This is a genomic window from Anoxybacillus sp. B2M1 (genome assembly GCF_001634265.1).
GTDB lineage: Bacteria > Bacillota > Bacilli > Bacillales > Anoxybacillaceae > Anoxybacteroides > Anoxybacteroides rupiense.
Genome location: NZ_CP015435.1, coordinates 2,770,344 through 2,885,686 on the forward strand (window position 1 = coordinate 2,770,344; position 115,343 = coordinate 2,885,686).

Annotated in this window: 114 protein-coding genes and 1 pseudogene (2 of these 115 cut by a window edge); 96 read left to right on the forward strand and 19 right to left on the reverse strand. The window is 44.9% G+C overall.

Features of this window, described 5'->3' with window-relative positions; genetic code table 11:
- The 3 genes from icmF to GFC28_RS13510 all read left to right on the forward strand — a co-directional run.
- Positions 1-2,055, forward strand: the 3' portion of a protein-coding gene (gene icmF, locus GFC28_RS13500; protein WP_044741520.1) for a fused isobutyryl-CoA mutase/GTPase IcmF. 1,203 nt of this gene lie to the left of the window's left edge; only the last 2,055 of its 3,258 coding nucleotides appear in the window; the start codon falls outside the window, past its left edge; its stop codon occupies positions 2,053-2,055.
- Between the two features lie 188 nt (positions 2,056-2,243).
- Positions 2,244-2,801 (forward strand): DNA-directed RNA polymerase subunit delta, encoded by a 558-nt coding sequence (gene rpoE, locus GFC28_RS13505; protein ID WP_044741521.1) that lies wholly within the window; start codon positions 2,244-2,246, stop codon positions 2,799-2,801.
- A 170-nt stretch (positions 2,802-2,971) separates the two neighbouring features.
- Positions 2,972-4,567, forward strand: coding sequence for a CTP synthase (locus GFC28_RS13510; RefSeq protein ID WP_044741522.1), 1,596 nt, complete (start codon positions 2,972-2,974; stop codon positions 4,565-4,567).
- Between the two features lie 43 nt (positions 4,568-4,610).
- Here GFC28_RS13510 and GFC28_RS13515 read toward each other — a convergent pair whose 3' ends face one another.
- The gene (locus GFC28_RS13515; RefSeq protein WP_044741592.1) at positions 4,611-5,144 is read right to left on the reverse strand and encodes a DUF2529 domain-containing protein; all 534 of its coding nucleotides are present in this window, start codon (positions 5,142-5,144) and stop codon (positions 4,611-4,613) included.
- Between the two features lie 188 nt (positions 5,145-5,332).
- On the opposite strand from GFC28_RS13515, the gene GFC28_RS13520 reads away from it, so the two are divergent.
- The 12 genes from GFC28_RS13520 to GFC28_RS13575 all read left to right on the forward strand — a co-directional run bounded on the left by GFC28_RS13520 (position 5,333) and on the right by GFC28_RS13575 (position 18,262).
- Positions 5,333-5,692 carry a response regulator gene (locus tag GFC28_RS13520; protein ID WP_044741523.1) on the forward strand — a complete coding sequence of 120 codons (360 nt, stop codon included), beginning with the start codon at positions 5,333-5,335 and terminating at the stop codon, positions 5,690-5,692.
- Positions 5,693-5,883: 191 nt separating this feature from the next.
- A complete protein-coding gene (locus GFC28_RS13525) occupies positions 5,884-6,744 on the forward strand; it encodes a class II fructose-bisphosphate aldolase (protein WP_044741524.1) in 861 nt (286 codons plus the stop codon).
- A gap of 86 nt (positions 6,745-6,830) precedes the next feature.
- Positions 6,831-7,478: a fructose-6-phosphate aldolase gene (fsa, locus tag GFC28_RS13530; protein ID WP_044741525.1), complete on the forward strand. Its 648-nt coding sequence runs from the start codon at positions 6,831-6,833 to the stop codon at positions 7,476-7,478.
- A gap of 89 nt (positions 7,479-7,567) precedes the next feature.
- Complete coding sequence (locus GFC28_RS13535) at positions 7,568-8,854, forward strand: UDP-N-acetylglucosamine 1-carboxyvinyltransferase (RefSeq protein WP_044741526.1); 1,287 nt, start codon at positions 7,568-7,570, stop codon at positions 8,852-8,854.
- A gap of 28 nt (positions 8,855-8,882) precedes the next feature.
- On the forward strand, positions 8,883-9,848 hold the full coding sequence (gene glpX, locus GFC28_RS13540; protein WP_044741527.1) for a class II fructose-bisphosphatase: 966 nt from the start codon (positions 8,883-8,885) through the stop codon (positions 9,846-9,848).
- Between the two features lie 643 nt (positions 9,849-10,491).
- The gene (gene rho, locus GFC28_RS13545; RefSeq protein ID WP_044741528.1) at positions 10,492-11,763 is read left to right on the forward strand and encodes a transcription termination factor Rho; all 1,272 of its coding nucleotides are present in this window, start codon (positions 10,492-10,494) and stop codon (positions 11,761-11,763) included.
- A 130-nt stretch (positions 11,764-11,893) separates the two neighbouring features.
- A complete protein-coding gene (gene rpmE, locus GFC28_RS13550) occupies positions 11,894-12,094 on the forward strand; it encodes a 50S ribosomal protein L31 (protein WP_044741529.1) in 201 nt (66 codons plus the stop codon).
- Positions 12,095-12,227: 133 nt separating this feature from the next.
- Complete coding sequence (locus tag GFC28_RS13555) at positions 12,228-12,854, forward strand: thymidine kinase (protein ID WP_044741530.1); 627 nt, start codon at positions 12,228-12,230, stop codon at positions 12,852-12,854.
- A gap of 67 nt (positions 12,855-12,921) precedes the next feature.
- Complete coding sequence (locus tag GFC28_RS13560) at positions 12,922-13,365, forward strand: hypothetical protein (RefSeq protein ID WP_231734678.1); 444 nt, start codon at positions 12,922-12,924, stop codon at positions 13,363-13,365.
- Between the two features lie 629 nt (positions 13,366-13,994).
- Entirely contained in the window at positions 13,995-15,143 is a 1,149-nt protein-coding gene (locus GFC28_RS13565; protein WP_044741531.1) for an iron-containing alcohol dehydrogenase, read from the forward strand.
- Between the two features lie 2 nt (positions 15,144-15,145).
- Positions 15,146-16,792: a sensor histidine kinase gene (locus tag GFC28_RS13570; RefSeq protein WP_044741532.1), complete on the forward strand. Its 1,647-nt coding sequence runs from the start codon at positions 15,146-15,148 to the stop codon at positions 16,790-16,792.
- Between the two features lie 18 nt (positions 16,793-16,810).
- Complete coding sequence (locus tag GFC28_RS13575; protein WP_044741533.1) at positions 16,811-18,262, forward strand: sigma-54-dependent transcriptional regulator; 1,452 nt, start codon at positions 16,811-16,813, stop codon at positions 18,260-18,262.
- A 132-nt stretch (positions 18,263-18,394) separates the two neighbouring features.
- Here GFC28_RS13575 and adh (GFC28_RS13580) read toward each other — a convergent pair.
- Positions 18,395-19,075 (reverse strand): annotated as a pseudogene (gene adh, locus GFC28_RS13580) (aldehyde dehydrogenase); the annotation flags it as partial.
- A gap of 79 nt (positions 19,076-19,154) precedes the next feature.
- The gene (adhP, locus tag GFC28_RS13585) at positions 19,155-20,168 is read right to left on the reverse strand and encodes an alcohol dehydrogenase AdhP (RefSeq protein ID WP_044741534.1); all 1,014 of its coding nucleotides are present in this window, start codon (positions 20,166-20,168) and stop codon (positions 19,155-19,157) included.
- A gap of 635 nt (positions 20,169-20,803) precedes the next feature.
- On the opposite strand from adhP, the gene prfA reads away from it, so the two are divergent.
- The 37 genes from prfA to GFC28_RS13770 all read left to right on the forward strand — a co-directional run bounded on the left by prfA (position 20,804) and on the right by GFC28_RS13770 (position 54,992).
- Positions 20,804-21,880, forward strand: a complete 1,077-nt coding sequence (prfA, locus tag GFC28_RS13590; RefSeq protein ID WP_044741535.1) for a peptide chain release factor 1 — start codon at positions 20,804-20,806, stop codon at positions 21,878-21,880.
- The gene (gene prmC, locus GFC28_RS13595) at positions 21,870-22,742 is read left to right on the forward strand and encodes a peptide chain release factor N(5)-glutamine methyltransferase (RefSeq protein ID WP_044741536.1); all 873 of its coding nucleotides are present in this window, start codon (positions 21,870-21,872) and stop codon (positions 22,740-22,742) included. The genes prfA and prmC overlap by 11 nt, the downstream gene beginning before the upstream one ends.
- A 312-nt stretch (positions 22,743-23,054) precedes the next feature.
- Positions 23,055-23,864 (forward strand): stage II sporulation protein R, encoded by an 810-nt coding sequence (gene spoIIR / locus GFC28_RS13600; RefSeq protein WP_044741537.1) that lies wholly within the window; start codon positions 23,055-23,057, stop codon positions 23,862-23,864.
- Positions 23,865-24,054: 190 nt separating this feature from the next.
- On the forward strand, positions 24,055-25,101 hold the full coding sequence (locus GFC28_RS13605) for an L-threonylcarbamoyladenylate synthase (RefSeq protein ID WP_044741538.1): 1,047 nt from the start codon (positions 24,055-24,057) through the stop codon (positions 25,099-25,101).
- 62 nt (positions 25,102-25,163) lie between these two features.
- Positions 25,164-25,721, forward strand: coding sequence for a manganese efflux pump MntP (locus tag GFC28_RS13610; RefSeq protein ID WP_044741539.1), 558 nt, complete (start codon positions 25,164-25,166; stop codon positions 25,719-25,721).
- Positions 25,722-26,037: 316 nt separating this feature from the next.
- Positions 26,038-26,472: a low molecular weight protein arginine phosphatase gene (locus tag GFC28_RS13615; RefSeq protein WP_044741540.1), complete on the forward strand. Its 435-nt coding sequence runs from the start codon at positions 26,038-26,040 to the stop codon at positions 26,470-26,472.
- Positions 26,473-26,498: 26 nt separating this feature from the next.
- Positions 26,499-27,791, forward strand: a complete 1,293-nt coding sequence (locus tag GFC28_RS13620; protein ID WP_044741541.1) for a methyl-accepting chemotaxis protein — start codon at positions 26,499-26,501, stop codon at positions 27,789-27,791.
- 448 nt (positions 27,792-28,239) lie between these two features.
- Positions 28,240-28,686, forward strand: coding sequence for a ribose 5-phosphate isomerase B (gene rpiB / locus GFC28_RS13625; RefSeq protein ID WP_044741542.1), 447 nt, complete (start codon positions 28,240-28,242; stop codon positions 28,684-28,686).
- 18 nt (positions 28,687-28,704) lie between these two features.
- Positions 28,705-29,277 (forward strand): TIGR01440 family protein, encoded by a 573-nt coding sequence (locus tag GFC28_RS13630; protein ID WP_044741543.1) that lies wholly within the window; start codon positions 28,705-28,707, stop codon positions 29,275-29,277.
- A 90-nt stretch (positions 29,278-29,367) separates the two neighbouring features.
- On the forward strand, positions 29,368-30,603 hold the full coding sequence (glyA, locus tag GFC28_RS13635) for a serine hydroxymethyltransferase (RefSeq protein WP_044741544.1): 1,236 nt from the start codon (positions 29,368-29,370) through the stop codon (positions 30,601-30,603).
- 133 nt (positions 30,604-30,736) lie between these two features.
- Positions 30,737-31,366, forward strand: coding sequence for a uracil phosphoribosyltransferase (gene upp / locus GFC28_RS13640; protein WP_044741545.1), 630 nt, complete (start codon positions 30,737-30,739; stop codon positions 31,364-31,366).
- A gap of 602 nt (positions 31,367-31,968) precedes the next feature.
- Positions 31,969-32,190: an AtpZ/AtpI family protein gene (locus tag GFC28_RS13645; protein ID WP_044741546.1), complete on the forward strand. Its 222-nt coding sequence runs from the start codon at positions 31,969-31,971 to the stop codon at positions 32,188-32,190.
- Between the two features lie 4 nt (positions 32,191-32,194).
- Positions 32,195-32,572 (forward strand): ATP synthase subunit I, encoded by a 378-nt coding sequence (locus GFC28_RS13650; RefSeq protein WP_044741547.1) that lies wholly within the window; start codon positions 32,195-32,197, stop codon positions 32,570-32,572.
- A gap of 5 nt (positions 32,573-32,577) precedes the next feature.
- Positions 32,578-33,288, forward strand: coding sequence for a F0F1 ATP synthase subunit A (gene atpB / locus GFC28_RS13655; RefSeq protein ID WP_044741548.1), 711 nt, complete (start codon positions 32,578-32,580; stop codon positions 33,286-33,288).
- Positions 33,289-33,353: 65 nt separating this feature from the next.
- Positions 33,354-33,566: a F0F1 ATP synthase subunit C gene (atpE, locus tag GFC28_RS13660; protein ID WP_044741549.1), complete on the forward strand. Its 213-nt coding sequence runs from the start codon at positions 33,354-33,356 to the stop codon at positions 33,564-33,566.
- 230 nt (positions 33,567-33,796) lie between these two features.
- Positions 33,797-34,327: a F0F1 ATP synthase subunit B gene (locus GFC28_RS13665; protein ID WP_044741550.1), complete on the forward strand. Its 531-nt coding sequence runs from the start codon at positions 33,797-33,799 to the stop codon at positions 34,325-34,327.
- Positions 34,324-34,860, forward strand: a complete 537-nt coding sequence (locus GFC28_RS13670) for a F0F1 ATP synthase subunit delta (RefSeq protein ID WP_044741551.1) — start codon at positions 34,324-34,326, stop codon at positions 34,858-34,860. Before GFC28_RS13665 ends, GFC28_RS13670 begins: the two co-directional genes overlap by 4 nt.
- A gap of 25 nt (positions 34,861-34,885) precedes the next feature.
- Positions 34,886-36,394: a F0F1 ATP synthase subunit alpha gene (atpA, locus tag GFC28_RS13675; protein WP_044741552.1), complete on the forward strand. Its 1,509-nt coding sequence runs from the start codon at positions 34,886-34,888 to the stop codon at positions 36,392-36,394.
- 85 nt (positions 36,395-36,479) lie between these two features.
- Entirely contained in the window at positions 36,480-37,334 is an 855-nt protein-coding gene (locus tag GFC28_RS13680; protein ID WP_044741553.1) for a F0F1 ATP synthase subunit gamma, read from the forward strand.
- A 61-nt stretch (positions 37,335-37,395) separates the two neighbouring features.
- On the forward strand, positions 37,396-38,817 hold the full coding sequence (gene atpD, locus GFC28_RS13685; RefSeq protein WP_044741554.1) for a F0F1 ATP synthase subunit beta: 1,422 nt from the start codon (positions 37,396-37,398) through the stop codon (positions 38,815-38,817).
- 25 nt (positions 38,818-38,842) lie between these two features.
- Positions 38,843-39,244: a F0F1 ATP synthase subunit epsilon gene (locus GFC28_RS13690; protein WP_044741555.1), complete on the forward strand. Its 402-nt coding sequence runs from the start codon at positions 38,843-38,845 to the stop codon at positions 39,242-39,244.
- A gap of 386 nt (positions 39,245-39,630) precedes the next feature.
- Complete coding sequence (locus GFC28_RS13695) at positions 39,631-39,999, forward strand: NADH-quinone oxidoreductase subunit A (protein WP_044741595.1); 369 nt, start codon at positions 39,631-39,633, stop codon at positions 39,997-39,999.
- Positions 39,990-40,502, forward strand: coding sequence for a NuoB/complex I 20 kDa subunit family protein (locus GFC28_RS13700; RefSeq protein ID WP_044741556.1), 513 nt, complete (start codon positions 39,990-39,992; stop codon positions 40,500-40,502). The genes GFC28_RS13695 and GFC28_RS13700 overlap by 10 nt, the downstream gene beginning before the upstream one ends.
- A gap of 3 nt (positions 40,503-40,505) precedes the next feature.
- On the forward strand, positions 40,506-41,495 hold the full coding sequence (locus GFC28_RS13705) for an NADH-quinone oxidoreductase subunit C (protein WP_044741557.1): 990 nt from the start codon (positions 40,506-40,508) through the stop codon (positions 41,493-41,495).
- Positions 41,496-41,498: 3 nt separating this feature from the next.
- Positions 41,499-42,599, forward strand: a complete 1,101-nt coding sequence (locus GFC28_RS13710; RefSeq protein WP_044741558.1) for an NADH-quinone oxidoreductase subunit D — start codon at positions 41,499-41,501, stop codon at positions 42,597-42,599.
- Positions 42,596-43,600 carry an NADH-quinone oxidoreductase subunit NuoH gene (gene nuoH / locus GFC28_RS13715; protein WP_044741559.1) on the forward strand — a complete coding sequence of 335 codons (1,005 nt, stop codon included), beginning with the start codon at positions 42,596-42,598 and terminating at the stop codon, positions 43,598-43,600. Before GFC28_RS13710 ends, nuoH begins: the two co-directional genes overlap by 4 nt.
- Positions 43,601-43,630: 30 nt before the next feature.
- Positions 43,631-44,050 (forward strand): NADH-quinone oxidoreductase subunit NuoI, encoded by a 420-nt coding sequence (nuoI, locus tag GFC28_RS13720; protein WP_044741560.1) that lies wholly within the window; start codon positions 43,631-43,633, stop codon positions 44,048-44,050.
- On the forward strand, positions 44,047-44,559 hold the full coding sequence (locus GFC28_RS13725; protein WP_044741561.1) for an NADH-quinone oxidoreductase subunit J: 513 nt from the start codon (positions 44,047-44,049) through the stop codon (positions 44,557-44,559). The genes nuoI and GFC28_RS13725 overlap by 4 nt, the downstream gene beginning before the upstream one ends.
- On the forward strand, positions 44,556-44,870 hold the full coding sequence (nuoK, locus tag GFC28_RS13730) for an NADH-quinone oxidoreductase subunit NuoK (protein WP_044741562.1): 315 nt from the start codon (positions 44,556-44,558) through the stop codon (positions 44,868-44,870). Before GFC28_RS13725 ends, nuoK begins: the two co-directional genes overlap by 4 nt.
- 95 nt (positions 44,871-44,965) lie before the next feature.
- On the forward strand, positions 44,966-46,822 hold the full coding sequence (gene nuoL, locus GFC28_RS13735; RefSeq protein ID WP_044741563.1) for an NADH-quinone oxidoreductase subunit L: 1,857 nt from the start codon (positions 44,966-44,968) through the stop codon (positions 46,820-46,822).
- The gene (locus GFC28_RS13740) at positions 46,822-48,354 is read left to right on the forward strand and encodes an NADH-quinone oxidoreductase subunit M (protein ID WP_044741564.1); all 1,533 of its coding nucleotides are present in this window, start codon (positions 46,822-46,824) and stop codon (positions 48,352-48,354) included. Before nuoL ends, GFC28_RS13740 begins: the two co-directional genes overlap by 1 nt.
- A 5-nt stretch (positions 48,355-48,359) precedes the next feature.
- The gene (gene nuoN, locus GFC28_RS13745) at positions 48,360-49,868 is read left to right on the forward strand and encodes an NADH-quinone oxidoreductase subunit NuoN (protein ID WP_044741565.1); all 1,509 of its coding nucleotides are present in this window, start codon (positions 48,360-48,362) and stop codon (positions 49,866-49,868) included.
- Positions 49,869-50,147: 279 nt separating this feature from the next.
- A complete protein-coding gene (locus GFC28_RS13750) occupies positions 50,148-50,384 on the forward strand; it encodes a DUF1146 family protein (RefSeq protein WP_044741566.1) in 237 nt (78 codons plus the stop codon).
- Between the two features lie 123 nt (positions 50,385-50,507).
- Entirely contained in the window at positions 50,508-51,260 is a 753-nt protein-coding gene (locus GFC28_RS13755) for a YwmB family TATA-box binding protein (RefSeq protein ID WP_044741567.1), read from the forward strand.
- A gap of 31 nt (positions 51,261-51,291) precedes the next feature.
- A complete protein-coding gene (gene murA / locus GFC28_RS13760) occupies positions 51,292-52,596 on the forward strand; it encodes a UDP-N-acetylglucosamine 1-carboxyvinyltransferase (protein WP_044741568.1) in 1,305 nt (434 codons plus the stop codon).
- Between the two features lie 196 nt (positions 52,597-52,792).
- Positions 52,793-53,827, forward strand: coding sequence for a stage II sporulation protein D (gene spoIID, locus GFC28_RS13765; RefSeq protein WP_044741569.1), 1,035 nt, complete (start codon positions 52,793-52,795; stop codon positions 53,825-53,827).
- 238 nt (positions 53,828-54,065) lie between these two features.
- The gene (locus GFC28_RS13770; RefSeq protein ID WP_044741570.1) at positions 54,066-54,992 is read left to right on the forward strand and encodes a stage II sporulation protein SpoIIQ; all 927 of its coding nucleotides are present in this window, start codon (positions 54,066-54,068) and stop codon (positions 54,990-54,992) included.
- 136 nt (positions 54,993-55,128) lie between these two features.
- Here the strand turns inward: GFC28_RS13770 and GFC28_RS13775 are convergent, their stop codons facing one another.
- Positions 55,129-55,602, reverse strand: coding sequence for a BsuPI-related putative proteinase inhibitor (locus GFC28_RS13775; RefSeq protein WP_044741571.1), 474 nt, complete (start codon positions 55,600-55,602; stop codon positions 55,129-55,131).
- Between the two features lie 257 nt (positions 55,603-55,859).
- On the opposite strand from GFC28_RS13775, the gene spoIIID reads away from it, so the two are divergent.
- The 7 genes from spoIIID (at position 55,860) to GFC28_RS13810 (ending at position 60,311) form a co-directional block, all read left to right on the forward strand.
- On the forward strand, positions 55,860-56,117 hold the full coding sequence (gene spoIIID / locus GFC28_RS13780) for a sporulation transcriptional regulator SpoIIID (protein WP_027407999.1): 258 nt from the start codon (positions 55,860-55,862) through the stop codon (positions 56,115-56,117).
- A 116-nt stretch (positions 56,118-56,233) separates the two neighbouring features.
- Positions 56,234-57,235: a rod shape-determining protein gene (locus GFC28_RS13785; protein ID WP_044741596.1), complete on the forward strand. Its 1,002-nt coding sequence runs from the start codon at positions 56,234-56,236 to the stop codon at positions 57,233-57,235.
- A gap of 116 nt (positions 57,236-57,351) precedes the next feature.
- The gene (locus GFC28_RS13790) at positions 57,352-58,188 is read left to right on the forward strand and encodes a flagellar hook-basal body protein (RefSeq protein WP_044741572.1); all 837 of its coding nucleotides are present in this window, start codon (positions 57,352-57,354) and stop codon (positions 58,186-58,188) included.
- Between the two features lie 24 nt (positions 58,189-58,212).
- Entirely contained in the window at positions 58,213-59,061 is an 849-nt protein-coding gene (locus GFC28_RS13795) for a flagellar hook-basal body protein (RefSeq protein WP_044741573.1), read from the forward strand.
- Positions 59,062-59,077: 16 nt separating this feature from the next.
- Entirely contained in the window at positions 59,078-59,320 is a 243-nt protein-coding gene (locus GFC28_RS13800; protein ID WP_044741574.1) for a DNA-directed RNA polymerase subunit beta, read from the forward strand.
- Between the two features lie 106 nt (positions 59,321-59,426).
- Positions 59,427-59,864 (forward strand): 3-hydroxyacyl-ACP dehydratase FabZ, encoded by a 438-nt coding sequence (fabZ, locus tag GFC28_RS13805; protein WP_044741575.1) that lies wholly within the window; start codon positions 59,427-59,429, stop codon positions 59,862-59,864.
- Positions 59,865-59,963: 99 nt separating this feature from the next.
- The gene (locus GFC28_RS13810; protein ID WP_044741576.1) at positions 59,964-60,311 is read left to right on the forward strand and encodes a hypothetical protein; all 348 of its coding nucleotides are present in this window, start codon (positions 59,964-59,966) and stop codon (positions 60,309-60,311) included.
- 241 nt (positions 60,312-60,552) lie between these two features.
- On the opposite strand, the gene GFC28_RS13815 is transcribed toward GFC28_RS13810, so the two are convergent.
- Positions 60,553-61,617, reverse strand: coding sequence for an LLM class flavin-dependent oxidoreductase (locus tag GFC28_RS13815; protein ID WP_044741577.1), 1,065 nt, complete (start codon positions 61,615-61,617; stop codon positions 60,553-60,555).
- Positions 61,618-62,127: 510 nt separating this feature from the next.
- Between GFC28_RS13815 and GFC28_RS13820 the strand changes: the two genes are divergently transcribed.
- Positions 62,128-62,985, forward strand: a complete 858-nt coding sequence (locus tag GFC28_RS13820) for a Cof-type HAD-IIB family hydrolase (protein WP_044741578.1) — start codon at positions 62,128-62,130, stop codon at positions 62,983-62,985.
- 187 nt (positions 62,986-63,172) lie between these two features.
- On the opposite strand, the gene GFC28_RS13825 is transcribed toward GFC28_RS13820, so the two are convergent.
- On the reverse strand, positions 63,173-64,207 hold the full coding sequence (locus tag GFC28_RS13825) for a substrate-binding domain-containing protein (RefSeq protein ID WP_044741579.1): 1,035 nt from the start codon (positions 64,205-64,207) through the stop codon (positions 63,173-63,175).
- A 775-nt stretch (positions 64,208-64,982) separates the two neighbouring features.
- Between GFC28_RS13825 and GFC28_RS13830 the strand changes: the two genes are divergently transcribed.
- The 15 genes from GFC28_RS13830 to GFC28_RS13900 all read left to right on the forward strand — a co-directional run bounded on the left by GFC28_RS13830 (position 64,983) and on the right by GFC28_RS13900 (position 80,661).
- On the forward strand, positions 64,983-66,050 hold the full coding sequence (locus GFC28_RS13830; protein WP_044741580.1) for a BtaManbiosPhlase: 1,068 nt from the start codon (positions 64,983-64,985) through the stop codon (positions 66,048-66,050).
- Positions 66,051-66,149: 99 nt separating this feature from the next.
- Entirely contained in the window at positions 66,150-67,478 is a 1,329-nt protein-coding gene (locus GFC28_RS13835; RefSeq protein WP_044741581.1) for an ABC transporter substrate-binding protein, read from the forward strand.
- Positions 67,479-68,357, forward strand: coding sequence for a carbohydrate ABC transporter permease (locus GFC28_RS13840; protein WP_044741582.1), 879 nt, complete (start codon positions 67,479-67,481; stop codon positions 68,355-68,357).
- On the forward strand, positions 68,344-69,174 hold the full coding sequence (locus tag GFC28_RS13845; RefSeq protein ID WP_044741583.1) for a carbohydrate ABC transporter permease: 831 nt from the start codon (positions 68,344-68,346) through the stop codon (positions 69,172-69,174). The genes GFC28_RS13840 and GFC28_RS13845 overlap by 14 nt, the downstream gene beginning before the upstream one ends.
- A 255-nt stretch (positions 69,175-69,429) precedes the next feature.
- Positions 69,430-70,377: an MTP-1 family protein gene (locus GFC28_RS13850; RefSeq protein ID WP_044741584.1), complete on the forward strand. Its 948-nt coding sequence runs from the start codon at positions 69,430-69,432 to the stop codon at positions 70,375-70,377.
- A gap of 73 nt (positions 70,378-70,450) precedes the next feature.
- Complete coding sequence (locus tag GFC28_RS13855) at positions 70,451-71,677, forward strand: MFS transporter (protein WP_044741585.1); 1,227 nt, start codon at positions 70,451-70,453, stop codon at positions 71,675-71,677.
- Between the two features lie 20 nt (positions 71,678-71,697).
- On the forward strand, positions 71,698-72,645 hold the full coding sequence (manA, locus tag GFC28_RS13860) for a mannose-6-phosphate isomerase, class I (protein ID WP_044741586.1): 948 nt from the start codon (positions 71,698-71,700) through the stop codon (positions 72,643-72,645).
- A gap of 256 nt (positions 72,646-72,901) precedes the next feature.
- On the forward strand, positions 72,902-73,891 hold the full coding sequence (locus GFC28_RS13865) for a LacI family DNA-binding transcriptional regulator (RefSeq protein WP_044741587.1): 990 nt from the start codon (positions 72,902-72,904) through the stop codon (positions 73,889-73,891).
- Complete coding sequence (gene rbsK, locus GFC28_RS13870; protein WP_044741588.1) at positions 73,888-74,784, forward strand: ribokinase; 897 nt, start codon at positions 73,888-73,890, stop codon at positions 74,782-74,784. The genes GFC28_RS13865 and rbsK overlap by 4 nt, the downstream gene beginning before the upstream one ends.
- Positions 74,781-75,176, forward strand: a complete 396-nt coding sequence (gene rbsD, locus GFC28_RS13875) for a D-ribose pyranase (RefSeq protein WP_044741589.1) — start codon at positions 74,781-74,783, stop codon at positions 75,174-75,176. Before rbsK ends, rbsD begins: the two co-directional genes overlap by 4 nt.
- A 51-nt stretch (positions 75,177-75,227) precedes the next feature.
- A complete protein-coding gene (locus GFC28_RS13880) occupies positions 75,228-76,703 on the forward strand; it encodes a sugar ABC transporter ATP-binding protein (RefSeq protein ID WP_044741597.1) in 1,476 nt (491 codons plus the stop codon).
- Positions 76,703-77,668, forward strand: a complete 966-nt coding sequence (gene rbsC / locus GFC28_RS13885; RefSeq protein ID WP_044741590.1) for a ribose ABC transporter permease — start codon at positions 76,703-76,705, stop codon at positions 77,666-77,668. Before GFC28_RS13880 ends, rbsC begins: the two co-directional genes overlap by 1 nt.
- A 41-nt stretch (positions 77,669-77,709) precedes the next feature.
- On the forward strand, positions 77,710-78,642 hold the full coding sequence (rbsB, locus tag GFC28_RS13890; protein WP_044741598.1) for a ribose ABC transporter substrate-binding protein RbsB: 933 nt from the start codon (positions 77,710-77,712) through the stop codon (positions 78,640-78,642).
- A 353-nt stretch (positions 78,643-78,995) separates the two neighbouring features.
- Positions 78,996-79,919, forward strand: coding sequence for an EAL domain-containing protein (locus GFC28_RS13895; RefSeq protein WP_052660894.1), 924 nt, complete (start codon positions 78,996-78,998; stop codon positions 79,917-79,919).
- 328 nt (positions 79,920-80,247) lie between these two features.
- Complete coding sequence (locus GFC28_RS13900) at positions 80,248-80,661, forward strand: EAL domain-containing protein (protein WP_082063570.1); 414 nt, start codon at positions 80,248-80,250, stop codon at positions 80,659-80,661.
- Positions 80,662-80,711: 50 nt separating this feature from the next.
- Here the strand turns inward: GFC28_RS13900 and GFC28_RS13905 are convergent, their stop codons facing one another.
- Positions 80,712-81,392, reverse strand: a complete 681-nt coding sequence (locus GFC28_RS13905; protein WP_044742405.1) for a DNA alkylation repair protein — start codon at positions 81,390-81,392, stop codon at positions 80,712-80,714.
- Between the two features lie 126 nt (positions 81,393-81,518).
- On the reverse strand, positions 81,519-81,746 hold the full coding sequence (locus tag GFC28_RS19360; RefSeq protein WP_156487538.1) for a hypothetical protein: 228 nt from the start codon (positions 81,744-81,746) through the stop codon (positions 81,519-81,521).
- A gap of 180 nt (positions 81,747-81,926) precedes the next feature.
- Here GFC28_RS19360 and manA (GFC28_RS13910) point away from each other — a divergent pair, with 180 nt between their 5' ends.
- The 7 genes from manA (GFC28_RS13910) to GFC28_RS13940 all read left to right on the forward strand — a co-directional run bounded on the left by manA (GFC28_RS13910) (position 81,927) and on the right by GFC28_RS13940 (position 88,360).
- Positions 81,927-82,895 (forward strand): mannose-6-phosphate isomerase, class I, encoded by a 969-nt coding sequence (gene manA, locus GFC28_RS13910; protein WP_044742406.1) that lies wholly within the window; start codon positions 81,927-81,929, stop codon positions 82,893-82,895.
- 167 nt (positions 82,896-83,062) lie between these two features.
- Positions 83,063-83,377, forward strand: a complete 315-nt coding sequence (locus tag GFC28_RS13915; RefSeq protein WP_044742407.1) for a PTS sugar transporter subunit IIB — start codon at positions 83,063-83,065, stop codon at positions 83,375-83,377.
- A complete protein-coding gene (locus tag GFC28_RS13920) occupies positions 83,377-83,709 on the forward strand; it encodes a PTS sugar transporter subunit IIA (protein ID WP_044742408.1) in 333 nt (110 codons plus the stop codon). The genes GFC28_RS13915 and GFC28_RS13920 overlap by 1 nt, the downstream gene beginning before the upstream one ends.
- A 20-nt stretch (positions 83,710-83,729) precedes the next feature.
- Positions 83,730-85,052, forward strand: coding sequence for a PTS cellobiose transporter subunit IIC (celB, locus tag GFC28_RS13925; protein ID WP_044742409.1), 1,323 nt, complete (start codon positions 83,730-83,732; stop codon positions 85,050-85,052).
- A 22-nt stretch (positions 85,053-85,074) separates the two neighbouring features.
- Complete coding sequence (locus tag GFC28_RS13930) at positions 85,075-86,493, forward strand: glycoside hydrolase family 1 protein (protein ID WP_044742443.1); 1,419 nt, start codon at positions 85,075-85,077, stop codon at positions 86,491-86,493.
- Positions 86,494-86,983: 490 nt separating this feature from the next.
- Complete coding sequence (locus GFC28_RS13935) at positions 86,984-87,703, forward strand: GntR family transcriptional regulator (RefSeq protein WP_044742410.1); 720 nt, start codon at positions 86,984-86,986, stop codon at positions 87,701-87,703.
- A gap of 210 nt (positions 87,704-87,913) precedes the next feature.
- Positions 87,914-88,360: a VanZ family protein gene (locus tag GFC28_RS13940; protein WP_044742411.1), complete on the forward strand. Its 447-nt coding sequence runs from the start codon at positions 87,914-87,916 to the stop codon at positions 88,358-88,360.
- Between the two features lie 16 nt (positions 88,361-88,376).
- Here the strand turns inward: GFC28_RS13940 and GFC28_RS13945 are convergent, their stop codons facing one another.
- A complete protein-coding gene (locus GFC28_RS13945) occupies positions 88,377-89,375 on the reverse strand; it encodes a Gfo/Idh/MocA family protein (RefSeq protein ID WP_044742412.1) in 999 nt (332 codons plus the stop codon).
- 395 nt (positions 89,376-89,770) lie between these two features.
- Between GFC28_RS13945 and GFC28_RS13950 the strand changes: the two genes are divergently transcribed.
- The 5 genes from GFC28_RS13950 to GFC28_RS13965 all read left to right on the forward strand — a co-directional run bounded on the left by GFC28_RS13950 (position 89,771) and on the right by GFC28_RS13965 (position 94,369).
- Entirely contained in the window at positions 89,771-90,646 is an 876-nt protein-coding gene (locus GFC28_RS13950; protein ID WP_044742413.1) for an ROK family protein, read from the forward strand.
- A gap of 219 nt (positions 90,647-90,865) precedes the next feature.
- Positions 90,866-91,027 (forward strand): hypothetical protein, encoded by a 162-nt coding sequence (locus tag GFC28_RS19365; protein WP_156450556.1) that lies wholly within the window; start codon positions 90,866-90,868, stop codon positions 91,025-91,027.
- A 15-nt stretch (positions 91,028-91,042) separates the two neighbouring features.
- Complete coding sequence (locus tag GFC28_RS13955) at positions 91,043-91,957, forward strand: TetR/AcrR family transcriptional regulator (RefSeq protein ID WP_044742414.1); 915 nt, start codon at positions 91,043-91,045, stop codon at positions 91,955-91,957.
- Positions 91,958-92,043: 86 nt separating this feature from the next.
- A complete protein-coding gene (locus tag GFC28_RS13960; protein WP_044742415.1) occupies positions 92,044-93,645 on the forward strand; it encodes an MDR family MFS transporter in 1,602 nt (533 codons plus the stop codon).
- 127 nt (positions 93,646-93,772) lie between these two features.
- Complete coding sequence (locus GFC28_RS13965) at positions 93,773-94,369, forward strand: TetR/AcrR family transcriptional regulator (RefSeq protein WP_044742416.1); 597 nt, start codon at positions 93,773-93,775, stop codon at positions 94,367-94,369.
- Between the two features lie 316 nt (positions 94,370-94,685).
- On the opposite strand, the gene GFC28_RS13970 is transcribed toward GFC28_RS13965, so the two are convergent.
- The 5 genes from GFC28_RS13970 to GFC28_RS13990 form a co-directional block, all read right to left on the reverse strand.
- Entirely contained in the window at positions 94,686-96,341 is a 1,656-nt protein-coding gene (locus GFC28_RS13970) for a hypothetical protein (RefSeq protein ID WP_044742417.1), read from the reverse strand.
- A 447-nt stretch (positions 96,342-96,788) separates the two neighbouring features.
- A complete protein-coding gene (locus GFC28_RS13975) occupies positions 96,789-97,124 on the reverse strand; it encodes a DUF779 domain-containing protein (RefSeq protein WP_044742418.1) in 336 nt (111 codons plus the stop codon).
- 93 nt (positions 97,125-97,217) lie between these two features.
- The gene (gene adh, locus GFC28_RS13980; RefSeq protein WP_044742419.1) at positions 97,218-98,738 is read right to left on the reverse strand and encodes an aldehyde dehydrogenase; all 1,521 of its coding nucleotides are present in this window, start codon (positions 98,736-98,738) and stop codon (positions 97,218-97,220) included.
- A 298-nt stretch (positions 98,739-99,036) separates the two neighbouring features.
- Entirely contained in the window at positions 99,037-99,534 is a 498-nt protein-coding gene (locus GFC28_RS13985) for a VanZ family protein (protein WP_231883395.1), read from the reverse strand.
- A gap of 134 nt (positions 99,535-99,668) precedes the next feature.
- Positions 99,669-100,235 carry a hypothetical protein gene (locus GFC28_RS13990; protein WP_044742420.1) on the reverse strand — a complete coding sequence of 189 codons (567 nt, stop codon included), beginning with the start codon at positions 100,233-100,235 and terminating at the stop codon, positions 99,669-99,671.
- A 245-nt stretch (positions 100,236-100,480) separates the two neighbouring features.
- On the opposite strand from GFC28_RS13990, the gene GFC28_RS13995 reads away from it, so the two are divergent.
- The 5 genes from GFC28_RS13995 to GFC28_RS14015 all read left to right on the forward strand — a co-directional run bounded on the left by GFC28_RS13995 (position 100,481) and on the right by GFC28_RS14015 (position 104,985).
- Positions 100,481-100,987 (forward strand): competence protein ComK, encoded by a 507-nt coding sequence (locus tag GFC28_RS13995; protein WP_044742421.1) that lies wholly within the window; start codon positions 100,481-100,483, stop codon positions 100,985-100,987.
- 133 nt (positions 100,988-101,120) lie between these two features.
- Positions 101,121-101,555 carry a DUF1284 domain-containing protein gene (locus GFC28_RS14000; protein ID WP_044742422.1) on the forward strand — a complete coding sequence of 145 codons (435 nt, stop codon included), beginning with the start codon at positions 101,121-101,123 and terminating at the stop codon, positions 101,553-101,555.
- 92 nt (positions 101,556-101,647) lie between these two features.
- The gene (locus GFC28_RS14005) at positions 101,648-103,021 is read left to right on the forward strand and encodes an aspartate kinase (protein WP_044742423.1); all 1,374 of its coding nucleotides are present in this window, start codon (positions 101,648-101,650) and stop codon (positions 103,019-103,021) included.
- Positions 103,022-103,400: 379 nt separating this feature from the next.
- Positions 103,401-104,363 (forward strand): processed acidic surface protein, encoded by a 963-nt coding sequence (locus GFC28_RS14010; protein WP_052660930.1) that lies wholly within the window; start codon positions 103,401-103,403, stop codon positions 104,361-104,363.
- Position 104,364: 1 nt separating this feature from the next.
- A complete protein-coding gene (locus GFC28_RS14015; protein ID WP_156487539.1) occupies positions 104,365-104,985 on the forward strand; it encodes a class D sortase in 621 nt (206 codons plus the stop codon).
- Positions 104,986-104,991: 6 nt separating this feature from the next.
- On the opposite strand, the gene GFC28_RS14020 is transcribed toward GFC28_RS14015, so the two are convergent.
- Positions 104,992-105,453 carry a YwpF-like family protein gene (locus GFC28_RS14020; RefSeq protein ID WP_044742424.1) on the reverse strand — a complete coding sequence of 154 codons (462 nt, stop codon included), beginning with the start codon at positions 105,451-105,453 and terminating at the stop codon, positions 104,992-104,994.
- Between the two features lie 283 nt (positions 105,454-105,736).
- Between GFC28_RS14020 and ssb the strand changes: the two genes are divergently transcribed.
- Both ssb and GFC28_RS14030 read left to right on the forward strand, forming a co-directional pair.
- Positions 105,737-106,081 carry a single-stranded DNA-binding protein gene (gene ssb, locus GFC28_RS14025; protein WP_044742425.1) on the forward strand — a complete coding sequence of 115 codons (345 nt, stop codon included), beginning with the start codon at positions 105,737-105,739 and terminating at the stop codon, positions 106,079-106,081.
- Between the two features lie 371 nt (positions 106,082-106,452).
- Positions 106,453-106,947 (forward strand): hypothetical protein, encoded by a 495-nt coding sequence (locus tag GFC28_RS14030; RefSeq protein ID WP_066150468.1) that lies wholly within the window; start codon positions 106,453-106,455, stop codon positions 106,945-106,947.
- Between the two features lie 159 nt (positions 106,948-107,106).
- On the opposite strand, the gene GFC28_RS20000 is transcribed toward GFC28_RS14030, so the two are convergent.
- The 3 genes from GFC28_RS20000 to GFC28_RS14040 are packed head-to-tail and all read right to left on the reverse strand — an operon-like array spanning position 107,107 to position 111,567.
- Entirely contained in the window at positions 107,107-107,229 is a 123-nt protein-coding gene (locus GFC28_RS20000; RefSeq protein WP_255363044.1) for a hypothetical protein, read from the reverse strand.
- Positions 107,226-109,994 (reverse strand): DEAD/DEAH box helicase, encoded by a 2,769-nt coding sequence (locus tag GFC28_RS14035; RefSeq protein WP_044742427.1) that lies wholly within the window; start codon positions 109,992-109,994, stop codon positions 107,226-107,228. Before GFC28_RS14035 ends, GFC28_RS20000 begins: the two co-directional genes overlap by 4 nt.
- A complete protein-coding gene (locus GFC28_RS14040; RefSeq protein WP_044742428.1) occupies positions 109,987-111,567 on the reverse strand; it encodes a hypothetical protein in 1,581 nt (526 codons plus the stop codon). The genes GFC28_RS14035 and GFC28_RS14040 overlap by 8 nt, the downstream gene beginning before the upstream one ends.
- Before the next feature lie 202 nt (positions 111,568-111,769).
- Here GFC28_RS14040 and GFC28_RS14045 point away from each other — a divergent pair, with 202 nt between their 5' ends.
- Positions 111,770-113,398 carry a C40 family peptidase gene (locus GFC28_RS14045; protein WP_052660931.1) on the forward strand — a complete coding sequence of 543 codons (1,629 nt, stop codon included), beginning with the start codon at positions 111,770-111,772 and terminating at the stop codon, positions 113,396-113,398.
- A gap of 111 nt (positions 113,399-113,509) precedes the next feature.
- On the opposite strand, the gene tagU is transcribed toward GFC28_RS14045, so the two are convergent.
- On the reverse strand, positions 113,510-114,442 hold the full coding sequence (gene tagU / locus GFC28_RS14050; RefSeq protein WP_044742429.1) for a polyisoprenyl-teichoic acid--peptidoglycan teichoic acid transferase TagU: 933 nt from the start codon (positions 114,440-114,442) through the stop codon (positions 113,510-113,512).
- A gap of 165 nt (positions 114,443-114,607) precedes the next feature.
- Here tagU and wecB point away from each other — a divergent pair, with 165 nt between their 5' ends.
- Positions 114,608-115,343, forward strand: the 5' portion of a protein-coding gene (gene wecB / locus GFC28_RS14055; RefSeq protein WP_044742430.1) for a non-hydrolyzing UDP-N-acetylglucosamine 2-epimerase. It continues 410 nt past the right edge of the window; the window shows 736 of its 1,146 coding nt (coding positions 1-736); its start codon is at positions 114,608-114,610; its stop codon lies off the right edge, out of view.

A 115,343-nucleotide genomic window follows, 5' to 3' on the forward strand; every position in this document is an offset into this window, starting at 1 on the left:
GATCTGATCAACAAAAAAGCGGGAACGAACTGGACAACAACGCTTGAATCGGTGGCAGATGTTCAAAAACAAAATGTGATTATTCCGAATGATCGCCGCTATTATTTGCGTGAAATCGCTGATACCGTTCGCTCTTATCATAAAAAATCTGAGCAGCAAGCGGATGTGGCTCGGCGGTTGTTCCAATTAGAAGGGGCCATTGAAGCCGTCAAAGAGCGTGAACGAAACGAGAAAGTGCTCGCCTCGCTCGAAGCGTTAAAGCAACATTATGAAAATCAATTAACAGCGGAATCTAAGCAAATTCTTGCTTCATGGGAAGAGCTTAAAGCGAAATATGCTGCCAAGCAATTTGTGACAAAAATCCGCGATAAGGAAATTGTGACAGATTTAACGACGAAAAGCTTGGCCGGCTTAGATATTCCAAAAGTAGCGCTGCCGAAATTTAAAGATTATGGGGAAATTTTACGCTGGGTATATAAGGAGAATGTACCGGGTTTCTTTCCATATACAGCTGGCGTATTCCCGTTCAAGCGCCAAGGGGAAGATCCGAAGCGGCAATTTGCTGGCGAAGGCACGCCAGAACGGACGAACCGCCGTTTTCACTATCTCTGTAAAGATGATCCGGCGAAGCGCTTAAGTACGGCTTTTGATTCGGTCACCTTGTATGGAGAAGATCCGCAATATCGTCCTGATATTTTTGGGAAAGTAGGCGAAAGTGGTGTAAGTGTTTGTACGCTTGATGATATGAAGAAGTTGTATAAAGGCTTTGATTTATGCCATCCATCGACCTCTGTTTCCATGACCATCAATGGTCCAGCGCCCATTATTTTGGCGATGTTTATGAATACGGCGATTGAACAGCAAGTGGAAAAACGAGAAGAAGAATTAGGCCGTCCATTAACAGAGGCAGAATATGAAGAAGTGAAGGCTTGGACGCTGCAAACCGTGCGCGGCACGGTGCAAGCGGATATTTTAAAAGAGGATCAAGGACAAAACACATGCATCTTCTCGACAGAATTTGCGTTAAAAATGATGGGAGATATTCAAGAATACTTTATTAAAAACAAAGTGCGCAACTACTATTCCGTTTCGATCTCCGGCTATCATATCGCCGAAGCAGGAGCGAATCCGATTACACAGCTCGCGTTTACGTTGGCGAACGGCTTCACGTATGTTGAATATTATTTAAGCCGGGGCATGCATATTGACGATTTTGCACCAAACCTTTCCTTCTTCTTTAGCAACGGATTAGATCCTGAATATACGGTAATCGGGCGTGTGGCTCGCCGTATTTGGTCCGTTGTGATGCGTGAAAAATACGGCGCAAATGAGCGCAGCCAGAAGTTAAAATATCACGTGCAAACATCCGGGCGCTCTCTGCATGCACAGGAAATTGATTTTAATGACATTCGAACAACGCTTCAAGCGCTAATGGCGCTTCATGATAACTGTAACTCGCTTCATACAAACGCGTATGATGAAGCGATCACAACACCAACCGAAGAGTCGGTCCGTCGTGCGATGGCGATTCAGCTCATTATTACAAAAGAGCACGGTTTAACGAAAAACGAAAATCCGTTACAAGGATCATTTATTATTGAAGAATTAACCGATTTGGTTGAAGAAGCGGTATTAAAAGAATTTGAGCGCCTCAATGACCGCGGCGGTGTATTAGGCGCGATGGAAATGCAATACCAACGTGGCAAAATTCAAGATGAATCCATGTACTATGAAATGAAAAAGCATAGCGGCGAACTTCCGATTATTGGCGTGAACACCTATTTAAATCCGAATCCGCCATCAGAAGAAGAGCTCAACAGCATCGAATTAGCTCGAGCATCATACGAAGAAAAAGAATTGCAAATTAAGAACTTGCAAGCATTCCAAGAACGCAATCGAGATAAGGCCGAAGAAGCGTTAAATCGCTTGAAGCACGCAGCAGTAAGCGGAGGCAATATTTTTGAAGAGTTGATGGAGACGGTTAAAGTCGCCAGTCTTGGTCAAATTACAAAAGCATTATATGAAGTGGGCGGACAATACCGCCGCAATATGTAATCAAACCATCGCAGGCTGATCCATTGTATTGGATCAGCCCATTTTTCGCTGAAAAAATTTTAGAAACTATTGATTCAGAGCTAGCATAAACAAAGAGAATTTGTTTATAATGAATGGTATGTATTCCAAGTGCATTCATTCATTTTTATCGGTAGGGAAGTTTATTACATAGAAAGGGAGTGCCGGATTTGAGTTTGCAGCAATACTCTCCAGAGGAATTACAAGAAATGTCACTCGTTGAACTCGCTTATCTTGTGATGGCAGAGAGAAAAGAAGCGCTATTATTTCAAGAGCTTGTTCGTGAAATTGCTGCTTTAGCAAATTTGCAAGAAGAAGATGTGAAGGGGCGCCTTGCGCAATTTTATACAGATTTGAATATCGACGGCCGTTTTATTTGCATTGGAGAAAATCGCTGGGGATTGCGCTCTTGGTATCCATACGATCAAACAGAAGACGAAAATGTTACAACGATCAAGCCGAAGAAGAAGAAAAAAGTATTGGATGAATATGATGATTATGATGAAGTTCTTGACGATGAAGAACTAGATTATGATGATCTCGATGATTATGAAGACGAAGAAGATGTCGATTTAGACGACGACCTCCTCGATGAGGACGAATTCGATCTCGACGAAGCGGATGAGTTCGATGAAGAACTGCTTGATGAAGATGAGTTTGAACTCGAAGATGAAGAAATGGACGATGAACTGCTAGAGATGGAGGAAGCAGAAGAGGAGGAAGAATGACCTTCCTCTTGACTTTACATGGCGGACTATGTAGAATTTTATTTGGGCTCTTTAAAAATTATTAAATATGATAACGCTCCCTTACAAAGGTAAGAGGGGCGTTTTTTATTTTGGCGCTTTGAGCACACTTTAAAGTGTTACATATATTTTTGGCAAGGGGGAAAAACAAGATGACAAAGTATATTTTTGTAACGGGTGGCGTTGTCTCGTCATTAGGAAAAGGAATCACGGCTGCCTCGCTAGGCCGTTTATTGAAAAATCGCGGATTGAATGTAACGATTCAAAAGTTTGATCCATACATTAATGTCGATCCAGGGACGATGAGTCCGTATCAGCATGGAGAGGTATTTGTAACGGATGACGGTGCAGAAACGGATTTAGATTTAGGACATTATGAGCGCTTCATTGACATTAATTTAAATAAATACAGCAACGTCACAACTGGGAAAATTTATTCTGCGGTATTGAAAAAGGAACGCCGTGGTGATTATTTAGGGGGAACTGTACAAGTCATCCCTCATATTACGAATGAGATTAAAGAGCGAGTGTTTCGTGCTGGCCGTGAAACAAATGCCGATGTAGTGATTACGGAAATTGGCGGAACGGTTGGAGACATTGAATCGCTGCCGTTTTTAGAAGCCATTCGTCAAATCAAAAGCGATGTTGGCCGCGACCATGTCATGTATATTCATTGTACGCTTGTTCCGTATATTAAAGCAGCTGGAGAAATGAAAACAAAGCCAACTCAGCATAGTGTAAAAGAATTACGCAGCTTAGGGATTCAGCCAAATGTCATTGTGGTTCGTACCGAAATGCCGATGTCGCAAGAAATGAAAGATAAAATTGCGCTATTTTGCGATATCGACCCGAAAGCTGTAATTGAAGCGCGCGATGCCGATACATTATATGCTGTGCCGTTAATGCTGCAGGAGCAAAAATTAGATCAAATTGTTTGCGAACATCTCAAGCTGAACTGCCAAGAAGCAGATATGACCGAATGGAGGGCGCTTGTCGAAAAAGTGCGCCATCTTTCTGATAAAACGAAAATAGCGCTTGTCGGGAAATATGTAGAATTGCAGGATGCTTACATTTCAGTTGTTGAAGCACTTCGCCACGCGGGTTATGCTTTCGATGCAGAAGTAGAAATCCAATGGATCAATTCAGAACATGTAGATCGCGATAATGTTCATGAACTGTTAAAAGATGCTAGCGGGATCCTCGTTCCGGGTGGATTTGGTGATCGCGGCATTGAAGGAAAAATCGAAGCGATTCGCTACGCCCGGGAGCAGCAGATTCCGTTTCTCGGAATTTGTCTCGGCATGCAGTTGGCGTCAGTTGAATTTGCCCGCCACGTAGTTGGATTAGAAAATGCGCACTCATCAGAGATTGATCCAAATACTCCTCATCCTGTCATTGATTTGCTTCCAGAGCAAAAAGATATTGAGGATTTAGGGGGAACGCTGCGCTTGGGATTATATCCATGCAAGCTTGTTGAAGGAACTCTTGCCTATGAAGCTTATCAGGATGAGGTCATTTATGAGCGTCATCGCCATCGTTACGAATTTAATAACCAATATAGACAAATCATGGAACAAAAAGGATTTGTTTTTTCCGGCACAAGCCCAGATGGACGTTTAGTGGAGATTATTGAATTAAAGGATCATCCATGGTTTGTGGCGGCTCAATTCCATCCGGAATTTACTTCTCGTCCAACAAGACCGCAGCCGCTGTTCCGTGAATTTGTAAAAGCATCATTGCAGAAATAAAAACAGTAGAATAAGACGATCTCGCATCAATGGCGAGATCGTCTTATTCGTTGTATTCCTCAAAAATTTCATGAATCGTAAAGAACAAGCAATAGTAGGCAAATAGCGCCATCATGACAACTGGAAATCCAAAGCGCGTACCGTCATCCTTTGGAATAAGAGGCTTTACCAGCTTGCTGTCAATATGCACATCGGCTACATCGGCAAGCGAAGGCTCTTGAGGGACGGCAGCTGAAATGGCGACGACTGGAATGTTTTGCTGAATCAACTGCTCAGTTAATGCAATGGCACGCTCATCGTTGGAGAAGCGCGTAATGAGTAAAACACGATCGGTTTCATTCCTATCTGCACGAATCGTTCCGTGCTTCATGAGCGGCGCGGCTTTGGGCAACATCTCTGCTCCCTTTATGGCCGTAAGAGCAACGGATTCCATCTCATCAAAGCCATGAATCAAAATGCGCCCGTCCCCGATCAATGCTTGAGCAAGCAGGCGCGCACCATCTTCGATCGCCATTTCTTCTTGCTCTGCGAGTTTTTTGAAGTAACCCGTTAATTGGGTGGAAAAAACTTTCATCATGCTTTTTTTCACCGTCCTTTACATCATTACAGTATACTGAATTGGGGAAAGAACACAACCGTTTCATTTGGCTGCTGATGATCGCTACTGTATTCGTTTGCGGACAATGATGGAAAAGAGGCAGGAAATCAACAAAGAAATGCGGAATTATACAAATTAGCAAAACAAAGAATAGAGGTGCATAACAGATGGGAAACAAACTTTTAATCGTTGACGATCAATATGGCATTCGTATTTTACTAAATGAAGTTTTTCAAAGAGAAGGATATACAACCTTTCAAGCAGCTAACGGTATACAAGCATTAGAGATCGTCCAAAAGCACCAACCTGACTTAGTATTATTAGATATGAAAATTCCAGGAATGGATGGAATTGAAATATTAAAACGGATTAAGGCAATGAATGAGAACATTAAAGTCATTATTATGACAGCATATGGCGAGCTTGATATGATTCAGGAAACAAAAGATTTAGGCGCCATCATGCATTTTGCTAAACCATTCGATATTGATGAATTGCGGGAAGCGGTGAAAAAATATATTTCGTAATGCGCTTTCAATAAATTTTTGTGGAATTCCTAGGTGCGCATAATGTTGCTGTTTCGTCTCGAAGTTGGTATGCTTATAAAGTAAGGCCGAAGCGCGCCTTTCATACATAATGCAAGTTGTTGCGGCGATGCTGCGGCATAGCCTCCCTTTTGACGAAAGGCGGAGTTTAATGACAAGGAGGGTTTTTTATCATGCCTTTAGTATCGATGAAGGAAATGCTAAACAAAGCGTTAGCAGAAAAATATGCGGTAGGGCAATTTAATATTAACAACTTAGAATGGACCCAAGCCATTTTAGCCGCTGCCGAAGAAGAAAAATCTCCAGTAATCCTCGGTGTATCAGAAGGAGCAGCTCGATATATGGGCGGCTTTAAAACGGTTGTCAACATGGTGAAAGGATTAATGGAGGATATGAATATTACCGTTCCTGTGGCCATTCATCTTGACCATGGTTCCAGCTTCGAAAAATGTAAAGCAGCGATTGATGCTGGTTTTACATCCGTAATGATCGATGCTTCTCATCATCCGTTTGAAGAAAATGTCCAAATCACTTCACAAGTGGTCGAGTATGCCCATACGCGCGGCGTGTCTGTCGAAGCGGAGCTCGGCACAGTCGGCGGACAAGAGGACGATGTGGTGGCAGACGGCATTATTTATGCAGATCCAAAGGAATGCGAGGAGCTTGTTAAGCGTACAAATATCGATTGCTTGGCTCCAGCGCTTGGTTCTGTGCATGGTCCTTACAAAGGAGAGCCAAAATTAGGATTCAAAGAAATGGAAATTATCCGTGATTTAACGCGCGTTCCGCTTGTATTGCACGGCGGTACAGGCATTCCGACGGAACAAATCCAACGCGCGATTTCACTTGGAACCTCAAAAATCAATGTAAATACTGAAAACCAAATGGCCTTTACAAAAGTTGTGCGTGAAATCTTGGCGCAAGATACAAAAGTATACGATCCACGCAAAATTATCGGTCCTGGCCGTGACGCTATTAAAGAAACCGTCATTGGGAAAATGCGCGAGTTTGGTTCCTCTGGCAAAGCTTTGTAATCAGATAGCCGCATCGTTTCGGTTTGAACCCGAAACGAGCGGTTTTGTTTCATTTCATTAAGGAATATGTTTAGGAGGAGAGAGCGATGAAATTCTTTATTGATACGGCAAATTTGGAAGAAATTAAACAGGCTAATGAGCTGGGGGTTTTAGCGGGAGTGACGACCAACCCGAGCCTTGTAGCCAAAGAAAACGTGTCCTTCCACGATCGCCTTCGCGAGATTACATCAATTGTATCAGGTTCTGTAAGCGCCGAAGTTATTTCAATGGATGCAGAAGGAATGATTCGCGAAGGAGAAGAGCTAGCGAAAATCGCTCCAAATATTACGATTAAAGTACCGATGACGCCAGAAGGTCTTAAAGCCGTTAAGGCATTTAGTGAAAAAGGAATTCAAACCAACGTTACCCTCATCTTTACTGCCAATCAGGCTCTGTTAGCTGCACGTGCTGGTGCAACCTATGTTTCACCATTCCTTGGGCGTTTAGACGATATCGGTCATAACGGATTAGAGCTTATTTCAACGATTGCCAACATTTTTGATATTCACGGCATTGAGACAGAAATCATCGCAGCATCCATTCGTCACCCACTTCATGTAACGGAGGCAGCATTAAGAGGAGCTCATATTGCGACGATTCCTTATAAGGTATTAATGCAGCTATTCCAGCATCCACTTACTGATCAAGGAATTGAAAAATTTTTAGCGGATTGGAATCAGCAAAAACAGCGATAAAAATCATGAGTTTTGGTCTAAACTGTAAATAAGCGTTTCCGTTGCAATTCGCGCAAAAGCAAGGCATCTTCGCTGGAAGGGAGACTACAATGGAAAAATTAAAGATCATAGGCGGCGACCCTTTGCGCGGAACGGTGCGAGTCAGCGGGGCGAAAAACAGTGCTGTGGCGTTGATTCCAGCAACGATTCTCGCTGAATCGCCGGTAACAATCGAAGGGCTGCCTGATATTTCGGATGTTCGCGTATTAGGAGAGTTAATCGAGGAAATTGGCGGCACGTTCCATTTTGATGGCAAAGAAGCGACAATTGATCCGACGAACATCGTGTCAATGCCTCTTCCAAACGGAAAAGTGAAAATGCTGCGCGCTTCTTACTATTTAATGGGAGCGATGATCGGCCGCTTTAAAAAAGCTGTCATCGGTCTACCGGGCGGTTGTCATTTAGGACCGCGCCCGATCGACCAGCACATTAAAGGGTTTGAAGCGTTAGGAGTTAAAGTCACAAACGAGCAAGGAGCCATTTACTTGCGTGCGGATGAATTGCGCGGTGCCCGTATCTATTTAGATGTAGTAAGTGTTGGGGCAACCATTAACATTATGCTGGCTGCTGTACGCGCGAAAGGACGCACCATCATTGAAAATGCTGCAAAAGAGCCAGAAATCATTGACGTAGCCACACTACTGTCCAACATGGGGGCTAAAATTAAAGGAGCGGGAACGGATATTATCCGCATTGATGGGGTGGAGCGATTGACAGGGTGCCGTCATTCCATTATTCCTGATCGAATTGAGGCAGGAACCTTTATGATTGCCGCAGCTGCCATGGGACAAGAAGTGATGATCGACAATGTGATTCCGCAGCATTTGGAGTCATTAACAGCAAAACTGCGTGAAATGGGTGTGCGTGTCGAAGCAAGCGATGATCAAATGGTGGTTGTTGGATCTCCGCAAATGAAAGCGGTCGATGTGAAAACGCTCGTATATCCAGGCTTTCCAACAGATTTGCAGCAGCCATTCACAGCTTTATTAACCAAGGCACATGGGACAAGCGTTGTTACCGATACCATTTACAGTGCGCGTTTTAAACATATTGATGAGTTGCGGAGAATGAACGCCAACATTAAGGTAGAAGGACGCTCGGCCATCGTAACCGGTCCAACGCTGCTGCAGGGAGCGAAAGTGAAAGCGAGCGATTTACGGGCGGGTGCAGCTCTTGTAATCGCTGGTTTAATGGCGGATGGAATGACGGAAATTACTGGGGTCGATCATATCGACCGTGGGTATAGCCATCTTGTCGAAAAATTGACAGGATTAGGCGCAACCATTTGGCGGGAGAAAATGACCGATCAGGAAATTGAGCAAATTCAAAATCTATAGGCAACGAAGGGGAGAGGGAGAAGTCACAATGGAAAGAAGTTTATCAATGGAGCTTGTTCGTGTAACGGAAGCAGCGGCATTAGCCGCAGCGCGCTGGATGGGCCGCGGAAAAAAGGATGAAGCGGACGGTGCGGCGACATCGGCGATGCGTGACGTCTTTGACACGATTCCAATGAAAGGAACAGTCGTTATCGGTGAAGGAGAAATGGATGAGGCGCCGATGCTATATATTGGTGAAAAGCTAGGAAACGGTTATGGGCCGCGTGTTGATGTGGCAGTTGACCCTCTAGAAGGAACCAATATCTTGGCATCTGGGGGCTGGAATGCATTGGCGGTAGTAGCAGTAGCCGACCATGGAAATTTACTTCATGCTCCTGATATGTATATGGATAAGATTGCCGTTGGCCCAGAAGCAGTAGGGATGATTGATATCAATGCGCCAATTATAGACAATTTGAAAGCGGTTGCGAAAGCGAAAAATAAAGATATTGAAGACGTGGTGGCCATCGTGTTAAATCGCCCGCGGCATGAGCATATTATAGCGGAACTGCGAGAGGCCGGCGCCCGCATTAAACTCATTAATGATGGCGATGTGGCCGCAGCGATTAATACGGCGTTCGATCATACCGGCGTTGATATTTTGTTTGGATCAGGAGGAGCGCCAGAAGGTGTATTAGCCGCTGTGGCATTAAAATGCTTAGGCGGTGAAATTCAAGGGAAGCTTCTGCCGCAAAATGACGCAGAATTGGAACGATGCAAAAAAATGGGATTAAATGTCGACAAAGTGCTGCGCATGGAAGATTTAGTAAAAGGGGATGACGCTATTTTTGCTGCAACGGGTGTCACTGACGGTGAGCTTTTGCGAGGAGTTCAATTTAAAGGCTCTTATGGAGAAACGCATTCCCTTGTCATGAGGGCGAAATCAGGCACGGTTCGTTTCATTGACGGGCGGCACAGCTTAAAGAAAAAACCTAATTTAGTCATTAAACCATAAGCCATGTGAGCGAGGGGCAGATGCAGCTTCCCTCGCTCCTTTCTATCACGCTGTCACTAGTCAAATGGCTGGAAAGATGAAAAACCAAGGAATTCATCCCATTTTTGTAGAATGGGAACGTTTCATTGACAGCCTATGGTGTTTTAATTTATCTAGAAACTGGAGTGCATCAGATGAGAAAAGGACAATAACAAGCTTCATATCGCCGCAAATGTTCAGTTACATCTACTCATATAGCACCTCAACCCGCTCATTTTTGTTGTAAGGTCCAAATGGATGATCTATCATCATCATTTTATGGGCGCTTGCCTATGTAGTGTTCCAATCAATCGGCGAATGGATGATATGTAATCGATCTCATCCGCAAATGATCAACATCCGGCTCCGCACGTCGCTTAGCTTTACTTCGGAGGAAACACTCTAACCTGTATTGATCATGATAAAAATAAAAAATGGTTGATTAAAAAACTGTAAAAAGGGTAAAATAGTCATGCCGTGTGTGCATAAAAATAAGCTCTGCGATTTTTTGCTTCTTTAACATATAAACCTTCGTAATCTTCTTTCATCCCATCCATAGCTTATTTCATAAATTCATTTGGTGTATATGGGAGAGAATGAAAAATAGTAAAAGTGTGGTGGCGAAATGGACTTAACAATCTCGGTATTAGAAAATATGAAACTTAAAGAGCTATATGAACTAGCTCGGCAATATAAAATTTCTTATTACAGTAAACTAACAAAAAAAGAGCTTATTTTCGCTATTTTAAAAGCACAGGCTGAACAAGACGGATTATTGTTTATGGAAGGCGTTCTCGAAATCATTCAATCAGAAGGGTTCGGGTTTTTAAGGCCGATCAATTACTCTCCAAGCTCAGAGGATATTTACATTTCCGCTTCGCAAATTCGCCGCTTTGATTTAAGAAATGGCGATAAAGTTTCAGGAAAAGTTCGTCCTCCTAAAGAAAATGAACGATATTATGGGCTTCTTCACGTGGAGGCTGTAAATGGCGAAGACCCTGAAGTAGCGAAAGAACGCGTTCACTTTCCTGCCTTGACGCCGCTTTATCCAAGTCGCCAAATGAAATTAGAAACAACGCCGGATAAGCTGTCGACGCGAATTATGGATTTAATCGCCCCGGTCGGCTTTGGCCAGCGCGGGTTAATTGTCGCTCCCCCAAAAGCAGGGAAAACAATGCTTTTAAAAGAAATCGCTAACAGTATTACGACAAACCATCCGGATGTCGAGCTGATTGTCCTTCTAATTGATGAACGTCCTGAGGAAGTGACCGATATTGAACGCTCGGTAGCGGGCGATGTTGTCAGCTCGACGTTTGATGAAGTGCCGGAAAACCATATCAAGGTTGCTGAGTTAGTGCTTGAACGCGCGATGCGTCTCGTTGAGCATAAGCGCGATGTTGTCATTTTAATGGACAGTATTACTCGTTTGGCAAGAGCCTATAATTTAGTCATTCCGCCAAGTGGACGGACACTTTCCGGAGGGATTGATCCAGCCGCTTTCCACCGTCCGAAACGATTTTTTGGAGCTGCGCGCAACATTGAAGAAGGCGGCAGCTTGACGATTTTAGCGACAGCGCTTGTCGATACCGGCTCGCGCATGGATGATGTGATTTATGAGGAATTTAAAGGAACGGGCAATATGGAGCTGCACTTAGATCGCTCGCTGGCGGAACGTCGGATTTTCCCAGCTATTGATATTCGCCGTTCTGGTACTCGTAAAGAAGAATTGCTGATTCCAAAAGAGCATTTAGACAAGCTTTGGTCGATTCGCAAAACGATGTCGGATACACCAGATTTTATCGAGCGCTTTTTAAATAAGCTTCGCCAAACGAAAACAAATGAAGAATTTTTCTCGATATTAGACGATGAATGGAAAAATATAGGGATTAAAAAATAACCAGTTGCAAAACCATAACACCCTTGCTATAATTTTATCATGTGTGTTTTGTCAAACAATGAGAAATGACTCACAACGGATAGAGAAACTCTGTTTCGAAATGATTCAGGGCGGAAGGAGATGAAAAGAAATGAAAGCAGGCATTCATCCTGAGTACAAAAAAGTGATCGTAAAATGTGCTTGTGGAAACGAGTTTGAGAGCGGCTCTGTGAAAGAGGAAGTGCGCGTAGAGATTTGCTCTGAGTGCCATCCATTCTACACAGGACGTCAAAAATTCGCTTCTGCTGCAGGACGTGTTGATAAATTCAACAAAAAATACGGCCTTAAATAATAGAAAACGGCTCGCTGAGCGATTAGCGTGCCGCTTTATCATTACTTCGATGAGTAAACGTACAGAACAGGCAAGCGAAGTTGATTCACTTGCCTGTTTTTTCATGAAGTTTGGAAAGAAAGGGGAAGCCCCGATGGATGTAATGAAACAATCAGGCTGGCTCGAGGTGATTTGCGGCAGCATGTTCTCTGGAAAATCAGAGGAGCTGATCCGCCGCGTTCGTCGTGCTACATTTGCAAAGCAGGAAGTGAAGGTATTTAAACCTGCGATTGATAACCGCTATAGCGAAGAAGCGGTTGTATCTCATAATGGCGCTTCAGTGATTGCTATTTCCGTCGCGACTGCTGAGGAAATATTAGAATACATATCAGAAAAAACGGATGTCGTTGCCATTGATGAAGTGCAATTTTTTGATGAGCAAATTGTCGAAATTGTGCAAACGTTAGCAGATCGCGGTTATCGCGTCATTGCAGCTGGATTGGATCAGGATTTTCGCGGTGAACCATTTGGTCCTGTGCCGACATTAATGGCGATTGCCGAATCGGTCACAAAGCTTCAAGCAGTATGTACGGTATGCGGTTCCCCAGCAAGCCGTACACAGCGACTCATTAATGGCAAACCTGCTTCTTATTATGATCCGGTGATTTTAGTGGGGGCCAGTGAATCATATGAGCCGCGTTGCCGCCATCATCATGAAGTTCCTGATAAGCCAAAGAAGCGAGACCGTAATGGAAGCGAAACCGAACGTATCATTCGGTAGTGCATGGTACATTCTGCTATCAATATTTCTGTCATAACAGGAAAAGATAACGGCAGGGAGGCGACGAATGATGAAAAAGGTACTGCCGTTACTTTTCGGTGTGCTCCTTTCCGCATGTGCACTGAATCCAACCGATTCACAATATCATGCACAAAAGGAAGATCAAAACGGAAGAAAACTAATGACAGGGGATCGGGCCAAGCCCAATTATGATCGAATGTATAATCATTTTGATGATCCAGAAAACACCAATCAAAACCCGAATTTTATAAGCTTGACCGATGGCAGCGAAAATAATCGTGCGGATGTGCGAAAAGCGGTTCAAGTAGTGGAAAAATATACAAATTATGAGGCTGGATCGGTGTGGATGAATGGTGCTGACATGTGGATCACCGTTCATGCACGAAACCGTCTGTCGAATGAGCAGAGACAAAAAGATCAAGCGCGTTTGCAGCAATTATTGACAAAGGCAATCCCGACCTATCGTGTTCATGTACGAATCCATGACTGATAGGTGCCTGCTCTGCAATAGGGTTTTTGGTGCTGCATAATATTGAGAGATGCAATTGGACAGATGAACATGTGCAAGTGATGAAGTTCAACGGTCGGAAGGTAAGCACATATACTTGTCTTCTGGCCGTATGTGTTTACAGACATATTCCTTCAATCTCTAAAAGTTTATTTATGATACATAAGTAATAAACGATTTCAGCATGGAATCGACTGTCAAATGATATCAATCCAATGAGAGGATAGAACCTATCGCCCATTCAAAAGCAGAATGTCATTTCTTCGACGGTTGGCGACAAGTCCGTCCATGATCTCGCTCATGCTAAAGCGTAACCACGAATGGAATCACCTCATGAGCTTTTTATTTGCTCATCTGAGAGGAATATATCGGCGCATCCAATGAATGGGGTTGATAGGGTTAACATCAGCTGCGCTGGATGACGCCGCTAAAATGGAAAGGTTGAAAGATGAACTCCGTTCTATATAAAAAAACAGAAGAGTCCTGCCGGGGAACAGCTTATTGGCCATCTGAAATAAAAAGCCGTTATACTGTATCCCGGTTTTTTTGTGGACAAAAAATTGAGAATAATTATAAAATTAGTAAAAGGTTATAATTAGGATGGAGAAAGTATGAACATTCACAAATTCATGATGCCAGAAATCATTTTTGGAAACGGATCCATTCAGCAGGTGGGAGAAAGCTGCTTACGGCTTGGTGCGACAAATGTCTTGATTGTCAGTGATCCAGGTGTGATCGCAGCAGGGTGGCTAGATGTGGTCATTCAAAGCTGTAAGCAAGCGGGCTTAAAGTACACTACTTTTTCTGATATCACGATTAATCCGAAAGATGAAGAAGTAGAAAAGGGATGCCGCGTTTATATGGAGCATGAGTGTGACTCCATTATTGGCGTTGGCGGCGGCAGTTCGATTGATGTAGCGAAAGCGATTGCCATTCTCGCCACCAATGGCGGCCAGATTCAAAGCTATGAGGGAGTGGATAAAATCCACCATCCGCTTCCCCCGCAGGTCATGGTTGCGACTACCGCTGGATCAGGTTCAGAAGTATCGCAATTTTCCGTTATTGTCGATACAAAAAAGCAGAAAAAGATGACCATTATTTCTAGATCTCTTATTCCAGATATCGCGATTATTGACCCAGAAACGCTCGTCACAAAAAGTGCGGAGTTAACCGGAGCGACGGGGATGGATGTGTTAACACACGGCATTGAAGCCTATGTCAGCTTGGCGGCTACACCTCTGACAGACGTTCAAGCGAAGAATGCGATTTCTCTAGTGGCGGAATATTTGCGGCCTTCTGTAGCTTCCAAAATGAATCGGGAGGCTAAGACGAATATGGCAATGGCAAGCTTACAATCCGGGCTTGCCTTTTCCAACGCCATTTTAGGAGCTGTCCATGCGATGTCGCATGCAGTAGGAGGAAAATACAACCTTTTGCATGGCGATGTCAATTCTATTTTGCTTCCTCATGTAATGGAGTACAATCTTTTAGCCAATCCTAAGAAATTTGCTGATATTGCTCTTTTTCTTGGCATGGATATACGCGGAATGTCTCATATGGAAGCAGGGAGAAGAGCCATTGAGTATGTCAAACAATTAACGGCCGATATTGGGGCTCCCCAACGTTTGTCATCTATTGGGGTAGAAGAAGAAGAAATGAAAAAAATGAGCCTCATGGCTTTACATGATGCTTGCATGATTACCAACCCGAGAGATGTAACGGCAGAAGATATTGAAGAAATATTTAGAAGGGCATGGTAGCGATGAATGAGCGGCAGCAAATGATTAATTTGTTAACAGGGGTGCAATCCTCCAAGAAAAGCTATTATACCGAATTGAAGAAAATGGTAGCGGAATTAAAAAAGAAAAATATGCAGCTGGAAATTATCAATGACATTACGAAAAGCTTTAATATTGATATGTCAATGGATGATATGCTGAAAAATACCTTTGATAAGCTGAGAGAAATTTTTCCTATCAAACGAATTAGCCTATCTTTATATGAAAATGATAAGCTCACATTGACGAATGTCTATCCTTTGCATTCGCTATACTTCCCCATTGGTTTTACGTTGCCGAAGGAACACTCGATTTATTGGAAAGTGATTCAATCGCTGCAGAAACTTTTTTATCAAGTGCAGGAGAAAGAGGAGAGTTATGTAGAAAACGCTGTCTACCGAGAGCTTGGCATGAAAAGCGTATTGCTTGTTCCGTTGATTAGCAAAGGACAGGTAATCGGCGTATTAAGCATCGGAAGCTCTGAAATCGTCCGATATGATGAAGCCGATCTCTCGTTTTTCCAGCAATTTGGCGATCAGTTGGCGGTTTGCATCGAAAATGCAAGGCTTTATCGCGAGGTGCTTGTCAGTAAAAAAGAATGGGAGGAAACATTTCGGGCTGTTTCGGAAATGATTTTAGTCGTTGATTTAGAAGGCCGTATTTTGCGATATAATGATGCAGCGAAAGAATTTTTTCAAATTGGCGGGTCCCCGCATACTAGAAATATATGTGAGCTGTTAGCGATTGAGCAAAATGAAAACCCTATCATGGAAAATGTAGCAACACAAAAACCCGTTTATCGTCGCTTTCATATTCAGCAACGCATATGTGACTTTCATTCGTATCCAGTATTTAACGAAAACCAAAGCATTTACGCTGTGATTATTTATATCAATGATATTACAGAAAAACTTCAGATTGAGGCGCAATTGGTGCAATCAGGGAAATTGGCCGCCATTGGCGAAATGGCGGCGGGTATTGCTCATGAGCTGAACAATCCGCTGACAGCGATTCTTGGCAATGCTCAGCTATTGTTGAGATCTTTCCCGAAAGAAGAGCGTTCTTCCACGCTTTTATCCGATATTTATTCATGTGGAAAGCGCTGCAAAGCCATTATTCAAAACTTGCTGACATTTGCCAGACAGGATGAATATCGGTTTGCGGACTGTTCCATTAATGATGCGGTTGAACAGGTGCTGGGGCTGATCAGGGATCAAATTCAAAAGCAAAATATCGTCATTCAGGTCAATCTGGATCATTCCATTGAATGGGTGGAAGGGAATCTTCAGCAAATTGGCCAAATTGTATTAAATCTTTTAATCAACGCCAAAGATGCACTGGAAGAGAGGGAGGGCGCTGAAAAAGTAATCGCAATTGAAACAAAAACGATCGTTGAACATGGGAGTAAATGGGTAACCCTTTCTGTCAAAGATAATGGTATTGGGATCGACAAACAGCATCTGCAGGAGATTTTTAACCCGTTTTTTACGACTAAACGGCCAGGAAAAGGAACAGGGCTTGGTCTATCTGTTAGCTTAGGAATTGCACAAGCTCACGGAGGGACGATTGAAGCCATAAGCGAACGAGGAAAAGGAAGTGAGTTTATTTTAAAGCTTCCGGCAAAGCGATAGAATGGAGGCAGAGAACCGATGAGCTATATTTTAGTGATTGATGATGAACGAGAGGTAGGCACCTTTTTTCTGCATTTGCTAGAAGGAAGAGGGTATCGCGTAAAGCTCGGATTCAGCGGCAAAGATTTCTCTAAACTCATTCAGCAATACTCGTTTGATCTCGCATTTATTGATGTCAAACTTCCGGACACAAACGGTTTAGACTTGTTAAAACAGCTGAAGCGCACACAGCCGACGTGTAAAGCTGTGGTAATGACGGGATACAGCACGGTCAAAACCGCGGTGGATGCGATAAAATATGGAGCGAGCGACTATGTAGAAAAACCGTTTGATGATATTGAGCAGCTGGAAGAATTAATTGAAGGACTGTTAAATAACGGTATCGCTTCATCACAAGACGACATGTACAAGCTCGCGGAAACGCTTGGGTTTGTTGTCGGGACGAACAAGGAAATGAATGATCTGTTAAAATTGGCTTATAAAATTGCGAAAAAAAATGTCAATGTGCTCATTGAAGGGGAAACAGGAACAGGAAAAGAAGTGCTTGCCCAGTTTATTCACCACGCGAGCCTTCGCTACGACCAGCCTTTTATTGGAATAAACTGCGGAGCCGTTTCCGAAACATTGTTGGAAAGCGAACTGTTTGGTCATGAGAAAGGGGCTTTTACAGGAGCGATCAAAGAAAAGAAAGGCATCTTTGAGATTGCTCATCGCGGAACATTATTTCTCGATGAAATTGGCGAAGCCTCGCTGGCCATTCAAGTCAAATTGCTGCGAGTGTTAGAGACTGGCGAGTATATGAGGGTAGGCGGTGAGGTCATCCGCAAAACCAATACAAGAATCATTGCGGCTTCACATGTCGATTTGTCTAAAGCAGTAGAAGAAAAAAAGTTTAGAGAAGATCTTTTGTATCGGCTTGACGTAGTCAAAATCGCGATTCCGCCGCTTCGAGAGAGAATAGAAGATTTGCCGCTTTTGCTTACTTATTTTTTAAAAAAAATGAACTCATCATTATCTTTTTCCGAAGAAAGCCTTTTCTATTTGAAGCGTTATCATTGGCCGGGAAATATAAGAGAGCTGATGAATGTGGTCAAGCGGGCGATCACATTAGCGGAAGGAGAAACACAGGTGATTACGCCACAGTATCTTCCGGAAAAAATCAAAGGAGAAACCCATCCTCCATCTGTACGGGTGCATGAAAAGGAGCAAGAAGAAATCGATTTAGAAACCTATTTGCAGCAATGGACGAACCATGTATTGTCATTGTGGAAGAATAATCATCCACAAGTAGATCTTGAATATGTATTGTCATTGGTGAAAGAATTAGAGACGCAAATTGGCCGTTCCTTTGTCATAAAAACATTAAAAGAAACGATCGGAAACCGAAAGGAGACAGCAGAGCGATTAAATATCACCGTTCGTAAATTGCGGTATTTATTAAAAGAAAAGGGAGCAGATTCAAAAGTATAGCTGCTTTTGCATCCGCTCCTTTTTCCTTTTGTAAAAAAGCTTCAGCCTCTAATGGTGTATCATTGGCCAGAAAATAGAGAGGCGGCGGCTCGCCCTCATGGATGAGCCACGTGCCCCTTAGCTGTGAATCGTTTAGAAAAACCCTTGCGCTTTTGGATGATAGCTGACGAGAAGGTTTTTGGTTTGCTGGTAGTGAGCTAACATCATTTTATGAGTTTCGCGGCCGATTCCTGACATTTTATAGCCGCCGAATGCCGCATGAGCCGGATAGGCGTGATAACAATTGGTCCACACTCTTCCTGCTTGAATTCCCCGGCCTAGCCGGTAAGCGGTATGAATATTTCTTGTCCACACACCGGCGCCCAATCCGTATAATGTATCATTGGCAATGGCTAGTGCTTCCTCTTCACTTTTAAACGTTGTGACAGATACGACAGGACCGAAAATTTCCTCTTGGAAGATCCGCATTTTATTATGTCCCTTGAATACGGTCGGCTGAATATAATAGCCGTTTTCAAGGCCCGCGATGTGGTTTCGGTCTCCGCCGATCAGGCATTCCGCTCCCTCTTGCTTGCCGATATCAATATAGGAAAGGATTTTTTCCATCTGTTCGGACGATGCTTGCGCTCCAATCATGGTGCTTGTATCCAATGGATTTCCGGCTTTAATATTTTTGACTCGTTCAAGCGCCCTTTCCATAAATGCAGCATAAATGGACTCGTGGATCAAGGCCCGCGACGGGCATGTGCAGACCTCTCCTTGATTCAGGGCAAACATCGTAAAGCCCTCAAGCGCTTTATCTAAGAAATCATCCTCTTCGCTCATTGTTTGGCTGGTGCAGGAGCCGCTTGTTCCACCGCTCCTGCCAGCTTGAATATCTATTTAGAAAGTGTTATTGCATGGTTAAAACGATGCGGCCGTTGATTTGTCCTTTTTCCATCCGTTCAAACACTTCGTTAATATGCTCCAAAGAAACCGCTTCCACAATAGGGCGAACCTTTCCTTGGGCTGCGAAGTTAAGCGCTTCCTGCATGTCCTTTCTTGTTCCTACGATGGATCCCTTAACGGTGATGCCGTTTAAGACGGTATCGAAAATAGGGATCGGCAGCTCGTCATGAGGCAATCCGACGACAACGAGACAACCGCCGCGTTTGATAGATTGATAGGCTTGTTCAAATGCTTTTTTCGTGACAGCTACGCTAATAGCCGCTTGTACGCCGCCGACTTTTTCATGAATGGCTTGTACCGGATCTTCCTTTAAGCCATTAATGGCGATATCCGCTCCTAATTTTGTAGCCAATTCTGCTTTATCATCGCTGATATCGACGGCCACTACATTGAATCCCATTGCTTTCGCGTATTGCAGAGCGATATGTCCTAAGCCGCCGATTCCATAAATGGCTACCCAATCCCCCGGTTTAGCATTGGATACTTTCAGAGCTTTATAGGTTGTGACCCCGGCGCAAAGAATCGGTGCGACCTCCACCGGATCTAGGTTATCTGGAATGCGCGCGACATAATCCGCTGGCGCTTTACAATATTCCGCGTATCCGCCGTCAACAGAATAACCGCCATTCAATTGATGAGGGCAAAGGGTTTCTTGGCCGCTTAAGCAATATTCACATTCCCCGCATGCGGAGTAAAGCCAAGGAATTCCTACGCGATCTCCCACTTTAATCGATTTCACCCCCGGTGCCACTTCGACGACGACTCCCACTCCTTCATGTCCTGGAATGAGCGGAAGCTTTGGTTTGACGGGCCAGTCCCCATGAGCGGCATGCAAATCGGTATGGCAAACGCCGCACGCTTCGATTTTCACGAGCACTTCGCCGTACTCAAGCTTTGGTTTTTCTACCTCTTCAATTTGAAGCTTTTGTTTGAACTGATGAACAACAGCTGCTTTCATTCTCCCAATCCCCTTTCCGAAAAATTTTTCGTCATCTACCATTAATGCAAAAAGTATGCCAAGTAAAAAAATCCGCTTCCTGTCCGCAAAGGGAAACGGAATCTTATGGCTCAGCGAAGCATCACGAGCAGATCGTCTGGCATGCAGATAGGCGGATTCCTTCTATATGGACGGAGGGGCAGGCGTGCATTCGCTAGCAAATGATGCCGAAAATTTGTCGATTTTGTCCTAATTCTTGGCACTTTGGTCAAAAAATCGCCTGTTCGATAAGAGGAAGCTGAGACGTAAACATTCGTGTACATGAAGTCGAGCTCATCCGTCGATCGTGTTTCATGACGATCTCCATTTCATTGAATGTGTCGATATTGATTTCCCCGCAATGAGCAGGAACGACAGTCGGGCAGGCTTTTCTGACAATGAATTTGGATACATATCGTTCCCGTCCCAAGTTTGTGTTTATCGATAAGGGGATTGAACAATCGTTATCACATCTCCACTCTGTTAGAAAGGAGAGACGTTTCATTAACCCTCATAGGACTTTATTTAGCTGGACCATGGAAGTACTTTCGTATTTCATTAGATTGTAGTATAATTACAAATTAGACTGTGTATGGACAAAGACAGAGGTGAAGCATGTGTTTGATCGTCTTCAAGCAGTAGAAGAACGTTATGAAAAATTAAACCAGCTGTTGATGGATCCAGAAGTTATTAATGATCCGAAAAAGCTTCGCGACTATTCAAAAGAACAGTCCGATTTAGAAGAAACCGTGCATGTATATCGCGAATATAAGTCTGTTCGCGAGCAGCTGGCAGATGCGAAAGCGATGCTAGAAGAAAAATTGGATCCTGATATGCGCGAAATGGTAAAAGAAGAAATTAACGAATTGGAAGAGCGCGAGGAAGCGCTAGTAGAAAAATTAAGAGTATTATTGTTGCCGAAAGACCCGAACGATGACAAAAACGTCATTATGGAAATTCGCGGCGCGGCTGGCGGAGAAGAGGCGGCGCTGTTTGCGGGCGACTTATACCGTATGTATACTCGCTATGCGGAATCCCAGGGATGGAAAACGGAAGTCATCGAAGCGAGTCCAACAGGATTAGGCGGTTATAAAGAGATTATTTTTATGATTAACGGAAAAGGGGCGTACTCAAAATTAAAGTTTGAAAATGGCGCTCATCGTGTTCAGCGTGTTCCTGAGACAGAATCGGGCGGACGCATCCATACATCGACAGCAACTGTTGCCTGTTTACCTGAAATGGAAGAGGTTGAAATTGAAATCAATGAAAAAGACATTCGTGTTGATACGTTCGCTTCAAGCGGACCAGGTGGACAAAGCGTCAATACGACGATGTCCGCGGTGCGCTTAACGCATATCCCGACCGGAATCGTCGTTTCATGCCAAGATGAAAAATCGCAAATTAAAAATAAGGAAAAAGCGATGAAAGTATTGCGTGCCCGTATTTATGATAAATATCAGCAAGAAGCGCGTGCAGAATATGATCAAACACGCAAACAGGCGGTCGGCACAGGAGACCGTTCTGAGCGGATTCGCACTTACAATTTTCCGCAAAATCGCGTAACGGATCATCGAATCGGGCTCACGATTCAAAAGCTTGATCAAATTCTAGAAGGGAAGCTGGATGAGATCATCGATGCGCTGATTCTAGACGATCAATCGAAAAAATTGGAGCAGGCGAATCATGAGTTATAAAATTTACGAAGTCCTTCATTGGGCTTCTTCTTTTTTAGAAGAGCATGGAAAAGAAGCGCGTGTAGCAGAATTACTGCTGCTTCATCATTTGCAAATGACTAGGGCGCAGCTGTTTGCTTGTCTGCGAGAGAAAATTAGCGAAAAAGCGTATCAAGGGCTGATTGAAGATCTCCATCAGCATGCAAAGGAACATACCCCTGTACAATACCTGATTGGCGCAGAGGAATTTTATGGTCGTTCGTTCCTCGTCAATCGCGAGGTTCTCATTCCAAGGCCAGAAACGGAAGAGTTAGTGGAAGGGGTGTTAAAGCGCATCCAACGATTTTTTCCTAATCAAACAGCGGTTGATGTTGTCGATGTAGGAACAGGCAGCGGAGCGATCGCTGTAACACTGGCGCTCGAAAACCATACGCTGCGCATGAGTGCGATTGATATTTCGCAAAAATCGCTGCTGGTAGCACAAGAAAATGCCCGCCGCCTTGGAGCGGAAGTAGAATTTTGGTTAGGGGATTTACTGCAGCCGCTCATTCAGGCAAAACGCAAAGTGGATGTTGTTGTGTCTAACCCTCCGTATATTCCAGAGCTTGATATCGCTTTGCTTTCTCCAATTGTAAAAGACCATGAACCGCGAAAAGCGCTTGTGGGCGGCAAGGATGGCCTTGATTTTTATCGGCGTTTTATGGCTGAACTGCCTTTGGTGCTGAAAAGCCGTTCTATTGTCGCATTTGAAGTTGGGGCAGGGCAAGGAGAAGCGGTAGCTCAACTGCTGCAGCGAACATTTCCGCAGGCTGCTGTTGACGTTGTTTTTGATATCAATGGAAAAGACCGCAATGTTTATGCGGAAATCGAACCGCCGTTATAAGACAAAGGACATCTCGCACCCGCATTCTCGCTTATGGCCCATCACGGAGAACGGGTGCGATTTTATGATATGATTGGTCGTTGGAATCTGTGGTACATCATGGCTAATCAATGCAGCAGGAAGATGGAGGCGTGCACAAACGGGGGCTTTGTTAGGGGAATTCCCTATAACGAAGGAAAAATCAAAGGTCTTCTTTGATGATTTTGCATGAAAGCTTTCAATCCATTAATTTATTGTTTTATTTTTTAGATTCATAGTTTAAAAATGGATAGCACTGTCCAAAATAGGTTAGTGAAAGGACGGTGCAATATAATGAAAAAACTAGCAATTGTATTATATATTTTTTTATTGGCAATCGGTGTGTTTGTGAATGTGTATGGTCAGCAAACAGAGGCTGGTGAAAATGCGCAAGTGATGATTCCAGATCAGGCGATCCGTCTGCGTATCCTAGCCAACAGCGATTCGGATGAGGATCAAGCGTTGAAGCGTAAAGTGCGCGATGCGGTGAATGAACAAATTAACGGCTGGGTCGCTCATTTAACCTCATTCTCTCAGGCTGAGCAAGTCATCCGCTTACATTTGCCTGATATTGAAAAAACGGTGGCTGATGTGCTGAAAAAAGAAAAGAGCGATCAAACCTACCATGTTCAATTTGGCAAGGTGCATTTTCCGACTAAGATTTATGGGAACTATATTTATCCGGCAGGGGAATATCAAGCGATTCTTATTACTCTAGGGGAAGGAAAAGGAGCAAATTGGTGGTGTGTGTTGTTTCCGCCGCTATGTTTCCTCGACTTTTCCAATGGCGAAGCCGTGAAAGCAGAAGAGGGAGCCAAAACAGAAGTGACTCCGGCATCAGAAGAAGCTCATAAGAGTGAAGAACATATGAATAAGAAAGTTGTGAACAAGCAGCAGCCAGAAAAAGACAATGCCACATTTGTTAAAAAAGAAAAAACAACGAAGGATCATGAGCAAGAAGAAACGGAAAATTCGCCAGCGCTGCAAGCAGCTGGTGCCGGCACGGCTGTGATGTCCTCATCAGACGTTGTCGTCAATGATGACGACGATAAGGTGGAGGTAAAATTTTTCATCAAGGAAATGATCGGAAAAATTTGGCCGTAATCATTTTTGTGGATAAATGCAGAAGTTTGGATTCATAAACAAATAGTTACCCACAGATTTACCCACAGTAAAAATGAATTTATCCACAATATGTGGATAGAAATAGATGGTTCGCATATGATTTTGCTTGGTTCTTCAAAACTAGCAATAAAATTAAATAGATAATCAACGATGAATGGTGGTGAGGAGCATGGAAACAAAAATTTGGATTGTGGATAAATTTGTGGATAAACATGATCTTTATCCACAAATTTCACAAGCGGCCGAGCTGTTGCGTGCCGGTGAAGTGGTTGCTTTTCCTACTGAAACCGTATATGGATTAGGGGCGAATGCCGCCTCGTCGGCAGCTGTGAAAAAAATTTTTCAGGCGAAAGGGCGCCCGATTGATAATCCATTAATTGTTCACATTGCTGATTATGATCAATTGGGACAGATCGCTGTGGATATTCCTGATGTGGCGCAAACGTTAATCGAACGGCTATGGCCGGGGCCGCTGACCATGGTTTTGAAAAAGAGAAAAAATGCTGTTTGTGAAGAAGTAACAGCCGGCCTTGCGTCGGTTGCGGTGCGTATGCCGGCCCATCCAGTCGCTCTGGCCTTAATTCGGGAGAGCGGCTTGCCGCTTGCTGCTCCAAGCGCGAATCGGTCAGGAAAACCAAGCCCGACAAGCGCCATGCATGTTTTAGCTGATTTAAATGGAAAAATCGCGGGTATAGTGGATGGCGGACCAACGGGAATCGGAGTCGAATCGACGGTGTTGGATTGCACGACGGACATCCCCACCATTTTGCGTCCGGGAGGCGTTACCAAAGAGGAGCTAGAGCACCTCATCGGACGTGTTCATGTGGATGCGGCGTTATTGAATGAAAAGGAGAAGCCAAAAGCGCCAGGAATGAAATATACACATTATGCACCGCGAGCGCCGTTGACGATTGTGGAAGGCACTTCAGCATTTTTGCAGCATCTTGTTGATGAACAGCGCGCGCTCGGTAAAAAAGTGGGAGTGTTAACGACCGAAGAGCGGCAATTGACTTACAGAGCAGATGCTGTGATCTCCTGTGGAAAGCGGTCAGATTTATATACAGTCGCTCGCCATTTATATGATGCGCTTCGGGCGTTCGATGAAGCTGAGGTGGACATGATCTATAGCGAATGTTTTCCTGATCATGGCATTGGTACAGCTATTATGAATCGGTTAAAAAAGGCGGCGGGATATCGGATTCTTTATGAAAAATAACCAGTCTAAACCTCCTTGGACTTGCATATGTTACCAATAGGCAAGTCCGGGGAGGGTGGGAGATGAAGGAATTAGTTGGTGAACTGGTGACATTGTGCATGGTGGCATTTGCATTGGGCATGGACGCATTTTCGATTGGATTGGGAATGGGTTTTTTTCGTTTGCGTGTTAAGCAAATGTTTCATATAGGATTTACCATCGGCCTCTTTCACGTGCTAATGCCGATGCTAGGAATGTTTGTGGGGCGTCTTCTGTCTGAGCAATTTGGGGCGATTGCCACTTATGTCGGCGGCGGACTCCTGCTTATACTAGGCTTGCAAATGATTGTCACTTCCTTAAAGCGAGAAAGTGATCCGCTGATTTCGCCGGTCGGGATAGGTTTAGTTTTTTTTGCCTTGAGCGTCAGCCTCGACAGCTTTTCGGTCGGTCTGAGTCTCGGTATTTACGGAGCCCGCACGCTATTAACGATTCTGCTGTTTGGTTTTTTTAGCATGGTTCTTACATGGCTTGGCTTATTGCTGGGAAGCCGCTTTCAGCGCTGGCTTGGCATTTATGGGGAATTGTTGGGCGGCAGCATTCTGCTAGTATTCGGTTTAAAGCTGATGATTCCCTTTGGATAAGGCAGCTATATGGGGATGTAACTTCATGCCTTAGCATGTACATAATGGAGTTTGGGCCGCTTTTCACGGTCAAATGAGCGAAAAACGCCGCTTTACAGAACCATGGATGGATCTGAAAGCGGCGTTTTTTAGACTTTTGTCATTTGTTTGCGGGGCCGAGATCTGCCAGCAGACTCACCTTCGTCTGCTGATGGTCTGGAGACGATTCGTCCCATTCTCCTATATTTATATAGTAGCAATCTTTTTTGCACTATACTTTAGAAAAAGAATTCTATTATAATAATGCTATACAGGCCTTACCAACGAGGAGGGTATTATGTCGATTCATGTACTTTTTGTCTGTACGGGGAATACGTGCCGAAGTCCAATGGCTGAAGCTCTATTAAGGAACAAGCAACTGCCGGATGTCCAAGTGAAATCCGCAGGCTTATTTGCTATGGAAGGGAGCGACGCCTCTGACTATGCGAAATTGGTATTAACAGAAAAAGGAATTGATATGGCTCATTGTTCTTCGTTTCTAAAAAAAGAAGATGTGGACTGGGCTACGTATATTTTTACCATGACAACTGGGCACAAACAGCAGCTGATGGAACGATTTCCGGAGGCAAAGGACAAAACCTTTACAATTAAGGAATTTGTTTTAGGACAAGAAGGGGATGTAGTCGATCCGTTCGGGGGCTCTGTTGAGGTTTATCGCCGGACGAGAGAGGAGTTGGATCAATTGATCGATCAGCTCATTCAAAAGCTATAATGGGATATTTGAGGGGGATATAGGCCATGAGTGAGAAAAAGAAATACGGGTTTAGCCTGCGATTAAAGCTTGTTGTGTTTACGACCATTTTGGCCGTTATTACGTATTCTACAAGCGCATTCTTTATTTATGTACTTTATGATCTAATGTTCAGTACGTTTGATAAGAGTTTGTTTACGATTGTGATCCTATTGCTCGGTATTTTCTGGTCAGGACTTTTGGCGTATATCGCTTCAGGTTTTATTACGCGTCCGCTGCATCAGTTAGAGCAGGCGGCGATTAAAGCAGCAAATGGAAAAATTGATGAAGATGTGCCGCTAGCTAAATCGGATGACGAGATACGGGCATTGGGAGTCGCTTTTAATGAAATGTTAAGAAATTTGCGAATGATGGTCCGCAATATTGAAGAAAACTTTGCCCATACAAACGAAAAGGTAGTCGAAATTACCGATGCCTCAAGCGTGGCAGTCGAGCGCTCAGAAAGCATAGCCCGAACGATTGAGGAAATTTCCAAAGGGGCGACCGACTCGGCTGTTTCGATGCAGACAACCGCCGAATCAGTGGAAGATGTGTTGAAGATCGCCAATGAAGTTCAGCAAAAAGCAAAGCAATCAGAGCAATTGGCCGTTGATATGGTCGACACTCTTCATAAGAGCAAAGAAGTCATTGATTCACTTGTAACAGGCATTCAACATTTAGCCCAAAATAATCAGGCTTCGTTAAATGCGGTACGGCGCCTTGAGCAGCATGCCAAAAAAGTCGAGAATATCATTTTGCTTGTTGGTGATATTGCGGGTCAAACGAATTTATTAGCTTTAAATGCTTCCATTGAGGCGGCGCGTGCTGGCGAACATGGAAAGGGCTTCGCTGTGGTTGCGGAAGAGGTGCGGAAGCTGGCTGATGAAAGCGCGCGGGCCGTGCAGGGCATTTCTGAGCTGATCAAAAATATTCAAAAAGAAGTCGTTCACGTGGTCGCGCAAATTGATGAGCAGGTGACCGCTGCCAATGAAGAAGCTGCAAAAGGAAACGATACAAATGAAGCAATTATGAAGATGACTCATTCGATTCATGAAGTGGCTAATTCCGTTCATCAAATTGCGGAATTGGTGAAGGAACAAATGCGGCATATTGAAAAAACGTCCATCCAATCTCAGGAGGTAGCAGCGATTGCTGAAGAAACATCAGCCGGAGCGCTTGAAGTGACGGCTGCCACACAGGAACAAGCCGCAATGATTAACCATGTGAATGAGCTTGTCAGCCAGTTAGCGGAGCAAGCGCAAAAATTAAAAAATACGATTGATCGTTTTTGTGCAAGATAAGTGAATGGATGAGAAGAATATCAAATGGGTCGTCCGTATGAACGGATCCGTCTGCTTGACAGGCGGCGCTTATCGTTCGGGAACAGAAAGAGAAAGGCAGCAAAGCTGATGGAGGGCCCATGCCTTTTAAGCGGCATCCATATAGACTTCTTATGATGCCCTGTGTTTTAGGATGGAAATTTGTTTCGTAAAAGAGCATAATAAGTGTTAAAAGCGGTAGACAAAGTCCACTTTGACTTTGTCTACCGTCATTTTGAGCATCAGCCGGTCTTGAAAACGCCTCACAGACAAGGAACGAAACCGCCCATCGAACAAAAAAACATTCATGGGTGGACGAGCAAGGCTGGCGACATACGATGACAGCGTTTGTCAACAGCCTGAATAAGTTAATGAAAAAGTCGCTTTTTATCGTTACAATGGAAGGAAAGAGAAAAAGGAGGAAAACAACATGAAAGTAGCCATTGCGTCTGACCACGGCGGAGTAGCCATTCGCCAAGAAATTAAAAAGCTTATGGAGGAAATGGAAATCGAATATATCGATTTGGGATGCGAATGCGGCAGTTCTGTCGATTATCCCGATTATGCCATTCCGGTGGCTGAAAAGGTGGCGAGCGGCGAAGTCGATCGCGGTATTTTAATTTGTGGAACAGGAATCGGGATGTCGATTGCCGCCAATAAAGTAAAAGGAGTGCGGTGCGCCCTTGTTCACGACGTATATAGCGCGAAAATGACGCGAGAACATAACGACAGCAACATATTAGCAATGGGAGAACGGGTCATCGGGCCAGGTTTGGCGAGGGAGATTGCGAAAGTATGGCTGACAACAGAATTCGCAGGAGGACGCCATGCGAATCGCGTGAATAAAATCCATCAATATGAGCAGACACATCTGTAACGGAGGAGGAGACGGATCATGCTTTCACAATGGAAGCAGCAATGGCAAGCGATTTTGAGCGAATTTCGCCAGCAGGTTCCTCTCTCTTCTGAGCATCTCCTTGTCATTGGCTGCAGCACGAGTGAAGTAATTGGGCAAAAAATTGGAACAGCAGGCACAAAAGAAGTAGCAGAAATGATTTTTGCTGAATTGCAACAATGGCGCGCTCAATCGGGAATCCAGCTTGCTTTTCAATGCTGTGAGCATTTAAATCGCGCGCTCGTTGTTGAACGAGAAACCGCATTGGCGAAAAATTTGGAAATTGTCTCCGTTGTTCCGGTCGCTTCGGCCGGGGGAGCGATGGCGGAATATGCGTACAATCATATGAAGGATCCAGTCGTTGTCGAATTTATTAAAGCGGATGCAGGCATCGACATTGGCGATACATTCATCGGCATGCATTTAAAGCATGTAGCTGTTCCCGTCCGTACTTCCATTCGTGAAATTGGTCGTGCTCATGTGACATTGGCGAAGACAAGACCGAAATTAATCGGTGGAGATCGGGCGGTCTATTTCAAGGAAAACACGAATGCTTCATATCAATCTTGTTGATTTTGTTCATTTTTTCTTTGAATCCTTTCCTAAAATGCTGTTAAAATAGAGGGGAATATTCCGATATCTCGAAAAAAGGAGGAGCTTGTGATGAACCACTTGCCACAACAAGATCCACAAGTATTTCAAGCGATTCAAGATGAATTAAAAAGACAACAAACAAAAATTGAGCTGATTGCGTCTGAAAATTTTGTCAGTCCCGCTGTAATGGAAGCGCAAGGATCGGTATTAACCAATAAATATGCAGAGGGATATCCGGGCCGCCGTTATTATGGAGGCTGCGAATATGTTGATGTTGTCGAGGATTTAGCGCGTGAACGGGCAAAACAATTATTTGGTGCCGAGCATGCGAACGTTCAGCCTCATTCCGGTGCACAAGCGAACATGGCGGTATATTTCACCGTATTAAATCACGGAGATACGGTTTTAGGTATGAATTTATCCCATGGAGGACATTTGACGCACGGAAGCCCAGTGAATTTTAGCGGAATTCAGTACAACTTTGTTGAATATGGAGTAGACCCGGAAACTCACCGAATCAACTATGACGATGTATTGGAAAAAGCGCGCTTACATAAGCCAAAGCTCATCGTAGCCGGTGCCAGCGCCTATCCGCGCGAGATTGACTTTGCGCGATTCCGTGAAATTGCTGATGAAGTCGGAGCGTATTTGATGGTCGACATGGCTCATATCGCGGGTCTTGTTGCGGCAGGTCTTCATCCCAATCCTGTTCCTTATGCTCATTTCGTAACAACGACAACGCATAAAACGTTGCGCGGGCCACGCGGCGGTATGATCCTTTGCAAAGAAGAGTTTGCTAAGCAAATCGATAAAGCGATTTTCCCTGGCATTCAAGGCGGACCATTAATGCATGTTATTGCTGCAAAGGCTGTCGCATTAGGCGAGGCGTTGAATGATAGCTTTAAGGAATATGCCCAAAACATTATCAACAACGCTTCACGTTTGGCAGAAGCGTTAGTGAAGGAAGGATTCACGCTTGTATCAGGAGGAACGGACAATCATCTTTTACTCGTTGATTTACGTTCGCTTGGATTAACAGGAAAAGTCGCTGAGAAAGTTCTTGATGAAATCGGCATTACCGTCAATAAAAATACGATTCCATACGATCCGGAGAGCCCATTTGTCACAAGCGGCATCCGCATCGGCACAGCAGCTGTTACAAGCCGCGGCTTTGGCCTTGCTGAAATGGATGAAATTGCAAGCATTATTGCCCTTGCCCTTAAAAATGTAGATAATGAAGAAAAGCAAGCAGAAGCACGCGAGCGTGTAGCGGCATTAACTGAAAAATTCCCGCTTTATGCATAGTCTCATTCATGCCTCGTATCTTTTTCAAAGATACGAGGCAATTTTTTAATCATTCATGACTGTTATTGAACAGATGTCATTTTTTCGGTAAAATATAAAGAAGTGCAACATGAAAAAAAGAGGAGAAGAGACTATGGGCAAAGTATACGTATTTGATCACCCCCTTATTCAACATAAACTTACATATATCAGGGACAAGCAAACAGGTACAAAGGAGTTTCGTGAATTAGTCGAAGAAGTAGCGACATTGATGGCTTTTGAAATTACACGCGATCTTCCGCTGGAGGAAGTGGAAATCGAAACGCCGGTCAGCAAAGCGAAATCCAAAGTTATTTCCGGGAAAAAGTTGGGGATTATCCCAATTTTGCGCGCGGGAATTGGCATGGTGGATGGCATTTTAAAGCTAATCCCAGCTGCAAAGGTCGGCCATATTGGGCTGTATCGTGATCCAGAAACATTAAAGCCGGTCGAGTATTATGTCAAGCTTCCGACAGACGTAGAAGAGCGCGATTTTATTGTCGTGGATCCGATGCTGGCAACAGGAGGCTCAGCCGTTGAAGCCATTCATTCATTAAAAAAGCGCGGAGCGAAACACATTAAGTTCATGTGTTTAATCGCTGCTCCTGAGGGGGTTGAGGCGGTCAAAAAGGCGCATCCGGATGTTGATATTTACATTGCCGCACTTGATGAAAAATTAAATGATCACGGCTATATTGTTCCAGGGCTTGGAGATGCAGGAGACCGACTATTTGGAACGAAATAGTATATTTTGTTAAACGCTGAGCATGCTAACATGGGTGCTTGGCGTTTTTTTCATATGAAGCAAAAGTGACGCGGGAATTGCTCTACTTTTATAAACGAATTTTCGATTTAGTTGGCTTCAATGCTCGCTTATCTAGGGGAATACAATGAAAAGAGCGGCCGTGTAGCCGATTGAAAAGTAGAATCCTCATTTTTTAAAGGTCGGAGGCAAGCGGCTATCCAGATGATTTATCGCTTTTTCCTATGAGGAGATTCCTTCCATCACCAAGTTTAATATGGAAGAAGGGTCTAATCGCTTTTGCAAGAAATGCATTTTTCGCAATGGTTTTAGAGGAACGACAAACCCTCAGGTTCCGCGTGAAAAGGGAGCAGATTCGCAGAAATGAAGGAAAAATTTGATAGTGAAAAATATAAATATTATATTATACAATAACAATATGAAAAATAAATGAGGAAATGTCACAAAATATTAATAATTTATTTGAATTTATTGGCTAAACACGTTGACATTGGACGATGCCTATTGTATGCTTACAGGGGATATAATGATAAGGTTTTCACGAGGTTTATCTACAAAAACTTTTACCATAAGGATGTATGTGTATGCGTCCAAAACAGCGCCATCCCCTTCAAGCGATCGGTCTCATGTCCGGGATCGTATCCCAGCTAGTTGGTTCGATTTTGATAGGGATTTTTGGCGGGAAATGGATTGACGAAAAGCTTGGCACGGAGCCTATCTTTCTTGTTGTAGGGCTTCTGATTGGTCTTGCGGCAGGCATATATGCGATGTTTCGCTTGATTCGTCAATATTTCCCAGAGGAGTAAAGGCATGCAGCAAATGTTCTTAAGACAGCAAAAATACATATTTTATCTATTGTCTCTTTACACGCTAGGCTGGGGCTTTACAAGCTATAAAACCGTTTTCTTAAGCTTGATTTTAGGAACGGTGATCAGTCTGTTTTTGTTGTGGAGTCTAGTCCGGAAAGTCGAAAAATTCGGACGAGCGGTCGCTCAAAGCCAAAAGGTCCGCTCGCTCGGAACGTTTTCGCGCTTAGCGGCCGCTGTCTTGGCTGCGGCGATTGCCATCGAATATCCGCAATATTTCTCCATCATTCCTGTTACGATAGGATTAATGACATCCTATTTTGTCATTATGATAGATTTTCTTCTTTTTCGAAAGTTTTGCCAAATTGAGAAAGAGAGGTGATTACGATGCATCATGAAGCTCCAATTGTTGAATTTTTAGGCCTTACTTTTAACTTGGCTAACGTTTTAATGATCACGATTACAGCGATCATTGTTTTTTTGATAGCGGTTTTAGCCACACGCAATTTATCGATGAGGCCGACAGGGATGCAAAACTTCATAGAGTGGGTTATGGATTTTGTAAAGGGGATTATTCAAAGCAACATGGATTGGAAAACCGGAGGTCGCTTCCATATACTTGGAATGACATTAATTATGTACATTTTTGTAGCTAATATGCTAGGTCTTCCGTTCTCAGTAGTGGTTGATGGAAAGTTATGGTGGAAGTCTCCGACTGCTGATCCAGTTGTTACACTTACACTTGCAATCATGGTTGTAGCTCTGTCACACTATTATGGTATTAAAATAAATGGCTTTAACCATTATGCCAAAGGCTTCGTTTCCCCAATGTGGATTTTATTCCCACTTAAAATCATTGAAGAATTCGCTAATACGTTGACGCTTGGGCTTCGTCTCTATGGGAACATTTTTGCGGGTGAAATTCTGCTTAGCTTGCTCGCGGGAGGATTAGCAACAGGCTTTGCCGGAACCGTTATAGCTATTGTTCCTACACTAGTATGGCAAGGGTTTAGTATTTTTGTAGGAGCGATCCAAGCATTCATTTTCACAATGTTAACAATGGTTTATATGGCACACAAAGTGAGTCATGACCATTAAAAATATACTAAAAAATTATAGTTAAAAAATCTCAAACACATAAATGTTAAGAAGGAGGACTTTTTATGGGTGTATTAGCAGCTGCAATTGCTATCGGTTTAGCTGCACTTGGTGCAGGTATTGGTAACGGTTTAATCGTATCTCGTACAGTGGAGGGGATTGCTCGCCAACCAGAGGCGCGCGGTATGCTTCAAACGACAATGTTTATCGGTGTTGCGTTAGTAGAGGCAATTCCAATTATCGCAGTTGTTATTGCCTTCATGGTTTTAGGACGATAAGCATCTACTTTTGAAGGCCTGATTTGTTGCTAGTAGTTTAAAGACAAAAAGCCGCTAGCAATGAACTCTTTATGTTTGTGAAAATATGGCTAATTAAAATCAGCATGAGCTCCAATCGTTCAAAAATGGCGAAGATCATTCCATGAGAACCTTCGCCATTCCTTTATGTACATTACATCTAAACCCTTACATTTTATGGGGAGTTTAGCGGCTGAAGGGAGTGAAAGGCGATGTTAATAAGTATAGATACATTTTTGTTGGGTGCTGCTGGGCAAGAAGGTGTCAATACAGGTGATATAATCTTCCAATTGTTAGTTTTTGTGATCTTATTAGCATTGCTCCGGAAATTTGCGTTTGGTCCATTAATGGGCATTATGAAACAACGCGAAGAGCATATTGCTAATGAAATTGAACAAGCAGAAAAACACCATCAAGAGGCGAAAAAGCTTGCGGAAGAGCAGCGGGCATTTATGAAGCAATCGCGTCAGGAAGCGCAAGCATTAATTGAAAATGCTCGCAAGCTTGGCGAAGAGCAAAAAGAGCAAATTATCGCAGCGGCTCGTGAGGAAGCCGAGCGTTTAAAAGAAGCGGCGAAAAAAGAAATCGAGCGCGAAAAAGAGCAGGCGGTTGCTGCGTTGCGTGAGCAAGTGGCATCTTTATCTGTATTGATTGCATCAAAAGTCATTGAAAAAGAATTAAGCGAGCAAGATCAAGCGAAGCTGATCAATGAATATATCCAAGAGGTAGGAGAAGGGCGATGAGCAAAGAAGTCGTAGCAAAGCGTTATGCGTTAGCTCTTTTTCAAATCGCCAATGAACAGCAGCTCCTTGATCAGTTTGAAGAAGAAATCCGTGTGATTCAGCAAGTGTTTGCTGCACAGCCGGAATTTCTGTCCGTATTGACTCATCCGAAGCTCTCGATAGACAAGAAAAAGGCGTTAATCAAAGAAGTGTTTGCTACACTGTCAACGCCTTTGCAAAATACGCTTCAGTTGCTGCTTGATCGCCATCGTATCGACATTGTCGAGTCACTGGCGGATGAATTTATTGCACTTGCAAATGAAGCGCGCGGCGCGGAAGAAGCAACGGTATATTCTGTCCGGCCGCTAACGGAAGATGAGAAACAGGCGCTTTCGCAAGTATTTGCAGCGAAGGTGGGCAAAGCAACCCTTCACATTCAAAACATCATTGATCCAAGCTTAATTGGCGGTGTGAAGCTGCGTATCGGCAATCGCATTTATGACGGAAGCGTCAGCGGAAAATTAGAACGACTTCAACGTCAGCTTATTGGCTAAAGATTTATAGATAGGGGTGAAATGCATGAGCATCAGAGCTGAAGAAATTAGCGCGCTGATAAAAAAGCAAATTGAAAGCTATCAGTCTGAAATCAAAGTGAGCGATGTAGGTACAGTAATCCAAGTTGGTGACGGTATCGCGCGCGCACATGGCCTTGACAATGTCATGTCAGGGGAGCTCGTTGAATTTGCAAATGGTGTCATGGGAATGGCACTGAACCTTGAAGAAAACAATGTAGGTATCGTTATCTTAGGTCCGTATACAGATATTAAAGAAGGCGATGAAGTTCGTCGGACAGGCCGTATTATGGAGGTTCCTGTTGGTGAAGCATTGATCGGCCGTGTCGTCAACCCATTAGGACAGCCGGTAGACGGATTAGGACCGATTGCAACAACGGAGACTCGTCCAATCGAAAGCCCGGCACCTGGGGTTATGGATCGTAAATCAGTACATGAGCCATTACAAACAGGTATTAAAGCGATTGACGCACTTGTTCCAATCGGCCGCGGTCAGCGCGAGTTAATTATCGGAGACCGTCAAACAGGTAAAACATCGGTTGCGATCGATACGATTCTGAACCAAAAAGACCAAAACATGATTTGTATCTATGTAGCAATCGGACAAAAAGAATCAACGGTTCGTAACGTTGTTGAAACATTGCGCAAGCATGGCGCGTTAGAGTACACAATCGTTGTCACTGCTTCTGCTTCGCAACCGGCTCCATTGCTATTCCTAGCTCCATACGCTGGGGTATCAATGGGAGAATACTTCATGTATAAAGGAAAGCATGTGCTTGTCGTATATGATGATTTATCGAAGCAAGCGGCCGCTTACCGTGAGCTTTCCCTATTATTGCGCCGTCCTCCAGGCCGTGAAGCGTATCCAGGGGACGTATTCTACTTGCATTCTCGCCTTTTAGAGCGTGCGGCGAAATTAAGCGATGCAAAAGGAGCAGGATCTTTGACTGCATTGCCGTTCGTTGAAACACAAGCAGGGGACATTTCTGCCTATATTCCGACGAACGTTATCTCAATCACAGACGGACAAATTTTCTTGCAATCTGACTTATTCTTCTCTGGTGTGCGTCCGGCAATCAACGCGGGTCTTTCCGTTTCTCGCGTAGGTGGTTCTGCGCAAATTAAAGCGATGAAAAAAGTAGCGGGTACGCTTCGTCTTGACTTAGCTGCGTATCGTGAGCTTGAAGCATTCGCGCAATTCGGTTCAGACCTCGACAAAGCGACACAAGCCAAGCTTGCTCGTGGTGCGCGCACAGTTGAAGTGTTAAAGCAAGGGTTGCACGAACCGCTTCCAGTAGAAAAACAAGTGGCTATCATTTACGCATTAACACGCGGATTCTTAGATGATATTCCGGTTGAAGATATTCGTCGTTTTGAGAAAGAATTCTTTACATGGCTTGATCAAAACGGCCAGCACATTCTTGATCATATTCGCACGACAAAAGATCTTCCAAGCGAGGAAGATCTCAACAAAGCGATCGAAGAGTTCAAGAAAACATTTGTTGTTTCTGAATAAAAGGCGGCAGGAGCAGAAGGGGCGTGAAGCCTTCTGTTCCTTGTCTCTATCAATAGATTCAGCGCAAAAAAGGTGGTGAAAACCTTTGGCATCATTACGCGATATTAAAACGCGAATCAACTCGACGAAGAAAACAAGCCAAATTACAAAGGCGATGGAGATGGTTTCCGCTTCAAAACTGCATCGCGCTGAAACCAATGCGAAATCGTTTGTTCCTTATATGGAAAAAATTCAAGAGGTTGTCGCAAACATTTCATTAGGCAGTTCAGTCAATCACCCGATGCTAGTGAAACGTCCTGTCAAAAAGACGGGCTATTTGGTTATTACATCTGATCGCGGATTAGCTGGTGCATACAATAGCAACATTCTTCGAACGGTTTATCAAACCATTCAGGAGCGTCATAAATCGACAGATGAATATGCGATCATTGCCATTGGCCGTATGGGCTTGAACTTTTTCCAAAAGCGCAATATCCCGGTTGTTTTACACATTACCGGATTGCCAGATCAGCCATCATTTGCTGATATAAAGCGAATTGCCAGCCAAACAGTAGGCATGTTTGCTGACGGTACGTTTGACGAGCTATATATGTATTACAACCATTTCGTAAGCGCGATTCAACAAGATGTAACGGAAAGAAAGCTTTTGCCGCTTACGGATTTAGTGGCTGAGAAAAAACGAACATCTTATGAATTTGAGCCGTCACAAGAAGAAATTTTGGAAGTGCTTTTGCCGCAATATGCCGAAAGTTTGATCTATGGGGCATTGTTAGATGCCAAAGCAAGTGAGCATGCGGCGCGCATGACGGCAATGAAAAATGCGACTGATAATGCAAAAGAACTTATTCGTACGCTTACACTTTCATATAACCGTGCCCGTCAGGCAGCGATTACGCAAGAAATTACGGAAATCGTGGCAGGAGCTAATGCGCTGCAATAACCAGCTGCGTCGGTGCATGCGTCAGAGAGACGTTCAAGTAGCAAGTTAGGAGGGAAAACGGATGACAAAAGGACGCGTTCTTCAAATTATGGGTCCAGTTGTAGACGTAAAGTTCGAAAGCGGACATCTTCCTGCGATTTACAACGCCCTTAAAATCCAACATAAAGCGCGCAACGAAAATGAAGTCGATATTGACTTAACATTAGAAGTGGCCCTTCACCTTGGCGACGATACTGTTCGTACGATTGCGATGGCTTCTACGGACGGTCTCATTCGTGGCATGGAAGTCATTGACACAGGGGCGCCAATTTCCGTGCCTGTCGGTGATGTGACACTTGGCCGCGTATTCAACGTATTGGGAGAGCCAATTGATTTAGATGGAGAAATTCCGGCGGATGCACGCCGCGATTCCATTCATAAACAAGCACCAAAATTTGAACAGCTTTCCACTCAAGTAGAAATCCTTGAAACAGGAATTAAAGTTGTCGACCTTCTTGCACCATACATCAAAGGTGGAAAAATCGGTCTGTTCGGTGGTGCCGGTGTAGGTAAAACGGTATTAATCCAAGAGCTTATCAACAACATCGCTCAAGAGCACGGTGGTATCTCGGTATTCGCGGGCGTCGGTGAGCGCACTCGTGAAGGTAACGACCTTTATCATGAAATGAAGGATTCCGGCGTTATTAACAAAACGGCGATGGTGTTCGGACAAATGAACGAGCCGCCTGGTGCGCGTATGCGCGTAGCATTGACAGGTTTGACAATGGCGGAATATTTCCGTGACGAGCAAGGGCAAGACGTGTTGTTCTTCATTGATAACATTTTCCGTTTCACGCAAGCGGGTTCCGAGGTTTCGGCGCTATTAGGACGCATGCCGTCTGCGGTAGGTTATCAGCCAACGCTTGCGACAGAGATGGGCCAATTACAAGAGCGGATTACATCAACTGCTGTTGGTTCAGTAACATCGATTCAAGCGATTTACGTACCAGCGGACGACTATACAGACCCAGCTCCAGCAACCACGTTCGCACACTTAGATGCGACAACGAACTTGGAGCGTAAATTGTCTGAGATGGGGATTTATCCTGCGGTAGACCCGCTTGCTTCGACATCTCGCGCGCTTTCGCCAGAAATCGTTGGTGAAGAGCACTACCAAGTGGCGCGTAAAGTGCAACAAACGTTGCAGCGCTACAAAGAATTGCAAGATATTATCGCCATTCTTGGTATGGATGAGCTTTCTGACGAGGATAAACTTGTGGTTCAGCGCGCTCGCCGTATTCAATTCTTCTTATCACAAAACTTCCACGTTGCGGAGCAATTTACAGGTCAGCCAGGTTCTTATGTGCCTGTAAAAGAAACCGTTCGCGGTTTCAAAGAAATTTTGGAAGGAAAATACGACCATCTTCCAGAAGATGCGTTCCGTCTTGTAGGCCGCATTGAGGAAGTAGTGGAAAAAGCGAAACAAATGGGCGTAGAAGTCTAATTTAGGGACATAGGAGGCTTTTGTGATGAAGACGATTAAAGTCAATGTAGTTACTCCTGATGGCCCGGTGTATGAAGCGGACGTTGAAATGGTCAGCACGAAGGCAAAAAGCGGAGAGCTCGGCATTCTGCCGGGGCACATTCCGCTTGTTGCTCCGCTTGAGATCGGTTCAATACGCTTAAAAAAAGACGGAAAAACAGAACTTATCGCAGTCAGCGGCGGCTTTCTAGAAGTTCGTCCCGACAAAGTAACCGTGCTCGCGCAAGCAGCAGAAAAAGCGGAAGACATTGATGTAGTTCGCGCACAAGCAGCAAAAGAACGGGCAGAAAGACGTTTGGAGGCCAAACAGGATCATATTGACTTCAAACGCGCCGAGCTTGCTTTAAGACGAGCGATCAATCGGTTAGAGATAGCTGGAAAACGTTAAAGGCAGGGGAGTTCCCTGCCTTTAGGCTGTAGACAAAGCCAACGTTGACTTTGTCTACAAACATTTTATCCATCATTCATTCAAGGTTGAAAACGCTTGGCAGGCAAAGAATGAAACCAAGTGAAGATGCAAAGTCGAACAAAAACATTCATGAGCGGATGAGCGAGTTCAGTAACGCGAAATGAAAGCGTTTGCGAAAGTTTGGACAGGAGATTTTCTCCTGTTTTTATTTATTTGAAAAATAAAAATATTTATTATTGGCAAGACTGGGCGGTCTGTCGACACTTCTGGATATAAATGTTATAATGATAACGATTACAAATTTTCATTTTTTTATATTTTTGTTCAATTGTTATTTATCAGAAAAAAAGGAGGCGAATGAAGCATTGCTCAATGTCTATTTGAATAATTATTTAATCGTCTTTGTGTTTTTATGTCTTGGAATTTTGCTCCCAATGGTTGCTTTGACCGCAGGGCGAATTTTGCGTCCCCATGCTCCTAACGATGCAAAACAGACTACTTATGAGAGTGGAATTGAACCCTTTCACGATTCGCATATTCAATTTAATGTACGCTACTACATTTTTGCTCTGTTGTTTGTCATTTTTGATGTAGAAACGGTATTTTTGTATCCTTGGGCTGTTGCTTACAATCGCCTTGGTTTATTTGCGTTGATTGAAATGCTTATTTTTGTAGCCATGCTTGTGATTGGACTTGCATATGCTTGGAAGAAGAAGGTGTTAAAATGGACATAAAATTGTTAAATGTTCCAGAAGAGGAAATGGAAGAATTAAGACGAAATGTTTTTTTAACAACCCTTGAGCAATTGAAGGCTTGGGCGCGCAGCAATTCGCTATGGCCTCTAACCTTTGGGCTCGCTTGCTGTGCCATCGAGATGATGGGAGTAGGATCCTCCCATTACGATTTGGATCGATTTGGCTCCTTTTTCCGTACGTCTCCCCGCCAATCTGACGTCATGATTGTATCGGGAACCGTAACGAAAAAGATGGCGCCGATCGTTCGCCGCTTATATGACCAAATGCCGGAACCGAAATGGGTGATCGCCATGGGGTCCTGTGCGACGGCGGGCGGTCCTTATGTCAAATCCTACTGTGTAGTGAAAGGCGTGGATCAGATTGTTCCGGTAGATGTGTATATCCCGGGCTGTCCACCAAATCCGGCCGCATTAATTTACGGAATTAATAAATTAAAAGAAAAGATTCGCTACGAAGCAAAGACGGGGAAGAAGGTGCTGTAATAGATGAGCGATGAGAAAGATTTACAGCAGCTTAAAAAGGAAGCAGCGGAACGGGCCAAACGATTGGCGCGTGAACGGATGGCAGCAAAGGAGCAAGCGGAGAAAACATCTAAAGAAGATACAGCAGAGCTTCCCTTAGAAAAGCTTCCATCGCATGAGGAAGAAGGCAAGCCTATATCTGAGGAAAGAGACGCCCTAGAGCTAGCGAAGAAAAAGGCGGCAGCAGCAGCGAAGGCGAAAGCGGCGGCGTTGGCGAAGCAAAAGGCACAAGAGCCGTCATCGGAAGTGCCAGAGGGAGACGCCCGAGAGCTAGCGAAGAAAAAGGCGGCAGCAGCGGCGAAGGCGAAAGCGGCGGCGTTGGCGAAACAGCAAGGTGATGGCAGTGATCATGAACAGGATCTTGCCAAAGAAAAAGCAAAAGCGATTGCTGCAGCGAAAGCAAAAGCAGCGGCAGCAGCGAAGGCAAAAGCGGCAGCAGGAGCAGCCGAAACCGCCAAGCCGGAGGAAACTCCATCGCCGAATCAACCGCTTCTTGATAAGTATATAAAGGTAATTCATGAGCATCTTGGGGAAGATGTCTTAGAAGCTGCCTATATTAACCGACTTTCCAAGGATGTGCCGACGCTTGTTGCCAAGAGAACGACCTATTACAAAGTCGCCCAGTTTTTAAAATATAATGAGCAACTAGGCTTCGATTATTTGTCGGAGCTCCATGGAACGGACTTTGGAACACATATGGAGGTGTATGTACATCTTTATTCTTATAAAAACGATCAGCCAGTCGCATTAAAAGTGAAGCTGGATCGCGATCATCCTGAAATTGAGTCGCTTGTTCCGCTTTGGCCAGGCGCGAATTGGCCAGAATGCGAGGCGTATGATTTGTTAGGTATTCGCTTCCAAGGACATCCCAATTTAATTCGCATCTTTTTAGGGGAAAATTGGGTCGGACATCCGCTTCGAAAAGATTATGAGCCATATGATGTGGAGGTGTAGCCGATGCTTCGAACAGAGGAAATGCTTCTTAATGTAGGCCCGCAGCATCCAAGCACACACGGCGTATTTCGTCTCGTACTTAAAATCGATGGAGAAATTATTCAAGAAGCTACACCCGTTATCGGTTATCTTCATCGAGGAACGGAAAAGTTAGCCGAGAATTTACAATATACACAAATTATCCCATATACCGATCGAATGGATTACTTATCGGCGATGACCAACAATTACGTCATTTGTCATGCTGTGGAGACGATGATGGGAATGAAAGTGCCAGATCGCGCGGAATATTTGCGGGTATTGGCGATGGAGCTCGGCAGAATTGCCAGCCATTTAGTGTGGTGGGGAACGTATTTATTAGACATTGGCGCCATTAGCCCGTTTTTATATGCTTTTCGTGAGCGGGAGATGATTATTAATCTATTAAATGAATTATCAGGCGCGCGTCTCACGTTCAATTATATGCGTGTCGGCGGTGTAAAGTGGGATGCTCCAGATGGATGGATCGAGAAAGTAAAAGAGTTTGTGCCATATATGCGGAAGCAGCTGGCAGGCTACCATGAACTGGTCACTGGAAATGAAATCTTTCGTCATCGCGTAATGGGCGTAGGGCGATATACAAAAGAAGAAGCGCTAAGCTACTCATTAAGCGGTGCGAATCTTCGATGTACAGGGGTAAAATGGGATTTGCGCAAAAACGAGCCTTACTCTATCTATGACCGATTTGATTTTGACATTCCAGTCCGTGAAGATGGCGACTGCTTTGCTCGCTATGAATGCCGCCTTGCCGAAATTGAAGAATCATTGAAAATCATTGAACAAGCATGTGAACAGTTTCCGGAAAAAGGGGAGATTATGGCGAAAGTGCCGCGCATTATTAAAGCGCCGCCAGGAGAAGCATTCGTCCGCATTGAATCCCCACGAGGAGAAATCGGCTGCTATATTGCTAGTGATGGAAAAAAAGAACCGTATCGTCTTAAGTTCCGTCGGCCATCGTTTTATAACCTGCAAATCCTTCCAAAGCTCTTAAAGGGAGAAAACATTGCGAATTTAATTGCGATTCTTGGCGCGATTGATATTGTACTTGGGGAGGTGGATGGCTGATGGAAGAATTGCTGCGTTCTGTGCCTAGTTGGACGAATCTTGCCATCTTTTTCGGACTTGGTGTTCTTTTGCTCCTCGTTGTATTAGGGTTTGTTACATATGGTATTTTAGCGGAGCGAAAAGTCATGGGGTTTATGCAAGGGAGAATTGGTCCGAATCAAGTGGGGGGAAGATGGGGGCTTTTACAGACGGTAGCGGATGTTTTAAAGCTTCTCATCAAAGAAGATACCATTCCGAAAGCAGCTGATAAGCCACTATTCATTTTAGCTCCTGTTATTGCGTTTGCTCCAGCCTTTATGGTATTAGCTACACTACCTTTTACCGATTCACTTCAATTTGCTGATATTGGTGTTGGACTTCTCTACTACATTGCTGTGTCTGGATTATCAACGATTGGCGTTTTGACGGGAGCTTGGGCGTCCAATAATAAGTATGCGCTCCTTGGAGGCATGCGGGCAGCCGCACAAATGATTTCCTACGAAATTCCACTTGTGATGTCAGTGATCGGGATTATTTTATTAACGGGAAGCTTAAATCTAAACGATATTGTGGAAGCGCAGAAGCATGTATGGTACATTTTTATTCAGCCAATTGGGTTTCTCGTTTTTCTTATTGCTTCCGTCGCCGAGTTGAATCGAACGCCGTTTGACCTACCAGAAGCCGAATCCGAGCTTGTTGCCGGCTTCCATGTTGAATACTCTGGTTTTCGTTGGGCGTTCTTTATGCTCGCAGAATATGTCTACCTTTTTGCCATGGCATCCTTGACCACTATTTTATTTTTGGGCGGTTGGCAGCCTGTGATGTTCCTTGGTTTTATTCCTGGAGCTATTTGGTTTTCACTGAAATTTAGTATCGTTGTTTTTGTGCTTATTTGGTTCCGCTCGACATTTCCGCGACTGCGAGCCGATCAGCTGATGGAATTTGGATGGAAGGTATTGCTTCCCGTTGCATTAGCCAACATTTTTATAACGGCGCTAATCAAAACGATTTTCTTCTCGTAACGAAAATAACCGGAAAAAGGGGTGTCCGTTGTGCTAGGATTAGCGAAAGGTTTAAAGTATACCCTCTCCAATTTAACGAAACAAAAGGTAACGTATGATTATCCGAATGAGCCATTGGCGCTTCCGGATCGATTTCGCGGCATTCAAAAATTTTATCCAGAAAAATGCATCGTCTGTAATCAATGTGCGGCTATTTGTCCGACGGACTGTATTCAGCTGACAGGAAAGAAGCATCCGGATCCCACTAAAAAAGGGAAAATTATTGATACGTACGATATTAATTTTGAGATCTGTATTTTGTGTGATCTCTGTACGGAAGTTTGTCCAACCGAAGCCATTGTCATGACCAATCATTTCGAGCTGGCGGAATATAGTCGTGACGCCTTGTTTAAAAACTTGGAATGGCTTGATGAAAATGATGAAAATGTGCGAAAGGGGAATAAACCGTGAGCGGTGAATATTTCGCATTTTTGGTCCTTGCGCTTGTTGCCATTTCTGGTGGTGTGCTCATGCTAAATGTGACAAAAGTGATGCATATGTTTGTTTCCTTGATTTTTACTTTTGTCAGCATCGCCGGAATATACATTCTTTTATCTGCGGAATTTGTGGCTGCTGTTCAAGTGCTGATTTATTCAGGGGCCATTACGATTATTATGCTGTTTGGCATTATGCTGACGCGCCATCAGGATGAAGGGAAAACGACAACGGGAGGATTTTGGCGAAAGGCGTTAACGGCGCTTGCTGTCTTTGCTTTTGGCGCAGCGGTATATGCTGGTATTTATCGTTTAGATTTCGGCGAGCAAGCGACGCATCTTCATGAAAAAAATGCAGAGCAAATCGGGATCGCGCTTTATTCAAAATATGTGATACCATTTGAAATTACCTCTGTGATTTTACTAGTGGCTCTTGTGGGAGCGATTGTATTAGCGAAAAAAGAAGACGAGGAGGCGAAATCATGAGTACCGTTCCTTTGTCTGCCTACCTTGTGCTCGCATTAATTTTGTTTTGTATTGGGTTATATGGGGCATTAACAAAGCGCAATACGGTCATTGTGCTAATCTGTATTGAGTTAATGCTGAATGCGGTGAATATTAATTTAGTTGCTTTTAGTAAATATGGCGTGAATCCGAGCATCACAGGACAAGTTTTCGCTTTATTTACGATCACGGTTGCGGCAGCCGAGGCGGCTGTTGGATTAGCGATTTTAATGGCGCTTTACCGCAATCGGAAGACGGTCCATATAGATGAAATGGATTCGATGAAGCATTAGTGAAGCAAGGGAAGTGTTCCGATACCATCAGTGGATGGCATGTTGAAAATGAAAAAAGGGCTATGGGCCCTTTTGATAAAGGGGATTGTGATACAATGATGGAAAACGCTTGGATCATACCGCTTTTCCCGCTTTTTTCATTCCTGATTTTGCTCGTGGCCGGAAAGAGCATGAAGGAAAGGAGCGCTTATATCGGAATAGCTGCCACGCTTCTTTCCTTTATCAGCGCAGCAATGGTGCTGATCGAACGATTTCATGAACCAACCTATCAGCTGCACCGGGAATGGCTTGCAATCGGTAAGGTCAGCATAGCCATGGGCTTTGAGATTAATGCATTGAACGCGCTTATGCTTGTTGTTGTTTCGCTTGTAAGCTTTCTTGTTCATGTTTATTCCAAAGGCTATATGCATGGAGACGACCGCTTTTCGGTGTTTTATGCTTATCTTGGATTGTTTACGTTTGCCATGCTCGGCTTAGTCATTTCTGACAATTTGCTGCAAACGTATATTTTTTGGGAGCTGGTTGGTCTTGGTTCCTTTTTGCTTATCGGCTTTTATTTTTACAAGGAAGAAGCAAAAGCAGCTGCCAAAAAAGCGTTTATTATGACGCGTATTGGCGATGTAGGTTTGCTGATTGGCATGATTTTATTGTTTTGGCAAACGGGAAGCTTTCAATATGATGATATCTTTGCTGCCGTTCAAGCAGGCAACGTTTCAGCAACGATGATAACGTTATGTGCCATTCTGATTTTTATTGGGGCGATCGGTAAATCTGGCCAGTTTCCGCTTCATACATGGCTGCCGGATGCCATGGAAGGTCCGACGCCTGTATCGGCGCTCATCCATGCCGCTACGATGGTGGCAGCTGGTGTGTATCTCGTAGCATCGCTATTCCCGCTTTATGAAGCAAGTGAAACAGCGATGCTTACCGTGGCGGTTGTTGGCGGTTTTACCGCTATTTTTGCCGCGTCTATTGGCCTTGTACAAACAGATATCAAACGAGTGCTCGCATATTCAACCGTGAGCCAGCTCGGTTATATGATGCTGGCGCTTGGCTCTGGGGGATATGTGGCGGGAGTTTTTCATTTAACGACACATGCGTTTTTTAAAGCCTTGTTGTTTCTTGCTGCTGGCAGTGTCATTCATGCTGTGCACACGCAAGATATTGAGAAGATGGGCGGCCTTTGGCGCAAGCTGCCGTTGACCGCGCCATTGTTTTTGATTGGAACGCTAGCCATTAGCGGAGTTCCGCTATTGTCCGGGTTTTTTAGTAAGGATGAGATTTTAGCGGCTGCATGGATGCATGGGCATGTCGTCTTATTTTGGATTGCTGTAGTCGCCGCTTTTTTCACCGCCTTTTATATGTTCCGCCTCTTTTTCCTTGTGTTTAGCGGTGACGGGCGCAGTGAAGCGGGCGATGTTCATGAATCTCCGGCAACGATGACATGGCCTATGATCGTTCTCGGCATCCTGTCCATTGCCGCTGGATATGTAAATACACCGTGGTTTGGCCCATTCCTTGGCGACTTTTTAACAGGTGAATCCGCTCCTTCGCATGAAGAAGCTCCTTTATGGATCATGATCGTTGCCACAGCTGTATCGCTCGCCGGCATTTATCTCGCATGGCTGATGTACGGAAAGCGTTCGCTGGCACGGGATTGGCTTAGCTCCAAAAATTCGCTTACATATAACGTACTGCTGAATAAGTATTATGTCGACGAGTTTTATCGCATGACCGTTGGTTATATGGTGAAAGTATTGAGCCTGTTTTTGCAGTATCTCGACCGCTTTATTGTTGAAGGCTTCGCCAATGTGCTGGCTGCTTTCATACGGGCGATCGGCACAGCGGGATCGAAATGGCAAAATGGACAGGTTCAATGGTATGGGGCGGTTACGTTTATCGGCTTGACGGTTCTGATCGTCATTCTCGCGTTTACGGGGGGGTATCTATAATGAACGAGACGTACTTCCTGTCATTGCTTATTTTTTCCCCATTGCTTGGCATGATTTTACTAGCCTTTGTACCAAAGGAGCAGGAGCAAACGATCAAATGGCTTGGTGTGTTGGGGACATTGCCATCGCTTATTTTAGCACTGTTTGCTTTTAGTCAATACTTAGGTGGATATGACTTAAACCGTTTAGCGGAAAAGCATGCCTGGATTCAGTTCGGGAAGTTTGCTTTTCTGTCCAGCTCAACGTTTACCGTGGATTACGAGCTGACGGTTGATGGTTTAGGGCTTGTCATGATGGTGCTGACCGCGCTGCTAGCAACGCTGGCGGCCATTGCCTCCATTCATATAAAAAAAGAGTGGAAAGGCTATTTTATGCTGTTTCTATTGCTCGAGATCGGCATGCTAGGTGTATTTGCTGCCGGAAATTTAATCTTGTTCTTTATTTTCTTCGAACTGACGCTTGTTCCGATGTTCTTTTTAATCGGGAAATGGGGCTATTTCGAAAAAGAAAGAGCCGCATACAGCTATTTGATCTATAACGGAATCGGCTCGGCCATTTTGTTGCTTGTCATTTTAATTTTATTTGCGCGCACAGGGACATCCAACATTGCGCTACTAAAAGAAATGCTTCACAATCCGCAAGCAGCAGCCCAGATGATTGCGCCGATCTCGACGGATTTGCGATACGGCTTATTGGTTGCCTTGCTCGTCGCTTTTGGCGTTAAATTGCCGATTGTGCCGCTTCATAGCTGGATGTTGCGAGTCCATGTGCAGGCGCCTCCAGCGATTGTCATGCTGCATTCAGGTGTGCTACTGAAAATTGGCGCGTTCGGTTTGATTCGTTTTGGCATGGGATTATTTCCTGAGCAATTTCATCGGCTGGCGGCGGTGATTGCGTTATTGGGGGTTATTAATCTGCTATATGGGGCCTTTTTAGCCTTTGTCCAAGAAGATTTTAAAATGGTGCTGGCTTATTCTAGTATTTCGCATATGGGAATTGTTTTGATTGGGCTGGGCGCTTTGAATGAAGCAGGGATACAAGGCGCTATCTTTCAAGTCGTTTCCCATGGCCTGATCTCAGCGCTTCTCTTCTTGTTAATTAGTATTTTATATGAACGTGTTCAGACGACACAGCTTGACCATTTAGGGGGGACAGCCCAAACAATGCCGCTGGTCTCTGGCTTTTTATTGGCAGGGGCGATGGCTTCGCTCGGCTTACCTGGCATGTCTGGATTTATTAGTGAATTTATGGCGTTTTTGGGCTTATTTAAGTCAACGCCCATCCTGGCTGCCATCGGCACGCTCGGAATCATTATGACCGCTGTCTATTTATTGCGAGCCGTTCTGAATATCACTTACGGAAAAGCACAGTCCAGAGCGGCGGAGGCAAACGTGTCAGATATTCATGCGATAGAGCTTATTCCTGTCCTTATATTGCTTGGTTGCATTATTTTAATAGGCATTTATCCCCATATTTTAGCGCAGCCGCTTAAAGCGCCGATTCAACTGATGATGAATGGGTTAGGAGGGTGAGAGACATGAGTTGGGACACACTTATGCAATACAAATGGGGAATCATGACGCCGGAATGGATCATTCTTGGCGTGGGAATTGCTCTCTCGCTCATCGACCTATTGATGCCGAATGATAAAAGCCGTCGGCCCCTTGGCTGGTTTGCGTTTGTTGGGGTGATCGTAGCGATCGTGTCGCTTGTGGCTCTCCTTCCTGTTCATACAACCACTATTTTGAATGATTCGTTTCGTCTTGATTCGTTCGGCAAGGCTTTTAAGTTGCTTTTATTGTTTGGTGCGGCGTTCGTGCTTCTGTTATCCATTGATTATCAGCCGCGCGAGGGCATGAAATACTATGGCGAATTCTATTATTTATTCTTAACCGCTTTGCTCGGTGCGATGGTGATGACATCAAGCGGCGATTTGATCACATTGTTTGTCGGCTTGGAGCTTTTATCGATTTCCTCCTATATTTTGGCCGGATTGCGAAAGGCGCATTCTTTGTCCAACGAGTCAGCGCTCAAATATGTGATTAATGGCGGGATTTCTACTGCCATTACCCTGTTTGGGATGAGCTATGTATTTGGTCTAACAGGCTCCACGAATTTGAAGAAAATCGGAATGCAGCTCAGTACACTGCAAGATAGCGGCCATCAATATGTATTGGCTCTTGCGTTTTTGTTGCTGTTGGTCGGTCTTTCATTCAAATTGTCATCCGTGCCGTTTCATATGTGGGCTCCTGATGTCTATCAAGGAGCGCCAACGCCAGTCACTGCTTTTTTAAGCGTTGTCTCGAAGACGGCAGGGTTTGTCATCGTCTTGCGTTTGTTTATTACCATATTTGCTGCTGCTCCTGCACAAGGAAAAGATCCATCCTCTATGCTGTTGTCGATGCAGGATTATATCGCTTTTTTGGCGGGAGCGACCATGGTGATTGGCAATGTGATCGCTTTAAAACAGCGTAATATCAAACGGTTATTTGCTTACTCAAGCATCGCCCATGCAGGTTATATATTAGTGGGGTTTGCTTCCATGTCTTGGATGATGATTGACTCGATTTGGTTTTATTTAGCTGCTTATTTGCTGATGAATTTAGGGGCGTTTGCCGTGTTGCAGATCATTACAGATCAATCGGGATCGGAAGATATTAGCCAGTTTGCGGGCTTATATCGGCGTCATCCTCTTTTGGCGGTATTGATGGGAATTTTTATTCTATCTCTGGCTGGAATCCCTGGAACGGCCGGCTTCATTGGAAAAGTGCATATCTTTTTAGGAGCATTTGCGACGGATCCTGCTCACTATGTTTTAGCATCCGTGATGGTGGCGGCCACGGTTGTTTCCTACGTGTATTATTTCGGTTTATTTACACAAATCTTCTTTCGCCCGGCTGCTGTTCACGAACCGATCAAGCTGCCGATTGGCGCTGCTCTTGTCGCCCTTATTTGCGCGGTTGGCACGCTCGTTTTTGGCGTGCTGCCGGGGATGGTCTATCACTTTTTAGACCAGTTTCAACATTTTGATGATTTTTTGCATTAATATTACAATAAAGGAGGATGTACTCCCTGAGATTGTAGACAAAGTCAACATAGACTTTGTCTACAATCATTTTAATCTTCTTCATGGATGGAACGCTTGACAGGCAAGGAACGCAGCTGAGTGAAGAAGGGGAGTTCATGAGCGGACGATCGCGGCCTATGACGCAGGATAAAAGCGTTTGTCAACAAGTCTGGAGAGGTTAGAAGTAAGGAACTGTCAAGCTTTACACGCACAGGCGGGCGCTTTTCGCTTTTCTATATGAGAAAGGAGTAACTGGAGATGATGGTAGGAGTAGGACAACAAGCTTTGTTAAGCATTATTTCCCATCTTGTGTTTATGGCTATTACATGGTGGGTACTGCAAGGAGTACATATTGAAAAGCTCTTGAAGCCGAATCGCATCATTCAAGCTCGCTTATTTTACATACTATTGACCATTGCGATCGGTTCGACGGTCAGCAATTTTTTCCTTGATTATTTTCTTTGGTCGAAGCAATTGCCATTCCTTTTTCAATAAAGAAGAGGCGTTGCGTTTTTTGTCAAAAAGGAAAAAATCTCTTTGTGATTTTGTCGACCGTTTTTGTGTATGTTCACTTCCAATCTGGCAACAATAAAAGCTAAGGAGAGGAAGTGAAACGGGATGATAAAGAGAAAAAATATGATCATGCTGGCAATGGCATTTGCCGTACTCATGATCATGTATCAATATTCTATCGGTGAAGCAAAGGGGAATGAGCCGCTACAAGAAATAAGAACAATGGCTCATGTTTTACAAGAAAATGGTGCGTCGATCCAACAGTGGACCATTTACACAAGGGAGTATGCCCAAGTTATTGAAAATGATTCAGCGTTTTTAAAAAAAGCCAATGAATTAAAGCGAAAATTCCCAGCGTTTCGCTGGGTGATGGAATCAGATCAGCATGTTCAGAAAGTGACAGGCACGTATGAACATTCCTCCATGCAAGAAAAAATTCAACTCGTTACTACCGTTGCAAATGAAAAGCCCCAAACGTATATCCTCTATGAGCTAAAAGGATTTGGTTGGAGCGAACAAGTATGGGAAAAAATCAGTAGCAGCATCAGACAAAAGTCATCTAAACTCTTTATGAAACAGCCGGTATTTTTCTCTTGTGTAAAAGGGGAATTCAATGATAAGATGGAAGGTGTTTTGTTAAAACAAGCTTACCATCTTTTACATGAATTCAACGCAACGCCTGTTGAGGCGCTTAAGGAAGGGACGTTTGTTTCCGTATCTGCATATACTGGGCAGTGGGAGAACGTTCTTCCAACCAAAACACATCCAATGAATATTCAGCTAGCTCTCAGACAGACAGGATTGGGCGGTCAGACGACTGTTGTCGTTGGAACCCCAATTATTACAATTGAATATTAATATAGAGAAATTGGACGCGGAGGGGAATACCTTGGAAAAAATCATCGTCCGTGGCGGGAACCGGTTGAGCGGCACTGTGCGAGTAGAAGGAGCAAAAAATGCCGTTTTGCCTGTTATCGCTGCAACTTTATTAGCAAGTGAAGGCAAAAGTGTAATTCATGATGTTCCTGCTCTCTCCGATGTATATACAATCAATGAGGTGCTGCGTTACTTAAACGCAGAAGTCAGCATGGAAGGAAATCAAGTGACTGTAGATGCATCCCGAGAGCTCAAGTTAGAAGCCCCGTTTGAATATGTGCGTAAAATGCGAGCCTCTGTTCTTGTGATGGGACCGCTGCTTGCGCGAAACGGCCGGGCTCGCGTCGCGTTGCCGGGCGGCTGTGCGATTGGTTCGCGCCCGATTGATCAGCATCTAAAAGGATTTGAAGCGATGGGCGCTTCTGTCAAGGTTGGCAATGGCTTTATTGATGCAGAGGTAACCGGGCGGCTGCGCGGAGCGAAAATTTACTTGGATTTTCCGAGCGTTGGAGCGACGGAAAATATCATGATGGCCGCCGTATTGGCTGAAGGAACCACAGTGATTGAAAACTGTGCGAAGGAACCAGAAATCGTCGATTTAGCTAACTTTTTGAATGCGATGGGCGCAAAGGTAAGAGGAGCCGGTACCGGAACGATTCGAATTGAAGGAGTTTCTGAATTGCAAGGGGCTGTGCATACCGTGATTCCGGATCGGATTGAAGCAGGTACGTTTATGGTTGCTGCTGCGATTACAGGTGGAAATGTTTTGGTGCAAGGAGCTGTTCCAGAGCATTTAAGCTCATTAATAGCGAAAATGGAAGAAATGGGTGTGACCATTATCGAAGAAGAAAATGGCCTTCGTGTGATCGGTCCCGAAAAGCTGAAAGCAGTTGATATTAAAACCATGCCGCACCCAGGTTTCCCGACCGATATGCAATCGCAAATGATGGCCTTATTATTGAAAGCCGAAGGCACAAGCATGATTACCGAAACGGTATTCGAAAATCGTTTTATGCATGTAGAAGAATTTCGCCGGATGAATGCGGACATCAAAATTGAAGGACGCTCGGTCATTATGAATGGCCCTTGCCGCTTGCAAGGGGCAGAAGTAGCGGCGACTGATTTGCGCGCTGCCGCTGCGTTGATTTTGGCAGGACTTGCGGCTGAAGGGTATACGCGCGTGACGGAATTAAAGCATTTAGACCGCGGCTATGTCCGTTTCCATGAAAAGCTGGCGGCTCTTGGCGCAGACATCGAGCGTGTTCGTGAACAGGAGTCCACAGTGAATGAAGAGAAGCTAACGGACTTGAATATTTGAAGCAAAAAACGACCGTCAGCTACAGCTTACGTAGTGAAAGGTCGTTTTTATTTTTGACGGAAATCGACATCGGACTGTTGTCAGCTTCGTTCAAACAATTTGTCATATATACTTGTCCAAGCCCATACATTATGTAATAACGAGCACGCAAGCAGCTGCTTGCGCTTGAAAATTGGATATTGGAGGGCTCGGGAAAATGAAACGTGTAAAACTACTAATCGTACTAGCTTCTCTATTATTGATTGTGGTTCTGCTGATCCCGACACTGCTCGTCATTCCATTTACCGACAAGGTAGACGGAACGTTGGCGGAGGAGCTTCGAAAGCAGTCCATTTCTACAGAGCAAGAAAAGCCGAAAGGTACAACAGGTCCTCATGTGGAGGTAGCGGTATATCGGAGCAAGGAGAAACAAATCGAGCATATTCCGCTTGAACAGTATGTCATCGGTGTTGTCGCAGCTGAAATGCCTGCTGATTTTGAATTAGAAGCACTCAAGGCGCAGGCGTTGGCAGCAAGAACGTATATTGTCAAGCAGATGTTGAACGATCAGCCGATTAGCCTGCCAAAGGGAGCAAATGTGACGGACACGGTCATGCACCAAGTTTATTACAGCGACGATGAACTTAAACGGCTATGGGGAGCCGATTATAAGTGGAAAATCAAGAAAATCACAGAAGCTGTTCAAGCGACAGAAGGACAGATTGTCACGTACAATAACGTTCCTATCGAGGCGTCTTTTTTTTCCACAAGTAACGGGTATACAGAAAACTCAGAAGCCTATTGGGGGAATGCTTTTCCGTACTTAAAGAGCGTAGCGAGTCCCTGGGATAAAGATTCTCCCAAATTTTATAATCAAACAGCGATGTCCGTTTCCGAATTTGAACAAAAGCTAGGTGTGACGCTTCCGAAAGACGGTTCAGTCGGTAATTTGCTAGGACGTACACCAGGAAAGCGAGTCGAGGCTGTTCAAATCAATGGAAAAAAACTGACAGGAAGAGAAGTGCGAGAGAGATTAGGATTAAAATCAACCGACTTTACGTGGATGCGCAAAGGAAACGAGATTATCATCACCACGAAAGGGTATGGACATGGAGTAGGCATGAGCCAATATGGGGCTAATTTTATGGCGAAATCAGGGAAAACATATGATGAAATTATCAAATATTACTACCGCGGGGTAAGCATTTCTTCTGCGACTGCCTTTTTAAACAAATTAACCGCGAAAAAATAAACCATCGATTCGCATTCAAAGCCTAAAAAGATCCATTCATTTGCGACTCATTCATGGGTGAATGGGTCTTTTCTTTTTGGTGTTGATCGCATAGACGAAACGGTTTCGGCTTCAGGTTTACAGAGCTTCTTTTTTTATGTATAAAAAGCGATTCTTTTCAAAAAATAAACGAAAAAAATGTTTTTTGATGTATAGATTTTCCTCTTTCTGTTCAAAATGGTTGCTGAGGTGATGAACAATGAGAGAGGAAGAAAAGAAACAACCTTCTCCAATGAAACCAAGTTTAAAACGCGTGTTGCGCAAGCGTTGGGTATTTCCTGCTGTATATTTAACGAGTGCCGCAGTGATTCTAGCCGGAGTGCTTTGGTTCCAAAGCAATCATGATGAGCAGTCGCAAAAAGATGAATATGAATACAGCCAAGATGCTCCAGGAACTTCTTATAACGAGAACGACTCCATTCCGGTCAACGAATCTGTCGAACACATCTCAATGCCAGTCCTTGATCCGAACGCTGTCGAAGTCAAAACGCCTTTTTATGATTATGCCGCATCGAAAGAAGAACAAGAAGCAGCTCTCGTCTTTTATAATAATACGTATTATCCAAACCACGGCATTGACCTTGTAATGAAAGACGGAAAAGAGTTTGAGGTGACCGCTTCTTTAAGCGGGACAGTGACAACAGCGAAAAAGGATCCGATTTTAGGCTATGTGGTAGAAATCGATCATGATAATGGCGTGGTAACGGTTTATCAATCATTAGCCGATCTACAAGTAAAAGAAGGCGACACCGTGAAGCAAGGTGAAGTGATTGGGAAGGCCGGACAAAGCCAGTTTAACCAAGAAGCGGGCACTCACGTTCATTTCGAAATTCGTAAAGATGGAAAAACGGTCAATCCGCTTGACTATGTAGACAAGCCTGTGACATCCTTAACGGAATCCAACGCAGCGGAACAAAATGACAAACAGCAAACAGAAAATCAATCGGAAAACAATCAACTAAATAACCAATCTCAAAGCGACCAGCAAAATAATCAGGCACCAAGTGAACAAAACCAAAGCGAACAATCACAATCTAATGACCAATCAACAACAGATGAGAATAGCACGAATCAAGATTCTTCTTACAAAACGCCTGATTCCTCAATCGGAATGGCACGAACATAAGGGAAAGGCCGTCTGAACCGCTCTCTTTTGATTCGATGAAATATCTCCTTTGTTACCACGATCATGGGCGGCGAAGAGGAAGCGAGCAGATGGCACGAAATAAGCGGTACGAGCGATGAAATCGCCGTACCGCTTTTTAGTTGACAGAAAAAGTAATGGTCGCTTTCGCCTCAGGCCATTGCGGGTCAGCCAACCACCACGTAATGGTATACTGTCCTTTTGGAAGCGGAGGCAATAGGTTGCGAAATGATAGTTCTTCCCCTTGCTTGAGAATGCGTTCCTCATATACGGGAGTAAACATTTTCTCATCACTGAATTGGAAAAATTTTTTTCCGTTGCGATACAAGATGTAATCGTATGTTTGGCTGCTTGTAAATGTCACCTTTTGTTCACGCTCTGTTTGATTTTTGACGCTAAATATGAAAAGATAGCGCCCGTTTTGTTTTTGATAAGTCAACGATGGCTCAAGTGTGCCGGCGACGATGCGATGCTTTGGACCTTCCTCTCGCTGTTTGGCGATAGAGGGGATTGCCTCATTCCAAAGCGTCCATGCGATGCTTAGGATCAGGATGGACAGCAGCACACCAATGGCTTTTTTCTGCAGATTCATCTTTTCACCGCCTTTTTAGTTGATTTAATTATGTTATTCCCCATCTTATTGCAAAAAAATAGCATATCTGTACCATTTCCTTAATAAAATGTTACAAACTTATCAACTAACGGGAGTGTTTGAGGTGGGGATCGTCCATAACAGCAGGAATAAAGCCTAGGATGCTTTCGAATTGAACAAGAAGAAGTGCTTTTGATCAACCACGAAGCGAGTCTCATTTCACACTTCTCACATCCAATTTAGGGAGGGCGAGTGGTGTGCACGATTACATCAAAGAGCGTACTATCAAGATTGGAAAGTATATCGTGGAGACGAGGAAAACCGTTCGCGTCATCGCGAAAGAATTTGGCGTTTCCAAAAGTACCGTTCATAAAGACTTAACAGAGCGGCTTCCAGAAATTAATCCGGAGCTTGCCAATGAAGTCAAAGAAATTCTCGATTATCATAAATCGATTCGTCATTTGCGTGGGGGGGAAGCAACGAAGAAAAAATATAAGAAAGAAACGATTCAATAAATCTGGGTCTTCCTTGCTTTCAAATTTCGTAAAAATAGTATCAGTTTCCTATCTTCCTATGATAAAATAATCAATTAGGAGTAATTCGATGGATTGAAGCAAGGAGGAACCTAATGATGTTTGCGAGAGATATCGGTATTGATCTCGGTACAGCGAACGTATTAATTTACGTAAAGGGCAAAGGGATCGTGCTGAACGAGCCGTCCGTTGTGGCAATTGATACGAATACGAACAAGGTATTGGCGGTTGGGGAGGAAGCACGACGAATGGTAGGGCGTACCCCTGGGAATATCGTTGCCATTCGGCCGCTCAAAGACGGTGTCATTGCCGATTTTGACATTACCGAGGCGATGCTAAAACATTTCTTAAACAAGCTTGATTTAAAAGGATTTTTTGCGAAACCGCGCATTCTAATTTGTTGCCCGACGAATATTACTTCTGTCGAACGAAAGGCCATTAAAGAAGCGGCAGAAAAAAGCGGCGGCAAAAAAGTGTATTTGGAAGAGGAACCAAAAGTCGCGGCGATTGGCGCTGGCATGGATATTTTCCAGCCGTACGGCAATATGGTCGTCGATATTGGCGGTGGCACAACCGATATCGCCGTTCTTTCGATGGGAGATATCGTCACCGCCTCTTCGATTAAGATGGCGGGGGACAAGTTTGATATCGAAATTTTAAACTATATCAAACGGACGTACAAGCTATTAATCGGAGAGCGAACGGCTGAAGAAATTAAAATGAAAGTGGCAACTGTATTCCCAGGTGCACGCGCAGAAGAAATCGATATTCGCGGCCGTGATCTTGTTACAGGATTGCCGCGTACGATTACGGTTCGTTCAGCTGAAATTGAAAAGGCGCTGCATGAGCCGGTTGCTGTCATTGTCCAAGCGGCCAAAAGTGTTTTAGAGCGTACGCCGCCTGAATTGTCGGCAGACATTATCGACCGCGGAGTGATTTTAACGGGCGGAGGCGCGCTTTTACACGGAATCGATCAGCTGTTATCCGAAGAATTAAAGATACCGGTATTAGTGGCCGAAAATCCAATGGATTGTGTAGCCATCGGAACCGGTATTATGCTCGACAATATCGATCGCGTGCCGAAGCGAAACTTTGTATAACGGCATGCTATACGCGAATAGGTAGTGTTTTTCTTCACGGTACCTATTCGCTTTTTCATTGGTTTGGCGTATAATAGGAGGTAAGTATGGACATTGAACAAATGAGGTGACAATCGTTGTTGCGCGGATTTTATACAGCCGCTGCCGGCATGCTAGCTGAGCAGCGCCGAGTGGAGATGCTAACAAACAATATCGCCAATGCCAATACGCCGGGGTACAAGGAAGACGAGGCCGCATTGCGCGCTTTTCCAGAGCTGTTGCTTTCACGGGTGCAGGAAACGACGACGCCAACAAGCGATCCCGCTTCACGGCTTCATCGTTCTCCGGTCGGCTCTATTCATACAGGCGTCTATATGCAGGAACTCATTCCGAATTTTTTGCAAGGGGATGTGAAAGAAACGGGGCAGCCTACCGATATCGCGTTAGTGGATGGGACGGTTCCGATCGATGCGCAAACGGGGATGAAGGGTTCGCTCTTTTTCGTTGTCCAAAACGCCAATGGCGACATCCGTTATACAAGAAACGGCAATTTTACGCTTGATGCCGAAGGCTATTTAACGACAAATGAAGGCTATTATGTTCTTGATGAAAATAATCAGCGCATTCGTTTAAACGGAACGGATTTTGCAGTCGCTCCCGATGGAACGATTACGGAAAATAATGCTCGTGTCGCTCGCTTGAATGTGGCCTTTGCTGCTAATCCGAATACGGTTGTGAAAGAAGGAAACGGATTATTCCGCAACGATAATGGACCGCTGCCAAGCGCTGTCGACAATCCCAATGTTACATATGAATTGAAGCAACGTTTCCTCGAACGGTCCAATGTTGATGTCACTCGTGCGATGACTGATATGCTCTCAGCTTATCGTTCATTTGAAGCCAATCAAAAAATCTTGCAAGCATATGATCGAAGCATGGATAAGGCGGTAAATGAAATTGGCCGCCTCAAATAACGAGAGAGAAGAGAGGTAGGGCTTATGCTGCGTTCGATGATCACAGCCGCTAACACGATGAATCAGCTTCAACAGCAGCTGGATGTCATCAGCCATAATATCACCAATAGCAATACACCGGGATTTAAGCGCCGTGAAACGAATTTTTCTGAGCTGCTCGTTCAGCAATTTACCAATTTGCCAAATGATCAAGCGAACCGCTTGACTCCTGCTGGTGTCCGCCGCGGTGTCGGCGCCAAGCTGGGTGAAACGAATCTTGTGCTAAAGCAAGGCGCCTTGATGCAAACAGGCCGTCCGCTAGATGTCGCCTTTGCTAAAGAAGGGCAGTTTTTTCGCGTTCTCATCAATCATCAAGATGGGACAAGCACGATTGGCTATACACGGGATGGGGCGTTTTACTTGAGTCCATCAGAAGCGGATTCAAATGAGCTTATGCTTGTGACAAGCGACGGGTATCCGGTTCTTGATCGAAACAATGAACCGATTCTTGTTCGCGACGACTTTCAAAAGATAACGATTACGAATACAGGCACAATCCAAGTCACAGACGCGAACGGAAATGTGTCGCAAACTGTAGAGCTAGGCGTAACGAACATTTTGCGTCCGCAGCTATTGCAGTCTATTGGCGATAATTTATTGGCATTCCCGGATTTGGCGCAGCTGGGGGTAGGAGAAGCTGATGTGGCACAGGATATGATCGGGAACATGCGTTCACAAATTCATCTTCAACAAGGAGCGCTTGAGCAATCCAATGTCGACTTAGGAACGGAAATGACCGATTTGATGCTGACTCAACGCTCCTATCAAATGAATGCGAAGTCCATCTCCATTTCGGACCAAATGCTTGGACTGATTAACGGAGTCCGCTCATAATGAGGGAGATGAAGCGATGGATGAACAACAACGTCAGGAAGAAAAGCAACCGAAGCGGCGCTGGAGACGGTCCCGCACTCGCCTGTTTCCGATTTGGCTCCGTCTTTTGCTTGTGCTCGTGTTGGTGGTGATCAGCACGGCTGCTGGCGCCATGATTGGCTATAGCGTTCTTGGCGATGGCAAGCCGCTTGATGTGTTAAAGCCGGCGACATGGCAGCACATCGTCGAGATTGTGACAAAGGATGTGAACAGCAAGTAGCCGTTACGCTAAACGGTATCTGCTTATGAATATACGGTCTCGCGCGCGGCTTGTGCTGCGTTTTTATAGATGTCAAGGAGCAGAGAAAACCAAAGGAGGCATATAGATGTTTGATATCCAGCAAATTCAAGAAATCATCCCGCACCGTTACCCATTTTTATTAATCGATCGAATTTTAGAGGTTGAAGAAGGAAAGCGGGCCATCGGTTTGAAAAATGTCAGTGCGAATGAGCACTTTTTTGCCGGCCATTTTCCTGAATATCCGGTGATGCCGGGCGTTCTTATTGTCGAAGCGCTGGCGCAGGTTGGAGCTGTTGCGCTGCTGATGAAAGAAGAAAATCGCGGCCGTCTCGCTTTTTTTGCCGGAATCGACAGCTGCCGATTTAAAAAGCAGGTCAAGCCGGGCGATCAGCTTCGCCTAGAAGTCGAGATTATCCGCAGCAAAGGGGTCATCGGCAAAGGACGCGGCATTGCGACAGTGGATGGAGAAATCGTCTGCGAAACAGAAATCACCTTTGCCCTTGGCGAAAAGAAAGACGCGTAAATCGACCATTCATGCATGAAATTCTCCTTTCTGGACAAGATAAGCAAAGATGGGTCTGAAACAGACTTACCAATGATCAACAGAAAGGAGAAAAGAATGATGAAGAGACAAGCTTTGCTTATTCGGCTGTTTAGTGTATTGGTCGCCATGGCGCTTGCAACAGGATGTAATGCCAACCGCGACAACGATACGCAAAATCCTCCGCCACCGGCCAACAATGAGACAAACGATATCCAAGATCGAGATGTGAATCCGGCAGACGACATCAACCAAAACGATGATGTCGATAATGATAACAACGTGCCGAACCATGATACCAACCCATTGCCTCCTGGCGATGATACAAACAATGGACCTGGCGATGACGAGAACGATACCGTTCCGGATCCAGAAGATGCCGTTGAAGACCCTCAGGATACCAACGACAGAGACAATCGAGATGAATAATCGAAAAACCGCCTCCTCAGGGCGGTTTTTTGCTGAAAGAGATGGAGCAGCTGACGTAACTTAACATATGAGAATATTAATATCTCAATGGATCGGATAGCTAAACAACACGCTTCACAGAACCGCAAGCGGGTTTGGAAAACAGCGCTGTTCAGAGCTTTTGTGTTGGCGTGTGGAAGGCCCATCGCCGCCTGCTTTTGACCGCGAGTATTGGCGAGTGTCATTGGCTCTATAGCTGGATTTAGATCGTTTCTTCTTTCTGCTCCGCTTCCCAGCGGTCAATTTCCTCACGAACGATAGGCGCTACTTCTTTTCCAAGCAATTCAATCGCTTTCATGACATCTTCATGCGGCATGGAGCCAACCGGTACGTGGAGCATAAAACGCGTAATTCCCACATTTTTGCGGAGAAAAATAATTTTTTCCGCTACGGTTTTCGGATCTCCCACATATAAGGCCCCCTCCAGTCTTCGGGCCGCATCAAATGTTTCCCGAGTGTATGGAGCCCATCCGCGTTCTCTTCCGATGACATTCATGGCATACTGGGTGGACGGGAAAAATTTTTCCGCAGCGATATCCGTATTCTCCGCGATAAACCCATGAGAGTGCGAAGCAACCGTTAATTTCGCCGGATCGTGGCCATGTTGTTTCGCCGCTCGCTTATACAACTTCACAAGTGGCGCAAAATGCAGCGGGCTGCCGCCGATAATGGCCAAAACGAGCGGCAAACCGAGCATGCCGGCGCGAGCGACCGATTCCGGCGTTCCGCCGCTGGCAATCCAGACAGGCAGCGGATTTTGCACAGGGCGCGGATAAACGCCTCGATGTTGAATGGCTGGCCGAAATTTTCCGCTCCAGGAGACTATTTCTGATTCGCGAATGTTTAACAGCAACTCCAGCTTTTCGTTGAAAAGCTCGTTGTAATCTTCTAAGTCATAGCCAAACAGCGGGAAAGATTCAATAAAAGACCCCCGTCCTGCCATGATTTCCGCCCGTCCGTTTGAAATCGCATCGACGGTTGAAAATTGTTGGAAGACTCGAACGGGATCATCAGAAGACAAGACGGTGACGGCGCTTGTCAGGCGAATGCGCTTGGTCAATGCGGCCGCTGCCGCTAAAATAGTAGCTGGACTCGAACTGGCGTAGTCTTTCCGATGATGCTCTCCCACTCCGAAAACATCAAGCCCGACTTGATCAGCCAATGTAATTTCCTCAATTACTTCCCGGATCCGTTCGGCATGGCTGATCGTCTTGCCCGTATGGACATCCGGGGTTGTTTCAACAAATGTAGTGACACCTATCTCCATTTTTTATCCCTCGCTTATGTTCTGTATAGTCTGACATTATCATAGCAAGCGTCTCAGCTCAAATAAATCACCTTGTTTGCTCTTCCCTCCTTGTCTGCCAAGTGTTTTTCAGACAACCGAACTCGTTCGTACGTGGCGGGATGTATAAATTGGCAAGAGGATGATTTGAGAGCGTTTTTGATGGTTGCCGTTTCTTTTGTCTTGGTGTCATTTTTTTCGCCGTTCATTCCATCGCTGGACGGACCGCTTTTCATGGCTTGGTTTGAAGCATTCATGGGCTTGCGGGAGCCTCATGATTGGCACGATTGAGCCAAACGCGATAAAATGAGAGCATCACCATAAGCTGTAGGTAGCCAACCGTGAGTATCGTGAAGCATGGCTGATAGTTTGATAGGATTGGATTTCTGCTTTTGCTTAAGCAAGGCTTGGCATTCTTATATGAGATCATGAATGACATCTGTTGGTGAGATTGGATGAACGAAAAGATAGGAAAGGCGTGAGAAATAAACGATGAAATTAATAGCGATTGATATGGATGGAACGCTGTTAAACAGCGCAGGAAGGGTAACCGCTGAAAATGAGGCAGCGATCAAGCAGGCACAAGCTCAAGGGATCGAGGTGGTCATTGCGACGGGGCGCACGTATTATACAGCCAGCGGTCCGTTAAGAGAAGCGGATCTTCGCGTTCCCATCATTTGTTTGAATGGGGCTGATGTCCGCGATCAGGATGGACGGCAGCTGACGCGTATCCCGCTTGACGCTTCGTTGTTTCTTGAAGTCGATCAAGCATGCCAAGAGCACGGCGTCCACTTGGAAGTATGCACGAATGAAGGCATTTATTCCAAAAGCAAGGAGAAATCGTTGCAAATCCGGCTGGATATCGCTCAGAGCGCGAACGAACAGGCGGATGAGGGGCGTGTAAGGCGGCAGTTTGCCGATTATATCGCTTCCGGGTATCTGCGTTGGACGGATCACTTTCAGCCATTGTTGGACCGCGGGATTGACATCTATAAGCTTCTCCTTTTTTCCTTAGATCAAGAAGCGCTCGCCCATGTTAAGCACACATTTATAGCATGTGAAGCGCTTTGTGTTACATCGTCTGCCCATCACAATCTTGAAATCAATCATCGCGATGCGCAAAAAGGGATCGCGCTCGAAAGATGGGCGGCAAAACGAGGAATCGATATGAGCGAGGTCGTGGCGATTGGCGACAATTTAAACGATCTTTCGATGCTGCAAAAAGCGGGGAGAAGCGTCGCGATGGGCAATGCGGAAGAAGAAGTGAAGCGCATCTGCCATTGGGTTACTAAAACAAACAACGAACACGGCGTGGCTTATGCGATACGTGAAATGCTCCAAAATGTCTAAGGGCGTTGGGAAGGGCTGCAAGCGATCGAAGCTGAGTGGCCTGGTTTGTTTTTCTTCTCAGGAAGCCCCACTTTTAAGCATGAACATACAGTGGCATTTGCGAAAGTGGGAGATGCATGGCGGTCACAGAACGTGAATGTCTGTGACCGCAATACATACCGTTTCAAGGCAGAGATTTTTTGAAAGATTAACTGCTTTTATTCACGATTTGCTTTGGAGCCGGAGCGGTCGATTCCCGTTTAATCAGCTTGGAAGAAAGCAGCATCTCCTGGAATGGCTCGTGGGGATGCTCCATTCTCCAGAAAAGCTGTTCGACTGCCCGTTTCCCGTAAAGCTCTAGGTCAATATCGACCGTTGTTGTTTTCGGAGTTGAAATTTTTGATAATTGTCCATTATCGTAGCTGCATATGGATGCTTGCTCTGGAACGAGAATCCCTTGCTGTCTCAAGCCGGAATTGACTAAAAACCCGAGTCCGTCGTTGACGCAAAACCATGCGGTCGGCTGCTGCTTCAATTGGCGGATATAGCCGAGGATCGTCTCTTCCTTTTCTTCGGCATCTGTAAAAAGAAACGCCGGATTCGGTTCCATCCCATAATCTCTGAGCGCGAGCAAATATCCTTCGTACCGTTCTTCATAGCTTGGCGAATAATCAATATCGCCGACAAACGCAATATCGCGATGGTTTAATTCAATCAGATGCTGAACGGCGACATAGGCGCCAAAACGATTGTTCGTGAGTACCGCATCGGCATGAATATTGGGATGATGGTGATCGACGAGAACGGTCGGAATGCCCGTCGAAATCACTTTGTTGATATAGTCTGTGCTGATGTGGGAAAGAATTAAAACGCCATCGACCGTTTTGTTTTCAATAAACGTCGGCAGGATGAGCCGGTCTTTTTGTTCTTGATGAATCGATTGGATATGCAAATGCATGCCGCGTTTTAATACTTCTTTTTCAATGCTTAAATAAATTTCGCCAAAAAAATTTTTAAATGAAAAGGCGCGGTCAGAGGCAATCAACCCGATGTTTCCCGTCCTTTTTTGGCTGGCTTGCTTTCGAGAGTCAGGATATTGATACCCCATTTCTTTCGCTACACGCATCACAAGCTCGCGCGTTTCTTCACTGACTCCATCTTTCCCTCGAAGCGCCTGCGAAACAGAATTTTTCGATATGTTTAACCGATCTGCGATATCTTGCATCGTAACTTTCTTTTTCATTTTTCACACCTACTATCTTTCTGCAGTTTAGCGATACACACGCGGGCCATTCACCTTGCTGCGATGGGAGGGCATCAATCATGACCTGTTCACTTAAACCAAGAGCCAAGTGTAGGAGCCTATTGATGATTTCATTCAAATTGCTTGATTTTTAGCTGTTCCATCCGCTGGACATGTTGATCCATCATGCTCTTCTCGAACAATGAATGCTTTGCGGACAGATGGTTTGGCCCGCTCTCTCTTGTTCGAGGGAAGAGGCGGAAAAGCTGGTGTTCCCTCAGGTCATTCTACGCTTTTCATCAAATAATCGCTCACCAACATGTATTAAAAACGGATAGGATGGTTGTCATTCATTATTATAAGCCGGAAAGCGGCTGACAGCTATCCTGCAATTTGTCATCGTCCTCTAGTAAGGAAAGGAGTCGTTTGTAAATAAAAAAATAACATAAATGACCTAACATTACAATAATTATTAATAACGTTACAATATTATTTGTAATGGTAAGAAAGTCTATTATATAAAATAAAAGTTCATTCGTAAAATTCATAAAAAAGTATTGACGAGCAAAATAAAAGGTGAAATAATTTATTGAAAGATTACAAAAATAAAGTAATCAATTACAAATCGTTTTGTAACGTTACAAATAATCTCTTTACTTTTTGTTAAGCGCTTTCATTTTCTTGGGTTATGAATGTGTTTCCCAGTCGCCGTTGGTAGAGGAAAAAAGCTGTTATGACCGTGTATCAATGATCATCAGTTTGGAGGAATGGATATATGAATGTTTATCGCTTTCCGGAAAACCCGCTTATCACCCCAAAAGATGTGAAACCTTTTCACGATCATCATGAGGTGATAGGGGTATTTAATGCAGGAGTCGCTAAATACAATGGGGAATTTTTGCTGCTGCTTCGGGTGGCCGAACGACCAATCAGCCAAGACGCTCAGCTTGTCAAAGCACCCGTCATTGATTTTTCAAACGGCGAAGGGAAGTTAAAGGTGATTGAACTGCATAAGCAGGATGCCCGATTTGATTTTTCTGATCCTCGTGTCATTGCCTATAAAGATTCTGCGCGCGGAGTCGCTTATTTAACATCGATATCGTATATTCGCATTGCCCGCAGCAAAGATGGGCGTCATTTTACGATTGATGACAAGCCGTTTATTTATCCGGAAACCAAACGGGAAGCATGGGGAGTAGAAGACCCGCGCGTCACGCAAATTGGCGATACGTATTACATTCAATATAGCGCGGTATCGGCAGAAGGAATTGGCGTCGGGCTCGTCTCCACAAAGGACTTTGTCACTTATGAACGATTAGGATTGATGCTTCATCCAGAAAATAAAGATGTCGCGATTTTTCCTGAAAAAATTAACGGAAAGTATTACGCCTTGCATCGTCCGGTACCAAGAGGAATTGGCAGGCCGGAAATTTGGATTGCGGAATCGGATAATTTGCTGTACTGGGGAAACCATCAATATTTGTTGGGGTTGAGCGAGGACGGCTGGGATAATGGCCGGATTGGCGGAGGGGCCGTTCCGTTTAAGACGGATAAGGGATGGTTGGAAATCTATCATGCTGCGGATCGGCATGACCGCTATTGTTTGGGGGCATTGCTTCTTGATCTGAATGATCCGACTAAAATTCTTGCAAAAACAGAGGAGCCGATTTTAGAACCGCAAACCGATTACGAAAAAAACGGGTTTTTTGGCAATGTGGTCTTCACTTGCGGGGCATTGTTGGAAGGAGATAAAGTGATCATTTATTATGGCGCGGCTGATGAAGCGATTGCGGGGGCCGAGCTCAGCTTGAACGAAATGATGGAAAAGTTAGTTTACATGTAATCAAGTCTCTCATTCTCGCGAATGGATCCATGGTGAAAAAGGCAACTCTTTTTGTTGTCTTTTCCATTATAAAATTTTAGTTTTGAAGGGGGAATACGCATGAAAAAGAAAGGTTTTGTCCAAATGGCAGCGGCATTGCTTACGGTCGCTCTGATCAGCGCCGGATGCCAAAATGCCGACAAAGACACGGGTACGAAAGAAGGGAAATCGAGCCAAACCGTGACATTTGATTTTTGGGCCGCACCTAATCCGACACAGCAGGCTTTTTGGAAAAGTATGGCAGATGAATATATGAAGGATCATCCGAATGTGAAAATCAAAGTGTCGCCGATGCCGGAAAGCCCTTCATCTGAAGCGGGAATTCAATCAGCGATCGCCTCTGGGCATGCTCCGGCGGTTTCTGAAAATATTTCAAGGGGATTTGCCGCCCAGTTGGCCGCGAGCCGGGCCATTGTGCCGCTGGATGAATTAAAGGGATTTGATGAGCTGATTGAACAACGGAATATGAAAACGACGATTTCGAGCTGGGAGTTCGCCGATCAGCATCAATATGTGTTGCCGATTTATTCGAACGCCATGTTATTTGGCTGGAGAATGGATATTTTAAAGGAGCTTGGGTATCAAGAGCCGCCGAAAACGTATAGTGAGGTAATGGAGGTTGGCCAAAAACTTAAAGAAAAATATCCTGATAAATTTTTGTGGGCGCGGGCTGATTTAGTGAAGCCAACATGGTGGGCGAGATGGTTTGACTTCTTTATGTTATATAATGCCGCTTCTGATGGCAATAACTTCATAAAGGGAAATCAACTCGTTGTAGACGATCAGGCAGGAGTGAAAACGCTGCAATTTTTTAAGGAGCTTCAGAAAAATGATTTACTGTTAACGCGGGAAGCAACCGATCCATTTGAAAATGCGACCTCCATTATGGTAGACCTTGGGCCGTGGACATTCCCGTACTGGGCAGAAAAGTTTCCAGAGATGAAATTTCAGCAAAATTATGCCTTGTCCTTACCTCCGGTGCCTGATGATGTCGATCCAAGCAAAGCGAAAACATTTGCCGATACAAAAGGTCTTGTAATTTATGCTTCGGCTACGAAAGAACAGCAGCAAGCGGCGTTCGATTTTATTCGCTGGGTTTATTCCGATGTGAAGCATGATTTGGATTGGTTCAAGCAAACGAATTTACCGCCTGCGCGCGATGATTTGTCCATAAATGAGGCCTTTGTCTCTTATTTGGAGGAAAATCCGCAATTAAAGCAATATGCAGAAAACATTCCGAACGCGATTCCGCCAGTTGATAATGAGAAAACGGTCGAAATCCAAGAGCTTATCGGAAAAGAAGCGTTAACACCTGTGATCAAAGGGCAAAAAACTCCTGAGAAAGCATGGGAGGACATGAAAAAGGCAATTGATGGGGTGTTAAAATAAATGAACAAAACGACAGCAAGGCTGGGTTGGCTTTTAGCCAGCCCCTACCTTATCTATTCATTCATTTTCTTTCTGTTTCCGTTGATATGGGCGCTTTATTTAGCTTTTACAAATTGGAACTTAATTGCTCCAGATTATGAAACGGTCGGGCTTCAAAATTTTATCGAAGCTTTTTTTAGCCAAAGCGTCAGAGCCGCTTTTTGGACGACATATAAATTTATGCTCATGTTTGTTCCTATTGTAGTTGCCGGCGCGCTTTTTTTGGCTTTGATTATCTACTCGTTGCCTCGATTGAAGGGGCTGTTTTCGGTGGGATATTTCCTTCCTTATTTAGCGTCGGGAGTGGCTTCAGCGATTGTAGTAAAAGGGGTTCTTTCTTATAACAGCCCATTGAATATTTTTTTCCGAAATCATTTAGGGATGGATATTAATTGGCTCGACTCCCCCATTTTAGCTCCGCTTATGATTGCGCTCATGATGGCTTGGAAATTCGTCGGCTATTATGCGTTATTATTTTTATCTGGATTAGAGAGCATACCAAAAGAAATTTATGAAGCAGCCGAAATGGATGGGGCGGTTGGCTGGAAGCGGTTCTGGTATGTTACGATCCCGATGCTGTATCCTTCCTTCTATACAGTGACGATTTTAGCGGTAGGTCTTATGTTTGGCATTTTTACAGAACCGTATGTATTAACGGGCGGAGGCCCTGATTATTCAACACATACGTGGCAGCTAGAAATTTATAATCAGGCATTTGAAAAATTAAATGCCGGATATGGAACAGCGGTAGCCATTATCAACTCCATTGTGACCTTTGCTTCTATTCTTGTCTTTCGCAAAATCTTAGAGAAGTGGGGTGCCAAGCATGGTTGGGAATAAGCGATTCAAGACAGCGCTGCTCTATACATTGGCGTTCATAGTGCTTATCATCATGGTCTTTCCCTACTTGTATATGATATTGAGCTCGCTAGCCCCGTGGGAACAGGTGGATCGTAAAATCATTCCAACGAAGCTGACGCTGCGTTCGTACGAATGGTTATTGACGGGAGGAGAGAACGTCATACCGCGACCATGGCTGCGTGCTTTCTTTAATAGTTTGCTTGTGACGGTGTCCTCTACGTTGCTTATGCTGACCACAGCCATTTTGGTTGGGTATTCTCTAGCCAAACTGAAATTTAAAGGCAACCGTTTGATTAATAATATGATTCTATTTCAAATGTTTTATCCTGCGATTATTCTATTAATTCCTCTGTTTTTAATTATTCGTTATTTTGGATTGTACGATACGTATTGGGCGATGATTTTACCGAAGGCTGTCAATTTGTGGGCGATTTTTATGTATACAAACTTTTTCCGCAGCATACCAGATGAGCTGATAGAAGCGGCTAAAATGGATGGGGCGGGACAGCTGAAGATCATCACCAGGATTATTTTGCCGATGTCCAAGTCGATTACGACGATTATTTTTCTGTTTCTCTTTATGGAAAGATGGGTTGAACTATTATGGGATATGTTAGTGGTGAACAGTGAAAAAATGCTGACGCTCAATGTGCTGTTGGCGCAAATGTTCGGCCCGTATGGAGGATATCCTGGCCCGATGTATGCGGCCTCTGTGCTGCTGACGCTGCCAATTTTAATTTTATTTATCATCTTTAGCAGGAATTTCAAAGAGGGAATGCAGTTTGTGCTGAAATAAAAGCGGCTACCGATATGAAGGAACGTCACAAGGGAAAACGGCGGCTGTTGCAGAAATGAATCCAGAGTTTGAGACGTTTTCTCCGTCGGTGGGGTGACCGAACGACGCCGCTTTATCGAACCGTCCATGGGGCGGGATGCGGCGTGGCTTCAACCTTTGATACGTGGGTGCGTGACGAAAAGGAAAGTCGCAGGATTCTTCCCGTTGTAGGTTTTTCCTATTGGATATGGATAGTAAAAGTGTAGGAGGATTTTTATGCAATTAAAAAAAACAGCGGTCAAAACTTGCGCGATGCTATTGGAGGAATTTCAATATCGCCCGCAGCCCGTTCATCCTGAAAAATTAATATTTAAAGGTGTCGGCGATCGCGACGTGTACAATATTTCCGCGCCAGTTGAAGAGGATGGCGAGCAAGTCATTGCCGGACGGGTGGAGCCTCGTGACAGCGAGCGCTCGGAAGTGTATTTTTTTGTGAATCGCCATGGGGAGTGGGTGCCGCGGGAAGGAGCCCCGATTTTCCAGCTGCAAGATCCTTTCTTTACGAAAATTGGCGGTGAATTGATTTTTGGCGGAGTGCAAACTTTCCCGCATCCGGTCATCGAAGGAGCGCTAGGATGGAGAACGGTATTTTACAGGGGAAAGACGATTCGCGAGCTTCGGGAGTTTGCGAAAGGTCCAGATGGAATGAAGGATTTGCGATTAATCGAACTACAAGACGGATCCATTGGCGTGATTACGCGGCCGCAAGGAGCAAAGGGAGGCCGCGGCAAGATTGGATTTACCCGCATTTCATCGCTTGATGATTTTACCATCGACGTCATCCATGGAGCTCCGCTTTTAGAGGGACAGTTTGCAGAAGAAGAATGGGGCGGAGCGAACGAGCCGCATTTGCTGGAGAATGGGCTGGTGGGTATTTTAGGCCATATCGCTTGTTTTGATGAAGAAGGAAACCGCCATTATTATCCGATGGTATTTGCTCTTGATCCTGAGACAGGGGAATATTCAGATATCGAATTGATTGCGGCAAGATCGCACTTTTTGGCCGGAGCTGCTAAGCGGCCTGATCTGGAGGACGTCGTGTTCAGCGGCGGCTTGATCCGTAAAGGGGATGGCACCGCTGATTTATACGCGGGCATCAGCGACGCGGAGGCGCAAAAGATTACGATCCCCGATCCATTTATCAAATATGAAACGATTAAGTAAACAAGGGCTAGTGCATACAGAGGGTTGAGAAGAGTAGATTCATATTGACAAAAAATAATAGAGGTCATGAACCATGAAAGGTTTTCTGCGTGATGTATTGCCAGAGGCAACGTATTATTTAGCGATGACTGGATTATTTTCATTCGGCAATGCGCTGTCAGGGATGTTCCTGCAAATTTTTATATGGCGGCTGGACCGCACCTTTACGCTGCTGGCCCAATATAGCTTCTATACGTCGCTCTTTATTTTATGCAGCTTTTATTTCTGTGCATGGCTGGCGCGGAAAACAAGCCCGATGGCAACGATGCGCTGGGGCATTGCCGGTTATTTTCTTTCTTACTTGCTGGCGCTCGCCCTTCGCGATGCGCTGATTCATCACCTTCTTTTATTGGGGTTGCTGCAGGGGCTGGCGATCAGTCTATTCTCTGTTGGCATGCATATGGCCAACTTGGATATGGCGACAAATCGCGGAAGAGACCGATTTTTATACATGCAAGGCTTGGTGGCGGCGATGATTGGCGGAGTGGCCGGCCCTCTCGTTTCAGGTGCGGTGATTAGTTGGTTTGATCAGATGCTCGGTTACTACCTTGTCTTTTTTATGACTTGTGTCTTTTTTGGTTTGGCGGCCATCGTCTCGCTGCGTATTCCAGAGCGGCCTGTCGAGCTGCAGAGCCGTTTGCTGGCTGTGCTGCTCCATGCCCCAAAGGAATGGAAGCGCATGTATCTCGTGATGCTGGGAGACGGGATTGCTTCTGGAGTATATGTCACATTTTTGATTTCCATGATGATGTATCAGGTGGCTGGTGGAGAGTGGAAGCTTGGGGTTTTTCAAATGATGTCAGAGCTTGTTTCGATTGTTTCTTTGGTGATCCTCGCACGCCGATCGCGTCCAGATCAAAGGATGCTTGTGTACACAATCGGAACGCTGGGCATTTGGCTCAGTTCGCTATTTTTGGCCTATCAGCCAACGATGCTAAGTCTGATGTTGTTCGTGCTTATGAAACCGATCGCCTTGAACATGATGAATACAACGATGAACGCGCTGATTTATGCAGCGATTGAAAAAGATCCTTGCTATAAGCAGATGCAGCTCGACTATATTACTGTCAGGGAAATTCCGCTCGGTCTCGGAAGAATGGCGGGAGTCTTTATTTTTTTCATGATGCGGAATTACCTCGATTTCGACCAGCTGCTGCCGGTATCCTTTAGCTTGTTTCCATTGATTTATGTGGCGATGATCCCTGTGCTGTACTTGATTTGGCATAAAAATCAAAAAGAGGCGGGCAGGACATTAACTTAAAATAAAGGGAGGATGCAGGAATGAAACAGCCGATCTTTTTCCGCCCGGTTTTCCAAGAAAGAATTTGGGGCGGAACCAAATTGCGCGATGTATACGGATATGATATTCCTTCTGAACGAACAGGCGAGTGTTGGGCCATTTCGGCTCATCCAAACGGGCAAAGCGTGGTACGTTCTGGTGAATGGGCAGGAATGCTGCTCGGGCAGCTATGGCAGGAGCATCGCGAATTATTCGGCTACTATGACAGTGACCGTTTCCCTTTACTAACCAAAATCATTGATGCCAATGACGATTTATCTGTGCAAGTGCATCCTGATGATGAATATGCATCCAACTATGAAAAGGGCGAATGGGGAAAAACGGAATGCTGGTATGTCATCGATTGCGAAGAAGGTGCCGAGATTGTTTTCGGACATCGAGCGAAAACAAAGGAAGAGCTGGCCGATATGATGAAAAGGGAACAGTGGGATCAGCTGTTGCAGCGTGTACAGGTAAAGGCGGGGGACTTTTTTTATGTTCCAAGCGGCACGGTTCACGCTCTATGCTCCGGTTTGCTTATTTTAGAGACGCAGCAAAACTCGGATACAACCTACCGCGTGTATGATTATGGACGTCGTGATCGCGATGGCAAGCCGCGCGAGCTACATGTTGAAAAAGCGCTTGATGTGATCACGGTGCCCCATGTACAGCAGTCAATCGAGCCAACCGTGGTCAAAATGGCGGGGGCGACGGTGACGACATGGGTGCGGAGCGACTACTTTACGGTTTCAAAATGGGAGGTGCATCCACGGCTTGAAATGGAACGAATTCAACCGTTTCTGCTGCTGAGCGTAATGGCCGGGACGGGAGCGATAGCCACGGAAGAAGGAGAATGGCCGCTGCAAAAGGGCGACCACTTGCTGTTACCGTATCAATTTGGCCCATTTCGAATCACGGGACATGTCCAACTCATTGCGTCGCAACCGTAATATATAGATGCTTAAATAGGTGAATAGGGAAGGTGGACTTTCCTTCCGTCTTCGGTGAGCGGTTACGTTTTGGTATGACCGCTCATCGAATGTGAGCTTTGACATGACAGATACCGTTCAGTACAGGAATCATAAGTGAATCGATTGGAGCTGGCGACACGAGTAATATTTATATAAAAAATCTCTTGCCTCTTTTAATCGAATTCTGTTATAGTGTATGTAACCGGTTACAGAGATAAAGGTGGAGAGAATCAGGATGGCAACGATTCGTGATGTTGCTAAATTGGCAGGTGTATCGGTGGCGACCGTTTCGCGTGTGCTGAATCAAAACGGCTACGTCAACGAAGATACCGAAAAACGAGTGAAAAAAGCGATTGAACAACTGAATTATAAACCGAACGAAGTAGCACGAACCTTATTTAAGAAAACATCGAAAACGATTGGGCTCATCGTTCCCGATATTTCTAACCCGTTTTTTCCAGAGCTTGTTCGGGCCGTTGAAGATGTCATGAATATTTATGATTACACGGTGATTTTGTGCAACTCTGATGAAAAAAGCGAAAAAGAAAAGCAATACATCGGGATTTTAAAGCAAAAATATGTGGACGGCATTATTTTGACGACCAATCAGCTAGAAAGCGATGAGGTGCTGGAGCTGGGGGTTCCGGTTGTTGTCCTCGACCGGCCATTGATGCATTCATTTCCGTCTGTTATCGCTGACAATTATGGTGGCGCGCGTTTAGCAACAAGGCATTTGTACGACATCGGCTGCCGGAAAATCGCCCACATTCAAGGGCCGACCCACGTGGTGAATGCGATGGAGCGCTTTCGCGGATACCGTGATGAAATGCAGGAGCTGGGTCTTTGGAATGAACAGTTGATTATTCAAGGAAACTATCAATTAAAACAAGCAAAAGAGGCGACGCTGCGAGCGCTGCAAGAACATAAAATGGACGGCATTTTTGCTGGAAACGACGCGATGGCAGTCGGAGCACTGAAGGCGGTGCAACAGCTCGGTTTGCGGGTGCCGGAGGATGTGGCCATTATCGGGTATGACGGCATTCCGCTGACGGAAATGACGACTCCCGAATTATCGACGATCTCACAGCCTATTTATGAGATGGGGGCGATCGCTGCCCGGATTTTAGTGAAAAAAATTGAAGCTAAACCGCTTGAACAGCTTCATTATGTGCTGCCTGTGAAGCTGGTGGAAAGGCAATCGACGCAAAGGAGAGGAACGAGATGAAAAAACCAGTGATTACCGTCATTGGGAGCTTAAATATGGATTTGGTCACGGTGACAAAACGTGTTCCGGAGCAAGGTGAAACCGTATTAGGAGAAAAGTTTCACCTCATCCCCGGCGGCAAAGGCGCCAATCAAGCGGTGGCGGCTGCTCGTCTTGGAGCGGAGGTCCATATGATTGGCGCGGTAGGCAGCGACACGTTTGGCGAGGTGCTAAAGCGCCAGCTTGACAATGAGGGGATTTTTATCGACGGTGTGAAACCGGTTACAGATGTGGAAACAGGCACGGCGATGATTACGGTGTCGGATGGCGACAATCGCATCATTGTCGTTCCCGGGGCGAATTATGCGCTGCAGCCCGAAGACTTGGAGAAGCATGAAGCTGTCATTGCCAAGAGCGATATTTGTTTATTGCAGCTGGAGATTCCGCTTGCTGTCGTGGAGCGGGCCGTTGCCTTGGCCAAAAAGCATGGCGTTTTTGTTATCTTAAATCCGGCGCCGGCACAGCCCCTGCCGCCGGCGCTGTTGGAGCAAATAGATCTAGTGACACCGAATGAACATGAATGCGGCATCATTTTTCCTGAACAGGACCGCGAGAAATGGGCCGCTAAGCTTGTCGTCACAGAAGGCGCGCGCGGTGTTTCCATCACTAAAAACGGAAAGCAAATGATCGTTCCGGGCTTCCAGGTACCAGTCGTCGATACAACGGGCGCTGGCGATACGTTTAATGGCGCGCTCGCAGTCGCCTTGAGCAAAGGAATGGAACTAGAGGAGGCGTGCCGCTTTGGCAATGCTGCCGCTGCTTTATCCGTCACCAAGCTTGGGGCGCAGGGCGGAATGCCGACAGAGAAAGAAGTCATCCAATTGCTTGAGGCTGCGAAAGGAGAAGGATCATGAAAAAGGACGGTATTTTAAATAAAGAACTGAGCACGGTTTTAGCTTCACTTGGCCATACGGATACAATTGTCATAGCCGATTGCGGTCTGCCGATTCCGGATGAAGTGATTCGCATTGATTTATCCATTGTCAAGGGAGTTCCATCCTTTTTAGCTGTATTGGATCCGCTCTTGGCGGAATTGGAAATTGAAGCAATCACCGTAGCGGAAGAAATGAAAACGCATAATCCGAACATGTATGAGGCGATTCAGCAGCGTTTTTCAGGAGTTGAGCAGCATTTTGTTTCCCATGAACAATTCAAAGAAATGCTTCATGCGGCCAAGGCGGTCATCCGTACGGGAGAAGCGACTCCTTATGCCAATATGATTCTTCATTCAGGAGTGAATTTTTAACAGGCGGTTTGGGAAAGGGGGAGAGGAACCGTGACAGCACCGTTGATTCAAATGAAAGGAATTAGGAAATCGTTTCATCATCATCTTGTTTTAGACGGAATCGATTTGGAGATTCGCTCTGGAGAAGTGCATTCCTTGATGGGGGAGAACGGAGCGGGGAAATCGACGTTAATGAAAATTTTAACAGGGATGTATGAAAAGGATGGTGGGACCATTGCCGTCAATGGAACAGACGTGCATTATCGCCATCCGAAAGAGGCCGAACGCGACGGGATTGTGTTTATTCATCAAGAATTGAGCGTCATTCCTACGTTAACGGTAGCGGAAAATATTTTTTTAGGACGGGAGCATACGGTTGGCCGGACAGGCATTATTCGGCGCAAGGAAATGGAAAACCAGGCCTCTGTTTATTTGCAGAAGCTCGGCGTTGACATCGCTCCGAATGAAATCGCTGGAAAGCTGTCGGTGGGGAAACAACAAATTATTGAGATTGCTCGAGCGCTGTCGACCGATGCCAAATGTCTGATTATGGACGAACCGACCGCCGCCCTGACAGATCGGGAAATTCAAACCTTGTTTACTGTGATTCGAACGCTGAAACAGCAAGGTGTGGCCATTATTTATATTTCTCACCGGATGGAGGAAATTTTCACCATTTGCGAACGAATTTCCGTGTTGCGGGATGGAAGAATGATCGGAACGAAATCCATCGCTGAAACCAACTTCGATGACATCGTCCATATGATGGTCGGCAGGCAAATAGGAGAGCGTTTTCCAAAGCGAACAGCGCCAATCGGCGACGAAGTGCTTCGGGTGGAAAATCTGACGCAAAAAGGCGTGTTTCATAACGTTTCCTTCTCTGTGAGATCGGGAGAAATTTTAGGTGTCGCCGGTTTAATGGGAGCCGGCCGCACGGAAATAATGGAGGCGCTTTTTGGCATCCGCAAAGTCGATGAAGGAGCCGTTTATATTGATCGCCAGCCCGTCAAGCTTGGCTCGCCGCGGCAGGCGATTGAACATGGGATGGCTTTTATTACCGAGGACCGGAAAATGAAAGGGCTTGTGCTCAGTATGAGCGTTCGCGAAAATTTAACACTGCCGACATCGGAAAAGCTAGCATCGGCGGGAATCATTCGCGCAAAACAAGAAGCGGAGCTTGTCCAGTCGCTGATTGCCCGCTTAAACATTAAAACCGCTTCTGCTGAACTGGAAGTGAAGGCGCTAAGCGGAGGAAATCAACAAAAGGTGGTATTTGGGAAATGGCTCATGATGAATCCGCGCATTCTGATTTTAGATGAACCGACTCGCGGGGTGGATGTAGGAGCCAAAAAGGAGATTTATGAGATTATGAACGAGCTGACGGCACAAGGTGTGGCCATCGTGATGGTGTCCTCTGAATTGCCAGAGATTCTAGGGATGAGTGACCGGATTATGGTGGTGCATGAAGGAAAGGTCAGTGCCATTTTCGACAATGAACAGATCGATCAAGAAACGATTATGCGCGCGGCGACGGGAGGGAATGAATAATGCAGCATCCGGATAAACTCGCACAGACTGGAGCAGCTTGGCGCTTGGAAATGAAAAAGCTGGGACCGCTCATCGGCTTTATCTTGTTATGTATCGTGTTGTCGCTATTAAGCGATCATTTCTTAACAGTAGACAATTGGCTGAATATTTTTCGTCAAGTATCCATTAATGCATTGATTGCTTTTGGAATGACGTTTGTCATTTTAACAGGCGGCATTGATTTATCAGTTGGTTCTGTACTGGCGCTTTCCAGTGCGCTTGCTGCCGGTTTGATGGTAGACGGAGTCAATGGGACTGTTGCCATTGCCGTCGGGATTGCGGCTGGTCTCGTGATGGGGGCGCTAAACGGAATCATTATTACAAAAGGGCGTGTCGCGCCATTTATTGCGACATTGGCGACCATGACGGTGTTCCGCGGGGCGACGCTCGTTTATACGGAAGGGCGCCCGATTACCGGATTTTCGGATCAACTGTCGTTCCAAATGCTTGGCCGCGGTTATTTTCTAGGAATTCCGGTTCCGATTATTTTGATGCTTGTCATTTATGCGGCACTATATTTTGTGTTGAAAAAAACAACCTTCGGCCGCCATACGTATGCCGTTGGTGGAAATGAGGAGGCGACGCGCATATCAGGCATTCGCGTCGACCGCTTGAAAATTTGGATTTATTCGTTGACGGGCGGTTTATCAGCGCTTGCGGGACTTATTTTAACCTCGCGCCTCAACTCGGCGCAGCCAACCGCTGGAACATCGTACGAGCTCGATGCGATTGCTGCGGTGGTGCTTGGCGGTACAAGCCTATCGGGCGGCCGCGGCTGGATTTTTGGAACGCTCATTGGCGCGCTGATTATTGGTGTGTTAAATAACGGTCTCAATCTCTTAAATGTCTCGTCGTTTTATCAGCAATTAATTAAAGGTGCGGTCATTCTTCTTGCGGTGATTTTAGACCGCCGCAAAGAAGTTTGATATAGATAAAATGAAAGAAAAACAAAGGAGTGGGGGAAATGATGAAGAAATTTTTCAGTATGCTGCTAGTGCTCCTCTTAGCGGTTGGGGTAGCAGCGGGCTGCTCTTTAGACAATGGCGATACAGGCAGCAAATCCGAGAATAAGAAAGAAGGCAAACTAAAAGTGGGTTTATCGATTTCTACCTTAAACAACCCGTTTTTCGTGACGTTAAAGGAAGGCGCGGAAAAAGCGGCGAAAGAAGCCAATATCGAATTAACGGTTGCGGATGCACAAAATGATTCGGCAAAGCAAATCAACGATATTGAAGATTTAATTCAACAAGGTGTCGATGTCCTTTTAATCAATCCGACCGACTCCAGCGCGGTAACATCGGCTATTGAGTCGGCGAATCAAGCGAACATTCCGGTCATCACAGTCGACCGCAGCGCGGAAGGCGGCAAGGTGGCCTCACATATCGCTTCCGATAACGTAGCAGGCGGGAAAATGGCTGGAGAATTTTTAATTGAAAAATTAAAGGATGGCGGCAATATCGTTGAACTGGAAGGAATCCCTGGCTCATCAGCGGCTCGTGAACGCGGCGAAGGCTTCCATCAGGCCATTGACGGTGCTGCCAATATCAAAGTAATCGCGAAACAAGCGGCTGACTTTGATCGCGCCAAAGGATTATCCGTAATGGAAAACATTTTGCAAAGCCATAAAGATATCAAGGCTGTATTTGCTCATAATGACGAAATGGCGCTTGGAGCATTAGAAGCACTGGAAGCGCATGGCATGAAAGATGTATGGGTCGTCGGCTTTGACGCCACAGAAGATGCTGTGAAGGCCGTCCAAGATGGAAAAATGGCGGCGACGGTAGCGCAAAAGCCGGAAATGATTGGTGAACAAGCCGTACAAACAGCCCTCAAAGTATCGAAAGGCGAAAAAGTAGAATCCTTTATTCCGGTACCGCTAGAACTAGTGAAAGGCGAATAATCACGTTGCAATCAATAGGGAGAGAGCGATCCATCGAAACGCTCTCTCTTTTTTCATTCTGATTGGAAAAGGGAAGGCTGGCGATTTTATGCAATAGCTAATAAAGTTTTGTCAATAGAATGGGAGAGCGATCGTCTGTTTTGACAGATGGTGGAGGAATGGCAAGAAATGTAGCCGGCTATTGAAATTTCCATTTTTCAGAAGAGTTACTTACTAAGAAATCTTTCCCGTCTTCGTCATGATTGAAACATGAGATTCATGAAACCTTTACAAAGCCTTCACGCTCCGGTTATATGGGTGTGCTATACTGTTCTGCGCATGAATAGTTTGGTGTGTTGAAAGGAGTCCCGAACATGGACGACCAGCTTGCATCGGTGCTGCTGCTTACCGACAGCTTAAACCGCGAGAATATCGTGGATAAGGCAGCGCATTTCATCTCTCAATACTCATTGGGACTGATTTATTTAGATATAAAAAATTGCAGCCAAATGGAACAGAAGTATGGAAAGGAAGCGTGCCAAAAGCTGTTGGCGGCAGTCAAACAAATCATGACAAACTTAGAGAACGAAGAACCGTTTGGCATATGCGCCCACCGCATGTTTGGGGATGATCTGCTGGTATTGATTCGTATGGAGAGCGGAGCAGGGGAGGCTCATTTACGCTGTTTGGCGCATGATATATATCAGCGATTCAAAGCAAGCATGGCTCATCAAGCGAAATGGGCTGAGCCCGTTGATTTTTATGTGGGAGTATCGTTGCTTGATTCAGGTGCTGAAAAAGCGCTGGAGCATTTGCTGTACGAGGCGGTTAAAAAAGCGGTAAGCGAGGCAAAAAAGGCAACAAATGCTGAGCAGCAAAAGCTGCAAACGGAATTTTGCCACATTTTGGCCGGTCAGCATCTTACGGCACACTACCAGCCGATTGTATCACTGCTTGACAAAAAGATTTATGGGTACGAGGCATTGGCGCGCGGACCGCAGACAAGCTATTTTGCAACGCCCCATCGTTTATGGGAATTTGCTGAAAAAGAGAACCAACTGTATGCGCTGGAGAAACTGGCACGGCAAAAAGCGATTGAAGGATTTTCCGCGAGCGATCCGAATTGGAAGCTTTTTATTAATTTAAATGCCAATGTCATTCATGATCCGCAGTTCACCCCTGGACAGACGCTGGCGTTTCTGAAAAAAAGAGGGCTTACGCCGCAGCAAGTTGTATTTGAGATTACCGAACGTCAATCGATTGATGATTATGCCTCCTGTGAACTACTCACCACTTAGCTAAAGCTTGAAGTGGGAGCTTCTCAGTTCCACGACGAAAGCCGCCTTTCGTCTCCCTGAGCGTGACTTCGGGTCGTTCCAACCCTAGATGTCCGACAATTCGGAGTTCTTTTGTACCTTGGATATTTTACGCATGGAAGGATCAGCTTGGTTTTCGCATTTTATTTTCTCCATGCAACCTCCTATATCCAGTTATGAAAGAACGACATAGGTTTATTTTACCACAGGGTCAGACAATTGAACAGGCAAAAGCCTGTCCTTGTCCGAAGTCGATTCATCTCCCACTTTCATCAAGCTTCGCAAGATTTAGAAGTGGGAGACTTCTCGACTGAAGAATGTTAAAAAAGTGCTCAGCCACTACCGCAAGCAAGGATATCGCATCGCCATTGATGATGCGGGAGCGGGCTATTCTTCCCTTCAGGCGATTGCTGAGTTGCGTCCGGACTATATTAAAATCGATCGTTCGATTATTCATAAGGTTGATGGCCATTCAGTCAAGGCCATTTTACTGGAAACCCTTGCTGGATTTGCCCGGAAAATAGGCTGTCATCTCATTGCCGAAGGAATTGAAACGCAGGAAGAGCTCCAAGTGGTCACCAAGCTCGGCATCCCGTTTGGCCAAGGCTATTGGCTGGGACGGCCGCATCCGCATTTGCGTCCCATTGCTCATGAGACGCTGCGAACGTGGAAGCTAGTAGACCAACCTTTGGCGGAGGATGACCCGCAGACATGCCCATCATAACGAGCGGATCACGTTTTGATCGTGATCCGCTCGTTTATTTGCCGGCTGTATTAGCGGCGGCGCTGAATCACCTTTAATGCTTCTCGTTTGCTTAACGGCGCCAATGTTTCGCTTTCCACGAACCGCTGGGCGCTTGCCGGATGGGTCTTGGAATATTCGCGCAGCGCCCAGCCGATCGCTTTTTGAATAAAGAATTCCGATGACTGCCGGCATTGGCGGATAAGCTGATAAAGCAAAGCTTCATCGGTCTCTTCTTTATATCTTAATTGAAACAAAATGGCCGTTCGTTGCAGCCACATATGATTGGACTGCATCCATCGTTCTGTATAGACGGGAATACACTCTGGTTCGTTTTTGAAAAGCGGTCCGACGATATTGGCCGCAAGCATATCAACGGTGTCCCACCAAGGTTTGTTTGTAATGAGCTTCTCTATGAATTCTAAATCCATTTTTGAGAGACTTCTCTTTTCTTTTTCCAGCAAAGCAAGTGCGCAATATTGCAATTCACGCTCCGGCCATTCCCAAAGTTTGCTGACGATATCTGCCAGTTCAGTGCGCGGCGGAAGGCCGTGCTGCGCGAGAAACTCTTTTAGTAGTGCGCGGCGCTCTGGAGTTTTAATTCCGAGAAATTCAAATTGGTTGCGCATATATTGTTTCATCGGTCCAGCATTCGCTTCATGGCGATGGGCTCGCAGCCATTGTGCGAGGCGGTGAGCATATGGATGTGTCATTCGCTTAATCCCTCTTTTGTTCGTTTTGTAAAAATAGAATAGCAGATCGAGTGAGAACAAGGAAGAGAGTTAGACACGAACGGCCCCTGGGCTGACATTGTTCGCCACGGCCATAGCACATCTCCTCTATCGATCATGCGTGTTGTCCCTGTCGCATAAGCAGCTTCGTCCGAACGGAGCCAGATGATGCATTGCCCCAAGTGTACCGATTCGCTTTAGAGAATGTTTCGCCGCAAGCCTGTTGATCGTTTGTTCAGCCTTTCTATTCTTGTTGGCGCAACCGTATTTGGGCAGCGTAATCAAGCGCGGTTGATTTGCTGAATTCTTCAGCTGCGTACTTGGATGTCGCGACACTTATGAACCTCCCTCATTTACTCTCCATTAAGAGGTGGGAGACTTCTCGGTGGAGTATGTGAAAAAGGTGACGAATGATTTGTAAAGTAATGGTTTATGCTTTAACATGTTCATTGAAGGTTCTGCCGTCTCGAAGCAGGGGGAGACGGAACAATAAGACAAAACGAAGGGGGAGACAGAATGAATCAAGAGCCATTGTTCTTGAAACCGATTTTTCAAGAGCGGATTTGGGGAGGAACGGCATTAGCTGACCGATTCGGCTATCGCATTCCTTCTGATCGAACGGGCGAATGCTGGGCGATTTCCGCTCATCCAAACGGACAGACTGTTGTGAAAAATGGAGAATTCCAAGGCTGGCCATTAGGGAAGCTGTGGGAGCGGCATCCTGAATTATTTGGCCATTTTCCGTCTGATCGCTTTCCGCTATTAACAAAAATTTTAGATGCTAACCAAGATTTATCGGTGCAGGTGCATCCGTCTGATGACTATGCGAAAAAGCATGAGAACGGAGAATTAGGTAAGACGGAATGTTGGTATATTATTGATTGCAAAGAAGATGCTGAGCTAATATACGGTCACCATGCACAAACGAAAGCAGAGCTGCTTCATATGATGCAGGAGGGAAAGTGGGACCAGCTGCTCCGCAAAGTGAAAATTAAGCCAGGTGATTTTTTCTATGTTCCAAGCGGCACAATTCACGCACTTTGTGAAGGTACGCTTGTTTTAGAGACGCAGCAAAACTCAGATACGACGTATCGGATCTATGATTATGATCGCGTGGATGGAAAAGGGCAAAAACGGGAGCTTCATTTGGAAAAAGCGATCGATGTCATAACAGTACCTCATACGGATGACTCCTTTCCTCCGAAAGTAGTAGAAGCAGACGGAGCGACCATTGTGACATTTGTGGAAAACGCTTATTTTACTGTGCAAAAATGGGACATTCAAACAGAATGGACCGTAAAGCCAATTCGTTACTTTTTGTTAATGAGCGTTCTAAACGGCTGCGGGGAGCTGTGGGCGAAAGGGAAAGCATATTTGTTAAACAAAGGAGATCATTTGCTGATTCCTTACACATTAGACCCGTTTACTGTGAAGGGCCGGTTGCAAATAATGGTTTCATCGCCGGCCGTACCTTACGTTAAATAAAAATGACAGAGGATGACGGAACAAAGGCTGTTTATGAAAAAGGCCATTTTTTTCGTCATCTTTTTTTGATTTGTCGATATTTATTTAATTAAATGTATAGACAAATAAATATAAAAATATATAATTATTATTGAAAGCGCTTAAAAATAGAAAGGAGTTCAATGGTTATGAAAAAAATTTTACTTGCTTGCAGTTCCGGTATGTCTACTAGTCTGCTCATGACAAAGATGCAGGCTTATGCGAAGGAAATTGGAGAGGAAGTGGAAATTTGGGCCGTCGGGCAAGATCAGGCAAAAAAAGAAATGGAGAAAGCCGATGTTGTTTTAATTGGGCCACAAATGAGCTTTTTAAAAGGCGAATTACAAAAAGAAGCGCAAAAATATGGAATTCCCGTAGAAGTGATCGATATGGTGGCCTATGGATTAGCGGACGGTAAAAAGGTGTATGAGCAAGCTATAAAACTAATAGAGGAGCGTTTATAATGGAACAACCATCATTCGAAGGTTTAACTGCAGAACAAATTAACTTTCAGCTTATTCTTCACAGCGGAAATGCGCGGAGCAAAATCATTGAGTCACTTCGCCAATATCGGCAAGGACACACGGAAGAGGCAGAGCGGCTCGTGAATGAAGCAGAAAAAGATTTAAGTGCGGCACACAGCATTCATTTTCAAATGATTCAGGAAGAAGCGAACGGAAAGTCGGCCTCTTTTTCTTTATTGATGATGCACGCAGAAGATCATCTCATGTCTACGTTGACAATGAAGGAGCTTGTGAAAGAACTTATCCAGCTGTTTAAGGAGCGAAATGTTTAAATTTTGAGGGGGAGAGAATAATGAGCCAAACGTGGTTTGATACATTTAGCCGCATTTTAGTGCCGGTCGCCGGCAAGTTGAATAATAACCGCTATTTAAAGGTATTGCGGGATGCATTTATGCTGGCGTTTCCATTAACGATTTTTGGTTCTATCGCCGTAGTGCTCGCCAATTTGCCATTTCTTGATAAAGTCATGAGCAAAGGGACGCTTAGTACCTTCAGTGCAGCGCTCAGTGTGGCTCCACAAGCGACCATGGGAATCATGTCTGTATTTGTCGTATTCGGGATTGGCTATTATTTAGCCAAAAGCTACGATGTAGAAGCGGTTTTCGGCGGTGCTATTGCCTTAGTGTCCTTTTTAATTTTAACACCATTTGTTTGGCAAACAGAAGGCAAAGAAGTCGTGGCCAACGTAATCCCGCTTGATCGGCTTGGCGCAAAGGGGATGTTTTTAGGAATGATCGTTGCTTTCCTTGCCGGCGAGATTTACCGTTGGGTTGTTCAAAAAGATATTACGATCAAAATGCCTGCTGGTGTTCCCCCGGCTGTTTCTCGGTCATTTTCAGCACTTATTCCTGCACTTATCACACTATCAGTATTTCTTATCATTAACATTATTGTCACGCAAGGCTTCCAAACGAATATGCATGATGTCATTTACCGTACGATTCAATCTCCTTTAGTCGGACTAGGAAGCGGCATCGTTCCGACATTAGCCGCTATCTTCATTACGCAGATTTTATGGTTTTTTGGCTTGCACGGCCAAATTATCATTAATTCCGTCATGGATCCGATTTGGAATACATTATCGTTAGAAAATTTAAATTCCTATATGGACAAAGGGGAGGTCCCTCATATTATTAACAAACAATTTATGGAAATTTATACTGTGGGCATGGGCGGAACAGGGATGACTCTGGCTGTTGTCATCGCGATGCTGTTTTTTATGAAAAGTAAGCAAATGAAGCAAATTGGTAAGCTAGCGATTGGTCCGGGTCTTTTTAATGTGAATGAGCCTGTTATTTTTGGTTTGCCGATTGTCATGAATCCATTGATTATATTCCCGTGGATAATCGCTCCGATGGCCGTTACGCTTGTTACCTATTTAGCGATGTCAACAGGAATGGTCCCGCCGCCGACAGGTGTCGCTGTTCCTTGGACCGTTCCGATCTTTATTAATGGAATCATGGCCACCAACTCATTAGCTGGAGGACTTTTGCAGATAGTGAACTTTTCGATTGTTTTGCTCATCTGGTTTCCATTTTTGAAGTTTATGGATCGAATGAATTTGCAAAAAGAGCAAGAAGAAGGAAGCGATGAAACGACAAAAAATGCATCTTAATAGAAGAAAGGTGATTGAGGAAATGAAAGCTATACAAGAAACAAAACAACAGCTTCCGTATCGCTTTCCGCAAGGTTTTTGGTGGGGAAGCGCCGTTTCGGCTACACAAATAGAAGGAGCGAGCCGCGAGGGAGGAAAAGGGCCTAATATATGGGATTATTGGTACGAACAAGAGCCTCATCGTTTTTTTGATGGAGTCGGACCAGAAACGACTTCCGATTTTTATCATCGCTATAAGGAGGACATCCAGCTGCTGAAAGAAACAGGGCATAATTCATTTCGTTTCTCGATCTCGTGGTCCCGGTTGATTCCGGATGGAAAAGGGGCAGTGAATGCGGAAGCCGTTCAATTCTATCAGCAAGTGATTGATGGACTGCTTGACCATGATATTGAGCCATTCGTTACTTTATATCATTTTGATATGCCGTTAGCGATGCAGCAAATCGGTGGCTGGGAAAGCCGAGAGGTGGTCGATGCGTATGCGCGGTATGCCAAAATATGCTTTGAGCTGTTTGGTGACCGCGTAAAAAAATGGTTTACGCATAATGAACCAATTGTTCCAGTGGAAGGCGGTTATTTATATGATTTTCATTATCCGAATGTAGTAGATTTTCGCCGTGCCGTTCAAGTAGCCTATCATACTGTTCTCGCACACGCGAAGGCGGTTCGCGAGTTTCGAAACAGTAAAGCGAAAGATGGGAAAATCGGGATTATTTTAAACCTTACCCCTTCGTACCCGCGCAGCCAGCATCCAGCTGATGTCCAAGCGGCGCATATTGCTGATTTATTTTTTAACCGCAGCTTTTTAGATCCGGTAGTGAAAGGGGAATATCCGCGGGATTTAGTCGAATTGCTGAAGAAGTATGGATACCTCCCGATTATTGAAGAGGGAGATTTGCCACTTATCAAAGAGAATACAATTGATATTTTAGGCATTAACTATTATCAGCCGCGTCGAGTCAAGGCAAAGGATTATTTGCCCAATCCGGAAGCGCCGTTTATGCCGGAGCGATTTTTTGACTATTATGTGATGCCGGGGAGAAAAATGAATCCTTACCGCGGTTGGGAAATTTACGCGAAAGGAATTTATGATATTTTAATCAACATAAAGGAGAACTATGAAAATATTGAATGTTTTATTTCTGAAAATGGTATGGGAGTTGAAGGAGAAGAACGATTTCGGGATGAGACGGGCATGATTTGTGATGATTATCGTATTGATTTTATTAAAGAACATTTAAAGTGGGTACACCGTGCGATTCAAGAAGGCGTTCACGTAAAAGGATACCATCTGTGGACGTTCATGGATAACTGGTCATGGACCAATGCCTATAAAAACCGTTACGGGCTTGTATCGGTCGATTTAAACAATGATCAAAAGCGATCGATTAAAAAAAGCGGATATTGGTTTAAAGCTTTATCACAAAACAATGGGTTTTGAAAAAAGGTGGTCTCAGGACCATCTTTTTCTCTATTTTATTGTCGCGATAAGGCTCCATCGATCGAATTGAAAGGGATGAAATAAACTGTTGATGACTCGAGCCGAACACGAGGTGAGATTTTAGGGAGAAGGAGAACAAAGATGAAATGGCCGCTGGCATTCAGAAAATGGTTGCCATAATGGGAACGAACAGTTTACAATGAACACGAATTATATAGATGTAGCTTGATATATTAACATTTGTATAATGGAGTTGGGCTATTTTCGCCGGTCGTTTTTGTCATAAGAGGCTTCTGACCGTGGGTTTTATAGACGGGATTCTTCAATCTTTAAGGTTATATGTATATGAGGCTGATTTAAACCGATGTATGAACTAGTGCTTGTGGCTCCAAGCGACCGAAGTCTTTGACAGAAAAAAGTGTTTTAATACAGCATGAATGATATGGATCCAAAATGATCGGCATTTTTGATAACAAAATCAGGTGATAAGATGTTTAAATATGAACAGATTTCAAACGAAATACGCAAAAGAATTCAAGAAGGATTTTATTCGCTCGATGAACCGATTCCAGACGAGCTATCGCTCTCTCAAGAATTTTCTTGTAGCCGGATGACGATGAAGAAAGCGCTTGATATTTTGGTTATGGAAGGCCTTTTGTATCGGAAGCGGGGACATGGTACGTTTATCGTGAAATCGGCGGCACATAATGGTTTAGTCAATGTCACAAGCGAGGAGAATCTCGGTCTGACGAATTTATTGAAAGGGAAAAAAATTACAAGTCAAATCATAAAATTTGAAGTGCGATTTCCTTCCAAAGAGGTGGCGGCCCAATTATCGATTGATTTGACAACACCTGTCTACCATCTGATTCGTCTTCGCATCGTGGAAAACGAACCTTATGTGATTGAGAAAACGTATATGCCGACTCCGCTCATCCGTGGTTTAAACGAGGATGTGTTGCATGCTTCCATTTACAATCATATTACGCATGGGCTCGGATTAACGATCGCCGGCTGTCATAGGAAAATTCGCGCGTCAAAGCCAACGGAGCTGGATCAAACGTATTTGCACTGCGCGCCGGATGATCCGATTTTAGAGGTCGAGCAGGTTGGTTTTCTAAATAATGGTGTTCCATTTGAATATTCTTTTTCCAGACATCGCTATGACAAGTTCGTCTTTACAACGGTCAATATCCGCCGCAATAAATAGCAAGCGTTATCCTTTGGAACGAAGGAGCTTAAAACCGCAGCCGCATAAAAGAGAATGCTTGAGGCGGCGAGACGGCTGCTGGCATTTCGGACAAATCGTTTGTTTCATTTTTTTCCTCCTTTCGCTTATCGCCGTATACATTTAGTATAACAATATTTTTGTGATAATCAATATCAAATTATAATAATTATAAAAATAGAGGAGAAAGCAATGGTTCGCAAGTGGATTTGGTGGAGCTTAGTTGGCATATGGTGTTTGGTGATTTATGGTTTTAGCGAAGCTTCCTATTTTACAGGGGAAAATACGGCGCGCATCATTCAAAAATGGCTTGGTCACGAAGCATGGGCGGAAGCGGAGGGAGCCGCTTCCCCCTTGAATTTTGTCATCCGTAAGTTTGCTCATTTGTCTGCTTTTGGGATTTTGGCTGTACTGGTTTTTCAAGCGCTGTATCCGAAGCGGTGGGCCTATGTATGGGCGTGGAGCTTTGCGGCCGTTTATGCGGCGACAGATGAGTGGCATCAGTCGTTTGAACCGGGGAGGACGGCGCTATTTTCGGATGTCGTGATTGATGCCTGCGGCGCGCTCGTCGCCTTATGCCTTGTATGGATGTGGCAACAACGGAGGAAGCCAGCGCGCCTCAAGCGAAAAATTTCTTAAAATGAGACCCTTTGCTTTATTGGCAAAGGGTCGACTGGTCGGCAGGGAATCGAATGCCGGTTTGTGTTCGCGCTTCCTCCATTATTTCAGCTGTGATGAACGAATGGGCGTGTGAATTTGTTTCTGATTGGCGCTGGCCGCGCGTGATAAGCTGCGTCCATTCAAGCGCTTCATAATACATCGGATGATGCGTCTGCGGCTCTGTAATATCCTCGACTCGGCCATCGCGGTAGCGAATTTCCACTTTGGTCGGAGTATGGATGGCATCAATGACGATGCTTCCTTCTTCTCCTTGAATTTCTGCAGGAACATAGGAATTCGTGATTTTTGAATACATCACAACCGCATCCATATCGCCGTAATGAAGGACGATGCTTCCCTCGCCGTCGACGCCTGATTCCAGCATGACACTGCTGGCTTTTAACGATTGCGGTTTTCCAAATAAAACAACGAGCGGGTAAAGGCAATAAACGCCTAAGTCCATCAATGCGCCGTTTGAAAAAGCCGGATTAAAGGCATTTAACACCGTCCCTTGCTTATAGGCGTCATAGCGCGAGGAATATTGGCAGTAATTAGCGAAATAGCGGCGTATTTTTCCGATTTTATGAAGGTGGCGGCGGATCGCTTGGAAATTGGGTAGAAGCGTTGTTTTCATCGCTTCCATCAATACGACATCATTCGCTTTAGCCGCCTCTATCATCGCTTGGACTTCTTTTGTATTGGAGGCCAATGGCTTTTCGCATAAGACATGTTTGCCATGATTCATAAGCAAAATGGCTTGCTCGGCATGGAGCGAATTGGGGCTGGCGATGTAGACAGCGTCGATCTCATCGCTTTTGGCCATTTCTTCTAAATGAGTAAATGTGCGTTTCGCTCCGGTTTTTGCGGCAAACTGCTTTGCTTTTTCCTCGTCCCGGGAATAGACAGCGGTCAATGTCAGCTGGGAAATCGGCTGAGCAGCTTGTAAAAATTCTTGAGTAATCCAGTTCGTTCCGATTGTTGCGAGTCGAATCAAAAGTATCCTCTCCTTATTCATATTTAGTATCGTTCATTTTGCGTATGATGGACAAAAAAGCCAATCATTTCAGGCGGCATGCTGTTATTGGACATCATGAGCCTCCTTCGTTCTGCCGCACCGCCTTAGAATCGATTTCATTTAGCTTTCTGGCAGCGTGTATGTAAGACCATCGCAGTCCAGTCTTGCGGCGCGAAAAAACTTCGAAAAAGCGAAGGTTTTTAAGCATGGATGAGCGAAATAAATGCTAGCGAGAAAGTCTTAGAAGCACTGCTAAACAATGCCGTTAAAGGGTGGTGGTGTTTATTATACATGGGGTGACTAGTTTTTTCCATAGAGAAGTCTGGGTTGGATTGGTGTGACCATAAAAAGTGGACAGAAAGTGAGGAAAAAGCATGTATCTTGGCGCGATTGAAGCGGGTGGGACAAAATTTGTTTGCGCAGTCGGAGATGATGATGGCCGCGTTCATCAAAGAGAGAGGGTTCCAACAACAACACCTGAGGAAACGATGCGGAGCGTCATCCGTTTTTTTCAGCAGTTTGAACTAAAAGCGATCGGTATTGGATCATTTGGTCCGATTGACTTAAATAAAAGCAGTCATACGTATGGTTACATTACCAGTACGCCAAAGCGGAAATGGGAAAACTTTAACTTTGTAGGGGAGATGTCCAAATATTTTCCTGTTCCGATCGGCTTTGATACCGATGTCAACGCTGCTGCTTTAGGGGAGCAATTATGGGGAGCGGCCAAAGGAACCCATAGTTGCCTTTATATGACGGTTGGAACGGGAATCGGTGTGGGGGCTATCGTGGAGGGCCGGCTGTTGCATGGGCTCTTGCATCCGGAAATGGGCCATATTCTGGTCCGACGTCATCCTGAGGATGGTTTTGCCGGCTGTTGTCCATTTCATAACGATTGCTTGGAAGGAATGGCCTCGGGTCCTGCGATTGAAAAGCGCTGGGGTAAGAAGGGAGCCGAATTGACGAACCATACGGAAGTGTGGGAGCTTGAAGCCTTTTATTTAGGACAGGCGATCGCTCAATATATCCTGGCTCTTTCTCCGGAAAAAATCATTGTCGGCGGCGGGGTGATGAAGCAACCGCAGCTTTTGCCGGCTGTTCGCCGTTATGTGATAGGCTTCTTGAACGGCTATATTCAGCATGAAGCGATTTTACAGCATATCGATGAGTATGTGGTGCGGCCGGGACTTGGTGACAATGCAGGCATCTGTGGTGCCCTCGCATTGGCAAAACAGGCATTAGATGAATAACATCAAAATGGATGACCGTTCATTCAAAGCGTAGATCAGAACGGTCATTTTTATTGTGGATCATGTATAGATTGACTATTTGGTCATTTTTTGTCGATAAAATTTTGACTAATAGGTCATTTTTGTTTGAATATTATTCTTGATAAATGATGAAAAAGTATTTATAATGAGAATGACTGTTTGGTCGAAATTCGATGAGCGAATTGAGGTGCCTTTTTCATGGGAAAATATAAAGAAGAATTGTCTTGTAAGCAGCTTGTGGAAAAGCTTCAGAAGCATGGCGTTCATGCCGAGCTGGTGAAGCCTCGTACGAAGCTGTCCATTTATCCGAAGGTCTTTGTAAAAGGGTGCCTGCCTAACCAAAAGGTGTCTTGGACTTAGGAGTGGAAAATAGGAATGACAAAGCAACGCAAGGTTGAATTTATTAAAACCGCGATGAAGCTGTTTGCTGAAAAGGGGTATTATTCCACTTCCATTCAAGATATTGTCGAAGCTTGGGGCATCTCTAAGGGAGCATTTTATCATCATTTTTCCTCAAAGGAAGAGTTGATGCTCTCGGTTGTCAAATACTATTTAGATCAGTTGTTTTCACAGTTTATCCATGCGAAGCACGAGGGAGAAGTGGAATCGGAAAGGGAATTGTTGATCAAACAACTCGAAGTACAGTTAGAAAGCATTCATTCACAGAAAGATTTTTTTCAGATGGTAGTGGCGGAGCAAATTCCCAAAATTAACGAGAACCTTCATAGCTATTTACGCATGCAGCGCTCCCGCATATTCAATTGGCATTGTCAACGGTTGATTGAGGTATATGGCCAAAAAGTAGAAAGATATGTGTATGACGTAGCCGCCATGTTAAGCGGCATTTTACGTGAATACACCTTTTATATGATGTTTCATCCGAATAGGTTTCAAGCAAAGGAAATTGCCGCGTTTATTGTCCGTCGGCTTGATGCGATTGTCATGCACTTTTCTGAACACGAGGAGCCGCTGTTAAAGCAAGAGATGGTTCACTCTTTTATGGAAATGGCTGAACAGGAAAAGCGTAAACGAAAAATGCAAATGATGGATCAAATGGAAAGCTTAAAGAAAAAGCTATCGTCATTGTCGCTTGATAAAAAAACGTACCATCAGCTTCATTCCGCGCTGGATACGCTTGAGGCGGAATTTATGAATGAGCAATCAGCGCCGCGGGAATATGTGGTGAAAGGGATTTTATTATATATTGAAAGTCAGCAGATTCATCCGTTATGTGAAGCGCTTGATTCATTAAAAGAAGCCGTTCATGAATATATGGCCCAATATCATTAAAGTTCATATTCTGTTCATAAACATCAAGTACCATTGTTCATGAATATATGATATGACCTAACATCATGATAGATAGGAGAGATACGATGTCAGACACAGCTATATTAAATGCGCCATCTGCGATTAAGCATCGCAATTTGTTAATCACAGGATTAATTATTGCGATGTTATTCGGTGCGCTTGATGGAACCATTGTTGGAACGGCCATGCCGCGCATTGTCGGTGAGCTTGGAGGGATTGGCCTGATGACATGGCTGACGACCGCTTATATGCTCACATCGACAGCGGTCGTGCCGATTGCCGGAAAATTGGCGGATTTATTAGGACGAAGAGTCGTTTATGTATCCGGATTGGTCATTTTTATGGTTGGTTCGGCACTTTGCGGGATGGCGCATCATATGACCGAATTGATTATTTATCGAGGCCTGCAAGGGATCGGCGGCGGAATTATGATGCCGATGGCCATGATTATCATCGGGGACTTGTTTACTGGAAAAGAGCGCGCCAAATGGCAAGGGGTGTTTGGCGGTTTATATGGTCTTGCCTCCATTTTAGGTCCGCAAGTGGGCGGATGGATTGTCGACCACATGAGCTGGGAATGGGTGTTTTATATCAACCTTCCTGTCGGGATTTTGGCGACGATTTTCATTGCGATGGGGCTAAATAAGCATCAAGCAACAGGACCTGTCAAATTTGATATTGCCGGTATGTGTACGATGATTATCGGCGTTGTCAGCTTGCTGTTGGCGTTAACGTTTGGCGGCGATAAGTATGAATGGACATCTTGGCAAATTATTGGTTTATTTGCTGTAGCCATCGTCTTTTTAACAGCGTTTGTGTTGGTTGAGAGAAAAGCCGAAGAACCGATTTTGCCGATGCATTTCTTTAAAAATCGGACATTTACGATATTGAATGGCCTTGGCTTTTTAATGAGTGTCGGCATGTTTGGCGCGATTATGTTCGTTCCGTTCTTCATGCAAGGGGTTGTCGGCGTGAGCGCGACGCAATCTGGTACCATTATGACTCCGATGATGATCACAATGATTGTCGGAAGCATTATTGGCGGTCGAATTGTTTATAAAATCGGAGTGAAACCGCAGCTCATCATTGGTATGCTCATCATGGCTTCCGGTTTTGGTCTGCTTAGTACAATGGATATCGGAACGACAAAATGGACAGCGACCTTTTATATGATTGTGCTCGGATTAGGTGTCGGGCTAGTGATGCCACTTTTGACGTTGGCTCTGCAAGAAACCTTCCCGAAATCGGAAATCGGAGTCGTTACATCGTCAAGCCAATTTTTCCGCTCCATTGGTGGAACGTTCGGAATGACGATTTTAGGGGCGATTATGAATCATCGTTCAAGTCAGATTTTAGAAGAGCGCCTCATGCCAACTTTAACGGCGCTTCCGCCACAGGCGAAGGAAATGGCGGATAAATTTTCCCATATGATTCATGATAATCCACAGTCGCTGTATTCGATGTTGTTTAGTCCAGAGATGCTGGCGGGCATGCCTCAGCAAATGAAAGATGCGTTTATTCCTATTTTAAAGCATTCGCTCATCGAGTCGCTCCATTCCGTGTTTCTATTTGGTCTTGTGTTCATCGTATGTGGAGCGGCATTGACATTAGCCTTGCGAAAAATCACCTTGTCGGATCAGCGCCAAAAAGAAAAAGCGAGTGCATAATCGCACAGAAAAGGCGGGTTGTAGCCAAAGTCAACATGGGCTTTGACTACAGCCTTTTTACATTCCTTCATTTTTGCTAAAAATATTATAACACACTTGTATTAAAAAAACGTGATATAATATACGTATGCCCAAAATCGTGGATCATGAAAAACAGAGAAAGATGATTGCCGAAGCGACTTGGAGAGTCATTATGAGAGATGGATTGGAAAAAGCAACGGTTCGCAACATTGCAAAAGAGACAGGGATTTCGGTCGGTTCATTGCGGCATTACTTTGCCTCTCAGTCAGAGCTTTTAGCCTTTTCTATGCAGCTTGTCTCCGAACGGGTAAAAGAAAGAATGAGCGCCTTGCCTTTTTCCGGTCCGCCGCTTGAAGCGGTAAAACGTTTCCTATGCGAGCTTTTACCGCTCACTGATGAAACAAGAAAGGAAATGGAGGTGTGGTTGGCGTTTACTCAAAAGGCACTATGGGATAAGGAACTCCAGCCTTTAAGCAAACAAGTGTATGAGGAGCTTCGTTCTGGAATTCGATCGTTGCTTGAAGCATTGATTCGTCTTGGAGCAGTAAATCCTAATGTGCCAATTGAAATGGAAACAGAGCGTCTTTATGCGCTTATTGACGGCTTAGCCATGCATGGCATTATGCAGCCGCATCAGTTATCTTCTCAAGAAATCGAGGCGGTCATCGACTATCATTTACGTTCCATTTTTTATGAAGCATAAGAATATGGAACATGTTGAAGGAAAAAAGGGAGGCCTACTCAAGCCTCTCTTTTTTGGGCTATGCTAAACACGCTGCGGAATGATCAACATGAAAATGCCGCTACTTTTTGTATTTTTGTCTGATAGATCGATGCAACTGGACTTTTTAACATTCGACGGTTGGACGGCCGCCATTCATTTGTTCTGTAAGCGGCCTATTGTTCGGTCTTGCTTTGGCGTGACAAAGGCCGGTCTTGGATTGCCTCCGACCGTCAAAAATAGATTTGGCTTTTGCAGGGGAGCTATATGTGCCGTCAGAAAAGCACCCCATCATTTTTTAATAATCCGATACGTTTTTATAATCTTTCACCAAATCGCCGAATCCTTCTTCTTCAAGAGAAGCGATCACGGCTTTCGTCATCTCGATGTTGTGATTGACAAGGTATTGGGTTTTTGAAGTGATGAACCGATCGAAAACAGGGCTTCTCCCTGCCCCTACCTTTTCCAAATTCTTTTGGGCCTTCAATAAATCCTCTAATGTTAACAGCGGATAATCGGTGCCATGAAAAGTAAGGTCAGGATTTAACTGATACCATAAGTCTTTGTTGTCTTTAATCCATCTGTCTCCGATGTCTTCAATGCCCGTTTTAATATGTAACGCTGCTGTTAAATATGCTTCTTTTTTTGTTTCCAAATAGCTTTCTAGCAGGAAATTCATTTCTCCCAATGAATGATTTAAGGAAGCGTGAGTCTTTTTCTTTTGCGTGTTTCCGTAAAAATCACAAATAATATAGCCGTTCTCGGTTTGGATGTAGTTCTTTTTTTCCACCTGGTCTAATAAGTAATCAGCATAGAACAGAGCGATATCTTGGTACTCAGGAATGTTGAATAGCTTGCTGATCCGCTTTAAATAAATAGCGATATACTCGTTAAAGCGAGTATCATAATACGGAGCGGTAATTCCATAATTGTTTTTCAGCCACGTGCTCGTAATTTCAGTTGGAATTGGCTTGCCTAATTGAGCGCCATAATTTAATAAATTGGCCACTGAGTTCAGGATAAAGTCGTAAAAATATCTTTCTTTTGTTTTTTCATAGTGGTCGGCATAGCGTCGATCATGGACAAGAGCAAAATATCGTCCGTATCCAAATTTAGTAGACGGTTCGATCGACCACGGCAGCTTGCCAAACGGCCCATCAGCGGTATACCATTTGTTAATTTTCTTATACTCTTTCAAGGTGTGCTTTTCCCATTCTTTAAAATTTTCCATGTTTTGAAAAAGCGGTTGGGAGGAGTATAAGAACCAGCTTTCCGATAAACTTTGCTTTTTGGCAACATGAGGCATATGAATGACAATGCGCTGCCCTTGTCCAGTGATTTTCGTTTCATCGGTTTCTTTTATTAATTCGCGCAATTGGCTTTTTCGCGTATCACTGTATTGTTTGACTAATGGCACGGAATTGTAATTTTTGCTAATGACCATATTCGCATAAGCATCATCGCCTTTGAGCTCAACGAGTCCATGCGGTGTCGATGTAGGGTCCACGCCTAAAGTGGAATCATGCTCATGCTTAATTTTTTCAGAATGAAAACGAGTCACTGTATAGTTTGTAAAAGGCTTCTTGAACGATAGGGAAAAGTCAATCGTACTAGGTCGCGTCGTTTCATTTTGAAACTTGGTAAATACAAACATATCGTTGTTCTCTAATTTTCGGACGGTAACAGTCAGTGTGCCATAATGACGCGAAAGCGCCGTGGATGAGAACTGATAGACCGTAAAATAGTCTTGGGATTTAATGGATGATTTCGTGCCGCTTTTGATTTTTTTGAGACGGACGTCTTTGGCCTGAAGCTCAATATTTCCATCTGTGATCATCCCGTTTACTTGTATATGTAGAGTTTTGAAAAAAAAGAAATAGGCCAGTATACTAGCAGCTAATAAAAATAAAACTGCCGCCCCGATTACAGGCTTCCACCGTAATTTGTTGATCACGTTTTCCACTCCTTTTTTGCCAGCCTAAATGAAATGGTCGAACTTAGAAACTAGATCCATGCCACGTATGCCCATTTTTTTGGCGCTTCTTTTTTTGATAAAACATGTTGGATAGGTTGCCTGTTCATTAGCTTAAGCGAGGAGCTATGCCTTTGCGCTCATCATTTTCTATAAACATTGATTCTAGATGTCAGGATTGTCGAAATATGGAGTCAATAAAGCCACTCCCATTTTACAACATTTCTCATCAAATGGAAATTCCATATTTTTTGCTGAGGGCTTTTCTCACGCTTTTATATCGGAAGAAATAGGAAAATATAGAAGAGGTTCTAAGGAGGGGAAGGAGTGCTGGATATTCTCGAGGCAGATGAAGAGATCTGCTTGTTTGGCGGCATAAAAAAGAAGGACCATGCGGCCCTCTTAGTTTGGCAGGGTCTAGCGCGTTTTTTAGCCGAAGACCCGCGAGCGCGTTAAGAAGCGCACCCCTTCTGGGCCTTCAAGCGAAAACATGCCGCCGCGTCCGGGAACAACATCGATAATAAGCTGAGTGTGCTTCCAATATTCGTACTGCGCCGCCGAAATGTAGAACGGGCAGCCGCCGATTTCGCCAAGAAGCACATCTGAATCGCCGACGATCAACTCGCCTTGCGGATAACACATTGGAGAGCTACCATCGCAGCAGCCGCCAGATTGATGGAACATCAGCGGTCCATATTTCGCTTTTAGCTTTTCAATCAATTCTAGCGCCGCTTCCGTCGCTATCACTTTTGGCTGTTCGCCCATCATTTTTCCCTCCTTTCAAAAAAGGCAGCGCGCAAGCTGCACACTGCCTTGTTGAAATGTTTGCTTAGCCGTCGATCTTTACGGCGTTTTTTATTAAAAGAATCCAAGTTTTTGAGGCGAATAGCTGACAAGCAGATTTTTGGTTTGTTGATAATGCTCAAGCATCATTTTGTGCGTTTCGCGTCCGATACCGGACATTTTGTATCCGCCAAATGCAGCGTGAGCTGGGTAGGCGTGGTAGCAGTTCGTCCAGACGCGTCCAGCCTGAATGCCACGTCCAAAGCGGTAAGCAGTGTTGACGTCGCGCGTCCAAACACCAGCGCCAAGACCATACAATGTTTCATTGGCGATGGCGAGCGCTTCCTCTTTGTCTTTGAATGTCGTCACAGATACGACTGGTCCAAAAATTTCCTCTTGGAAAATGCGCATTTTATTGTGGCCTTTGAAAACGGTTGGTTTGACATAATATCCATTGCGTAATTCGCCTTCCAAGAAATTGCGCTCTCCCCCGATGAGCAGATCGGCTCCTTCCTGCTTTCCAATATCAATATAGGATAGGATTTTTTCTAGTTGCTCGGAAGACGCTTGAGCGCCGATCATTGTTTCGGTATCGAGCGGATTGCCTTGCTTAATTTGTTTGACTCGCTCTAACGCCCGCTCCATAAAGGTGTCATAAATGGATTCTTGAATGAGGGCGCGAGATGGGCATGTACACACTTCGCCCTGATTGAGAGCAAACATCGTAAAGCCTTCAAGCGCTTTATCAAAAAATTCATCGTCTTGTTCAGCCACATCGGCAAAGAAAATGTTTGGTGATTTGCCGCCAAGCTCAAGTGTAACTGGGATGATGTTTTGCGATGCGTATTGCATAATGAGCCGGCCCGTTGTCGTCTCGCCTGTGAATGCCACTTTGGCAATGCGAGGATTGGAGGCGAGCGGTTTTCCTGCTTCGAGCCCAAAGCCGTTGACAACGTTGACGACTCCTTTTGGTAGAAGATCTTCGATGAGTTCAATCAATACGAGGATGGATGTTGGTGTTTGTTCTGCTGGTTTTAATACGACGCAGTTTCCTGCCGCCAGTGCTGGTGCCAACTTCCATGCCGCCATTAAAATCGGGAAATTCCAAGGGATGATTTGTCCGACGACCCCAAGCGGCTCTTTAAAGTGATAAGCAACTGTATCATTGTCGATTTCTGCAAGCGATCCTTCTTGAGCGCGAATGCAGCCAGCAAAATAGCGGAAATGGTCAATGGCGAGCGGAATATCGGCCGCGAGTGTTTCGCGGACGGGTTTGCCGTTTTCCCACGTTTCGGCAACCGCCAGCATTTCCAGATTTTCTTCCATGCGGTCAGCAATTTTGTTTAAGATGCGGGCCCGTTCCGTGACCGATGTGCGGCCCCACGCTTCCTTTGCTTCATGGGCCGCGTCTAAAGCCAACTCGATATCAGCTGCTTTCGAACGAGGCACCTCGCAATACGGCTGTCCAGTCACTGGAGAAATGTTTTCGAAATATTCCCCGTCGACCGGAGGCACCCATTTGCCGCCAATAAAGTTTTCATAGCGTTTTTTAAACGTGATGAGAGAACCAGGGTGTCCAGGCTGAGTATAAATCATCCAAATTCCCCCTTTGTTTCTCTTATATGCGCTTACAAAGGAAGCGCATACAAAATATAGTGAAATTTCTCCCCAGGAAAATCATAGCATTATATGGGGAGGTTGTCAAAATAAAACGATGAATCTACACCCGATAACGATTATACTCACGGGTTTTGTAGAATATGACATAAAAGATGTGAACGACTCCCACTTCGCTAACGAGACAGGAATCTTTCGTTTTCATTTATTTCGTAAATATACTTCAAAAATGGGTTTAATTTAATATTCAGTTTATGTATCCATGCTTTGAAAAGGATCATGAACGCTTGAAAGAGGCCGTATCTAAAATGGCACCAGAGAAATTGAATAGGACATCGTTCATATCGACGTATTTAAAAGTAAATCCAACGATTAATGCGATGATTAATTGTAAGCATTCCAGACAAATTCCTAATAAAACTCCCAATAACGCGATCCGTTTGCAATTAACCTTTGCAATAAAAGGAATACCAAATCCAAAAGGGATCGTTAATAAAATGTTGAGAAGCGATGTTTTCATATCTTCTTTATGGAGGTTAAACGGTATAAAATTAGCATCTCTCCATACATTTTGCCCGATTTCCTTTTTCATTTCAGGATCTAAAATAATCGGAAATTGAGTATAGTTTAATACATTGCATAGGTAAATGTAGAATAGGGAAAAGAAAATAAGGTAAAGATTCGTTTTTTTAAATTTCCATTTAAGTAATACAATAAGAAATCCCCATAATAAGACGGCTCCTATCAGAATCGATCCGTCAAAATCAATTAACATAGCTCATGGCTCCCCTCTAAAATGAACTAGGGAGTCTAAAAAAATAGACATCCCCAGTTTAATCGTTTAATTGAAGACTGTTCCACTACCTTTGCATACAACATATAAAAAAGACTGACACACGGTCAGCCTTTCTAATAGGTCAGTTCCAGCCCCTCCAAAAGAAGCGTCGCATATGCGCCGCTCAAATGATGGAAGGCTTCCAGCATGTCTTTTGGATCAACGGTGAAAAAGTTTTTCATAATCTCTTGGTTTTGCTCATGGATAAAGCTGAAAATAAAATCAGTTTTGATGCGATTGGCCACTAAAATAGCGCAATATGACCGTTCAAGCTGCATTTTGCGCTCGTGCTCCTCCAGCTGTGAGAAATGGGAAGCATATCGGTCAATAAGAGTCGGAAGCTGGTCTTGAATGCGGGCCTGCGCTTCTTCCATCATCGCTTCAACAGCAGCCGTCGTCGGAAACGCTTGATTGGTTAAAATCGTTTGCAAAACATTTTGCAGTGCATAGGTCGATTCTGTCGCAAAAGCCACATTTCCAAGCAGCAGTTGCATATATTCCTCTTCATGTCCAGCGTCAATTCTCATTTTCATAATCACTTCAAGCACATCGGAGTGGATTTTTTCTTTCGTCCAGCTGCCGATAAGCTGCTGCATCAACGCAGATAACACTTGTGATAGTTCTTCTTTTGTTACTTCCATCCATGGGTCCCTGCCTTGTTCTTGTATATAGTGATGTACATCTAGCATGCCATTGTTGGCAATGGAAAGTCAATAGAGAGCCTGGTGAGGAGGAAAAATTTTGCCGTAATGATAAAAATTATTTTTAAATTTGTAATTTTTTGTATAATAGAGATGGAGGTGGTCATAATCGATGAGATTTCTTTGTTCGAAAATCGAACATACGTACTAAATTTGGATGATTATCAATATAGGGGGAACTTGGAGTGAGAAGGCACTATGAAATCGTGGAAGATACGCAAGCACTTGAGCCGTTCTACAATGAGTACGGCCAATTATGCACCATTGTCCATGAAACCAATGCGACGTATATAGTAGAAAAGTCGCCGTTAAAAATTGTCGAGCATAGCTGCACCTACTATGGATGCGGCTACGAAGGACGATTGGAGGCAGCGAAGCTTATTTTAGGACTCAAGCAAATGGTTCCCATTTGTGTTTGTACTTCTTTGCGATTATATATGATCCCCACTTGCTCCCCGGAAAGCGATAAATGCTTTTGGCTCGCTCTGCGCCATATTCACGGTATTGAGCGGTACAAGCAGAAGCAGGCAAAGGTCATTCTCTCCAAAGGATCATCTCTGATTCTTGATGTGCATCGCGATACACTTGAAGCGAGGCGGGCCAAAGCGACTTTGCTGTTTTTCACGCTTGAGACGCGTTGCGGCATTTATAAAATCATCGAACAAAAATTCCCATTGTGGCGGTTTTTTTAAGGCGTCCGCCGAGAGGACTTCGGTTTCCAAGTGCGGCGCAGACCGGGGCGACTTCTGACGATCTCGTACATCAAGTCCAAGTTTCGGCGTATAATGAAAGGGATATCGAAAATGGGGGAGGGGGAAGACGAATATGAAGCCATTGCGGCTAAGAGGACATCATTTATTATGCGTCCATGGATTCCGCGGCATGGGATACAGCCCGTCGTTTGTGGAAAAAATGAAAGAGATTGTGAAGGAAATCCGCAATGAAGAAAAAGATTTCCCGATTCAAGTGGTGGTGGCGCTCGATGAAGCATGCTCCACCTGTCCGCATCACGGAGAGTCGACATGCCAAGCTTCTCCTCGTTCCAATGACCATGTGGTCGCGATGGATCGAAGAGTGATCAAGCATTTAGGGCTTGAAGAAAATAAGATTTATTGGAAATCAGAGCTTTTGCAGCGGACCGCTGCCAGCGTGCGTCCAGACGATTTAGATCACTTATGCGCCAATTGCTCATGGCTTCCGTATGGCGTATGCAAAGAGGGCATTGCCAACGTACGCACGGGAAATATTCAACAAAAATGAATGAATTATCAGAAATTAATGCTTCTCCTTCGGAAAAAATGTGGTATGATAACAAAATATAAATAATCTTTAAACAGAGAGGGTTATGGAAGATGAAAGTAGCAAAATTCGGGGGAAGCTCTGTAGCGAGCGCCGAGCAGTTCCGCAAGGTGGCAGGCATTATCCAATCCGATCAGCAACGGCGCATCATCGTTGTATCAGCCCCAGGAAAGCGGTATAAAGCCGATACAAAGGTGACCGACTTACTGATTCGCTTGGCGGAAGCCGTTATGAGAGGAAACGAATACGACAGCTTGATTGAAGCCGTTGTCGAGAGATATGCGGATATCGCTAGGGGCTTGGAACTGCAAGCATCGGAGGTTATAGAGCAAATGAAAGCCGACTTGCAGCAAAAAATCGTTGCCTATCATGATGACCATCTCCGTTTGCTTGATGCGCTCAAGGCGAGCGGCGAAGACCATAATGCCCAATTAATGGCCTTTTACTTGCGGAGCCTTGGCATGGAAGCGCGTTATGTAAGTCCGCGTGAAGCCGGCATTTTTGTAACGGATGAGCCCGGCAATGCCCAAATTCTGCAGGATTCCTATGAAAAGCTGAGCAAGCTGAAGCAATGCTCAAATATTGTCGTGATCCCCGGATTTTTCGGCTATTCATTAACAGGACATATTGTCACGTTCCCGCGCGGCGGTTCAGATATTACTGGTTCGATCGTAGCCGCTGGAGCCGTCGCCGATGTGTATGAAAACTTTACAGATGTGGACTCCATTTATTGTGTCAATCCGTCGATGGTCGAAAATCCACGGCAATTGCGGGAAATTACCTATCGTGAAATGCGAGAGCTATCTTATTCGGGATTTTCGGTATTTCATGATGAAGCGCTCGAGCCGGTATATAAAGCAGGAATTCCGGTATGCGTCAAAAACACCAACAACCCGGAGGCCCCCGGAACTTGGATTGTCGCCAAGCGGGACCACCGGAATGTGCCGGTTGCCGGCATCGCCAGTGATACAGGTTTTTGCAGCGTTAACGTAAGCAAATATTTAATGAACCGCGAAATCGGATTTGGCCGGAAGCTGCTGCAAATTCTAGAGGACGAAGGCATCTCGTACGAACACGCGCCATCTGGAATTGATAACATGTCGGTCATTTTGCGTGCCAATCAGCTGCAGGGAGAAAAAGAGCAGCGGATTATGGATCGGATTCAAACGGAGCTAAAGGTTGATGAGATTCATATTGAATATGGCTTGGCGCTCATTATGGTGGTCGGAGAGGGAATGGAGCGCGCTGTCGGGGTCGCGGCCAAAGCGACAGCGGCGTTTGCCCAAGCGCAGATTAATATTGAAATGATTAACCAAGGCTCTTCTGAAGTAAGCATGATGTTTGGCGTGAAGGAAGAAGCGGTAAATAAAGCTGTCCGTGCCCTGTACGACGCATATTTTGCGCCCGTATATGCACAAAAAGAATAGACGAAAGACAAAACCATCCATCTCTTTCTAGTTTTTTGAAGATGGATGGTTTTTATTATGGTTCACGAATGCGAGAGCCCTGCCGAGAATCATAACCAGCATGGCATCCGCTTTGTCTGGGCATTTTCAAAATGGCTTTCCTCTTTCCTCTAGCTGTTGTGCTTGTGACTTATGTAGCTGACATGTCCATTTAATCAGGAGTTCATATAAGGGAGCGGCGAAGACGTGCTGCCGGTAAATGCCCCCCTTTTCTAAATCCACTTCTCACAAACAAAGAAGCTTTTTCATGTTTGAAAAAATAAAAGATAGTAAATACATAAGAGTATGCATAATGGAAAATAATACTATCGTATGAATTTTTTTAAGGGAGGAACAAGCGTTGAAAAAGCTTCTTTGGGTCATCGTTTTCTGCTTTTTTATTGGTATAGACGGATTTGGACAGCCAGCTGCAGCGCAAGTGAACGAGAAAGAAGTACAATCGTACATAAGCAGCTTTGGATGGACGATGAATGATTTACAACAGTATTTAAGTGATTATGACAAGACGCTGGCGGATTTTGCGACGGTGGATGAACTGAAGCAATGGCTCGGAACGCCGATTACAGAGGAGCAATTAAATGAATTGCTTGTGCGCCATAAACTAACAAAAGAGGAGCTAGAAGCATTGCTCGGTCAATTCGGGGAGACGTTGCAGGATTATACGTTTATTGAGGATTTGGATGCGGCGGTTCATTTTTATTTGCATCATGATGCGGCGATGCAGCAAATCAATGATATGCTCTCTGCGATCGGATTTACTGAACAAGAGGCGAACCGCTTGTTTGACCATATCATGGCGCTTGATGAAAAAGCTCTGGCCGAGAAAATGAAAAAGCTGGACGCGAGAATGGAGCGGTTTCTCAATATAGAGGATCCGACGAAGCTGAAGAAGCAACAAAAAGAGGAGCTGCTCTCTATTTGGGAGGACATGCTGGCAACGTTAGAAATCCATCCTGTATTTTATTTAGTGAATGGTCAAAAGGAAGAAATATCCTATCAGAAACTGCTGGATATGAACACGCTGGGAGGCCGCGATTTGCTTGTTGAGCTTCGCAACTCTCAAGGAGAGATCTTGGCGGATATGCAGCTGTCTGAAGAAATGCTCAAATCAGGGTATATCCTTCATGCCGGGGAAAATCTGATTCACGCTGGGGAAATCGGCGGTGAAATGAAAGCGAAAATGCAGGGCGAAAAAATGCCGAATACGGCCTCGCCATATATGGAGAATATGCTGCTTGGTCTGATGATGATTCTGCTTGGAGCCGTGATGTATTGGCGGAAGCGGGAGAGAACGGTGAAATAAGATGAGAAAAGCGAGGTATAGGAAATATGTAGCCATTGGCTGGATGATAGCGGGAAGCATGGTGGCCGCATGGAATGGGTATGCGTATTGGGAAGGATACCGTGCCGTTCAGCCCATCGCTACAGAGTCTAAACCCATCTCTAAGCCCGTCATCTCATCTGTCGAGACAAAGACAGGTCAGCCGGAGCCGAAACTGGATGAGCACATGGGGACCTTGTTTATTCCTAAGCTTCATATTTCGATCCCCATTTATCATGGAGCGACAGAACAGCAGCTTCGCAAAGGGGTCGGGCATTATCCAAAAAGCGCTTTACCTGGCGAAGAAGGCAATGTCGTGCTATCCGGCCACCGCGACACGGTATTTCGCCGCTTAGGAAGCGTGGGAAAGAATGACGAGCTGATTGTCCAAACGAAAGCTGGCGAGTTTATTTATCGGGTGAAAAAGGTGCGCATTGTTTCGGAAAACGACCATACGGTGCTTGTGGAGAAGCCGCGGCCGACGCTAACGGTAACGACTTGCTATCCCTTTGATTTTATCGGAAATGCCAAACAGCGGTATGTTCTTGTGGCGGATTTCATTTCGCCATCAGCCAGCCGAAAAGAGCAACAAAAAAAGGGCTAGAATCATCTAGCCCTTTGTTGCTTGATCCACTTTTACAGGTTCGCGCCACTTCATGCCGCGGCGCTCATGAAGCTCATGCTTAAATTCCTTCAGCAGCGCTTCACCCTGCAATCCTTTTTCAACAAGCCCGGCAAGCACAATCTCTGCCAAATCTGTTCGATTACGGATCATAAGTCCTTCCATGAGCACACTAATATGCTCCTTCATCGATGTAACAGAATGAATGGTTGCAAGCATATAAGCTGGATCATTGCCGGTGTGGGAAATGGTCACTTCGAGGCGAACTTCATCTTGAGAACGTTGGAGTTTTGCGAATAGTGGTTCATATTGTTTATCTATATATGTTTCAACGAGCCATCGGTTTCTGCCATCTTCCTTATTGATGATGAGCCCGTCAATGAGCGGAATTTGCTGGCGATGTAGATGATCGTCAATGACCTGAACCCCCACAAGCTTGAAGGTTTTCATTTTATCACCTCGTCAATGTTGTCTCAAACAAGATTATAACACAATCATATTGGAAAAAGAAAATGAACAAACGGGATTGATCAACAAGCTTCACACGAAAAAAGATAAAAAAATGAAAAAAATTGAATTTTTTTGTCGTTTTTTGCATCATTAGAAAATAGTCTTATCGATATTTTGTGAAAAAGTAAATAAAAAAATTCAAAAGTCGCTATTTTACGGATCAAACTGCCATGATTTATGCTAGAAATGCGGCCAATATATAATGATAGAAGGGAGGAATGGAATGATTAACCAGGTCGTGTTAGTCGGCCGTTTGACGAAAGATCCAGAACTTCGCTATACGGCAGATGGGGCAGCGATGGCGAATGTGACGCTGGCCGTAAGCCGCAGCTTCCGCAATACGGACGGTGAAATTGATACAGATTTTATTCATTGCAAGCTATGGCGAAAAATAGCGGAGAACACGGCTCATTATTGCCGCAAAGGCTCGATTATTGGCGTCATGGGCCGCATTCAAACACGAAATTACGAAAATCAAGCGGGAAAACGTGTATATGTGACCGAGATTATTGCCGAGTCTGTTCGTTTTATGGGCGGCAAGGCCGCCGTATGGAACACGCAAGAGTAATCCCGTCTAAAAATGGATCCTCTTATTTTCCCCATAAACAGAAAGATGATGTCCTCATCTAACGGTTTTCCTCGATTCGTCCCCTCACATATTGGCCAGCCGCATATGGTTGGCCCTTTTTCCATCATGAGAGCTGCCTCTTATTAGGAGATTGTCGTTCAAACAAAATTTGTTCGATAGAGGCCATCTCAACTTTCAGCAAGCAAATGGAGGCCTGCCAATCAAACTCAGTTGAAGGATAGATAGTCCCATTATATTTGGTCCGTTTACGTTTTATGAATGAAGCTGTACAAGGGTTTTTGAAAGTTTGTTCGTATTTTAGCCCAAAAAAACCTGCTGCCTGAAAGATTTTTAAGGAAAGGAGAATGTTTGTGAATCTTTATCTAGCTGATATTGCCGTGCATGAAAAAAAGCAAAGCAAGCGCTGTGAGCCCTCGTGCCGCGTGTTTATTCGAGAAATCAATAGCGCCTGGTCTTTGCCGTTTCATTCAAGGCCGGCCCATCGTTTTTCTTATTCGCTCTCGCTGTTAAAGAGGGAGACGAACACGACCGCGGAGCTTTGCCACGGACAATGGCTGCGCGTGATTCAGTGCCAAGAAAATGCGCGTGTGCATCTTCTGTTCAAATCGGTCGATCATCGCTATATGTTCGCCGTCGCCCTTCATTTAAAAACAAGAACGGTTTCCGTTGTGTCCTACGAATGGAGCGACGTGCAGCGAAAGCATGTCCGTCTCTGTGCTCATGAGCTTCTTGCGATCGAACGCCAGCTAATTTTTCAGATTCTACAAACCTTTTATATTTACCGAAAGCAGCAGATATCGTATTTGGCGATGTTCCGGCCGGAGCCGAGGCAGCCGTCGGGATGATGGAGCTATCCTTTGATCCTATCAGACGAGCCCGGCATGCTGGCTGCTTCTCTATTTTCTTTTGCTGCATATCTTATCCATATACTATATCATATTTCATGCCCCCGTTGTTCGTGTGGATGAATGAACGATATCCATGCGGCGCAAAAATGAAATCGATCATCTGAGGCTGCTGTTTGTTTGCTGGCGGCTGGCTATTTTTTTCGCCATTTGCTCACGCAGTTTTTCCCAAGCCGTTTGCTTGCTTGCTTCCTTTGTTTTCTTTCTCCGTGTGTTTTTCATGATCGTTCCGCTCCTTTATGAACCATGGCTGGCAAAATCAATAGCTCCCGTAGTTCTTCATTAGAAAGCTCGGTGATCCATGCTTCGCTTTGGATAATTTCGTTATTCAGCGCTTGCTTGCGCTCAATCATTTCATCGATTTTTTCTTCTAGCGTGCCAACCGTAATCAGTTTGTGAACATGAACAAACCGCTTTTGGCCCATGCGGTAAGCGCGGTCTGTCGCTTGATTTTCGACAGCGGGATTCCACCAACGGTCGAAGTGGATCACGTGGTTGGCTGCGGTTAAGTTTAATCCGATGCCTCCAGCCTTTAAGGATAAAATGAACATATGAAAGGCACCTTGTTGAAATTGCTCAATCATGCGGTCGCGTTCCGCTTTCGGGACGCTGCCGTTTAAAAAGAGCGCTTGTTCGTGAAAATGGGAAGAGATCAACTGTTGAATCATCCGCCCCATTTCGATATATTGCGTAAAAATTAGGCAGCTTTCTCCGCGCTCACGGATTTGCTCGATCAGCTCCAGTAACTTTTCTAATTTGTGGGATCTAGCTAAAAGGTTGGTCGGATTGGCTTCTTTTAAATACAGGGCCGGGTGGTTGCATAGCTGTTTCAGACGGTTTAGCATTTGCAAAATAAGGCCGCGCCGTTCAAATCGGTCTGCTTTTTCGATGTCGGCCAGCGTCTGCTGAACAAGCTCTTCATAAAGAGATGCCTGTTCGGCCGTCAACGGGCAATATTCTTTTTGTTCAAGCTTATCAGGAAGGTCAAGAGCGATCGCTTTATCGGTTTTCGTACGCCGCAATAAAAACGGGCGGATCAAATTTTGCAGTACCACCACTTTTTGGGCATCCCGTTCCTTTTCAATAGGGATGGCAAAGCGGCGTTGAAATTGCCTTTGGCTGCCTAAATAACCGGGATTGATAAAATGAAAAATGCTCCACAGCTCGCTTAGCCTGTTTTCCATCGGCGTGCCGGAAAGGGCGATTTTATGACGGCTGATGAATGTTCGAATTGCGCGTGCTTGTTTCGTATCGGCGTTCTTAATGTTTTGGGCCTCATCTAAACAGATGGTGTCCCATTCAATGGATTTTAGCTCGTCGCTGTCAAGATGAGCCAAGCTGTACGAGGTGAGGACGAGATCGGCCCGCTTGACCGCGGCAACGAACGCTTCTTTCTTTGCGCGGTTTGAGCCATGATGAATATAGATGTTTAAAGACGGGGCAAACCGCTGGCATTCTTTTTGCCAATTACCGATCACGCTCGTTGGGCAAATGAGCAGAGACGGCTGTTGATTGGCCTCATGCTTCTGCACGTATGTCCAGTAAGCGAGCATTTGCACCGTTTTACCAAGCCCCATATCGTCTGCCAGACAAGCGCCAAGACGAAAGCGGCGCAAAAAGAGCAGCCAGTCGACACCACGCTGCTGGTATGGCCGCAGTGTTCCTTTAAATGAATGAGGAATGGAAACCGATGGAATACGGTCAATGTTTGTCAGCTTGCTTACAAGCGTTTGAAAACTGCGATTTAGCTCAATGGCAAACCGACGGAGCTCGTCGGTCTCTTCGGATGTTTCGCTTTGTGTTTGTTGTACGAAGGCTTCCTGTAGAATGTCGCGAATGGCCACTCCTTCTTCTCGCGCTTTTTTCATTAAAGACTGTACGTGCTGAATCAGCTTAGGATCAAGCTGAATCCAACGTCCGTGCACTTGCATGAGGCGACGCTTTTGCGCGACAAGCTGGTCGAACTCCTCTTCACTAAGCTCCACACCGTTTGTGGCAATTTTCCAATCAAAATCGACAAGTGCATCCAGTCCTAATCGTGACGGATTGGATGATGGAGAAGACTTCACTTTTGCTTTTAGCGTGAGGCGTGTCTGTTTGACCGCTTCCCACCAAGAAGGCAATAAAATGCGCACGCCGGCTTCTACGAGCTGTTCGCTTGCCTCCGATAAAAAGCGCCATGCTTGTTCATCATCCAAATCAACCAAAAGCCCGCCGTTTTCATCAGCAAGCCAAGGTACGACTTTCATCCAGAGGCGATGGGCGCGTTGAATGGCTTGTTCGTGTTCCCGCCATCCATCTGGCCACTCCATGGACTTGTGCCAGACGAGCGCTTCCGTTTCATCATGAGCAACGAGCACCGTTTCTAGAGACCAATGGGAGAAATCCTCCATCGGCTCGGTAAGGCGCAGCGCTACCATAAACGGAGGACGCTGGCCATTCCAGCCAATTTCGTACAGCCAGTCGTCTTCATTGGTGGGCCAATAGGGGATATGGCTGGTAGTGAGCGGATAGGTGCGAACAATTTCCTCCCATGTTTCGTTTAGCTCGCGGTCGCGTCTGATCCACTCATTAATCGCAAGCGAACGCCATTTTATTAAAAAGGGATCTTCATCAGCTCCATCCTTCCGTTTCCAACCGAATCCGCCTTTTTTCCATGCGGAAAAATCGGGCATGAGGCGCATTTCGCAAATATCGTCCATCATTTCTTGCGCCCACTGTCGCCAAGTAGACAAGCTTTCGCTCCACTCAAGCGGAGCCAGCTCATTTTCAGGGGAAAGTGCAAAAAAAGTAGCCGCTTCCCATGGAGAAAGCAAAACTCCTTCCTCATGGCCTATTTTGGCACTCGACAAAAGCGTGCCGTAAAAGCTTTCCTCATGCCAGGAAAAAGCGATCGTTTGCCAAAGATTCAAAGGGACGTTGCTGTAGAGGAAAAAAGCTTCTTCCTCATCAAGCCATCGTCCCATAAGTGTAATGGTCTTAATCATTCAGCAACTTTCCTTTCTGCATTTCTTCATAAAACGCTCGCATCCGCTTCGTTTCGGCCAACAATCGCTCACGGTATTCGAGCCATATATGATATTTGCCCAATGACCGGTAATAGGAGCGCAGCTTTTTTAAATATTTAACGGCGCGTTTATAAGCTTGGCGATTTTTCATTTGAATCATTTTTTGTACGCCGTGATGGTAAAGCGGCAGCAATAATGAACGATCGCTCTTTTCGATCTCGGCCAAAAACGAGCGGTGGATATCTTCAATTTCCATATGGGCGATGAGATGCAAATCGACCCATTTTTTATATTGGCCGCTTGCCATGAGAAAATGGCTGTAATCATAGGCGCTATATGGAAGCAGCTTTTGCAGCATCCTCTCGTAGTAGGTTCCATCTCCAGTAGTCTCTGTATAGTGTTCCAATAGATGGAGCACTTCTCTGATAATTTGCGTTCTATTATGATGAGAGATGGTCTCGAGCGAAGCGACAGCATCTAGGCACAGCGGCCACCACGCCTTCATCCGCGTCCACTGTCGAGTATGGGAAAGCTCCCGAAGCCAAAACAGCAAATACGAAACAACCGGCATATCAGACTGTTTGAGAAACGCGAATGCTTCTCCATCATGACGGCGCAAAAAGGCGAGATGGGCTAAAGCGATCAGGCTTTCCTTCTTTAAAGAGGGATGCTCTAGCTTCGGCTGCAGCTTCTCTTGCTCATGCTCCGTAGATAATCCGCCTTGAACGAGCATGTTCCATACGGTTTGATACACGCGAATGCGCAAGTCCGGCAAATTTGGACCGGTAAATAAGAGAGAATGCACATATTCTTGAGTTTCTTTCAGCAGTGTGGAATAGGCTGCTGGTATGGACATGCTGGCAAGAGATGCGCATTTATTGTGAATGACGCTTACGAAGTCAGAAGCGGCTGCTTCCCAATAGGAGCGATGGTAGGAATATCGCTGAAACCGTTCGCTATATTCGATCAGTTGCTCAAAGGTAAACAGTGCAGCGTGAAGATGATAAAGCTGTTTTTCAACGGACAAATCAGGAGCTTTATCGAGCAGTGATGGAAAAAAACGGTCGCATAAATGATGGGCGAACCAATAGTCAATCATGCGATAATGAGTTAAAAAGCGGTGATAAGCCTGTTCAAATTGTTCCCGCCAACTGCTCGATGAACCTGACGGCTTTCCGCTTTGGCTGGCTTTGGCCAGCTTAATCGATGGTTGTCTTTGAGTCCACGTTCGGACCAGTTCTCCGACGGGGCCGACATTTGCGTATAAATAAAAAAAGAGCGCCAATCTGTGCGAGCATATAGGAGCTGCTCCGCATTCGCAGCGGCCTTGTGAAAGATCAGTAAAATGAAGCGTTAATTGGTGTACCTTTTCGTCTAATACGTGAGCGTGCACCGTTTGAGAATCGAGTAAATGAGCGTTATAGACGAAGCCTTCTCGATAAAGCTTCAATCCTTTTTTTAAATCGGCTTCGTGCAAAGGAAAGGCTATTTCTCGTTGAAGCTGGCGGGCCGTTTCCTCCAGCGCCGCTTTCGACAGGTTTGCTTGCAGCAACTGTTCTCATCCTTTCCCGAATCGTTTCTATTCTTTCATTACTAATTGCTTTTCTCGTCATTTATACAAGAATTATAACAAAAGTCTCCTTCAATAAAAAAGAAAGTTTCGTTATACTAGAACTAGCGCCAGTCGAAAAAAAGAATTCAAGTGCTGGATTCCTTTTTTCGACATGGCGAACGGTTAAAGGAGGGAGAGCAGAATGCAATGGAAGGCGCGGCACGTCATCATGACATCGGCATTTGCTTCAGCGCTGTTTATGCTGCCTACAGAAGGTAAAGCGGCGCAGTTGAAAATCGGCATGAGCGACGCGAAAGTCAAAGAAGTGCAGCAGCTGTTAAAAGCGGCGGGTTTTTTCACGTATCCAACGGCAACTGGCTATTATGGAACGATCACGGAGACGGCGGTAAAAAATTTCCAATCCTCTGTTAAGCTTCCAGTCACAGGGGTGGTCGACGATCAAACGTATGCAAAATTAAAGACCGCATCCAGCCCGCAGCCTGCATTAAAGCAAGGGGCTTCTGGTGAAGCGGTTAAAATGCTGCAACAGCAATTAAAAACGCTCGGCTTGTTTACCTACTCGGAAATTACGGGCTATTACGGAACGATCACGGCCGACGCGGTGAAAAAATTCCAAAAGCAAGCAGGGCTTCCCGCGACAGGGGCAGCGGACAGTACGACGCTTACCAAGCTGAAGGACGCGGCAAATGCAAAGACAAAGACGTCGGCGTCCTCTGCCAATAAGGCGACGATCTACTTAACGATTGGATCAAGCGGCGATTTGGTGAAGGAAGTGCAGACGAAGCTGAAGCGGCTCGGCCATTTCACTTATCCGGAAATTACAAGCTATTACGGAACGATCACAGCCGATGCGGTGAAAAAATTCCAAAAGCAAGCGGGCCTTTCTGCGACAGGGACAGTGGACAATGCGACGCTCACCAAGCTGAGGGAAGCGGTGCAGCCGAAGGAGACCGCGCCATCGGGCGGCAATCAGGCGACTGTCTACTTAACGATTGGGTCCAGCGGCGATTTAGTGAAGGAGGTGCAGACGAAGCTGAAGCAGCTCGGTCACTTCACTTATCCGGAAATTACAAGCTATTATGGAACGATCACGGCTGACGCGGTGAAAAAATTCCAAAAGCAAGCGGGCCTTTCTGCGACAGGGACGGTGGACAATGCGACGCTCACCAAGTTGAGGGAGGCGGCGCAGCCGAAGGAGACCGCGCCATCGGGCGGCAATCAGGTGACCATCTACATAACGATTGGGTCCAGCGGCGATTTGGTGAAGGAGGTGCAGACGAAGCTAAACCAGCTTGGTCTTGTCACCTCTGCGCAAATTACCGGCTATTACGGAACGATTACAGCTGATGCAGTGAGGCAATTTCAGCAGAATGCCGGCTTAAAAGTGACAGGGATTGTTGATGATACGACCTATCAACGGCTCAAGGCCCAAAATTCGGTACAGAAGGTCGATCCGATTGAGCTGGTAGCGGATGCCGCTTTATTGTTGGGCAAGCCATATGTATGGGGAGGACAAACCCCGGAGCAAGGCTTTGATTGCAGCGGGCTTATTTATTACTTATTCCAGCAGCAAGGCGTCAAGGTGCCGCGAACGGTCGCTACGATGTGGAACGCGGGCACTAGTGTTTCCTCTCCTTCTGTTGGCGATATGGTCTTTTTCAAAACGGAAGGCAATACGGTTTCCCATGTAGGAATCTATATCGGCAACAATCAATTTCTTCATAGCGGCAGCTCTACCGGAGTAACGATCAGCTCATTTAGCAATTCTTATTGGAGCTCTTGCTATGTGGGAGCGAAGCGGTATTGGTAATCCGACGATTTTAAGCTGGTAATGGACGGGCTTGAAAATGGTTGGCAGACAAGGAAGGCAGTGGAGCGCGGGATGAAAGCTTTTGTCAACCGTTTAGAGCGGCTGATCGCATCAGCCGCTCCTTTGCTGCTTCACTTCCAAATGGGTTTTTAATGCATTCGACACGGCCAACCGCTCTTTTTCAGAAATAAGCACATAAAAAATGCCATTTATTTTTGTTCCGGTTCCTTGTAAATGGAGCTGCTGCATATGCTGGCGTGCCTCTTTGTACCTCTCTTGAATATCTCTCATCTGTGCGAGTGTTAAATTCGTTTTGACATGCTTGGCAATAGCCGCCAGCATGTCGTCGTAATAGACGAATGAAGAAAGGCTGGCTCCTTTTTGAATCACGGCTTCAATGATTTGTTTTTGTCGATCCTCACGACCAAAATCGCCGCGAGGATCATCATAGCGCATGCGGGCATACTTCAACGCTTTATCTCCATTAAGAGCCACTTCTCCCTTTGGAAATGTCACGCCGTCATATGTAAAGGCAAAGGGATTATCTACAGTGACTCCGCCGACGGCATCCACGATATCTTTAAAACTTTCCATATTGACTTTCATATAATAATCAATAGGAATATCAAGAAACTTTTCAACGGTAGCAATGGTCATATTGACACCGCCGAATGCGTAAGAATGGTTTATTTTATCCATTTTCCCTTTTCCGACCATTTCGACTCTCGTATCGCGCGGGATGCTGAGCAGCTTAATGGATTTTTCATTTGGATTGACGGTCAAAACGATAAGCGAATCCGCTCGACCACGGTCGCCCTTGCGCTCATCTACACCAATCAATAAAAAAGAAATCGGGGTTTGCCTTTTTAATGACACAGGCTTTGTGCGTTTTTTGGGAGCGATTGGTGTAACGGGTTCATAAATTTGTTGTGCCGTATGTTTGACGTTGGAATAAATAGAATAAGCATATGCGCCAATACCAGCGAGGGCGAGAACCATTGTTATTCCGATCACCCATAGCCATTTTCGCTGTTTCGTTTTCATGTGTATCTCCTTTGTTCGACGTCATGTCTCTATTTTGGAAAGAAGCAAGGGTTATGGACGTATTTTCCTTGGCAAAGATTGAGTAAAAATCAACTTTTCATTGCCGAACGCACATGTTAGAATAGGAACAGACTTTTTATAGCCATCAATATTGTAGGTGAAAATATGAAGCAAAAATTAAAAGTGATGACCATTTTTGGGACGCGGCCAGAAGCGATCAAAATGGCGCCTCTTGTATTAGAATTAGAAAAACATGACCAATATATACAATCAATTGTGACCGTAACGGCACAACATCGTCAAATGCTTGATCAAGTATTGGACGTGTTCCGAATTACGCCAGACCACGATTTGAATATTATGAAGGACCGCCAGACGCTCGCCGATATTACCGTCCGGGCGCTTTCTGGGTTGGATCAAGTCATGAAGGAAGTCAAGCCGGATTTAGTGCTTGTGCATGGCGATACAACCACTACGTTTGTCGCAAGCCTTGCGGCGTTTTATAATCAAATTGCCGTAGGGCATGTGGAGGCGGGACTGCGGACATGGAACAAATATTCACCGTTTCCAGAAGAAATGAACCGCCAGCTGACAGGAGTCATGGCTGATCTTCATTTTGCACCGACCCAACAGGCGCATGACAATTTAGTGAGCGAAAATAAAAAACGCGATTCCATTTTTATTACAGGCAATACCGCCATTGATGCGCTGAAAACAACGGTGAGCAACGATTACGACCACCCTGTGCTGAAGCGGATGAATGGAAGCCGGATGATTTTGCTGACGGCCCACCGCCGGGAAAACTTAGGAGAGCCGATGCGAAATATGTTCCGCGCGATTAAACGGTTAGTGCAAGAGCATGATGATATTCAAGTCGTCTATCCTGTTCATTTAAATCCTG

What these genes read in the sequence shown, in the direction of transcription:
- fsa (WP_044741525.1), top strand. Translation starts at nt 6,831, where the DNA reads ATGAAATTCTTTATTGATACGGCAAATTTGGAAGAAATTAAACAGGCT.
- GFC28_RS13985 (WP_231883395.1), bottom strand. Translation starts at nt 99,534, where the DNA reads ATGTTAATTGATTTTGACGGATCGATTCTGATAGGAGCCGTCTTATTA.
- GFC28_RS13835 (WP_044741581.1), top strand. Translation starts at nt 66,150, where the DNA reads ATGAAAAAGAAAGGTTTTGTCCAAATGGCAGCGGCATTGCTTACGGTC.
- glpX (WP_044741527.1), top strand. Translation starts at nt 8,883, where the DNA reads ATGGAAAGAAGTTTATCAATGGAGCTTGTTCGTGTAACGGAAGCAGCG.
- GFC28_RS13615 (WP_044741540.1), top strand. Translation starts at nt 26,038, where the DNA reads ATGTCGATTCATGTACTTTTTGTCTGTACGGGGAATACGTGCCGAAGT.
- GFC28_RS13570 (WP_044741532.1), top strand. Translation starts at nt 15,146, where the DNA reads ATGAATGAGCGGCAGCAAATGATTAATTTGTTAACAGGGGTGCAATCC.
- upp (WP_044741545.1), top strand. Translation starts at nt 30,737, where the DNA reads ATGGGCAAAGTATACGTATTTGATCACCCCCTTATTCAACATAAACTT.
- prmC (WP_044741536.1), top strand. Translation starts at nt 21,870, where the DNA reads ATGAGTTATAAAATTTACGAAGTCCTTCATTGGGCTTCTTCTTTTTTA.
- GFC28_RS13915 (WP_044742407.1), top strand. Translation starts at nt 83,063, where the DNA reads ATGAAAAAAATTTTACTTGCTTGCAGTTCCGGTATGTCTACTAGTCTG.
- GFC28_RS13710 (WP_044741558.1), top strand. Translation starts at nt 41,499, where the DNA reads ATGCTTCGAACAGAGGAAATGCTTCTTAATGTAGGCCCGCAGCATCCA.
- GFC28_RS13800 (WP_044741574.1), top strand. Translation starts at nt 59,078, where the DNA reads ATGGATGAACAACAACGTCAGGAAGAAAAGCAACCGAAGCGGCGCTGG.
- GFC28_RS14035 (WP_044742427.1), bottom strand. Translation starts at nt 109,994, where the DNA reads ATGATTAAGACCATTACACTTATGGGACGATGGCTTGATGAGGAAGAA.
- GFC28_RS13825 (WP_044741579.1), bottom strand. Translation starts at nt 64,207, where the DNA reads ATGAAAAAGAAAGTTACGATGCAAGATATCGCAGATCGGTTAAACATA.
- GFC28_RS13770 (WP_044741570.1), top strand. Translation starts at nt 54,066, where the DNA reads ATGAGAGAGGAAGAAAAGAAACAACCTTCTCCAATGAAACCAAGTTTA.
- GFC28_RS13670 (WP_044741551.1), top strand. Translation starts at nt 34,324, where the DNA reads ATGAGCAAAGAAGTCGTAGCAAAGCGTTATGCGTTAGCTCTTTTTCAA.
- GFC28_RS13650 (WP_044741547.1), top strand. Translation starts at nt 32,195, where the DNA reads ATGCAGCAAATGTTCTTAAGACAGCAAAAATACATATTTTATCTATTG.
- GFC28_RS13665 (WP_044741550.1), top strand. Translation starts at nt 33,797, where the DNA reads ATGTTAATAAGTATAGATACATTTTTGTTGGGTGCTGCTGGGCAAGAA.
- GFC28_RS13740 (WP_044741564.1), top strand. Translation starts at nt 46,822, where the DNA reads ATGAACGAGACGTACTTCCTGTCATTGCTTATTTTTTCCCCATTGCTT.
- GFC28_RS14015 (WP_156487539.1), top strand. Translation starts at nt 104,365, where the DNA reads ATGAGAAAAGCGAGGTATAGGAAATATGTAGCCATTGGCTGGATGATA.
- adh (WP_044742419.1), bottom strand. Translation starts at nt 98,738, where the DNA reads ATGATTTATACTCAGCCTGGACACCCTGGTTCTCTCATCACGTTTAAA.
- GFC28_RS13555 (WP_044741530.1), top strand. Translation starts at nt 12,228, where the DNA reads ATGGATGTAATGAAACAATCAGGCTGGCTCGAGGTGATTTGCGGCAGC.
- GFC28_RS13620 (WP_044741541.1), top strand. Translation starts at nt 26,499, where the DNA reads ATGAGTGAGAAAAAGAAATACGGGTTTAGCCTGCGATTAAAGCTTGTT.
- rpiB (WP_044741542.1), top strand. Translation starts at nt 28,240, where the DNA reads ATGAAAGTAGCCATTGCGTCTGACCACGGCGGAGTAGCCATTCGCCAA.
- GFC28_RS14045 (WP_052660931.1), top strand. Translation starts at nt 111,770, where the DNA reads ATGCAATGGAAGGCGCGGCACGTCATCATGACATCGGCATTTGCTTCA.
- manA (WP_044742406.1), top strand. Translation starts at nt 81,927, where the DNA reads ATGAATCAAGAGCCATTGTTCTTGAAACCGATTTTTCAAGAGCGGATT.
- rbsB (WP_044741598.1), top strand. Translation starts at nt 77,710, where the DNA reads ATGAAGAAATTTTTCAGTATGCTGCTAGTGCTCCTCTTAGCGGTTGGG.
- GFC28_RS13775 (WP_044741571.1), bottom strand. Translation starts at nt 55,602, where the DNA reads ATGAATCTGCAGAAAAAAGCCATTGGTGTGCTGCTGTCCATCCTGATC.
- GFC28_RS13700 (WP_044741556.1), top strand. Translation starts at nt 39,990, where the DNA reads ATGGACATAAAATTGTTAAATGTTCCAGAAGAGGAAATGGAAGAATTA.
- glyA (WP_044741544.1), top strand. Translation starts at nt 29,368, where the DNA reads ATGAACCACTTGCCACAACAAGATCCACAAGTATTTCAAGCGATTCAA.
- rho (WP_044741528.1), top strand. Translation starts at nt 10,492, where the DNA reads ATGGACTTAACAATCTCGGTATTAGAAAATATGAAACTTAAAGAGCTA.
- GFC28_RS13975 (WP_044742418.1), bottom strand. Translation starts at nt 97,124, where the DNA reads ATGGGCGAACAGCCAAAAGTGATAGCGACGGAAGCGGCGCTAGAATTG.
- GFC28_RS13965 (WP_044742416.1), top strand. Translation starts at nt 93,773, where the DNA reads ATGCCCAAAATCGTGGATCATGAAAAACAGAGAAAGATGATTGCCGAA.
- GFC28_RS13935 (WP_044742410.1), top strand. Translation starts at nt 86,984, where the DNA reads ATGTTTAAATATGAACAGATTTCAAACGAAATACGCAAAAGAATTCAA.
- GFC28_RS13820 (WP_044741578.1), top strand. Translation starts at nt 62,128, where the DNA reads ATGAAATTAATAGCGATTGATATGGATGGAACGCTGTTAAACAGCGCA.
- nuoN (WP_044741565.1), top strand. Translation starts at nt 48,360, where the DNA reads ATGAGTTGGGACACACTTATGCAATACAAATGGGGAATCATGACGCCG.
- ssb (WP_044742425.1), top strand. Translation starts at nt 105,737, where the DNA reads ATGATTAACCAGGTCGTGTTAGTCGGCCGTTTGACGAAAGATCCAGAA.
- GFC28_RS13950 (WP_044742413.1), top strand. Translation starts at nt 89,771, where the DNA reads ATGTATCTTGGCGCGATTGAAGCGGGTGGGACAAAATTTGTTTGCGCA.
- nuoL (WP_044741563.1), top strand. Translation starts at nt 44,966, where the DNA reads ATGATGGAAAACGCTTGGATCATACCGCTTTTCCCGCTTTTTTCATTC.
- GFC28_RS14000 (WP_044742422.1), top strand. Translation starts at nt 101,121, where the DNA reads ATGAAGCCATTGCGGCTAAGAGGACATCATTTATTATGCGTCCATGGA.
- rbsK (WP_044741588.1), top strand. Translation starts at nt 73,888, where the DNA reads ATGAAAAAACCAGTGATTACCGTCATTGGGAGCTTAAATATGGATTTG.
- GFC28_RS13610 (WP_044741539.1), top strand. Translation starts at nt 25,164, where the DNA reads ATGAAGGAATTAGTTGGTGAACTGGTGACATTGTGCATGGTGGCATTT.
- GFC28_RS13785 (WP_044741596.1), top strand. Translation starts at nt 56,234, where the DNA reads ATGTTTGCGAGAGATATCGGTATTGATCTCGGTACAGCGAACGTATTA.
- GFC28_RS13690 (WP_044741555.1), top strand. Translation starts at nt 38,843, where the DNA reads ATGAAGACGATTAAAGTCAATGTAGTTACTCCTGATGGCCCGGTGTAT.
- GFC28_RS13520 (WP_044741523.1), top strand. Translation starts at nt 5,333, where the DNA reads ATGGGAAACAAACTTTTAATCGTTGACGATCAATATGGCATTCGTATT.
- fabZ (WP_044741575.1), top strand. Translation starts at nt 59,427, where the DNA reads ATGTTTGATATCCAGCAAATTCAAGAAATCATCCCGCACCGTTACCCA.
- GFC28_RS13990 (WP_044742420.1), bottom strand. Translation starts at nt 100,235, where the DNA reads ATGGAAGTAACAAAAGAAGAACTATCACAAGTGTTATCTGCGTTGATG.
- manA (WP_044741586.1), top strand. Translation starts at nt 71,698, where the DNA reads ATGAAACAGCCGATCTTTTTCCGCCCGGTTTTCCAAGAAAGAATTTGG.
- GFC28_RS13705 (WP_044741557.1), top strand. Translation starts at nt 40,506, where the DNA reads ATGAGCGATGAGAAAGATTTACAGCAGCTTAAAAAGGAAGCAGCGGAA.
- GFC28_RS13515 (WP_044741592.1), bottom strand. Translation starts at nt 5,144, where the DNA reads ATGATGAAAGTTTTTTCCACCCAATTAACGGGTTACTTCAAAAAACTC.
- GFC28_RS13830 (WP_044741580.1), top strand. Translation starts at nt 64,983, where the DNA reads ATGAATGTTTATCGCTTTCCGGAAAACCCGCTTATCACCCCAAAAGAT.
- GFC28_RS13560 (WP_231734678.1), top strand. Translation starts at nt 12,922, where the DNA reads ATGATGAAAAAGGTACTGCCGTTACTTTTCGGTGTGCTCCTTTCCGCA.
- GFC28_RS13750 (WP_044741566.1), top strand. Translation starts at nt 50,148, where the DNA reads ATGATGGTAGGAGTAGGACAACAAGCTTTGTTAAGCATTATTTCCCAT.
- atpE (WP_044741549.1), top strand. Translation starts at nt 33,354, where the DNA reads ATGGGTGTATTAGCAGCTGCAATTGCTATCGGTTTAGCTGCACTTGGT.
- GFC28_RS13840 (WP_044741582.1), top strand. Translation starts at nt 67,479, where the DNA reads ATGAACAAAACGACAGCAAGGCTGGGTTGGCTTTTAGCCAGCCCCTAC.
- rpmE (WP_044741529.1), top strand. Translation starts at nt 11,894, where the DNA reads ATGAAAGCAGGCATTCATCCTGAGTACAAAAAAGTGATCGTAAAATGT.
- GFC28_RS20000 (WP_255363044.1), bottom strand. Translation starts at nt 107,229, where the DNA reads ATGAAAAACACACGGAGAAAGAAAACAAAGGAAGCAAGCAAGCAAACG.
- GFC28_RS13630 (WP_044741543.1), top strand. Translation starts at nt 28,705, where the DNA reads ATGCTTTCACAATGGAAGCAGCAATGGCAAGCGATTTTGAGCGAATTT.
- GFC28_RS13930 (WP_044742443.1), top strand. Translation starts at nt 85,075, where the DNA reads ATGAAAGCTATACAAGAAACAAAACAACAGCTTCCGTATCGCTTTCCG.
- GFC28_RS13955 (WP_044742414.1), top strand. Translation starts at nt 91,043, where the DNA reads ATGACAAAGCAACGCAAGGTTGAATTTATTAAAACCGCGATGAAGCTG.
- atpA (WP_044741552.1), top strand. Translation starts at nt 34,886, where the DNA reads ATGAGCATCAGAGCTGAAGAAATTAGCGCGCTGATAAAAAAGCAAATT.
- GFC28_RS14020 (WP_044742424.1), bottom strand. Translation starts at nt 105,453, where the DNA reads ATGAAAACCTTCAAGCTTGTGGGGGTTCAGGTCATTGACGATCATCTA.
- GFC28_RS13905 (WP_044742405.1), bottom strand. Translation starts at nt 81,392, where the DNA reads ATGACACATCCATATGCTCACCGCCTCGCACAATGGCTGCGAGCCCAT.
- GFC28_RS13855 (WP_044741585.1), top strand. Translation starts at nt 70,451, where the DNA reads ATGAAAGGTTTTCTGCGTGATGTATTGCCAGAGGCAACGTATTATTTA.
- GFC28_RS13565 (WP_044741531.1), top strand. Translation starts at nt 13,995, where the DNA reads ATGAACATTCACAAATTCATGATGCCAGAAATCATTTTTGGAAACGGA.
- GFC28_RS13535 (WP_044741526.1), top strand. Translation starts at nt 7,568, where the DNA reads ATGGAAAAATTAAAGATCATAGGCGGCGACCCTTTGCGCGGAACGGTG.
- nuoK (WP_044741562.1), top strand. Translation starts at nt 44,556, where the DNA reads ATGAGTACCGTTCCTTTGTCTGCCTACCTTGTGCTCGCATTAATTTTG.
- celB (WP_044742409.1), top strand. Translation starts at nt 83,730, where the DNA reads ATGAGCCAAACGTGGTTTGATACATTTAGCCGCATTTTAGTGCCGGTC.
- GFC28_RS13795 (WP_044741573.1), top strand. Translation starts at nt 58,213, where the DNA reads ATGCTGCGTTCGATGATCACAGCCGCTAACACGATGAATCAGCTTCAA.
- GFC28_RS13845 (WP_044741583.1), top strand. Translation starts at nt 68,344, where the DNA reads ATGGTTGGGAATAAGCGATTCAAGACAGCGCTGCTCTATACATTGGCG.
- GFC28_RS13525 (WP_044741524.1), top strand. Translation starts at nt 5,884, where the DNA reads ATGCCTTTAGTATCGATGAAGGAAATGCTAAACAAAGCGTTAGCAGAA.
- rbsC (WP_044741590.1), top strand. Translation starts at nt 76,703, where the DNA reads ATGCAGCATCCGGATAAACTCGCACAGACTGGAGCAGCTTGGCGCTTG.
- tagU (WP_044742429.1), bottom strand. Translation starts at nt 114,442, where the DNA reads ATGAAAACGAAACAGCGAAAATGGCTATGGGTGATCGGAATAACAATG.
- GFC28_RS13645 (WP_044741546.1), top strand. Translation starts at nt 31,969, where the DNA reads ATGCGTCCAAAACAGCGCCATCCCCTTCAAGCGATCGGTCTCATGTCC.
- spoIID (WP_044741569.1), top strand. Translation starts at nt 52,793, where the DNA reads ATGAAACGTGTAAAACTACTAATCGTACTAGCTTCTCTATTATTGATT.
- GFC28_RS13850 (WP_044741584.1), top strand. Translation starts at nt 69,430, where the DNA reads ATGCAATTAAAAAAAACAGCGGTCAAAACTTGCGCGATGCTATTGGAG.
- GFC28_RS13815 (WP_044741577.1), bottom strand. Translation starts at nt 61,617, where the DNA reads ATGGAGATAGGTGTCACTACATTTGTTGAAACAACCCCGGATGTCCAT.
- GFC28_RS13755 (WP_044741567.1), top strand. Translation starts at nt 50,508, where the DNA reads ATGATAAAGAGAAAAAATATGATCATGCTGGCAATGGCATTTGCCGTA.
- GFC28_RS14005 (WP_044742423.1), top strand. Translation starts at nt 101,648, where the DNA reads ATGAAAGTAGCAAAATTCGGGGGAAGCTCTGTAGCGAGCGCCGAGCAG.
- adhP (WP_044741534.1), bottom strand. Translation starts at nt 20,168, where the DNA reads ATGAAAGCAGCTGTTGTTCATCAGTTCAAACAAAAGCTTCAAATTGAA.
- atpD (WP_044741554.1), top strand. Translation starts at nt 37,396, where the DNA reads ATGACAAAAGGACGCGTTCTTCAAATTATGGGTCCAGTTGTAGACGTA.
- GFC28_RS13510 (WP_044741522.1), top strand. Translation starts at nt 2,972, where the DNA reads ATGACAAAGTATATTTTTGTAACGGGTGGCGTTGTCTCGTCATTAGGA.
- rbsD (WP_044741589.1), top strand. Translation starts at nt 74,781, where the DNA reads ATGAAAAAGGACGGTATTTTAAATAAAGAACTGAGCACGGTTTTAGCT.
- GFC28_RS13575 (WP_044741533.1), top strand. Translation starts at nt 16,811, where the DNA reads ATGAGCTATATTTTAGTGATTGATGATGAACGAGAGGTAGGCACCTTT.
- GFC28_RS13605 (WP_044741538.1), top strand. Translation starts at nt 24,055, where the DNA reads ATGGAAACAAAAATTTGGATTGTGGATAAATTTGTGGATAAACATGAT.
- atpB (WP_044741548.1), top strand. Translation starts at nt 32,578, where the DNA reads ATGCATCATGAAGCTCCAATTGTTGAATTTTTAGGCCTTACTTTTAAC.
- GFC28_RS13880 (WP_044741597.1), top strand. Translation starts at nt 75,228, where the DNA reads ATGAAAGGAATTAGGAAATCGTTTCATCATCATCTTGTTTTAGACGGA.
- GFC28_RS13960 (WP_044742415.1), top strand. Translation starts at nt 92,044, where the DNA reads ATGTCAGACACAGCTATATTAAATGCGCCATCTGCGATTAAGCATCGC.
- GFC28_RS13920 (WP_044742408.1), top strand. Translation starts at nt 83,377, where the DNA reads ATGGAACAACCATCATTCGAAGGTTTAACTGCAGAACAAATTAACTTT.
- GFC28_RS13810 (WP_044741576.1), top strand. Translation starts at nt 59,964, where the DNA reads ATGAAGAGACAAGCTTTGCTTATTCGGCTGTTTAGTGTATTGGTCGCC.
- GFC28_RS13895 (WP_052660894.1), top strand. Translation starts at nt 78,996, where the DNA reads ATGGACGACCAGCTTGCATCGGTGCTGCTGCTTACCGACAGCTTAAAC.
- spoIIR (WP_044741537.1), top strand. Translation starts at nt 23,055, where the DNA reads ATGAAAAAACTAGCAATTGTATTATATATTTTTTTATTGGCAATCGGT.
- GFC28_RS13940 (WP_044742411.1), top strand. Translation starts at nt 87,914, where the DNA reads ATGGTTCGCAAGTGGATTTGGTGGAGCTTAGTTGGCATATGGTGTTTG.
- GFC28_RS19365 (WP_156450556.1), top strand. Translation starts at nt 90,866, where the DNA reads ATGGGAAAATATAAAGAAGAATTGTCTTGTAAGCAGCTTGTGGAAAAG.
- GFC28_RS13865 (WP_044741587.1), top strand. Translation starts at nt 72,902, where the DNA reads ATGGCAACGATTCGTGATGTTGCTAAATTGGCAGGTGTATCGGTGGCG.